Origin of the sequence: Nevskia ramosa DSM 11499, assembly GCF_000420645.1 — a bacterium.
Lineage (GTDB): Bacteria > Pseudomonadota > Gammaproteobacteria > Nevskiales > Nevskiaceae > Nevskia > Nevskia ramosa.
The window spans coordinates 509,858-625,200 of record NZ_ATVI01000006.1 but is presented as its reverse complement, the minus strand read 5'-3'; the positions used below and the strand labels follow the sequence as shown (position 1 = coordinate 625,200).

Here is a 115,343-nt window from a genome sequence, read left to right as displayed (position 1 = left end):
CAGCGGCCCATGTCAGCTCGCTGGATTACTTGCCGCCTTCCAGCGACTTCTTCAGCTCGGCCAGCGTGGTTTCATACAGCTTGGTGACGGCCGCCTGCGAGGCGTCGTCGTTCAGTTCCGGCGGCGGATCGTTGTTCGGGTAGCCGCGGTAGAAGCCGGCTTTCCATTCGACGGTGCTCTTGGTGGCATCGCCGCTGACGGTGATCGTCGATGCGTAGTTGTTGACCGGCAGCACCTTGGGATCGACCTTGGTGATCTTGTAGCTCAGCGACTTGCCTTCGGCGTTGTACTTGACCAGTTCTTCCTCGATGGTCGGGCTGCCTTCGGCTTTCAGGGTCACGGTGCGGGTGGCGCCGACTTCGTTGCCGCCCTTGGCGTCGGTCTTGGCGACGGCCGGAATCCACGAGGCATCGTCGAACTTCGACAGACGGGCCCAGACCTTGTCGACCGGCGCGGCAATCTCCACCGATTCGACGACCTTCAGCCGTGACGGGCCATGAGCCAGCACAGCGCCGGGCAGCAGCGCGCAGGCAACGAACAGCGGGGTCCAGGCTTTCAGCACGGCAACTCCTCCAAGAGTGGCGAACGGTCGATTTCGAATGCTGTTGATCGGCGTCATCGCGTTCTCGATGAAGCACCGGCACGCCAGCGTACACCGGGTTCGGACGGCAATCTGTCCGGCAAGTTCCCGGCTTCCAATCGGCTTTCTGGTGCCGGAAACAAGAACGCCGACTTTCGTCGGCGTTCGGTTTGCTACTCAGCGTTTCAGCGCGCCGATCAGGCGACAGCCGACTCGCTGCGGCCGCGCTTGCGCTCGTGTTCCTTGAGGAACTTCTTGCGGATGCGGATCGAGTTCGGCGTCAGTTCGACAAGTTCGTCCTCGTTGATGAACTCCAGCGCCTGTTCCAGCGAATGCTTCACCGGCGGCGTCAGCAGCACGTTCTCATCCGAGCCCGAGGCGCGCATGTTGGTGAGCTTCTTGCCCTTCAGCACGTTGACCACGAGATCGTTGTCACGCGAGTGAATGCCGACGATCTGGCCCTCGTACACGTCGACGGCCGAGTCGACCATCATGCGGCCGCGTTCCTGCAGATTGAACAGCGCGTACGGCGCGGTCTTGCCCATTTCGTTGGAGATCAGCACGCCGTTGCGACGCTGGCCGATATCGCCGTTGTCCGACTGCGGCCCGAAGTGGTCGAAGTTGTGGAACAGCAGGCCGGTGCCCGAGGTCATCGACATGAATTCGGTCTGGAAGCCGATCAGGCCACGCGACGGAATCGTGTACTCGAGACGAACACGACCCTTGCCGTCCGGAACCATGTTGGTCATCTTGCCGCCACGTTCGGCGAGGCCCTGAATGGCGCCGCCCTGGTTGGCTTCTTCGACGTCGGCCACCAGCGTTTCGTACGGCTCGCAGATCACGCCGTCGACTTCCTTGAGGATGACCTGCGGACGGGCGACGGCGATTTCGTAGCCTTCGCGGCGCATGGTTTCCAGCAGGATGCCGAGGTGCAACAGGCCGCGGCCCGAGACCTTGAACTGGTCACCGGCGGAGCCCTGTTCGACGCGCAGCGCAACGTTGGTCTTCAGCTCGCGTTGCAGACGATCGCCGATCTGGCGCGAGGTGACGAACTTGCCTTCCTTGCCCGCGAACGGCGACTTGTTGACCTCGAACATCATGCTCATGGTCGGTTCGTCGACCAGCAAGGTGGCCATCTGTTCCGGGTTCTTCAAGTCGCAGATGGTCTCGGAAATGCCGAGATCGGCAATGCCGGTGATGGCGACGATGTCGCCCGCTTCCGCTTCCGGCACTTCGATCTTGTCGAGGCCCATGAAGCCGAGCACCTGCAGCACCTTGCCGGTACGCACGGCGCCGTCACGGCCGACGATCGACACCTGCTGGTTCGGCTTGACCTTGCCGCGGGTAATGCGGCCGGTGCCGATGACGCCGACGTACGAGGAGTACGCGAGCGAGGTCACCTGCATCTGGAACGGACCTTCCGAGTTGACCTTCGGCGGCGACACCTGGTCGACGATGGTCTGGAACATCGGGTCCATGTCGCCTTCGCGGATGTCCGGGTTGTCGCCGGCGTAACCGTGCAGGGCCGATGCGTAGACGATCGGGAAATCGAGCTGCTTGTCGGTGGCGCCGAGACGGTCGAACAGGTCGAAGATCTGGTCGATCACCCAATGGGCGCGGGCACCCGGACGGTCGATCTTGTTGACCACGACGATCGGGTTCAGACCCATGCCGAAGGCTTTCTGGGTCACGAAGCGGGTCTGCGGCATCGGGCCGTCAGCGGCGTCGACGAGCAGGCAGACGCAGTCGACCATCGACAACACGCGCTCCACTTCGCCGCCGAAGTCGGCATGCCCGGGGGTGTCGACGATGTTGATGCGGTATTCGATGTTGGTGCGCTTGTCGAGCCAGCGGATCGCCGTGTTCTTCGACAGGATGGTGATGCCACGCTCGCGTTCGAGATCGTTCGAGTCCATGACTCGCTCGCCGAGGTTTTCACGGGCGTCCAAGGTCTGCGACTGGCGCAGAAGCTTGTCGACGAGGGTGGTCTTGCCATGATCGACGTGGGCGATGATGGCGATGTTGCGGAGATTCTCGAGGCTCACAGGCAGGCTTTCCGAATTAACGCCCCCAATTGACTGCTGGGGGCTGTTGCAGCTACTTGCTGCGGCGCAGCAAGAAAAAGATCGCGAATTGTACGCAGGTCCCCATGAAAGCGCATGCGCCTTCGCGAAAATCGTGCCGGATTGACGGTCGGGCGGTCGCTTCGACGCCGGTACACGCGTTGTCTCGGGCGATCGTCTAGGCTCGCGCCGTCCGCTGTTCCCCGCTCCCGGAGTCATCCGATGTACTCGCCATCCACTCGTCCGCTGCTGATCGCTCTCGCCGCCATGCTGGCAACGGCCGCGCCCTCGAGCGCAGGGCCATTCGGCGATTTCGCGCAGAAAGCCTACGACGCCACCCGCCGCGCCAATGCCGGCGTCAGCGATGGCGACATCGGCGCTGCCTTGAAGGAGGTGCTGGCCCAGGGCGCGAACAACGCGATCACCCAGCTCGGCCGCAGCGACGGCTTCTGGCAGAACACGCGCTTCCGCATCCCGCTGCCGAAGGCGCTGACCAAGGCCGATCCACTGCTGCGCAGTTTCGGCGCCGGGCCACGGCTGGACGAGCTGCATCTGTCGATGAACCGCGCGGCGGAAGCGGCGGTACCGGTCGCCGCCGAAGTGTTTTCCGGTGCCATCCGGCAATTGAGCCTGAAGGACGTGCGGGCGATTCTCGATGGCCCGCCGGATGCAGCGACGAGCTTCTTCCGTCAGGCCACCAGCACCAGCCTGCAGGCGAAGTTCCGGCCGATCGTCGCCGGCATCACTGCCAAGGCCGGGCTCGCCCAGCAGTACAAGGCGGTGCTGGCCAGTGCCGGTCCCTTGGCGACCACGCTGGGCGCGCCGGACTTCGATAGCTGGGTCACCGATCGCGCCTTGAACAGCCTGTTCCTGAGAGTGGCCGACGAGGAAAAGGCTATCCGCGAAAACCCTGCGGCGCGCAGTACCGAGCTTTTGAAGAGGGTGTTCGCGAAAAGCGGTTGAGGCCAGACTTCAGGGTTTGGCGGGGACGGCCTTGCCGGCCGGCGGCTTGAAGCTCCAGCGGAACGAGATATCGAGCTTGCCGGTGAAGGTGCCCTGCACGCTGTTGTCGCCATCGAGCGCGGCGGTCAGCGGCAGGCTCACCTTTTCTTCGCCGCTTTCGGTGGTCTGACGCATCTTGGCGCTGGTCCAGTTCAGCGCTTCGAACGGCGGCGGCAGGCCGATCTTTTCGTCGACGGTTTCGGTCGAGGTGTTGATCGTCCGCTTGCTGGTTCCGGGCGGCGCCGGGACGAACAGGTTCTCGACGAAGATGGTGCCGGTCTTGACGTCGACGGTGGCTACGTACTTCTCGCACAGCGTTTTCTGATCTTCCTCGTTGCCGGGCGAATCCGCCGTGCGGATCAGCTTGAACGGCAGCGGTTTCTCCTTTTTCTTGTCATAGGCGCGGGTGCCGGTGATTTCCAGCGCGTACTGGATGCTGAGCTTCACCGGGCAGCCGGCGTAGCCGAAGAAGTACAGGAAGCGCGCTTCCGGGCCGCTGCCGTGCGAGTTCAGGAAGGCTTCCAGATCTTCGCGGCTGTTGTCCTGCATGGCGTTGATCGCGGCGATCTGTTCGGCCGCCTGCTGGTTGCACTCCAGGTTGTCCCGGCAGTGATTGCCCTTCTGGCGATAGCGCTCGAAGATCGTGTTGGCGTCGTCCGGCGTGGTCGGCAGCTTGCCGCCGTTGCTGGCCCGCAGGCGCTCCAGGCCCTGGCGCGCGTAGTACATCGGCTTGATTTCCATCCGCGCCGCGTTGTCGGTATCGAGCAGGTTGTCGCTGTACAGAAAGCCGTTCGAGCGCAGCCGGGTGCTGACCGTGTAGGTCTGTTTGGTCGTGGCTTCGGTGGCCTGCACGCCGCTTTTCCAGCTCTGGGTGCCGTTCAGCACCAACTGGAATTCGAACGGCCGTTCCAGCACCAGCGGTCCGGGTGGTGAGGCCGACAGCGCCAGCGGCGCCAACAGCAGTACGACGGCGAGATGGCGGCTGGCGTTCATGGTGCCGGCACCGGAGCTGGGGCTGGCGCCGCGGCCGGCGGTGGTGCGGCAACGCTCACTGCCACCCGGAAGCCGAGGCCGCTGCTGTGATTGCCGGCAGGATCGGCGTCGCGGCTGGACAGGCGCAGCGCCGAAGCACCGTTGCCCCAGCCGCCGCCGCGGTTGACCCGCTTCTTGCAGTTCGCGCCTTCGCCGCTGTCCAGCCAGGCGCGGCCATCGGTGGGCGCGCCGGTGTAGTCCGGATGCCAGCAATCCTCGACCCACTCCCAGACATTGCCGATCATGTCGTGCACGCCCCAGCGGTTCGGCGGAAAGCTGCCGACAGGTGCGGTCTCGGGGAAGCCGTCATCGCAGGGAATAGACCAGGTCAGCTCGGGATGCCGAGCGGCGGCCGAAAGATCGAGAGCGTTGGCGTGCATGCAAGTCACCGCTTCCATCTGCGACAGCGCCCAGGTGTAGTGCGCCTCGCTGCCGGCTCGCGCCGCGTACTCCCATTCGGCCTCGGTCGGCAGGCGATACGGGCGGCCGCTGCGCTGCGCCAGCCAGGCGACATAGGCCTTGGCCTGGTGCCAGGTGATGCTGTTCACCGGATGACGGGCACCGGCTTCGGGGGCTTCCGGTGGCGTCATCGGCGCCGTGCAGCCGCCGGCGTCGACGCAGGCCTGGTATTCGCCGCGGGTCACTTCATAGCGGCCGATGGCGAACGGTTTGATGGTGACTTCATGCGCTGGATGCTCGAAGCCCTGGCCATTGCCGACACCATCGCCCATCCGGTAGCTGCCGCCGCGGAACGACACCATGTCCGGGCTGTCCGGGCAGTGGCGGAAGTAGCCGATGCGGCCGTCTGCCGATCGGCTGCGCGTGGTCGTGCAGGCCGGATCGCGGGAGACGGCGGCCGGCGTATCGCTGGCCGGCGCTGCTGCGGCAGCCGCTTTCGGCTTCGCGGCGGCCAGTGCCGATAGCGGGGCGGACAAGGTGCCTGCCAGCAGCAGGGCGCAGGCAGTGGCGGACAACGGATGGCAAATCACGGCGAGAACTCGACCTCGATCGAACCGGCCGCTGTCTTGGCTGCGAGCAGCGGCAGCGGCTGGGATTTGTAGATGGCCCGGCGAACGGAGTCGTCGAGTTCGTAGTTGCCGCAGCTTTGCAGGAAGGTGACTTCGGAGATCCGCCCACCCACCGTGTAATCGATCCTGATCCGGCACACGAAGTTCCGCGGCGCCCGCGGCGGCTCCAGCCAGTTGTCGTGGAAACGGCCGACCATCGACTCCTCCGGCGTTTCTTCCGGCACCACCGGTGGCGCCTTGGTCGGCGTCTGTGTCGAGGCGCCGGCCGGCTTGGCCGGGGATGGCTGCGGCTTCGGGATCGGCTTGGGCACCGGGACCGGCGTCGGGGTCGGCTCCGGCTTCGGTATTTCCTTCGGCGGCGGAATCGGCGTCGGCGGAGGCGGCTTCACCACCGGCGGCGCAGGTGGCGCCGGCGGTGCCAGGGTGATCTGGATCGCCTTCGGCAGATTGGTGGCCGGCGAGCCGCGCTGGGTCGAGCGCAGGGTGGTGATCGCCAGCAGCACCAGCAAGGCGTGCAGCAGCAGCGAACCCGCCGCTGCCCAGCGGCGAGGTTGCGTATCAATGTTCTTGGCGAGACGCAAAACGTTCAGGCGATTCGGTGAGTGCTCGATGCTCGCCAATCAGGGCTTGAAAGTGAAGGCGAGGCCGCCGAGCACGATCGCGCCTTCGCCGACGTCGGCGCCGTCGGTCGCGACATTGATCTCGGCACCGAGGCTCAGCGCCGCCGTCAGGCCGTAATGGCCGTCGCCGAAGGTCCAGCCGTAGCCGGCGCGAGCGGTGGGCTGGAACACGGTGATGTCGCTGGAGCCGCGGACGCCGGGATCGCGGTAGTCGATATTGAGGAAGAACAGCTCGGCGCGGGCGCCGAGAAACCAGCCGTTCTGGCGCGGTTCGAAGTATTTGTCGACGGTGCCGCCGATGCCGAAGCCACCGCCTTCCTCGTTGTCGAACTTGCCGTTGTTGCCACGATCGACAAAGTTGTAGGCGCCGTGCAGCGAGCCGTACCAATTGTCGCTGAAGGATTTGCCGAGGGCACCACTGACGATCACGCCGGACGGATAGCCACGCACTTCGCCCGAGGGCTGGAACTGCTCGGCCCGAGCCGGCAGGCACGCGAGCGCTGCAAACACCGCGACCATTGCGGCGATGCTGGAAACCGGGGCGATGCGTGAAGTCATCAGGAACCTCGAGTTGGACATCCGGGAACGCCCAGAGCCTACAACAGATGCCGGCCGGATTCCGTCGCCGATCTCCTCAGTAACGCGTGGTCAGTGCCGTCAGCCAGGCCGGCGAATGGTCGACCAGCCAGGCCTCGAGCATGTGGTCGTAGCCGCTGACAATGCCCAGACCGACCAGCAGGAACAGCACGCCGAGCACCTGCTTGCCGCCGCGCGCCGCACTCTGCAGGCGCCCGCGGACGCGCATCAGTGCCTGCCGCGACAGACTGCCGATGACGATCAGCGGCAGCGCCGCACCGAGCCCGAATACCAGCATGACCAGTGCCGCCGTCGACAGGTTCTGGCCGGCACTGGCCAGGGTTGCTGCGGCGCCGAGCGTGGGCCCGACGCAAGGGGTCCAGACCATGCCGAGGATCAGCCCGACGACGAACTGGCCATGCCAGCCGCTGCCATCGACTTTCGCCGACATCTGCCCGCCGCGGTTGGCGAGCCCGCTGGCCAGCCGCATGAAGGCGGCCTGCAGCGGCGGAATCAGAAGCAGCGCCGCAAAGCCGATCAGCAGGATGCCGGCGACCAGCCGGAACACGTCTTCAGTCAGTCCCAGCGATACGCCGACCGTGGCCACGAACAGGCCGAGCACGGTGAACGACAAGGTCAGACCGACGCCGAGCGCCAGTGCGCCGTAACGATGTGCGGCGGCGGCCGTCGAGATCACGATCGGCAGCAGCGGCAGCACGCAAGGCGACAGCGTCGACAGCAGGCCGGACAGTGCCGCCAGTGGCAGGGTCGCAAGATTCATCGGCTCTGCCTTCGATCAGGCGGCGACGGGGGCTGTGCCTACAGGGCCTTGTCGAACTCGGCGGCGATCGCTGCCGGCGCGGTGACACCGGTCGAGCGGCTCACTTCCTTGCCGCCGTTGAACACCACCAGGGTGCTCTGCTTGGCGACATTGAACTGCTTGCGCACGTCCTTCTGCTTGTCGTAGTCGACGACCAGCACCGTGAACTTCTCGTACTTCGGGTCCTTGACCAGCGCTTGCACGATCGGCGCCTGGGCGCGGCAGGTCGGGCACCAGTCGGCATGCACTTCGAGCACCACCGGCGTGCCGGCGGCGAGCGCCGCGTTGCAGGCCTCGGCGGTGTACGGGCTGATCGAGCCCGCGTGGGCGACGCCGGTGGCGAGCAGCAGGGCGGCAGCGGCAAAGCGGTTGAACAGTTTCATCGGGATGCTCCGGAGCTTTTGACGAACTCCAGAGTGCCGCGCAGTACCCGCGCCCGCTATGCCTTATCGTCCCGCGTTCATGTCCCGCTCAGTGTTCGGGATCAGCCGCGCAGCGCTTCCAGTTGCTCCCAGCGCGCATAGGCCTTGACCAGATCCTGGTCGATGATCGCCAGCCGTGCCTGGGTCGCCAGCGCCTGTTCGCGCTGGGTCTGGAAGAACTTCGGATCGCTGAGCTTCAGCCCGAGTTCTCGCTGTTCGGTTTCGAGTTTCTCGATCTGCTTGGGCAGATTTTCCAGCTCGCGCTTCTCCTTCGAGTTCAGCGCCGGCGCCGCAGCGGCCGCAACCGGCTTCGGTGCTTCCACCTTCACGGCCTCGACCTTCTTCGGCTCTGGGCGCACCGCGGTGAACGACACGTCCTTGCGCTGGCGCAGCCAGTCTTCATAGCCGCCCACGTACTCGCCGATCCGGCCGCCACCTTCGTAGACGAAAGTGCGGGTGACGACGTTGTTCAGGAAGGCGCGGTCATGGCTGACCATCAGCACCGTGCCCTGATAGTCGATCAGCAGCTCTTCGAGCAGGTCGAGCGTTTCGACGTCGAGATCGTTGGTCGGTTCATCGAGCACCAGCAGGTTCGACGGTTCGGCGAACAGCCGCGCCAGCAGCAGACGCGCACGCTCACCGCCGCTGAGTGCTTTCACCGGCGAACGCGCGCGATCCGGCGTGAACAGGAACTGCTGCAGATAGCTCATGACGTGCAGCTGCTTGCCGTCGATGGTGACGAAATCCTTGCCGCCGCCGATGTTCTCGAACACCGGCTTGGAATCATCAAGCTGCGCGCGCAGCTGGTCGAAATAGGCCACTTCGAGCTTGGAGCCGTTGCGCACCGTGCCGCTGTCCGGTTCCAGCTTGGCCAGCAGCAGGTTCAGCAAGGTGGTCTTGCCGGCACCGTTCGGGCCGATGATGCCGATCTTGTCGCCGCGGATGATCGTCGTCGAAAAGTTCTTGACGATGATCCTGTCGCCGCGCGAAAAGCTGATGCCCTTCGCCTCGGCCACCAGCTTGCCGGACTTCTCCGCTTCCTGAAGCACCAGCTTGGCTTCGCCGGACAGCTCGCGCCGCGCGGCGTATTCGTTGCGCAGTTTCTTCAGGCGTTCGACGCGGCCCTGGTCGCGCACGCGCCGGGCCTTGATGCCCTTGCGGATCCAGACTTCTTCCTGGGCCAGACGCTTGTCGAACAGCGCATTGCTCTGTTCCTCGATGCGCAGCGATTCTTCCTTGCGCACCAGATATTCGTCATAGGTGCCGGGCCAGCTGCGCAGGATGCCGCGATCCAGCTCGATGATGCGGGTCGCCAGACGGCGCAGGAAGGCGCGGTCATGGGTGATGAACAGCAGGGTGCCCGGCCAGGTGGCGAGGAATTCCTCCAGCCAGGTGATCGAGTCGATATCGAGATGGTTGGTCGGTTCATCGAGCAGCAGGATGTCCGGCTCGGCAACCAGCGCGCGGGCCAGCAGCGCGCGGCGCTTCAACCCGCCCGACAGATCCGCGAACTCGGTATCCGGCGGCAGTTGCAGGCGCTCGCACATCGCCTGCACCTTGCTGTCGATGGTCCAGCCATCGAGCGCTTCGAGCGCGGTCTGCACCTTGCCGAGCTTGTCCATGTTCTCCGGCTCATGGATCAGCAGGTGGTGGTATTGCGCCACCAGACGGCCCGCCTTGCCGAGACCATCGGCCACCACTTCGAACACCGAGCCTTCAATACCGGCCGGCACGTCCTGCGGCAGCTCGGTGATGCGCAGACCCTGGCTGCGCACCAGTTCGCCGGAATCGATCGCGACTTCGCCGGTCAGCACCTTCATCAGGGTCGACTTGCCGGTGCCGTTGCGGCCGACCAGACACAGCCGCTCACCCGGCTCCAAGGTGAAATTGACCTGATCGAGCAACACGGTGTTGCCCAGATTCAGGTTCACATTCTTGAAGCTGATCAGCATGGAAGCACGGCTCGAAACGGGGATAGGGCCGCGATTGTACGGGGACTGAGCGTTCAGCCCGGTTGTTTCAGGGCACCTTGATCAGGCGCAGGTAATAGAAGCCATCGAAATCACCGCCCGGTTCGATGCGCCGGCCGAGGCCGCAGTCCTCGCCCCACATCGCGTACGGCGAGGGTTCGATGACCTGTTCGACCGCTTCGGACTGCTCGGCCATGAACGCGCGCGCCACGTCCTCGCCTTCGGCTTTCAGGATCGAACAGGTGGCGTAGACCAGCACGCCCTGCGGCTTCAGTAGCGGCCACAGCGCTTTCAGCAAGCGCAGTTGCTGGGCCGCCATCGCCGGGATATCGCTTTCGCGGCGCAGCCACTTGATGTCCGGATGGCGGCGGATCACGCCGGTGCCGGAGCAGGGCGCGTCGATCAGGATCCGGTCGAACTTCTTGCCCTTCCACCAGCTCGCGGTGTCTCCGGCATCGGCGTGGACCAGCATCGCGTCATGGCCGAGCCGGCCCAGCGTGTCGCGGATGCGGCCGAGACGCGCGGCTTCGGATTCGACCGCGATCACGTCAAGCCCTTCGGTGCGTTCGATGATGTGTGCGGTCTTGCCGCCGGGCGCGGCGCAGGCATCGAGCACCCGCATGCCGGGTTCGGCGCCAAGCAAGTCGGCCGCCAGTTGCGCACTCAAGTCCTGCACCGAAACGCGGCCTTCGGCGAAGCCGGGAATCCGCTCGACCGCCACCGCTTCATTGAGGATCACGGCATCCGGCGCCGTGCGCGGTATGAAGTTGCCGATGCCGGCGGTTGCCAGTTCAGCGACGAAAGCATCGCGATCGATGCGGCGGCGATTGACCCGCAAGCTCATCGGCGCCTGGGTGTTGCCGGCAGCCAGCACGCTGCGCCAGCTCGCCGGCCAGTCGCGCTTGATCTGCCGCACCAGCCATTCGGGACAGGACTGGCGAATCTCCGCGTCCGGCGGCATCCGGGCCTCGATCTCATTCGCCTCGCGCTGATAGCGGCGCAGCAGCGCATTGGTCAGGCCCTTCGCCCAGGGCTTGCCGAGCAACTCAGCCGCCGCCACGGTTTCACCGACCGCAGCATGCGGCGGTACCCGCATCGAGCGCAGCTGATAGACGCCACAGGCCAGGAGAGCTGCGACCAGCGGCTCGTTGCGCAGCGGCTTTTCCAGCAACTGATTCACGCGCCAATCCAGCGCACTCCACTCGCGGACCACGCCATAGGCAATCGCCTTCAGCAGCGACAGATCCGCGACTGACAGCGCCGGGCTGACTGCGGCGATGGCGTCATCGAGATTGCGGCCACCGAGCACGGCGGCGACCGCCTTGGCTGAGGCGGCACGGACGTTGGTGAGCGGCGCTGGCTTGAGGGCGCTCACGAGAAACGCTGCCCGGCCAGCTTCCAGTCGCGACAGACGAGGCTGGCCGGCAGTGCCTTGCCGCCGGGCTTCTGCAGTTCGGTGATCACCAGCACGCCGTCGATGGTGGCGAGGTGCAGGCCGTGGCTGTCGACTTCGAGCACGGTGCCGGGTTGGACGGCTGCGGACGGAACCGCCAGGGCGCGGGCGTTCCAGAAGCGGATGCGCTCGCCAGCGCCCGTCGAACCGAGCTCGCACCAGGCGACCGGCGCCGGATTGAACGCGCGGATGCGGCGGGCGATGACTTCGGCAGGTTGGGTCCAGTCGATGCGCGCTTCTTCCTTGCTGAGTTTTTTCGCGTAGGTGACGCCTTCGGCGGGCTGCGCCAAAGCGGGGAGATTTCCGGCTTCGATGCGGGTCAGGGCGTCGACGATCAGCCGGCCGCCGATCGCGCACAGCTGATCATGCAGGCTGGCGGCGGTGGTCGTCGCATCGATGGCGATCTTTTCGATCAGCAGCATCGGCCCGGTATCGAGGCCGGCTTCCATCTGCATGATGGTGACGCCGGTTTCAGGATCGCCGGCTTCGACGGCGCGGGCGATCGGTGCCGCGCCGCGCCAGCGCGGCAGGAGGCTGGCGTGGATGTTCAGGCAGCCGTGTTGGGGAATGTCGAGCGCGGCCTGCGGCAGGATCAGGCCATAGGCGACGACGACCATGATCTCCGGCTCGAGTGCGGACAACACCGCACGCGCGTCGGGATCGAGCTTCAGGAATTTGTGCACCGGCAGCCCCAGCGCTTCGGCGCGCGCCGCGACCGGTGATGCGGTGAGCTTCTGACCGCGGCCGGCGGGGCGATCCGGCTGGGTCAGCACGGCCAGGATTTCGTGGCCGGCGGCGTGCAGCGCATCGAGTGCCGGCACCGCGAACTCCGGCGTGCCGGCAAAGATCAGCTTCATGACTGCGCCTTGGCGCGCTGCGGTTCGTACAGCGCTTCCACTTCCACGCGGAGATCGGCGCGGCTGATGTCGGCCAGCACGATCAGGCGCGGGCAGTCGATCGGGAACAGGCGCGAGGCCAGGGCTTCGACTTCGGCCAGATCATCGCGATGGCGCACATAGATCTTCAGCGCCGCCGGTACCAGCCGCTGGCCGCCGAGGCTTTCGGCACGAGCGACCAGCGCATCGAGATTGAGCACCAGCTCGCGCAGCTGAGCGCCGGTGTTTTCCGGATGGCAGCTCGCATGGCCGACCACCGCTGCCGTGCCGGAGACGAACAACTGGCCCCAGGGCATCAGCATCGCCCGCGAGAAACTCGGGGACACCGGGCCATAGGCGCGCGGATATTCGAAGGCCGGCACCTGGCGCGGATTCTCGATGCGGATGCCTTCAACCTTGGCCGCCAGCAGGAACACGATCAGCTCCTGCGGCCGCGCCTGGATGCCGACCGCCGTCGCCGCCGGCAGCGGTTGTCCCGGCGCCAGCGCTTTCGCGCGGCCAACGCAGAAGCGGCGATAGCGCTCGTCATCGCGGCCACCGTCGTCCGGGGTTTCGTTGATCGCGCCCAAGTAATGCCAGACCTTGACCAGATGCGGATAGCCGCTGTCGGCGGTCAGCTCGGCGATCTGCCGGTAGACGGCTTCGGCGGCCGCTTCGATGCCGCCGTGTTCGGCTTCGTCGAGCGTCCAGGTCGCCGCCAGCAACTGGCCGTCCTCGGAAATCCGGGCGCCGTAGGCCTCGCGGCGAGTGACCGGACCCGTGACCTGCCAGAGCTCCTGGCAGAGGCCGCCTTCGTGGATCGGCAGCGGCAGGCGCAGGGCCGCCGCATCGGCGGGACCATTGCCGATCGCGAACGCGGCGAGCAGGGACTCGTCCTGCATCGTGGCCCGGGCGGCGTAGCGGATGCGGAAGGGATGGCCGGCCGCGCGCTGGGGATCGGTGAACAAGGCAAAAAGGGGGAGGCAAATGACGCGCTAGTTTACGGCTTCGGCAGTGCGCGGCCCCAGCGAGATTCCTGGCGAGGCATTGACCACCTGCGGCGCGGCTCTATAGTCGTCAGCAAACAAACGAATTCCACAGGATGAGGAGCCTCGATGATCACTCTCCGCCCGGCCGATACCCGCGGCCACGCCGAACACGGCTGGCTCGACAGCTACCACACGTTCTCGTTCGGCAGCTGGCATGACGCGCACTACATGGGCATCGGCGCGCTGCGGGTGATCAACGACGATCGCGTGGTTGGCGGTGCCGGCTTCCCGCCCCATTCGCACAGCGACATGGAAATCATCACCTACGTGCTCGAAGGCGGCCTGCGCCACAAGGATTCCACCGGCGGCAGCACCGTGCTGAAGCCGGGCGAGATGCAGGTAATGACGGCCGGCCGCGGCATCGCCCACAGCGAGATGAACGCCAGCGGCACCGAACCCGCGCATTTCCTGCAGATCTGGGTGGTGCCGGACAGCCGCGGGGCAACCCCGGGCTATCAGCAGAAGACGCTCGATGTCGACGCGCTGCGCCGCGGCTTCGCGCTGGTGGCGGCCCCGGAAGCCGAACAGGCACCGTTCCGATTGCTGCAGGATGCGCGCCTGTCGATCGCCTGGCCGGTGGCCGGGCAGGGCATCGAGACGGCCCTGCCGGCCGGTCGTCAGCAATATCTGCATGTGGCGCGTGGTTCGGTTCAGCTCGGCGAGCACAGCCTGGTTTCCGGGGATGCGGCGCTGATTCGCGATGACGCATCGCTTTCATTGATCGCGAGCGCCGATTCGGAGCTGCTGCTGTTCGATCTGGCGGCCTGATCGTCAGACCTTCTGGTCATCTCCGGAAGTGGCCGGATCGCCTTCGGACGGCTCGATCATGGCCGGTTCCGGCCGTGAATTCGGGGTAAACAGCGCGTGCTAGGATTTCGCGCACTTGCAGCCCCCATCCCGTCCTACGAGTCTTCCGCAGGCATGCCAGAAACACGCTCCGAAGCAGCCGGCGACTCCGCTGCAGAGACTATCGAAGACCCTCCGCAAGCCGCGATGACGGGGCAGCCATGAGCGGCCTGGTGGTGGTGGACCAGATCTCCGACTGGCCGGTGGAGATTCCCGGCGTCGAGGTGGTCACCGCCTGGAAGTATCTGACGCACGACGAATTCACCCGCATTCGCGGCGCCCGTGTCTACAACCTGTGCCGCACCTTCAGCTACCAGACCACCGGCTACTACGTGTCGCTGCTGGCCGGCGCGCGCGGTCATCGCATCCTGCCGGACATCACCACGGTGCAGGATCTGAAGCTCGCCGAAAGTCCGAGCGTGCTGAACGACGAGATCGAGGAGCTGATGCAGAAGAGCCTGGCCCGGCTCGGCTCCAACGAATACCTGCTCAACGTCTATTTCGGCGACAGCCCCTACATCCGCCACCAGAAGCTGGCGCGGGCGCTGTTCAACCTGTTCCCGGCGCCGCTGCTGCAGGCCAAGTTCGTCTGGCGCGGCGATGAATGGCGGGTCGACACACTCGGCCCGATCGCGCTGGGCGAAGTGCCGGCCAGCCATCGCGAGTTCCTGTATCAGACTGCCCGCGACTACTTCACGCGCCGCCGCTCGCCGCGCCGCAAGCGCGACTCCACGCGTTACGACCTGGCGATCCTGGTCAACGAGGACGAGAAAGAGCCACCGTCGAACGCGAAAGCGCTGCGGGCCTTCGAGAAAGCTGCCGAAGACCTCGGCTTCTCGGTCGATTTTCTCGACAAGGGCGATTACGGCCACGTCGCCGAGTACGACGCGCTGTTCATCCGCGAAACCACCGCGGTCAACCATCACACCTACCGTTTCAGCCGCCGGGCGGCGCGCGAAGGCCTGGTGGTGGTCGATGCGCCGGAATCGATCCTGCGCGCCGCCAACAAGGTGTTCCTCGCCCAGCTGATGGAACGCCATCGCATTCCGCAGCCGAAGACCCTGCTGCTGCATCGCGCCAACCTCGATGAAGTGGTCCGCGAGCTGGGCTTTCCGATGGTGCTGAAGCAGCCGGATTCGCAGTTCTCGAAAGGCGTGATCAAGGTCGACAACGCCGCCGCGTTCAAGCGCGAGACGCGCGATTTCCTGGAACGCTCGGACCTGATCGTCGCCCAGGCTTTCGAGCCGACCGAGTACGACTGGCGAGTCGGCGTGCTCGACGGCCAGCCGCTGTACGCCTGCCGCTACTTCATGGCCAAGGAACATTGGCAGGTGGTCAAGCGCGATGCCAAGGGCGCCAAGCACGAAGGCGATCACGAGACACTCGACGTCGCCCAGGTGCCGAAAGCGGTGCTCAGCGTCGCGCTGCAGGCGGCGCGCGCGGTTGGCGACGGCCTGTACGGCGTCGATCTCAAGCAGTTCGGCAACGTCGTCAAGGTCATCGAAGTCAACGACAACCCGAACATCGACTGGGGCGTCGAAGATCTGGTGCTGAAGGACGCGATCTACCGCAAGATCATCGAGTACTTCGTCAAAAAGCTCGATGCGCAGACGCGGATGCGCGAGCAGGCTTGAGCGCCGCCGCTGCCTTCGCCGGCGGCATCCGTCGCGGCAGCCTGGCCGATGTCGAAGCGGTGCTGGCGCTCGAAGCACTGTTCCCGTCCGATCGCATGTCGCGGCGCAGCGTGCGCCGCTTCCTCAGCGTGCCGTCTGCTCAGCTATTGATCGCGGAAGACGCGAATGCCGACGTGGTCGGCAATCTGGTCTGGCTGCGTCGCAAGGGCGGCCATGCGGCGCGCATCTATTCGGTGGTGGTGGCACCCGCGGCGCGTGGCCAGCGCTGGGGCGAGCGGTTGGTTTCAGCGATGGAAACGGCTGCGGCCGCCAGCGGCTGCGCGCGTGCAACGCTGGAAGTTCGGGCCGACAACACAGCAGCGCGAGCGCTGTACGCGAAGCTCGGCTATCGCGAAGCGCAGACGCTGCCCGGCTATTACGACGATGGTTCGGACGGGCTGCGGCTGAGCAAGACGCTGAGCGTCTAGGCTTCGTCGGGCAGATGTTCCAGCGCCATCGTCTCGCCGTAAGCCGTCGCCAGCGGCAAACCTGAGCCGTAGCGTCGCCGCAGCCAGCGCAGCTGGAAGGCCGTTCTTGCGGCGGTCGCGACCTCGTTCAGGAACCAGGCGTTGACCGCGCCGCCGACCAGCGCGCCCAGCAGCGGCAGCGTGCCGCCAGCCTTGGCCAGACCGAGCCGGCGGGTGATCGCCTGCGCCAGGTTGCTGATGCTGTAGACCGCCGCTTCCTTGGCCAGCTCGCGTTCGGCGGCGCGTTCCAGGCCTTCGCGGATCGCCGCGCTATCGGCTTCGGCATCGCGTTCCAGTACCTGCAGCGCGGCCTGCTTCTCTTCGAGCGAGCTGGCCGAGGCCAGCGCGAAGATCGCCACCGGCAGATGCTTCAGTTCGGGATCGGCGCAGTCCTCGCCGTAGCAGAGACCGATGCGATGGATGACCCGGAACGCCTGCACCAGCAAGGTCGGCACGTCGGCGACCATGCCGGCGGCGCCGACAACGCCGAACAGCGCGCCGGTGCCGCCCGCCAGTGCCGCGCCGCGTCGGCCGACCTGGCCGGCATGCTGATCGCAGGCTTCCAGGTCTCCTTCGTGCAGTTCTTCCAGCGCGCTGACGCCGGCCTTGCGCAGCAGCGCCTTGCGGTTGGCCAGCCTTGCCGAGCCGTGCTGCACGCCGTTCAGCGCGGTGCGCAGCCAGTCCGCCGGAATGGCTTTCTGCGCGACATGCGTGGCGGGCGACAGCGCACGGTCGAAGAAGCGGGTCAGCTGATCCGGCGGCGCATCGCGCCAGGCGGAGATGCGTTTCAGCTGGTCGACTTCGTAGTCGCTGGGCTTGGCACTTGGCTTGGCGCCGGGCTTTGGCTTTCGGGCAGTCATGGCTTTGTTCGGATTCGGGGATGCGGCAGTGTGCACGCGACGCCGACATCCGGGTCAATCAGGCATCATTTCGCCCCATGTGCCTGATCGCCTGTGCCTGGAACGTTCACCCTTCATTTCCACTGGTGCTGGTCGCCAATCGCGACGAGTTCCATGCCCGCCCGACGGCGGCGCTGGCGCCCTGGGACGATCATCCGCAGATCCTCGGCGGCCGCGATCTGGAAGCCGGCGGCGGCTGGCTGGCGATCGATCGCACGCGGCCGCGGCTGGCGGCGGTGACCAATGTCCGCGAGCCGGCCTCGCCGATCCCGCGCGCCTCGCGCGGCCGGCTGGTCAGCGATTACCTGAGCGGCGATGAGTCGGCGGTCGGCTTCGCCGAACTGCGCCGAGCCGATGGCGACCGCTACGGCCCGTTCAATCTGCTGCTCTGGGATGGCGAGGAGCTGGTGGTCACCACCAATCGCCTGAAGCCACGCTGGGAAACCCTGGCCTGGGGCATCCATGGCCTGTCGAACGGCGGGATCGAACAGCCCTGGCCGAAGACCCAGCGGCTGATGGCGCGGCTGAAAAGCTGGATCGAAAGCGCTGATTCCAGGGCGGCCGAGCCGAATCTCGATCCGCTCTACGAAGCGCTGGCTGATCAGCATCGTCCGGATGATGCCGCGCTGCCGGAGACCGGCATCGGCCTGGAGCGCGAGCGCCTGCTGTCGACGGCGTTCATCCGCCTGCCCGGCTACGGCACGCGGGCCAGCCAGATCGTGCTGATCGGTCGCGATGGCCGCACCCTGTTTGCAGAGCGCCGCTTCGTCGACGGCGGCGTGCCGGCCGGCGAGCAGCGGCTGGACTTCATGCGCCCATCTGAGTTGAACGCGCCTCAGCGGTAGTTGAGGCCGATGTGGATGCTGAAGTCCGGCGACGAACTGAGCAGCACGTCTTCCTGCACACCCAGATCGAGCGCCAGCCGGCGGCTGAAGGAAATTCGGCCGCCGAACGCCAGCTGGCCGCCCGGGTTGTCGAGCGCATTCAGCGTCGATCCCTTGTACAGCTTGGTCTGAACATTGAACTGGGTGATCAGCGCCAGCGCCGGAATCAGCTTGTAGCCGACGCCGACGCCACCGAGGCCCACCAGTGGCTTCTGCTGGCCGCCTAGCTGGTCGGCCGCTTCGTTGTACGAAACGCCGGCCGATACGTAGCCGAACCAGTGGGTCAGCGAGGCGAAGGGGTTGTAGTCGAACCAGATCGCGCCGCCGGTGGTGCCGCCGAGCAGAAGGCTGTCGCGGCCGGTGGGCAGCTTGGCCATCGCGCGGAAGGCGATGTCGTCGCGCAGTGCAAAGCCGGCATTGAGTTCGACATCGCCGAAGTCGGTGCTGCTGTCGTGGACGTCGAGCAGGGTCTGGCCGTCCTTCACGTACTGCACCGCGTAGCGATTGCGCGGCCGCTGCTGACGGCCGCCGTTGGGCAGGCCGAAAGCGTCGTGCCAGTTCTCGATGACGTTATCGAGCACGCCGCCGCCGGTGATCAGCAGCGGCACATCGATGCCGATCTCGACGCCCGGCGCCAGGCCCTGACGGAAGCCGAAGGTGATGCGCTGGCTCTCGGCGTCGATCAGCAGCGATTCGCGCGCGTTCTGGGTGTTGACGTACTCGTTGCTCCAGTCCACCCGCAGGCCATAGGCCTGTTCACCGTCGTTGAGCACCTGCGAGTTGCCAAGGATCGGCAACGCCGTGGCGCGGCTCAGGCTGGCTTCGTTGCGGACGGCCAGGGCCGTATCGGCCAGCAAGGCCGGCGACGCCAGCAGGCTGACGCAGGCAACAACGGAAGCGCGAAGTTTCATGAGGGCGGCGGGCTTGGAGGATGGCGCGGCGAGGATAAACAAAGCCTGCGTCGAGAGTCTTGTCCGGGCTGCGGGCCAGCCCCGGGGGTGATTGCTGCACAGCGCGTCTGCTAGCATCCGCGACCGGATTTCCGTTGCAAAAGAGAGTTTCACGATGAACACATCGCCATCGAACCCCGCCACCGCGGCCCGCCCGGCCACCGAGAACCTGCGCATCAAGTCGATCCGCGCAGTGTCGGCGCCGTCGCAGGTGCAGGCCGAACTGCCGATCAACGAAGCCGCCGCGCTGACCGTCGAAACCACGCGCCGCGAGATTCAGGACGTGCTCGCGGGCCGTGACGACCGTCTGCTGGTGATCGTCGGCCCCTGCTCGATCCACGATCCGAAAGCCGCGCTGGAATATGCCGCGAAGCTGAAGGCGCTGCGCCCGTCGCTGGCCAGGAACCTGCTGATCGTGATGCGCGTGTATTTCGAGAAGCCGCGCACCACGGTGGGCTGGAAAGGCTTGATCAACGATCCGAACCTCGATGATTCCTACGATATCGACACCGGCCTGCGCACCGCGCGGAAGCTGTTGCTGGAACTGAACTCGGACGGCATGCCGGCCGGCGTGGAATTCCTCGACATCCTGACGCCGCAGTACCTCGCCGACCTGGTGTCCTGGGGCGCGATCGGTGCGCGCACCACGGAATCGCAGCTGCATCGCGAAATGGCCAGCGGCCTGTCCTGCGCCGTCGGCTTCAAGAACGGCACCGACGGTTCGGTGAAGGTCGCAGTGGACGCCGTGCAGTCGGCGCGCGCGCCGCATCGCTTCCTGTCGGCGACCCAGGAAGGCCAGATCTCGATCTTCGAGACCGCCGGCAATCCGGACAGCCACGTGATCCTGCGCGGCGGCTCCACCGGCACCAACTTCGATTCCGCCAGCGTCGACGCTGCTGCTGCGGCGATGACCAAGGCCGGCATGCGGCCGGCGGTGATGGTCGACTTCAGCCACGCCAACAGCCGCAAGCAGCACCGCCTGCAGATCGAGGTCGGCCGCGATGTCGCCGGCCAGCTCGCCGAAGGTTCCGAGCGGATCATCGGCGTGATGATCGAAAGCCATCTGGTCGAAGGCCGTCAGGAAATCGGCCCGCGCGAGCAGATGGTCTACGGCCAGAGCGTCACCGACGCCTGCCTGGCCTGGGATGACACCGCCGACGTGCTGCGCACCCTGGCGGGTGGCGTCGCTGCGCGGCGTGAGCGGCTGGCGCGCAGCGCCTGATTGCGCAGTGCCGGCCGGTCTGGCCGGCATGAAGTTTGATGACTGATGACGGCCGCTTGGGGGAGCTGCCGTCATCGGGCTTGATGGTCAATGAATGGAATCCCCCGGTTCGTTGCGCAGCGCTCAAACCGACAATAACGCTCACTCAGGGGTCGTTCCGCATGTCCATCATCCTTTGCCCTGGCGCTCTCTGGCGCCGGGTCTGCCTGACTGTCGCTTCCTTGCTGACCTGCGGCACGCTGATCGCCACCGAGGCGATGGCCGCCGATCCCAGTCCGCCACCGCCCGTGATCGCGCTGCCGATCCTCGGCTCGCTGCTGCCGGCGCTGCCAGCCCTGCCGATCTTTGCCGACCTGACCCAGTTCTTCGGCGGGCTGGATCTGCTGCTGGTCCAGCTCGGCGGCGAGCGCATCGAGCCGACTGACGGCACCGAAACCTTCGAGGGCACCTACGTCCACGACGGGCTGACGCGCCGCTATGTCGGCGTCCGTCCGATCGGCGCCCCAGCCGGCGCCCCGGCGCTGTTGCTGCTACATCCGCTGGCCTTGCAGCCGGCACGCATGGCCAACCTGACCCGCGCCGGGCGCCTGGCCGCCCAATACGGCGCCTGGGTGTATCTGCCGGAGGCTTTCGGCGCCAACTGGACCGATGATCCGAACCGCCTCGGTGCCGATGACGTCGGTTTCCTCAGCGGCCTGATCAGCCGCGAGCAGGCCGCCAATGGCCTGGATGCCGGCCGGACCTACGTCGCTGGCTACTCCAACGGTGGCTTCATGGCCGAACGCCTCGCCTGCGAGCGACCACAGCAGTTCGCCGGCCTGGCCATGGTCGCCGCGACCCTGCGCAACTCCCTGGCCACGCGTTGCACCGGCGGTCAGCGCATGCCGACGGTGATGTTCTCCGGTACCAGCGATACGGTGGTTCCCTACACCGGGATGCTCGGCCAGTACAGCGTTCCGGATGCAGCGGCGTTCTGGTCGGTCAAGAACGGCTGCAGCGCCGGCTTCACCGATACCCGCCTGCCGAACACGGTCCTCACCGACGGCACCACCGTGAACCTGCGCCGCTACCGAAGCTGTCCGGACAGCGACGTGCGCCTGTACACCGTCAACGGCGGCGGCCACACTTGGCCTGGCACCAACTACGCCGGCTACACGATCGCGCTCGGCGCGACGACCTTCGATATCGATGCCACCTTGCTGTTGTGGCAGGTATTGGTGCCGTTCGCGCGGCCTTGAAGCGGCTGGCAAGCAAGGCAGAGTGTCAGGGCAGCGATTGCTTGGTGGTTTTCGGTAAGGGGCAAGCGGCCGGCGGATGGCCGCGCGTCCCACCTAGAGCAACGGTCGGCGCGTTGCGAAAGGCGGGATGCGCCTACGGCTTTCCCGCCCTACTCGAGCTAATCTACTGCCCGGAGGCATGACCGTCGGCTTGAACCGCTGGTTGGGCACGGTCTGTACGGATCACGACGGTACCAGCCATAAAGTCGTGAAGGGCGCGCCGTTGTTTGTTAGTGAGCATCACGACGAACTCGCTCCATAACCACACCTGCTCGACGAACACGACGCTCCTGTACCACCCCGGCGCCAAGTCGGTTAATCGTTTTACTCGCTGTGCTAGTCCCAGTGAGAAGTACTCTGCGTCGCTCATCTGCAACGCGGCGAGCACTATGCCTGCAGACGAGATGCAATACAGGGCTAGCGTCAGCGCGTAGCGAACAATTGCTTCCTTGTAACCCACATCCGTGCCGTCAGTTCTGACGATTTTGATCTTCAGTAGCTGCTTGCCGGGACTGCCCCCATATCGTTTAACGAGGTAGATGTAGAACCAGATGCTCACCACAAGCCATGGGGCATACATGATGAGTTGGCCGTGACGCGTGTGCGCGTTGACCCACAAACCTAAAGCCATGACGGGCGAGAGCGCGATGAAGTCCACCCAGAATGCGCCAAAGCGACGCCAGAATCCTGCGAACTCCATTCCCATCGTCCCCTCTCCTTAGTGCCCAACGCCGAAGCTCAGCCCGCGTAGGGCGGGAAAGCCGCAGGCGCATCCCGCCCTATCTTGCTTTGGCCCCCGCGAGGGCCAAAGCTGGCGGCTTCCTTTAGATCGCGCGAATTCGAGCCTCGAACTGTCGCCGCCTGAACCCGACGACCTTGCCGTCGATCCCCGGCGATGAAGCCGCCCTCTGGCCTATCGGCCATTCAACCCCTCGCCGGGTGGTCGTCGTGTTTACCAATGCTCGCCCTTGAACACATTCGCGAACACCACCTGTTCGAGGGTCGGCTTGTCGGCCTTCGAGTCCTTGTCCTTCGAGCCACGTGCGGCGGTTGATGACGGGAACAGCTGGAAGCCTTTCGACAGGATGTAGTCGTTGACCTTCGGCCAGATCGCATAGCTGACCGCAGCGGCAGTACCCAGAGTTGTCGCGATCGATTTCGGTTCGTCGAGGATCGCCTTGATCACGGTGTCGGCGGCGTCGTCCGGGGACCAGGTCGGCACGTAGCTGTAGATCTTGGTCGGAGCGATCATCGGCGTGCGCACCAGCGGCATGTAGATCACCGTGGTGCGGATGTTGCTGCCTTTCACTTCGGCCGACAGGCAGCGGGTGAAGGCATCGAGCGCGGCCTTGGAGGCGACATAGGCCGAGAAGCGTGCCGCGTTGGCCAGCACGCCGATCGAGCTGATGTTGATGATGTGGCCGTTCTTGCGCGCGGTCATCGTCGGCAGCAGCGCCATGATCAGGCGCACGGCGCCGTAGTAGTTCAGCTCCATGGTCCGCTCGAAGTCATGGAAGCGGTCGAAGCTTTCCATCACTGCGCGGCGGATCGAGCGGCCGGCGTTGTTGATCAGGATGTCGACGTGGCCGAAGTCGCGCAGCACTTTCGCGGCCATGGCGTCGATCGCCTTCATGTCGATCAGATCGCAGGGGTAGACATAGCTCTCGCCGCCGGCCCGGGAAATGATCTCCTGAGTTTCGATCAGGTTCGATTCGGTACGCGCCACCAGGATGACCCGGGCGCCGGCAATCGCCAGGTTCTTCGCGGTGGTGAAGCCGATGCCCGATGAGGCGCCGGTGACCAGGATCACCTTGCCCTTCACCTTGGCGATCAGCTCGGCACTCGGCTCGTAGTGGATGTCGAGGAACTGCTCCCAGTACGACCACAGGTGCTTCGCGTACTCGCGGAATTCCGGGCACTTGATGCCGGTGCCCTTGAGCGCGGCGCGGGCGTTCTTGTCGTCGAACACGGCACGGTTGGTGATGTAGCCGAGCACCGACAGCGGTGCGCCGATCGCCTTGGCGATCTGCTTCTTGACGCTGGCCGGCAAGGCGCCGCCCATCTGGCCGCCGAACTTGCGCATCGAGGCCGGCATCGTCGGCAGCTCGAACTTTTTCTTGAAGCGCGGCCCGTGGGCGGCCTTCAGGATCGACTGGATCAGGTCGCCGACGCTGGGGCTGTTCGACTGCACCAGATGGAAGGTCTGGCCGTTCAGGCCGTCCTTGTGGGCGATCGCATCGAGCGCATCGGCGATGTAGTCGACCGGCGCGATCGGCACCTTGCCGCCTTCGATGCCGAGCAGTGGCAGCCACTTCGGAATCCGGTGGCTGAGCTTCTGGATGGTCTTGAAGAAGTAGTAAGGGCCGTCGATCTTGTCCATCTCGCCGGTCTTCGAATGGCCGACAACAGCACCGGGACGATAGACCCGGAACGGCACCTTGGCTTCGTCACGGACGATCTTCTCGGACTGGAACTTGGTCCGGAAGTACGGATGCTTGACCGGCTGGCCTTCGTCGAACATCGCTTCGGTGAAAGTGCCGACGAAATCGCCGCCGGCCACCGCCACGCTCGACACGTGATGCAGCACCACGTCGCCGCCCAGACTGTTGGCGAAGGCCACGGTGTTGCGCGTGCCTTCGTTGTTGATGCGATCGCCGGTCGCATCGTCCATGTTCATGTCGTAGACGGCGGCCAGGTGAAACACGTGTCCGACCTTGCCCTTCAGCTTCTTGAGCTCCGCGGCGGACACCAGGCCCGGCGTGGTGATGTCGCCAGCGACCATCTGCAGCCGGTCGCCGGCATCACCGTAGCGCTCCTGCAAGGCGGCGAACTTGTCTTCCGAAGATGCGCGGACCAGCACGTGGATGGTGGCATCCGGGCGCGCCAGCAGGCGCTCGATCAGATGCTTGCCGATGAAACCGGTGGCGCCGGTGACGAAGTAATTCATGTCTGCTCCTGAACCTTTTTCTGGGACCGTGTGGAGGTCGTTGCTTCGGCCCTCTGCGGCCGTTCAGCGTTTTCTAGGGGTTGCTGTGCGTTCATCGTACGAGAAACGCTTTGCTGCGACCGTGGCCGGTCAATGCCCGATCAATGTTTGTCTGCCTGCTGCGCACGCCGTTGTGCGAGCCGTTCGTCCTTGTCCTTGTCGCTGCCCCAGATCACTTCCGGGAACAGCAGCACCCGCAGCAGACCGATCAGCATCCAGCCGTAGCTGATGGTGAACAACAGACCGCAGAACAGGCTGATCCATTCAAAGTTCGCCGACACGAACTTGATGCCCCACCAGGAGATCACGTCGGTGAGGCTGGCCGCGAGGCCAACCGGAAACACCCACTGGTAGAGCTTGAGCTGGTTGAACTGCAGCGAGAACGGAATGCCGACGATGAAGAAGCTGGTGGTGAAGCCGAACAGGTGGGCGTGGCTGAAGGCAATGAGCTTGCCGAGCGACATCTGCTCGAAATAGGCACTCGCCGAGCCGTGCAGGTTCAGCTGGTAGGAAATCTCCGAGGCGCCGAACACGAAGGCGATACCGAAGATCACCACCGCCATCGCGATGCCGCGCTTTGCGGCTGGCGGGAAGTTGCGCAGGTTGATGTCGATCGAATGCGAAGAGAACGGCACCAGCCGCCAGATGATCAGGTTCAGCGCGAAGAAGAACGCGGCCAGCGCGATCGGCCCGCCGATGGTCTGCCAGGCCGGCTTCTCCGGCGGCAGTACGACGACTTCGGCAGCGGCGACGGGCTGGTCGCTGAAGAAGTCGAAGCCGTCCTTCGCTGGCTCCGCGGGCGCAGCTTCGCTCGTCGCCGGTGCGGTATCGGCCGCAAGCGACGTTGGACTGGCCAGACAGGCCAGCGTCAGCAGCAATGCGGCGAGGCCTGACCTAAGCATTCTTCAGGCGCACGAACAGCAAGGTGCCGGCCTTCTTCACCGCCGCCGTGATCACCGCATCGAGATCGCTGCCGGTCGCCGCCGGCAGCTTGTCTACCGGCACGCCCTTGAACGTTGCGTAGACCTTGCTCTTCGCGGCGTCCGGCACCTGCCGGGTATTCATTGGCTCGACGCTGGCAACGGTCAGCGCGCGGTCGGTGGTCAGCAGCAGGTAGAACGGCTTGCCCTGATATTCGGCGGCGAAGATCAGCGCGGTGCCAGACGGACGCTGATCGGCCAGCGGGATGTAGATGGTGTTGTCGTCGGCCTTGCTCAGGGTCGCGCCGAGCGTGGCGGCGCGGGCGACATCGGCGTCGCTGAGCAGCGCGTCCTTCGGCAGCCAGGTCTTCACGCCTGGGAAGCGGGCCTGCACTTCCTTCGGGATCAGGCTCAAGGCGTCCAGCCAGTCGCCGGGTGCTTTCGGCGTCGAGGTCTTCACGCCGGGATTGGCTTTCGCGATGGCCTCGTCGGCGTTGGCAAAGCCGTCGCCATCGGCATCCTGCTTGTCGATCGCCTTGAACGCCGCGAGGTCCTTGCCGGCTTTCTTGAACGCTTCGCCGTAGGGATTCAGCGCGGTGCCGCCGCCATCCTTGTGGCAGGCATTGCAGGATGGCGCGTAGCCGAACTGCTGCTTGTACATCAGTGCGAAAACCGGCTGGGCCGGGGCCGCTGCGCAGACCATCAACAGGGTCATCCCGGCGAACGCCGGGATCCAGGGTCGACGCAGGCGCAGAACCGCAGAACGGGATTCCCGCCTGCGCGGGAATGACGAGGGTTTTGAGTGGGTCATGGATTCAGCCAGCCTCAGAAATCGAACATTCCCGGCACCACCGCCCGCATCTGCTCGAGCAGTTTCGGATTCTGCGCCAGAGCTGACTGCAAGCGCTCGTGCTGCAGCGAATCGGCCGGCGGCATCAGCTTGTTGGCCTTGTCGGTGCCCTGGTAGCGCGGCCAGTCCAGCGCCTCGCGGATCGCGTCCTTGGCCTTGATGTTGGCGAGCACGGCGGCTTCGTCCGGACCGCTCATGAAGTTCAGCTTCTTCGACGGATTGCCGCGATGGCAGGCGAAGCAGTACTGCTCGAAGTGCGCGAGCGGCGAACCGGCCGCGAGCGTCACCGGCGGCTCGCCGCTGGCGACCGGCGGGGACAGCTCGGCGGTATCGAGGCAGCAGTAGTTCAGCGGCTTGGCGCCGAGCACGGTCAGCAGCGCGTTCATCGTCCGCACTCGCGAATAGACGGCCGGCGCGAAGAAGGCGTCGTCAATCTTGTCGACCACAGACACGAGCTTTGCGGCATCGAAGCGGGCTGCAGCTTCCAGCAAGGAGCGATCGGCATCGGAGAACAGCGCGGCGAGCCCGTACACGCCATCGAGATCGGCGGCGTTCAGCACTCTTTTCGGTGGCCGTCGACTCAGGGGATCGAAGGCGGCCGTCAGCTTCGGCAGGCGGTCGAAGGCTTCGAGATCCTCGTTGGTCTTGGCGCCGTCGCCGGGTTTCGGCTGCCTCAAAGTCAGACTGCGCAGCCAGCCCTTGAAGCCGCGTGCTTCCTCGATCGGGTCGCGATTGGCGAGGTCGCTTTCGGCGACGGCGATGCCGTCCTTCGGCCAGCCCGCCGTCTGCAGTTCGCGCAGCTTCGCGGCCTCGGCGGATTGCGCATCGAAGCCGGCCGGATTCTCCAGCCAGGTCAGCGCGAGCTTCAGCATCGTCCGGCGGCAAGCGACCGAAGCGCCGCAGGCATCGATCCAGATGCGCTGCGTTGCCGGGATGAAGCCGCCGACATCGGTCAGCTGGTCGAAGCGCTCGGGCACGGCCAGCGGATTGCTCGGTGGCACGTCGAGATAGGGCTGGTCGTTGCCGCGCGCGGCCTGGATAGCCGCCGCGGTCGCCGGCGCGCCATTGGTTTCGTTCCACGGCCGCTGCGGGAAGATCGGCACGGCGCCCTGATGGCAGGTGGTGCAGATCGCGCGCTTGGCGTAGACCAGCTTGGGGATGCAGCCAGCGCAGTAGTTCTGCACCAGCTGGAATTCGTAGCGGCCAGCGGCCTCGTTGTAGCTCAGCACTTCGATCTCGCTGGCGTTCTCGACGAAGCCGAGGAACAGCTGGCCTCGTGGATTCAGGCCCAGCGACACCGGCGTGCTGGCGGCCTGAAAATCGGCGGCAGCGAGCACGCGCGGATGCGTGTCATCGGCCAGGCCCTTGAGCAGCGAGCGGCCATGCGGAATCAGCAGGGTCAGCGGTGGCGCCGCGTCCGGATCGTTCTTGCGGATCAGTTCGACGAGCTTCGGAAACGGATACGGAATCTGGCCGTTGGCGGCAATCAGATGATCGAACAGCGAGCGCGTTCCGGCCGGCGGCAGATCGTCGGACGGGATCAGCCGCGCGCTCGGTGAATCCGCGGCCAGCGCGCCCGGCTGCTTCGAAAGCTGGGTGATGCCGCTGCCTTCGTCGCTGCCGCAAGCCGCCAGCAGGCTGGCGACGAGGGCAACGGCAATGACGGCGCGCATCGCCTCGATCACATCAGCTTCAGGAATTCGCGCAGCGCCAGCTTGTCGGCCGGCGACAGGCTGACGCCGAACTGATGGCCCTTGTTCTCGATCGGGTCATCGCACTTCATGAATAGCGGATGGTGCGGATCGGCACTGGCGAAGTTGGCGATCGGCGTGCCTTTCGAGACCGGCAGCTTGAGCAGGCCCTGGCCGTCCTCGCGTGGTGCCAGCCAGAAGTCGCGGTCGATGACCGTCGACTTCTGCGGCCGGTGCGGCGTGATCGCCGGATTGTCCGAAGTCATCAGCTCGTCGAAAGCCTGCTCGAACTGCGTCACCCGGCCCTTGACCGTGTAGTCCAGCGTCTTGCCGTCGGCCAGCCGCGTCTGTTCGCCGATCGCGTTGTTGTGCAGGAACGGTGCGGTGGCCCAGACCGACAGCAGCGAGATGTTGCGGTAGTAGCCGGGTCCGCCTTCGATCTTGTGCTCGCCCATCTTGGTGCCACCGAGGCCCGGCACCATGCGGTTCAGCACGTTCGGCAGGCTGCCCGGCGACGGCCGGTTCTTGTAGTCCTCGCTGGAGAACTCTTCCCAGATATGGCCCTGGTTGTGGTTGTCGTGCAGCGCGCGGCACATGTTGGTGCCGATGATGTTGAACGGCGTCGGCTCGTCGTTGCCGAGCCAGTCCTGGCCGAAGACGTCGTCCTTGGCGAACTGTGCCGGGCGCAGCACGCCCTTCGCGTCTTTGGCCATGTGCTTGGCGATGAACGCCGGACTGGTCCGCTCGGCTTCGCTGAATTCCTGCTGCCAGCGCGCTTCGGAACCGAACACGTGGCCTTCGTAGTAACGCTCCAGCGCCGCCTTGTCCTGGCGCACGTTCTCCGGCGCCACCTGGGTGCTGTGGCAGCTCGCGCATTCGCGGGCGAAGACCTTGCGGCCTTGCGGCACCTTACTCAGATCGATGTAGTCGAGGCCGGCCTTGCCATCGACATCCTTCGCCGCCGGCAGATAGGTGGGGCCGCCGGTGATCAGGAACGCGGCGAGGTCGTCCATCTTGGCGTCGGCGTAGTTCCAGGGCTCGCAGTCACGCGCGCACTGGGCGATGCGAAATGGTTTTTGCGCCGCTTTCTCGCCGAAGAAGCTGCCGGGACTCGGGAAGTTCGGCGTCCAGCATTCCTCGGTGCACATGCCGATGTTGACGTAGACGCGGATCAGCGCGAGGTGATCGCCAACCGTATCTTCGCCGCCTTTCAGCACGTGCTGGGTGCGGCCTTTTTCGAGCTTGCCGGTGATCGGATCCTTGATCGTGTTCGTGAAGACACGCCGATTCTGGAAATCCATGATGTTGTTCTGAGTGCCCGGATTGTTCTGGAAATCGTTGGCGACGAGACTCGTATCGATGGTGCCGTTGCGGCCGGCCTGCAGCGCGATGCGGGCCAGCGAATCCTCCGGCGCACCCTGAAAGAACATGGTCGGCTGATTGATGTGCTGATTGCCGATGGTCGCCGACAGGTTTTCCCATTTCGGCAGATTCGGATTGACCGGCGGCCGGGTCGGATCGAAACCGACGTGGCATTGCACGCAGGGATGGCCGATCACGTAGCGCAGGTTCTTCTTCAGCTCATCGGCTTGGTACGGCGACTTGAGCGGATCGAAAACGATCTTGCCAGCCGTGTCCTTGGTCGGATCGGCCGTGTATTTGCGATAGCCGAGCACACCGCTGGAGTGTTCATCCGGGCAACGGTCCCACCAGTAGGTCGAGGCATCGCCTTCGCTGCAGTCCGGATCGTTGATCAGGCCGTATTTCTCGAAGCGCTTGCCGCGCTCGCGGGTGTCGAGCCAGGGGTACCAGATGTCCGCCATGCCGTTCGGCACGGTGCGGGCGAAGTGCAGGTAGATCTCGTCCTGGTTGCCGAAGGTGCCCTTGAACCAGACGTCACGGCCGCGCCGGGCCTGGGCGCGCAGCGCTTTCGCCTTGGCCGGATCGGTGGCTTCGACGTCCTTGAACAGGGTGCCGACATAGCGGCAGGACTCGGTGTCGTAACCGGTGGGCTGCGGCTCGCCGCAAGGCGGCGGTGCGGCCTGCGGGATCGGCGCGAACTTCCAGCTGATCGGCCCCTGCCAGTCGTGCGTGTAGTGCTGGCCGCCATCGGGCCAGACCTTGCGGGCGGCGAGGGTCGCGTAGAAATTTTCGTCGTACCAGGCGCGCTTTTCATTGAGCTGCGGCGTGCCCTTGTAGGTGCCGAGCGGCAGCAGATCGCGCTTGGCGAGATCTTCCAGCGACACCGAGCGCAGGGTCATGCCGTAAGAAGTATCGGCCGCCGGCGGCGTTGTCACTGTCGAGGGAGCTTCAGGCTTCGCCGGCTTGGTGGCAGCACTGGCGAAGGACAGCATCAGCACCGCGGCCAGGACGGCCGCAGCAGACAATTTCCGGTTCATTTGCAGCCCCTTTTTACGCCCTGGGGCGCGCTCTTGCGGCGCGCTGGTGCACGAGTGTATCAGCGGTGCTGCGCTTTTCCATACTGTGGCGTACTGAACTCGAAATGTCTGGATTGCGTGAACGCCGTTCTGGCGACGACTGTTCAGTCGGCGGGATTCAGCGTCTCGCCCAGCAGTTCACGCAGCGTCCTGATTCGTTCCGAACGCGCGGTCTCGTCGTAATCGATCGCCGGCACCCGCCCCCAGACCGGCGCCGGCCATGCGGCGTCGGTTTCAAAGCGGGCGATATGGTGGACGTGCAGTTGCGGAACCATGTTGCCGAGCGCGGCGATGTTCAGCTTGGTCGGCGCGAACGCCGTCATCAGCGCTCGCGACAGCAGCATCGATTCGCACAGCAATTGCTGCTGATCGGCCTCGCTGAGTTCGTGAATCTCGCGGATATCCGCACGGCGTGGCACCAGGATCAGCCAGGGATAGTGGGCGTCTTTCGACAGCAGCAGGCGGCAGAGGACGAAATCGCCGACCGGGACGGTGTCGGCCGCCAGTCGCGGATGCAGGGACCAGATGGCGTCGTTCATTGTTCGGGTTCAGAGATCGGGATGCAGGCGCTTGCGCTCGGCGGTGTAGGCCCACCAGGGCTTGGCGGCGGCGCCGTTGGCGAAGTCGACCGCCGCGATGAAGGTGTCGAGCACGCAGGGATCTTGGCGCTGGCCGGTCAGCTTGCAGAGCTTGCGATACAGCCGCAGCGGATCGGCGCCGCGCAAGTCCTGCGGCTGCTTGAGGCCGAGTTGCACGAAGTCGCCCGCCATCGCCGGGCCGATGTTCGGCAGATCGGTGAAGCGCCGGGCTTCGGTGATGTGGCGGGCTTTACTCATCGCTCAGGGCGCTCCGGAGTCGATCCACTGGCCGATCAGCGCAACACCATCGGCATCGACGACATGGCTGGCGATGTTCGGCATGCGGTTGTCGTCGAGACGGCGCATGCGTTCCCAGATCAGGCTGGATTCCTTGCTGCCGGAGGCGATGCGGCGGGCGTTCGGCAGGCCGAGCGAGGTGCCGCTCGGCGGCACGTTCAAGGTGCGAGTTGCCGACATTGCGGTGGTGGCGCGGAGGTCCATGTCGACCGGCGTCGGGCCAGTGGGCTGGTGGCACTGGGCGCAGTTGGTATCGAGGTAGGCGCGGGCGCGGCGGCTCAGCGTGGTGGTGGTATCGGCCGGATTGGCCAGCGTGCGGTACTGGCTGCTGCTGCCGATGTCGCGATCGAACAGGCCGACATGGTTGTAGGCGCGCAACTGGTTATCGGTGACCCCGCTGGGGAATTTCTGGCTGCGGTTCATCTGCTGGGTCTTGATGCCGAGCACGAAGCCGGCGGCGCTGTTGTGGCAGTTCAGGCAGGCGCTGCGGCTGGGGTACTCGTAAACCTGCGTCGCACCGCCGGCGACGGTGAGCGTTTCGAACTCGGCGTTGGCGAGCAGATCGGCATCGCTGCCGGCAGCATTCCACTTGTAGGTGTAACCGGCCCAGCCATCGGCCTGATGGACGAACACCCGGGTTTCCAGTCGCCGCGTGCGGCCGTTGGCGAGGCGGATCTCGAAGTGCTTGACGGTGACCGTGTCGGCCGGGAAGGTCCAGGCGCGATCCGCCGTGAAGCCGATCAGGCCGTTGTTCGGCAGCGCCAGCCAGCGCCGCTTGGTCGCGCCATCGGACCAGAACGTGGCCTTGACGCCGTATTCGATCAGGCCGGGATTCGGCGTCAAGTTGGTCAGATTGCTGAACAGCCCGGTCTGCGACAGCTTCTGCGGAAACGTCGGACCCGGCGTCGTGCCGGTGCCGCGCACCAGCTTGTAGATGCGGCCGTCGTAGGAGGTGATGTAGACCTCGCCGCTGGCGTCTTCGCCGAACGAGCTGGGATTGCCGGGAATCGGAGCCAGCGCCGTCGGCTTGGCCGGTTCGCCGCTGGCTGGAATCGACAGCAGTGTCGACGAGCAGAAATCCGAGAACAGGTACTGGCCGATCAGCGCCGGAATCGCGCTGCCGCGATAGACGTAGCCGCCGCTGATGCTGCAACCGGTGGCGTGGTCGTACTCGGCGACTGGATCGATGAAGTTGTTGCCGGCCGGCTTCGGAACATCGGCAGTCGGATAGCCGTGCCGGCCTTCGCGAACGCTCCAGCCGTAGTTGCCGCCGCGGCTGATGACGTCCACCTCCTCGTAATTGTTCTGACCGACATCGGCGGCCCAGAGCCGGCCGGTGGCGCGGTCGAAACTCATCCGGAACGGATTGCGCAGGCCATAGGCCCAGATCTCGCCGCGCCGTCCGGCTTGGCCGGCGAAGGGATTGTCGGCCGGGATGCTGCCATCGCGGTTCAGGCGCAGGGTCTTGCCGAGCAACACGTTCAGGTTCTGGCCGTTGGCCATCGGATCGCCGGCATCGCCGCCGTCACCGGTGGCGATGTAGAGCTTGCCGTCCGGGCCGAAGCCGAGCCAGCCGCCGTTGTGGTTGGCGAACGGCTGGGCGAATTCGAGCAGCTCGGTTTCGCTCGCCGGATCGGCAACGTCCCGATTGGCGCTGACGCGGAAGCGGGAAATACGGGTGCGCAGCGCGCCGCCGAGCGGGTTGTAATTGATGTAGAACCAGCCGTTGCTGCTGTAGTCCGGATCGAAGGCGAAACCGAGCAGGCCCAGTTCGCCGCCGCTTTGATTGACCTTGCCCCGCAGGTCCAGAAAGGTTTTCACCACGGTGGTTGCCGGATCGTTCGCGAACACCTGGATCAGGCCCGGCTGGGTCGCGACGAACAACCGGCCGGTGTCGGCCGGTGGTGCGGTGACGAACAGAGGCAGCTGGAACAGCAGGTTCGGGAAGGCGTTGGTGATCGCCACTTCGCCCTGCTGCACGCTCTGCGATGGGAAGGCCAGCGGCGCCAGCACCGGGCGGCTGCTCAGGCCGTACGGCGCGGTCGCGGGATTGACGGTGATCGCCACCGTACGATCGACGCGCCCGCCACCACTGACCCGGCAGCGCAGATCGTAACCAGAGATGCCGACCACGGTGGGCGTCACCACTTCGCTGCCGCTGAGTGGCTTGCTGCCGGACCAGGCATCGCTGGCGGTGCAGGACGTGGCGTTCTTGCTGACCCAGCTCAGCGTGGCCGACTGGCCGAGCGTGATCGTCGTCGGGCTGGCGCTCAGCGTCAGTTCGGGTGCCGGCGGCACGACCACGACACTGACGCTGCTGCTCACCGAGCCACCGCTGCCGGTGCAGCTCAGCGTGTAGGTCTTGGTGCCGGCGGTCGGCTTGCTGACGCGCGTTCCGCTCGTGGCCTGGCTGCCGCTCCAGGCGCCGCTGGCGGTACAGGCGGTGGCGCCGGTCGATGTCCAGCGCAGCGTCGTCGAGGCGCCGAGCGCGATGGTCGTCGGCTCGGCGGTGAAGTTCAGGGTGGGTACCGCGGCCTGCGCCATTGGCGTCAGCAGGACAAGGCTCAGAATCAGGCCGACAGCGACAGGTAGACGCATGGGACGACCCTCATCGGAAGAGTCGCAATCTGCCGATAGCCTCAGCCCGCAGTCAAGCCGTCAAAGGCGTGATCGCCCGAACCCTGGTTGCCCGGAAAAGCGGTCAGCCGGCAGGCTTCGCCTTGTCGATGGCGATCACCGAAACGGTCAGTCGCGAGATGCAGACCAGCCGATCCTGCTCGTCGACGATGCGAATTTCCCAGACCTGCGTGCTGCGGCCGATATGCAGCGGCCGCGCGGTGCCGATGACGATGCCGCTCGTGGGCGGGCGAATGTGGTTGGCGTTGATGTCCAGCCCCACCGGCGCACCGGTGCCCGGAGGAATGCATAGGAAGGCGGCGATGCTGCCGAGTTCTTCGGCCAGCACGCAGGATGCTCCGCCGTGCAGGCGACCGAACGGCTGCACGGTGCGATGGTCGACCGGCATCGTGCCGCGCAGGTAATCGACGCCGATCTCGGTGACTTTCAGGCCGAGATGGCCGCCGAGGCTGTTCGCGGGAATCGGCCATTCCTGGCCGATGGTGACGGGCTGTTTCCAGATGCTCATGTGAACGACGAAGGGATGCAGAAGTAGGGCCGCCACTTTAACGCGACTGTTCGGGCCGCCTGACCCGCTCGCTTACACTCGTCCCTCTGATTGACTGGCTACCGGATCGTCCATGGCTCGCATCGCTCTCCTCGTTGGTGCCACCGGCCTGGTCGGTACCGCACTGCTCGACCGGCTGCTGGCCGCACCCGAATACGCCACGGTAATCGTGCTCGGACGCCGCGCGCCGACGCTCGGCCACGCGAAGCTGCGCTTCGTGCAATCCACACTCGAAAACCTGGATGACCTCGCCGATCCGCTGGTCGCCGACGATCTGTTCTGCTGCCTCGGCACCACGACCAAGGCCGCCGGCGGCAATGCCGGGTTGGAGCGGGTCGACTACACGATGGTGCTGGCCGTGGCTCGCGCCGCGCAGGCGAGTGGCGTGACGCGCTTCTTCGGCGTGTCCGCCGCCGGAGTCAGCCCGACCTCGCTGGCGTTCTACTCGCGGCTCAAGGCGCGCATGGAGCAGGACGTGGCGGCGGTCGGCTTCGCATCCACGCAGTTCTTCCGGCCGTCGCTGCTGCTGGGTGCGCGCAGCGAATCCCGTCCTGCCGAAGCGTTCGGCCAGAAGCTGGCGCCGCTGCTGTCGCCGCTGTGCGTGGGCCCGCTGCGCAAGTACCGGCCGATCACGGCGGAAGAAGTCGCCGATGCGATGCTGCTGAAGGCGCGGCAATCGGCCAGCGGCGTCCAGGTGCACGACCTGCCGCTCTGAGGCGACAAGTGCGCTCGTTCAGCCGGCGCGTTCCGCGTTGTCGTCCTTGACGAACTCGATGAACGCCTTCAGCGCTGCCGGCTGCTGGCGGCGGCTCGGGTGGTACAGGTACAGGCCGGGATAGTCGGGACACCAGTCTGCGAGCACGCGCTGCAGGCGGCCTTCCTCGATCCACGGCAGTACGCGGGCTTCGAACAGATAAGCCAGGCCATTGCCGGCGAGTGCGGCTTCAAGCACCAGGTCCCAGTCGGTCAGCGTCAGACGGCCATCGACCTCGATGCTCAGCTCGGTGCCGCCGCGCTCGAATTCCCAGCGATACAGCGCGCCGCTCAGGAAGCGCTGACGGATGCAGGGATGGGCATCCAGATCGCGCGGTGTCTGCGGAATGCCGTAGCGCTGGAAATGCTCCGGCGTGGCGACCACCGCCGAGCGCTGCCGGGGGCCGATCGGCAGGGCGATCATGTCGCCGGCCAGGGTCTCGCCGAAACGCAGGCCGGCGTCGAAGCCGGCACCGACGATATCGACCAGGCCATCGTCGACGACGATTTCGAGGCGTACATCCGGATAAGCCTGCAGGAACTTGGTCGCCACCGGCAGCAGCGCCAGCTGCACGGCGGCACGGCCGGCGTTGATGCGCAGCGTGCCGGCCGGTTTGCCGCGCAGGGCGTTGAGGTCTTCGAGTGCGTCCTGGATGTCGCGAAAGGCCGGTAACACGCGGGCGTACAGACGCTCGCCGGCCTCGGTCAGGGCGACGCTGCGCGTGGTGCGGTTGAAGAGCCGCAGATCGACGCGCTCTTCGATGACTCTCAATGCATGGCTGAGCGCGGACGGCGACACGCCCAGCTCCACCGCCGCCTTGCGGAAGCTGCGATGGCGGGCAACGGCCAGGAAGGCGGACAGATCGGACGGGGAAAGACGGCTCATTACTGAATATATCTCAGTAGATCATCAAAAACTGGACTGATTGTCTCAACAGTACCTCAGGCCTACCGTGCTTGCACCCCGGCAAGGCACCCGAACCGGCCTCGCAATCTCTCCAGGAGCAACACCATGAACAACGACAATTCCAAGGCCGCGACGACCACTCAGCCCCGCGTCTGGTTCATCACCGGCGCCTCTCGCGGTTTCGGCGCGCTGATCGCCGAGCAGGCCCTTGCCGCTGGCGACGCGGTAGTCGCCACGGCTCGTAACCCGGCGACGGTCACCGCCCGCCTCGGCGAGCATCCGCGCCTGCTGCCGGTCGCGCTCGACGTGACCCGCGACGATCAGGTGCATGCGGCCGTCGCGCAGGCCCTGAAGCAGTTCGGCCGCATCGACGTGCTGGTCAACAACGCTGGCTACGGCCTGCTCGGCGCGGTAGAGGAAGCCAGCGCCGAAGAAGTGCAGAAGGTGTTCTCCACCAATGTCTTCGGCCTGCTGGCGGTGACCCGCGCGGTGCTGCCTCAGATGCGCGAACAGCGCAGCGGCCACGTGATCAACCTGTCGTCGATCGGTGGCTATTCGGCGGCGTTCTCCGGCTGGGGCGTTTACTGCGCGACCAAGTTCGCGGTCGAAGGCATCAGCGAATCCCTGGCGATCGAACTGGCGCCGCTGGGCATCAAGGTCACCGTGGTCGAGCCCGGTTTTTTCCGTACCGATTTTCTCGACGACAGTTCGCTGGTCAAGGTTGTGCAGAACATCGGCGACTATCACGACACTGCCGGGGCGATGCGCGCCTTCGCGGCCGACCACAATCACCAGCAGCCGGGCGATCCGGCAATGCTCGCGGTGGCGATGATGCAGCTGGTGAACTCAAAGAATCCGCCGGTGCGTCTGCCGCTGGGCAGCGATACGGTGGCGCGCATCGAGAACAAGAACGCCAGCGTGATGAAGGAACTGAACCAGTGGCGTGCGCTGGCACTGTCGACCGACTTCGCCGCAGGCTGAGCCTTGTGCTCGGATCGTGGTCGGGGCGCTGATGCCCGAGCACGATCCGAAAGCATTGGCTCCCGGGAATCCATCATCCAGGCACGCTCTCTGCAAGGCTGCAGGTGAGCGCAACCCGCCTGGGAAAGGATTCTCGTCGTGCAAGATTTTCTTCAATACCTGCGTAACGAGGCGCCGCCGTGGGCGCTGACCGGCACTGCCGCTGCGGGAACCCTGCTGGTGGTGCTGCTGGTCATGCGCCTTCTGCGCGCGGCGGCAACACGTGCCACCAGTCATCTCACGATCCTGGGCTTGATCGTCCGGCGCACGAATACGCCGGTGACGACCCTGGCGGCATTTACCGCGCTCGGGCTGGTGTGGCAGGCCGCTGCGGACGAGTTGCCTTTGATCGGCCCGTTGCGGCATACCACCGGCGTGCTGTGGATCGGCGCGATGACCTGGCTGCTGCTGCGCTGCGTGGCCGTGACCGGCGAAGCCATCGTTCAGCTCAACCCCTACGCCAACGCCGCCGACAACCTGATCGCTCGCACGCGGCTCACGCAGGCACGAGTGCTCACGCGCACGCTCTACGTGGTGATCCTGATTCTCGGCGTATCGATTGCACTGATGACCTTCCCCAGCGTGCGTCAGGTGGGGACCAGCCTGCTCGCCTCGGCAGGCATCGCGGGTCTTGCGATCGGTCTTGCTGCCAAGCCGGCGCTCGGCAATCTGCTCGCCGGTCTGCAACTCGCGCTCACGCAGCCGATCCGCATCGACGACGTCCTGGTGCTGGAAGGCGAATGGGGACGAGTGGAAGAAGCGACCGGCACCTACGTGGTGGTGGCGATCTGGGATCAGCGCCGGCTCATCGTGCCGCTGCAGTACTTCATCGAGAAACCCTTCCAGAACTGGACGCGCCAGAGTTCGGACATTCTCGGCACCGTGATGATCTGGGCCGACTACCGTCTGCCGGTGGACCCGATCCGCAGCGAGGTCACGCGACTGTGCAAGCAGGACAAGGACTGGGACGGCCGCGTGGGCATCGTGCAGGTCACCGATACCAGCGAATCGCAGATGCAGTTGCGCGTGCTGCTTTCTTCTTCAGATTCGGGGCGAAACTTCGACCTGCGCTGCCGCGTCCGCGAAGGCGTGATCTCGTTCATCGCGCGTGAATTCCCTCTGTACCTGCCGCATCTGCGCGCCGAAATCATGAAAGGCCAGACACCGGAAGGATCGGCGCCGCCACCGCCCGATGCCGACACGCCGGCCACTTCGCCCACGCCGACCGCGCCCAACGCGGCTTGAGTCGTCGGCGATTTCAGATACTTGAAAGCCTGCAGTGGAATGTCGATTCCATCTGCAAGCTAGGCCTTAGGTGAACTCGTCCTCGAGCCGTTTCCGCAGTTCCGCGAATTGCGCCAGCTGTTCATCGCTCGAAACCGGGTATTGCAGGTTCATGCTTTCCAGCGTGCGAACGATGATGTCGGCAACGGCTGCACGCATGTACGGCTTCGAGTCCGCGGGAATCGCGTACCACGGCGCCCAGGGGCGTGAGGTTTCGTTGAGTGCGTCTTCGTAGGCCTGCATGTAGTCATCCCAGTGTTCGCGCTCGGCCACGTCGGCGGCTTCGAACTTCCAGTTCTTCTCCGGTTCGTTCAGGCGGGCGAGGAAGCGCTGGCGCTGTTCTTCCTTGGAGACGTTGAGCCAGAACTTGAGGATCACCGTGCCGTTGCGGGCCAGATGACGCTCGTGATCGCGGATCGAAGCGTAGCGCTGCTTCCAGAATTTCTTCGGATGCTTGCCGGTGCTCAAGCCCTGCGCGTCGAGGAACTGCGGATGCACCTTCACCGCCAGCACTTCTTCGTAGTAGCTGCGATTGAACACACCGATGCGGCCGCGCTCGGGCAGGCGGCAGGCGGTGCGCCATAGGAAGTCGTGATCCAGCTCCTCGCTGCTCGGGCGCTTGAAGGCATGCACCTGGCAGCCGGCCGGATTGACGCCGGACAGCACGGCGCGAATCGTCGAATCCTTGCCGGCGGCGTCCATCGCCTGGAACACCAGCAACACGGAGTGATGATCGTGAGCGAACAGGATCTTCTGCAGATCGTCGAGCTTGGCGATCTCGTCGCGTAGCCGGTCCTTCTGCACGTCGTCGTCCGCTGCACTCTTCGGCGGCGCGGTGCGCGCCTTGTCGACGCGGAAGCTGCCGTCATCCGGCACCAGATAAGGGCTGTCGTCGACGATCGGTTTCTTGCTCATGGCGTCACCGGATTGCTGGGTCCTGGAAGGACGTAGAACAGCACGCTGAAGTAATGAAAGATGCTGCCGGCAAGCACGAACAGATGCCAGATCGCATGGTGATAACGCAGGCGGGTCGAGGCATAGAAGATGGTGCCGAAGCTGTACGACAGGCCACCGGCCAGCAGCAGCCACAGGCCGCCATCGGGAATCGCCGCGATCATCGATTTGCCGGCGACCACGCCGCACCAGCCCATCAGCAGATAGACCGCCAGCGACAGCCATTCGAAGCGGCCGGTGGTGAAGATCTTGAAGACGATGCCGACCGTGGCCAGGCCCCAGACGAAAATGAACAGGCCGATGCCCCAGGGGCTGTCGCGCAGCGCCAGCAGGGTGTACGGCGTGTAGGTGCCGGCGATCAGTACATAGATCAGGCAGTGGTCGAGCACCCGGAAGATGTGCTTCGGCCGTGGCATCGGAATGCTGTGGAACAAGGTCGAGGCCGCGTACATCAGGATCAGCGCGGCGCCGAAGATGCTGCTGGCCACCAGTTCCCGGGTGCCGCCGTAGAGCACCGAGCGCGCCACCAGCACGCACAGGCCGACGATCGCCAGCAGCGCGCCGAGGCCGTGGGTCAGGCTGTGGACCAGTTCCTCGCCGAAGCTATAGAGATTGTGGGTCGCTTCGCGGATCGCAGCGATGGCGCGCTGCTCGCCGGCGGGCGCGATATCGGCGTCGGCATCCGGTTCCGGCGAATGGGGTTGAAGTTCAGGAATGACGAGGCTCCACGTGTAGTGCTTCAACTTTCAGGGTCGCGCCATCGGCGCCGATCACTTTGACCAGGCTTCCGGCCTTCAGTGCCGGGCCGGATACGCGCCAGACGGAATCATCGAGCCGCGCCTGGCCGATGCCGTTCTCGATGTCCGACACCAGGGTCAGCTCGCGGCCGATGGTGTGCCGGCCGCGCTGGTTCAGGCCGTTGTCTTCGGCATCGTTGCGGGTCAGCGGCCGGTACTTCAGCCACAACACCACCGCCGCCAGCGACAGCACCGCGAACATCACGATCTCGCCGGCCCAGCTCAGGCCCGGGATCAACCAGGCGGCCAGGCCGGTGACGAAGGCGGCGAAGCCGATCCACATGAAGAAGGTGCCCGGCGTCAGGATTTCGGCGACCAGCAGCAGGAAGCCGAGCACCCACCAGTGCCAGAACACGAAGCCGTCGCTGAGGATTGCGTCCATGAGTCTTGCTCCCGTTCGAGGCGACTCAGTACTTGGTGGTGGCTTGCGACGACGCTGCTTTCGCGAGATCGGCAATGCCGCCGATCGCGCCGATCACGCTGGCGGCTTCCAGCGGCATGAACACCAGCTTCTGGTTCGGGCTGGTGGCGATGTCCTTCAGGGCTTCGATGTACTTGGTGGCGACGAAGTAGTTGATCGCCTGCACGTCGCCCTGGGCGATGGCGGCGGAGACGCGCGCGGTTGCATTGGCTTCGGCTTCGGCCTGGCGCTCGCGGGCTTCGGCATCGCGGAACGCGGCTTCCTTGCGGCCTTCGGCGTCGAGGATCGCCTGTTGCTTCATGCCTTCGGCGGACAGGATCTGCGCCTGCTGCGCGCCCTGGGCCTTGAGGATCGCGCTCTGCTTCATGCCTTCGGCTTCGAGGATCGAGGCGCGCTTGTCGCGCTCGGCCTTCATCTGCCGGCCCATGCTTTCGACCAGATCCATCGGCGGCCGGATGTCCTTGATCTCGATGCGGGTGACCTTGATGCCCCAGGGCGAGGTCGCCTGATCGACCACCGCCAGCAGCCGCGTGTTGATGTGATCGCGCTGGCTGAGCAGCTCGTCGAGATCCATCGAGCCCATCACCGTGCGCAGATTGGTCTGGGTCAGGTTGAGGATCGCGTACTGCAGGTTCTGCACTTCGTAGGCAGCGCGGGCGGCGTCGAGCACCTGATAGAACACCACGCCATCAACGCCGACCATGGCGTTGTCCTTGGTGATCACTTCCTGCGACGGCACGTCGAGAACCTGCTCCATCATCGACAGCCTGCGGCCGATGCGATCGACGAAGGGCACCAGCCACTGCAGGCCGGGCGTGAACGTTGCGCGGTACTTGCCGAAGCGTTCGATCGTGTATTCCGTGCCTTGCGGCACCGTGACCACGGCCTTGAACAGCGTGACAAGGGCGAATGCGAGCAGCGCCAGCGCAAAGATCGACATGGGGTTACTCCGGTAGTCCCGTCGATTCTACCCGCCGATCCGTGAGCGCCTTGTGTCGCCGGTGATTCCGCAGGGCGGGCCTTGCCTGCCGGCGCCGTCAGCGCATCAAGGAACAGGGGGCGCGGCCCGCCCTACCTCGCCGCTTCGGCCGCCATCGCCTTGATGCGCTCGACCATCGCGTAGAAGCCATTGCGGCGGTTCATCGACAGATGGCTTTCCAGGCCCAGCTGCGTGAACGCGGCCTTGATGTCGGTATCGAGTACCTGTTGCGCGGTGCGGCCATCGGTCAGCGCCAGGATCAGCGCGATCAGGCCCTTGACGATGTGGGCGTCGGAATCACCGCGCAGATGCAGGCGGGAATCGTCCCCGACTTCGCCGGCCAGCCACACCTGGCTCATGCAGCCGCGCACCTTGTTGATCTCGCTGTGCTCGGCGTCCGGCATCTCCGGCAACTTGCGGCCGAGTTCGATCAGGTAGCGATAGCGCTCCTCCCAATCGCCGAGCATGTCGAAGGTATCGACCAGTTCCTGCAGCGCTTCGTTGTCTTGCGTGTTCAAGCGTCCGTCTTTCATGTCTTCGCGTACCTGAACCATGTTACGGCGAAACCGGCTGGTTAAGCTGCGGTCAGACCGTCATCACTGCCTGACCCGAGCCACCGCCATGCTGATTCGCGTAGCCCCCGAGTTTCCGATCGCTTCCAGCGAGATCACGCCCGAGCCGGTATTTCAGGATCGCCGTCACTTTCTCGCCAAGATGGGACTTGCGACGGTCGGGCTGGCCTTGTCCGCCTGCAGCGATGCCAAGGAAACACCAAAGGCCGAGGCCGCCGCTGCCGATGGCGCCGCCAAATCCGGCCTGGCGACGCTCGAGGTCAGCAAGAAAACGGAGATGGCCGGCGGCGAAAAGCTCTGCAGCTACGAAGACATCACCCAGTACAACAACTATTACGAGTTCGGCACCGACAAATCCGATCCGGCAAGCTACGCGAGCACCCTGAAAATCCGGCCGTGGACGGTCACCGTCGAAGGCGAATGCGATGCCCCCGGCGTGCTCGGCATCGATGATCTGATCAAGCCGCAGCAGCTTGAAGAACGCGTCTACCGGATGCGTTGCGTCGAAGCCTGGAGCGTCGTCGTGCCCTGGATCGGCTTTTCGCTGGCTGATCTGATCAAGCGCTTCAAGCCGAACTCCAAAGCCAAGTTCGTGCAGTTCTTCACGCTTGCCGATCCGGTGCAGATGCCGATGATCAAGCGCCGCGTGCTGGAGTATCCGTACCGCGAAGCCCTGCGTATCGACGAAGCCATGCACCCGCTGGCGTTCATGGTGGTCGGGCTCTACGGCCGGGTGCTGCCGAACCAGAACGGTGCGCCGCTGCGGTTGATCACCCCTTGGAAGTACGGCTTCAAGGGGGTGAAGTCGATCGTCAGGATCCGCTTCACCGAAACCCAGCCGGAAACCACCTGGAATCAACTCGGCCCTGACGAATATGGTTTTTACGCGAACGTCAATCCGGCGGTCGATCATCCGCGCTGGAGTCAGGCCAGCGAACGCCGCCTCGGCGAACTGTTCCGGCGCTCGACCCTGCCGTTCAACGGCTATCCGGAAGTGGCTTCGCTGTACGCCGGCATGGACCTGCGCAAGAACTATTGATGAGCATCGGTCCGGTGACCCGGCTGCGGCTGGCGCGAGCGCTGATCTGGCTGCTGGCGCTGACGCCGCTGGTGATGCTCGTCGAGCGGCTGCTGAATGGCCGGCTCGGCGCCAATCCGATCGAGTTCCTCGAGCACGCGCTCGGTGACTGGTCGCTGCGCTTCCTGCTGCTGAGTCTGGCGATGACGCCGCTGCGCAGCCTCACCGGCTGGGTCTGGCCGCTGAAACTGCGGCGGACCGTCGGCTTGTGGGCCTACGCCTACATCTGCCTGCATTTCGCCGTCTACATCGTCTTCGATCTCAACATTCTGGCGCCGGCTCAGGCACTGGCGAAGCTCGGCGAGGATCTGGTCAAGCGCCTGTACATCACCGTCGGTTTCACCGCCTGGCTGTTCCTGCTGCCGCTGGCGATCACCTCGACCGATGGCTGGCAGCGGCGCCTGAAACGGCGCTGGAAAATGCTTCATCGGCTGGTCTATCCGGCGGCGATCCTCGGCGTGCTGCACTACCTCTGGCTGGTCAAGAAAGACCTGTCGGAACCGCTGCTGTACGCCGCCATCCTCGCCGTGCTGCTGGTCTGGCGTCTGCCTTGGGCACGGGCTTGGCCTCGCATGGGCGGCGGTATACTCCGCGCCCGCTCCCCTGCCGCAGACCCCAGTGACCCGTCCTTCAAACCGCGCGCCTGACCAGCTTCGTCCCGTCACGATCCAGCGTCAGTTCACGCGCCATGCCGAAGGTTCGGTGCTGGTCGCGTTCGGCGATACCCAGGTGCTGTGCACGGCGAGCGTCGAGGAACGGGGCCCCTCGTGGAAGAAGGACGGCGGCTGGCTGACCGCCGAATACGGCATGCTGCCGCGCTCCACGCACACGCGCTCCAAGCGCGAAGCGGCGCAGGGCAAGCAGAGCGGCCGCACCCAGGAAATCCAGCGCCTGATCGGCCGTTCCCTGCGCTCGGTGCTCGATCTCGACGCCATGGCCGGCCTGACCATCACCATCGATTGCGACGTGCTGCAGGCCGACGGCGGCACCCGCACCGCCAGCATCACCGGCGGCTATGTCGCGCTCGCCGATGCGATCGCCCATCTGCGCAAGATCGGCAAGATCAAGCGCGATCCGCTGCACGGCCAGGTCGCCGCGGTATCGGTCGGCATCTACAACGGCACGCCGGTGCTCGACCTCGACTACCCCGAGGACTCGAACTGCGAGACCGACATGAACGTGGTCATGAACGCCGCTGGCGGCTTCATCGAAGTACAGGGCACCGCCGAAGGCCACGCCTTCCAGCGCAGCGAACTCGACGCCCTGCTCGGCCTCGCCCAGAAGGGCATCGCCGAGTTGTGCGCGATCCAGCAGCAGGCGCTGCCGGCGCGCTGATCGCGCCGGGCTGAATCATGGGCGCGCTCGTCCTCGCCAGCCGCAACCGCAAGAAGCTGATCGAGCTGGAAAGCCTGCTCGCGCCGCTCGGCTATCAGCTGAAGCTGGTTTCCGAGTTCAGCGATGTCGAGCCGGAAGAAACCGCGCCGACATTTGTCGAGAACGCGCTGATCAAGGCGCGCCACGCGACAAAGGTGTCCGGCCTGCCGGCGATTGCCGATGACTCCGGCCTTGAAGTCGGCGCGCTTGGCGGCGCGCCGGGTGTGTACTCGGCTCGCTATGCGGGTACCCAGGGCGACGATGCCGCCAACAACGCCAAGCTGCTCGCCGCCCTGGCCGAAACGCCTGACGAGCAGCGCGCCGCCCGCTTCGTCTCGGTGCTGGCGCTGCTGCGCCATGCCGACGATCCAGTGCCGCTGATCGCCTTCGGTGCCTGGCCGGGCCGCATCCTGCGCGAGCCGCGTGGTGCCAACGGATTTGGCTACGACCCGCTGTTTCTCGATCTCGAATCCGGCCAGTCCGCCGCCGAGTTGAGCGCAGCCGACAAGAACACGCGCAGTCATCGCGCCCGGGCGTTCGCGGCGCTGCTGGCGCAACTGCGGCCGTGACTGGCGTCGATGCGGCAGCGATTCCGCTGTCGCTGTACCTGCACTTTCCGTGGTGCGTGGCCAAGTGCCCGTACTGCGATTTCAATTCGCACGGCCTGCGCGGCGCAGTGCCGGAAGATGCCTACATCGCGGCGCTGATCCGCGATCTCGATTTCGAGCTGCTGCAGCCGGAATCAAGGCCGATCCAGTCGATCTTCATGGGTGGTGGCACGCCAAGCCTGTTCTCGGGGCGGGCGATCGCTTCAGTACTTGAAGCGTTTGCCAAGCGACTCAGCTTCGCGCCGGACATCGAAATCACGCTGGAAGCCAATCCGGGCACCGTCGATGCCGGCTATTTCCGTGATTACCGAACAGCGGGGGTCAATCGCTTGTCGATCGGCGTGCAGAGCCTGAACGACGCGATGCTCAAGCGGCTCGGCCGCATTCACGGTCATGACGATGCGGTGAGCGCCGTGCGCATCGCCCGCGCGGCTGGCTTCGACAATCTGAATCTCGACCTGATGTTCGCGCTGCCCGAGCAGACCGAGGCCGAAGCGGCGGCCGATCTGCGCGAGGCGATCGCGCTCGGCCCCGAACATCTGAGCTACTACCAGCTGACCCTGGAGCCGAACACCGAATTCGCGGCCCGGCCACCGAAACTGCCGGACGACGATGCGGCCTGGGCGATGCAGCTGGCCGGGCAGGCGCTGCTCGCCGAGCACGGGTACGCGCAATACGAGGTTTCGGCCTACGCGCAGGTCGGGCGACAGAGCCGGCACAATCGCAATTACTGGCAGTTCGGCGACTATCTCGGCATCGGCGCCGGTGCCCACGGCAAGCGCACGTTCGCCGATCGCATCGAGCGCCGCGCGCGGCACAAGCTGCCGAAGACCTATCAGGCGGCTGCCGGTCAGGCAGGGGCGCTGCAGGAACAGCGGCAAGTCGGCGCACCGGAGCTGCCGTTCGAGTTCGCGATGAATGCGCTGCGCCTGAACGAAGGCTTCAGTCCGGCGCTGTTCGAGGCGCGGACCGGGCTTGCACGGTCCGAAATCGGACCCAGACTGGCGAAGCTGGCGGCACGAGGTTTGCTCGAGCAGGATGACGCGGTCATCCTTCCGACTGCCCTCGGCCGCGCGCATCTGAATACACTAATCAGCGAGTTTCTCTGATCCTGCCTCTAACTCCGCACTACCGACCATGCGCGAAGAAGCCGAAGTCATCTGTCCGGCCTGCCACGAATCGATCCCGCTGACGGTCGATCCGGACAAGGGCTCGAAAACCTGGGTCGAGGAATGCTGTGTCTGCGACTCGCCGATGACCGTGCGGCTGCTGGTCGACGAGGACGAGGAGTACACGATCAGCGTCAAGGAAGTCGTCGAAGCGGTCGATGACGCCGAAGACGACGGCATCCTCGAAGAAACCAAGGTCACCTGTCCGGCCTGCTGGGAAATCATTCCGCTGACCATCGATCTCAGCGCCGGCTCGCAGACCTACAGCGAGGACTGCAGCGTCTGCTGCCGGCCAATGACGGTGCGGGTCTGGGTGTCGGACGATCTGGACGAGCACACGGTCGACGTCGAAGCCGAGAGCGACTGAGGCCGCTGTACGGACAAGGGACTTGCCTCGATCCGGCCAGTTCATTAGACTCCGCGTCCTTTCGCCCTCCGCTGTCCGGTAGGCACCAACCTCCGAGGACGCCATGAAGCCCGACATCCATCCCGAATATTCCGAAGTTGCCTTCAAGGACAACTCCGCCGACAAGACCTTCATCATCCGTACCACGCTGAAGCCGCGTGAAACGATCGTGATCGACGGCAAGACCTATCCGCTGCTGAACCTGGACGTGTCCAGCGCTTCGCACCCGTTCTACACGGGCAAGCAGAAGGTTGCCGACATCGGCGGCCGTATCGACAAGTTCCGCAAGCGCTACGCTTCCTGAGCTGTCGTCAGCCGTCGCTTCGAAAAGCCGCCTCCGGGCGGCTTTTTTATGTCCGCTTCCGGCATCGGAAGGGGTCGAGCTCTGCTTCAGCAGAGGAAACTGCGGGAATCCCCTGTTTTGATCAGGGCAGGCTATGGCCGAAGGGCGACGAAAATCGTTATGCTTGCCGGACTCGCCGGGAGATCCCCCAAGAACCTAATGCCGCCCCACACGGTGTGCGCAGGGTTTTTGTGCGGATTGATTGCGGCACTGCACATTTCTTGCGGGACGGAATGCCGTCCCAACAGTCCGACGGAGAAGATGCGATGACGACGAGCTACAGCCTGCTGAACAACGAAACCGGCGAGAAGGTCGATCTGCCGCTGGTGAAAGGCACGCTGGGGCCGGCTGGCGCCGATGTCGGCAAGGTCTACGACAAGATGGATCTGTTCACCTACGATCCCGGCTTCACGTCGACCTGCTCGTGCAAGAGCGCGATCACATACATCGATGGCGACCAGGGCGTGCTGCTGTATCGCGGCTATCCGGTCGACCAGCTGGCGAATCACTCCTCGTTCATCGAAGTCGCCTACCTGATCCTGCACGGCGAGCTGCCGAACAAGACCGAGCTCGACGAGTTCGACGCATCGATCCGTCGCCACACGATGATCAACGAGTCGCTGCTGAGCTTCTACAAGGGCTTCAACTACGACGCGCACCCGATGGCAATGCTCACCGGCATCGTCGGTTCGCTGTCGGCGTTCTATCACGACACCACCAACAACAAGGATCCGAAGCACCGCGAGATCTTTGCCCACCGGATGATCGCGAAGATCCCGACGATCGCGGCCGCCGCGTACAAGAAGTACTTCGGCCAGCCGTTCATGTACCCGAAGAACTCGCTCGATTACTGCTCGAACCTGCTGCACATGATGTTCGCGGTGCCGGCCGAGGATTACGAGATCAATCCGGTCGCCGCCAAGGCGCTGGACGTGCTGTTCATCCTGCACGCCGATCACGAGCAGAACGCCTCGACCAGCACCGTGCGCATGGCCGGTTCGACCGGCACCAATCCGTACGCCGCGATCTCGTCCGGCATCGCGGCGCTCTGGGGCCCGGCGCACGGCGGCGCCAACGAAGCCGTGCTGAAGATGCTCGAGGAGATCGGCGACGTGAAGAACGTCCAGCCGTTCATGGACAAGGTCAAGGACAAGAATTCCGGCGTCCGCCTGATGGGCTTCGGCCATCGCGTGTACAAGAACTTCGATCCGCGCGCGACGATCATCCGCGAGCAGTGCCACAAGGTGCTCAAGGAACTGAAGATCAACGATCCGCAGCTCGAACTGGCGATGAAGCTGGAAGAGATCGCGCTGAACGACGACTACTTCAAGTCGCGCAAGCTGTACCCGAACGTCGATTTCTACTCGGGCATCATCTACAAGGCGCTCGGCATCCCGGTGAACATGTTCACGCCGATGTTCGCGATTGCCCGCACCGTCGGTTGGGTGGCGCATTGGAACGAGATGAATGCCGATCCGGCCGGGCTGAAGATCGCCCGTCCGCGTCAGGTCTACACCGGCGCGCCGGTGCGCGAGTATCAGGCGATCTCGACGCGCTGATCGTCTGATGCAGCAGAAAAAAGGCCAGCTTTCGAGCTGGCCTTTTTCGTTGTCTCGCTTCTCGCTAGCCGATAGTTTCTAGCCAAGCATCTGACTGCCGAGTATCGCGTCGACGCCGACCGCCGCCAGTGCTTCTGCATCAGCCAGGTTCAGGCGCTTCATCGGCAGGCCATCGCTGGGCGACAGCGGCGTGCGGCGCAGATCGTCGAGCCCGAACATCGCGATGTCGATGCCGATCTCGCCGGCTTCGAAACGGGCCAGCGGCACCGGTACTTCGGTGCCGTCCGGATAGCGGTAGTCGCGCTCGTCCTGCTCGAACGGAATGCCGCGATCCTGCAGAAAGAAATCCAGCGTCTCCGGGCGATCGGCGAAGCCGTGGATCTGCACGCGATGCGCATAGGTGATTGCACCGCTGACCACCGCGCCGACCAGCCGCGGCGAGAAGCCTGGTTGCAACAGCTTCATCGCCTGCACGGCGGCGCGGCGCATCGCGATCAGATGGCCGGCGTAATCGCTGCCGCCGAAGATCCGCTGATACTCGATCACCGCGGCCTGGATGCTGGCGTTGTCCGGCAGCGCGCCACGGCTGCCCGGTCCAGATTTCTGCCCGAGCCGCTGCAGCGCCTTCAGCTTGGCGCTGCGGTAGTCGAGTACGTCTTCCTCGCAGATGATCCGCGCCGCTTCGGCGATCACTTCACGGCTCGGATCGCTGCCGTGGCCGCTGCTCGGAGTGCTGCGCCGGCTCATCAGAAAATGTCGGCGGCGGCGTTGTCCGGATTGCCGTAAGGGCTGATGCCGTCATCCGGTGGCGGCAGGTGATCGCTCTGAACGACCTCGGACAGCGAGCCCGGTGTGCCGCCAGCCACCAGCTTGCCGGTGGCCGGATTGATCGCGATATCGGTCAGGCCCGGCGGCCTCGGCTGCTTCTGCTGCGGCACGCCTTTCAGCGCGGTCTTCATGTAATCCATCCACATCGGTACCGCGGCACGGCCACCGACTTCGCCACGGCCGAGCGGCTTCGGCTGGTCGAAACCGACCCAGGCGACGGCGACCAAGGTCGTCGAAAAGCCGTTGAACCAGGCATCGGTCTCATCGTTCGAGGTCGCCGTCTTGCCGGCCAGATCGTCGCGGCCGAGGCTGCGCACCTGGGACGCGGTGCCGCGTGTGACCACGTCATGCAGCATGCTGCTGATCAGATAGTCGAGCGTCGACGCCAGCACGCGCGGCGCACGATCTTCCGGCGCCACCGGCGGCTCGGCCGCCTGCACCGTCAGCGGTTCTGGAATGGCGACTGGCTGACCGGTGACCGGATCGAGCGCGGGTTCCGGCGGCGGCGCATCGCAGACCGGGCAGGCCAGCTTCGGCCGGGCGTGGAAGACCTCGCGGCCGGTGCCGTCGGTGATCGACGCGATGAAGTAGGGATCGATCAGGAAGCCGCCGTTGGCGAACACCGCATAGGCGCGGGCCTGCTCCATCGGCGTCATCGAGGCGCTGCCGAGGGCGACGGTCAGATCGGCCGGCAGACGGGATTTGTCGAAGCCGAAGCGCGAGGCGAACTCGCGCGTGTATTCGATGCCGACGGCCTGCGCGACTCTCACCGACACCAGATTGCGCGACAGCGCCAGCGCATCGCGCAGCCGCATCGGGCCGCGGAACTTGCCTTCGTAGTTGCCCGGCCGCCAGTCGTCGTCCGGGTTGACGCTGGAGGTGAACACCACCGGCGCGTCGAGGAAGATCGAGGCCGGCGTGTAGCCTTTCGATAACGCCGCCGTGTACAGGAACGGCTTGAAACCGCTGCCGACCTGGCGCCGCGCCTGGGTCACGCGGTTGAAGTTGCCGAGGAAGAAATCGTAGCCGCCGACCAGCGATTGCACGCCGCCGTCGCGCGGATCAAGCGCGACAAAAGCGCCCTGCACTTCGGGGATCTGGGTCAAGCGCAGATTCGCCCCGACCTTGGCGATGCGCACGATGTCGCCGGCGGCAAGCGTCCGCTTGTCGTTGAAGCCGGCCCAGGCGAACGCGGTCTTCGGCAGTTCGACGATGCCGTTGTCGGTGACCATGCGCAGCAGATCCGGCGTCAGGCTGAGCACCACGGCCGGCTGCAGGCCGGCCACTGGCGGCCGCGCCGCCAGCTGCACCAGCACTTCCGGTGATGAGGGCTTGGCGTTCAGGGTTGCCAGCAGTGCCGGCGGCAGCTTCGCTTCGGCGCCGTTGAAGCCGTGGCGTTCTTCGTAGGCCAGCAGGCCGCCTCGGAGCGCGGCGTTGGCGGCGAGCTGCCGCGTCGAGTCGAGCGTCGTGGTCACCACGAAGCCATCGGTATAGGTCGCTTCGCCGTGCTTGGCGTACAGCTCGGCGCGGACCATCTCGGCGACATAGCTGGCTTCCACTTCGACCAGCGCCGGGTGCTCGAACGCGGTGATCGGTTCGGCGGTGGCGGTCTTCCAGGCGCTGTCGTCGATGTAGCCGAGATCGTGCATGCGGCGCAGCACGTAGTCGCGGCGATTCTTGGCGCGGTCGGCATTGTTCAGCGGGTTGTCGCGTGAGGGCGCTTTCGGCAGGCCGGCGATCAGTGCCATCTCGCCGACCGTGAGCTTGCTGACCTCGCGACCAAAGTAGACCGAAGCCGCGGCACCGACGCCATAGGCGCGATTGCCGAGGAAGATGCGGTTCAGATACAGCTCGAGAATCTGCTCCTTGCTCAGCTCAGTCTCGATCTTCCGGGCCAGGAAGATTTCCTTGATCTTGCGGGTGAAGCTGCGCTCGTTGGTCAGATAGACGTTGCGCGCCAGCTGCATGGTGATCGTCGAACCGCCTTGGCGTTTCTGACCGGTGGTGGCCAGCACCACAGCGGCGCGCGCGAGACCGGCGACATCGACACCCGAATGCTCGAAGAAGCGATCATCCTCGGCGGCCAGGAAAGCCTGCACCAGCGGCTTCGGAAGTTGCGCATAGGTCAGCGGTTCACGCCGTTCGGCGCCGAACTCGCCGATCAGTTTTCCGTCCCGCGTATAAACCCTGAGGGGTACGCCGAGACGGATCTCGTGGAGGCTGGCCACCGAGGGCAGTTGCGGCATCACCCAGGCACGCAGCATCAGAAAGCCGCCGACGGCAGCGACGGTCAGCACCAGCAGGCCGATCAGGGCGATGCGGCCGACAAGGCGGCGGCGATCAGGAGACACGGGTTTCGATCACGAATTTCAATCCTGGGGATTGGCCTGGGAAATGGCCTTGGCAATAGCCTGATGAACGCTAGGCGATGGACCGGAAACTGCAAGCTCGATGGTGAGCTTTCGGGATACTTTTCCGGCCACCCGCAACGGGTCTCGACGGTTCACCTTTCATCGCCTGCTTTGGAACTCCCATCAGGCACTTAGGCAAGTAAGTTGTTGCTGCGGCGTAAACAACATGAACTATATTAAGTCCTGCTCGGGGAGCCGTCACCAAAGACCGGCCACCGTAGTTCGCGAGTGCGACCGCATAGGGCTTCGCGGGGATTTGTAAACAGGGGCGCTCGGGACAAATGTCGATCAAACAATCGCTGTTCGGAAGGCGGAGCCGGGAGCTGATCGGTCTGGATATTTCATCCAGCGCGGTCAAGCTGCTGGAGTTGAGCCGTCGCGGCGAGCGTTACAGCGTCGAATCCTTCGCCATCGAACTGCTGCCGCCGAACTGCGTCGTCGACCGCCAGATTGCCGATCCGCGCGCCGTCGGCGAAGTGATCCTGAAAGCGATGAACCGCGCCGGCACCCGCAACCGTCAATGTGCCGTCGCGGTTGCTGGCTCTTCGGTGATCAGCAAGGTCATTTCCATGCCTGCGTCCCTGAAGGACAACGACATGGAAGAGCAGATCAAGGCCGAGGCCGATCAGTACATTCCGTATCCGATCGACGAAGTGAATCTCGATTTCCAGGTGCTCGGCCCCACGGCCCATGACAAGGAAAGCGTCGACGTGCTGCTCGCCGCCTGTCGCAAGGAACAGGTCGAATCGCGGATTGCCGCACTCGAGATCGCCGGCCTGACGCCGCTGATCGTCGACATCGAGGCCTACGCGCTCGAGAATTCCTGCGAACTGCTCACCCATCAGATGCCGGCGCTCGGCGTCGGCAAGACGGTTGCCATCGTCGATGTCGGCGCCTCGACGACCTCGCTGCTGGTGCTCCACGACCTGCAGACCGTCTACACCCGCGATCAATCTTTCGGCGGTCGGCAGCTGACCGAGGACATCATGCGGTTCTACGGTCTGAGCTACGAGGAAGCCGGCAAGGCCAAGCGCCTCGGCAATCTGCCGGCCAATTACGGCGACGAAGTGCTCAGCCATTTCATTGCCGACATGGCCCAGCAGATCGATCGCGCGCTGCAGTTCTTCTTCGCTGCCGCATCGCGCCACAACGTCATCGACCAGCTGATCCTGGCCGGCGGCTGCGCCCATATTCCGGGCGTCGAGGTGGCGATCCAGAAGCGTCTGCAGATTCCCTGCGTGATCGCCCAGCCGTTCGCGAAGATGAATGTCGATTCCCGCGCCAAGCCGGCGCAGCTCGGTCAGGACCAGGCGTCGATGCTGATCGCCGCGGGTTTGGCGCTGCGTGCCTTCGATCAAGAGAGCTAGATGACAACCCGGATCAATCTGCTCGATTGGCGCGCCGCCCGGCGCGCGCGACGGCGCCAGGAATTCCTGACCATGGTCGGGCTCGGAGTCGGCGCCGCGGTGGCGTTGCTCGGGCTCGGCTATGTGACGATCACCGGCGCGGTCGAGCACCAGCAGAACCGTAACCAGTACCTGACTGCCCAGATCAAGGATCTCGACAAGCAGATCAAGGAAATCGAGGAGCTGGAGAAGGTCAAGGCCAACCTGGTGTCGCGGATGAACGTGATCCAGCAGCTGCAGGAAAGCCGTTCGGCCACCGTCCATTTCTTCGACGAGATCGTCAACACGCTTCCCGACGGCATCTATCTGAACTCGATCAAGCAGAGCGGCCAGAACGTCACCATCGAAGGCGTTGCGGAATCGTCCGGCCGCATCTCGGCGTATCTGAAGAACCTCGATTCCAGCCCCTGGTTCAAGGACCCGAAGCTGGTGGTGATCAAGACCGGCGAGAAGAACCGCCAGCGCAACAGTGACTTCACCCTGCAGGTCACCAATCTGACCAAGGCTTCGGCGGATGATGCAGCCGCGAGCGGCGTCACCGGTCGCACCGAGGTGAAGCCATGACCGTTCAGGAAGCATTCGCCGAACTGCAGGCGCTGGACCTGAAGAATCCCGGCGCCTGGCCGCGCTGGGCGCATATCGGCGCCGCAGTACTGGCGTTCATCGTGCTGGTCGGCTTCGGGGTCTGGATGTTCCTGAAGCCCGAGTACGAAACGCTCGGCGTCGAGGAGCAGACCGAACAGACCCTGCGCGCCGAATTCGAGAAGAAGCAGCAGAAGGTCGCCGCGCTCGATGCCTACAAGGCGCAGCTGGAAACCATGGAGCGCGATTTCGGCGCCATGCTGCGCCAGCTGCCGAGCAAGACCGAGGTCGAGAATCTGCTCAACGACATCTCGCAGACCCGCGTCGCGTCGAGCCTGGAAGAAGAGCTGTTCCAGCCACAGACGGAAATCCCCAAGGATTTCTACGCCGAGGTGCCGAACCGGATCGTGGTCACCGGCAGCTACCACCAGATGGGCGCCTTCGTCGGCGGCGTCGCGGCGCTGCCGCGCATCGTCACCATCGATGAAGTCGAGATCAAGCCGGCCGGCGGACCGGGACAACAGGGCTTGAGCCGCGGCGCCTTGCGCATGAGCGCGCTGGCCAAGACCTATCGCTATCTCGATGAAAGCGAAATCACCACCACCGATCCCGCTGCCGCTCGCGCAGGCCGTCGCGGAGCGCGCCAATGAGCCGCCATCACTGCTGGGTTCTGCCGTTGCTGGCCGCGAGCCTGGCGCTGTCGGCCTGCAGCAACAGCATGAGCGATCTCGAGGTCTGGGTGGCCGAGGTCAAGGCGCGCAAGAACTCGCAGATCGATCCGATTCCGCAGATGAAGCAGTACGAGGCCTATGCCTACGTCAGCGACAACCGCCGCGATCCGTTCGTCAATTCGCCGGAGTCCCAGCAGCGTGCCGAGGGCGGTGAAAACTCGGCACTGCGCCCGGACCTGAACCGCAACAAGGAACCGCTCGAGGAATTCCCGATCGATGCGCTGCGCCTGGTCGGCATGGTGGTCTTCAACGGCAAGACCTACGCGATGGTCAAGGCACCGGACGCGGTCATCCACCGGGTCACCATCGGCGATCACATGGGCCAGAACTACGGCCGTATCAACAAGGTCACCGAGGCTGAAGTGAGCCTCACCGAAATCATTCCGGATGGCTTCGGCGGTTTCACCGAACGGGCGGCGGCGCTGGCCGCAACCGAATGAATCGCCAGCCGCACCCGACTGAACGCCACCATCCCCGAACGATGCTGCACTGGAGCACAAAGATGTCGACTCGAACCGCCTCTGCAGATCGGAGGGCCCGCCCGGGAAACAAGGCTGTGATCAGCGGGGCGGGATGGCTGCACCGTGCTGCCGCACTGCTGCTGCTGGCGCTCGTTGCCCTGGGCCTGCCGGTGCAGGCCCAGACTCAGAGCCAGACGGTGCGCTCGCTGCAGAGCATGGATTTCGTCGCGCTCGACGGTGACCGTGTGCTGCTCACCCTGACCCTGTCGTCTCCGGCACCGGAGCCGGTGGTGTTCGCCATCGACAAGCCGGCGCGCCTGTCGATCGATCTGCCGGACACCACGCTGGCGCTGGTCAACCGCTATCGCAAGGTCAATGTCGGCCAGGTCCGTTCGGTGGCCGCCGCCGAGGCCAAGGGCCGTTCGCGAATCGTCGTCGAGATGAACGCGCTGACGCCGCACACGGTGAGAGTCGACGGCAACAAGATTTACCTCGAACTCGCCGGCGTTACCGGTGCCTTGTCGTCACCGAAGGCAGCCACGCCGTTGCCGCCGCGGACGACCACCACCGTTGCCCCGACAGCGGCTCCGACGGTGGCGCCGGCAAGAGCTGCCGCGAGCACGGCACCGGTGCAGGGTTTGATTTCGAACATCGACTTCCGCCGCGGCGAGAAGGGCGAAGGCCGGGTCATCGTCGCGCTCGGCGACACGCGCAATGCCGTCGATGTCCGCGAGGAAGGCGGCAAGATCGTGGTCCGCTTCAAGAACACCTCGGTGCCGGAACGCCTGGCCAAGCGATTCGACGTGCTCGATTTCGCCACGCCGGTGAAGTTCATCGACGCCTCTCGCGACGGCGCCAATGCCCAGATCATCGTCACCCCGATCGCCGCCGGTGACTTCGAGCAAGTCGCCTATCAGTCCGGCAACGTGTTCACGCTGGAACTGCAGCCGATCTCGCAGGAGAAACTCGACGAGCGTCGCCGGCTGGAGCCGCAGTACACCGGCGAGAAGATCAGCCTGTCGTTCCAGAGCATCGATGTGCGCTCGCTGCTGCAGATCATTGCCGACGTCGCCCAGACCAATATGGTGGTCTCCGATTCGGTGACCGGCCAGATCGCGATGCGCCTGCAGAACGTGCCTTGGGATCAGGCGCTGGACATCATCCTGCGCACCAAGGGACTGGGCCAGCGCAAGTCCGGCAACGTGATTCTGGTGGCGCCGCTCGACGAGCTTGCCCAACGCGAGAAGGCCGATCTGGAGAACGAGAAGCAGAAGGTGCAGCTCGCCGCACTGCGCTCGGAGATCATCCAGGTCAACTACGGCAAGGCCAGCGAGCTGGCGGGCCTGATCAAGTCGAAGGAAAACTCGGTGCTGTCCGAACGCGGCAGCGTCACCGTCGACGAGCGCACCAACACCATGCTGGTGCTGGAAACGCGCGACAAGCTCGGCGAGATCCGTGCGCTGGTGCAGCGCCTCGACATTCCGGTGCGCCAGGTGCTGATCGAGTCGCGCATCGTCGTCGCCCGCTCGAATTTCGATCGTGAATTCGGCGCCCGTTTCGGCTTCAGCGGCAACCGCACCCGCGATGGCGGCAACGGCGGCCTGATCTCCACCAGCGGCAGCGGCGAAGGCACCAACACCTCGCTGACCGGCTCGCCGACCGGTCTGCCGTCGATCGGCGGCTCGACACCGGCGCCGCGCGCGGCGGGTGCGATCGGCGATCGCTACAACGTCAATCTGCCGGTCGCCAATCCGGCTGGCAGCATCGCGCTGGCCATCCTCGGCCGCAATTCGCTGATCGATCTCGAACTGTCGGCACTGCAGTCCGAAGGCAAGGGCGAAGTGATTTCCTCGCCGCGGGTGATCACCGCCAACGGCAAGCAGGCGGCGATCGAGCAGGGCCGCGAAATCCCGTTCCAGAACGCCACTTCAAGCGGAGCCACGGCCGTGCAGTTCAAGAAGGCGGTGCTCAGCTTGAACGTGACGCCGCAAATCACGCCGGACAACCGGGTGATCATGGATCTGGCGGTCACCAATGATTCGCAGGGTACTGACGTCGCCCAGAGCGGCGGCGGCTCGGCGCCGGCCATCGATACCCGCAAGGTGACTACCCAAGTGCTGGTCGACAACGGCCAGACCGTGGTGCTCGGCGGCATCTACGAGCAGACCACCAACGACAGCGTCACCAAGGTGCCGCTGCTCGGCGACATTCCGGTGCTCGGCGTGCTGTTCCGCAACAAGATCAAGATCCAGAACAAGACCGAGCTGCTGATCTTCATCACGCCGAAAATCCTCAGCGAAGGCCTGAAGGTAAACTGACGGCCACGGCCCTGACGCAGGCGAGGGCCTTCATCCCGAACCCGCGTCAGTAGCCGGTGAACAGCAAGCGCAACATCTACCTCGTTGGCCCGATGGGCGCCGGCAAAACCACGGTCGGGCGAAGGCTCGCCGATGCCTGCCGGCTGGAATTCGTCGATTCCGATCAGGTGGTCGAGGCGCGCACCGGCGTCAACATCGCCTTCATCTTCGAGAAGGAAGGCGAAACCGGTTTCCGCAAGCGCGAGTCTGCCGCGATCGCCGAGCTGGTGCAGCGCGACGGCATCGTGCTGTCGACCGGCGGCGGCGCGGTGATGGATCCGGGTTCCCGTGCCTTGCTCGCCGCCCGAGGCTTCGTCGTCTACCTGCACGCCAGTGTCGATCACCAGATCGCCCGCACCGAGCGCACCGACAACCGGCCGCTGTTGCAGGTCGGGGATCGCCGTGACACGCTCCAGCGCCTGTTCGCGCTGCGCGATCCGCTGTACCGCGAAATTGCCGATTTCATCGTCCACACCGATGGGCGCAATGCTCGCGCCCTCGCCCGCGAGATTGAAGATCATCTGGTCCGCCCCATTGCCGCGCCCCTGAAGCCATGCGTCGACTCCTAAGCGTTGAACTCGGCGAACGCAGCTATCCGCTGGCGATCGGCGCCGGCCTGCTGGCCGATCCGGAGTCCTATGCCGAGCTGCGCGGCAAGACGCTGCGCATCGTCACCGATGCCAACGTCGCTGCCCGCTATCTCGATCCGGTGCTCGACGCGCTGAACCTGACCCGCGAGCACGCCTTCGTGCTGCCGGCCGGTGAGCTGCAGAAAACCTGGGCCAATGCCGAACAGGTGCTCGACTGGCTGCTGGCCAGCCGCATTGCTCGCGATGGTGTGCTGATCGCCCTAGGCGGCGGCGTGATCGGCGATCTGACCGGTTTCGTTGCTTCGATCTACCAGCGCGGCATTGCCTTCGTGCAAATGCCGACCACTCTCTTGTCGCAGGTCGATTCCTCGGTCGGCGGCAAGACCGGCGTCAACCACGCGCGCGGCAAGAATCTGATCGGGGCCTTCCATCAGCCAATCGCCGTGTTCGCCGATACCGACACCCTGAACACGCTGCCGCCGCGCGAGCTGTCGGCCGGCCTGGCCGAAGTGATCAAATGCGGCATGCTCGGCGACGCTGCGCTGTTCGCCAGGCTCGAGCGCGACATCGATGCGATCCTGACGCTCGATCCGAACGCGGTCGCCGAAGCCGTCGAGCGCTGCTGCAAGCTGAAGGCGCGGATCGTCGCGCTCGATGAACGCGAATCGCTGGCCGGCGGCCCGCGTACCTTGCTGAACCTCGGCCACACCTTCGGCCACGCGGTGGAAACCTTCACCAAGTACGAGACCTGGCTGCATGGCGAAGCGGTGGGCCTCGGTCTGGCGATGGCCGCAGACATGTCGATGCGCCTCGGCTGGCTGAAGGCCGAAGATGCCGAGCGCTGTCTGAAGCTGATCGAGCGTGCCAAGCTGCCGATTCGGCCGCCGGCGGCGATGACGCCGGACGATTTCCGCAGCCTGATGGCGCGCGACAAGAAGGTGGCCGCCGGCAAGCTGCGGCTGGTGCTGATGCGGGCGATCGGCGAAGCGGCGACCACCGCCGATTTCGACGTCGCCGCGCTCGACGCCACCCTGGGCCATTTCTGCACGCCTGCCGACGCATCGGACGCCGCGATACAAGCCGCATGACGCTCGCGCCCTACGCCGCGCGCGAGGATCGCTCGCGAGGCCGTCGCCACGCCGAAGCGCCGCCGCAGGGGCGCAGCGAATACCAGCGCGATCGCGATCGCATCATCCATTCGGCGGCGTTCCGCCGGCTCGAATACAAGACCCAGGTGTTCGTCAGCCACGAAGGCGATCTCTATCGCAATCGACTGACCCATTCGCTGGAAGTCGCCCAGATCACCCGCAGCCTCGCCCGCGGCCTGCATCTGAACGAGGACCTGGCCGAAACCATCGCCCTCGCCCACGACCTCGGCCACACGCCGTTCGGCCACGCCGGCCAGGACGCGCTCGACGATTGTCTGAAGGCGCATGGCGGCTTCGAGCACAACGCGCAGAGCCTGCGGGTGGTCGATGAACTGGAAGACAAGTACGCCGAGTTCCGCGGCCTGAATCTCACGTTCGAGACCCGCGAAGGCATCCTCAAGCACTGCTCGCTGAGCCGTGCGGCGACGCTCGGCGATGTCGGCGAGCGCTTCCTGAGCAGGCATCAGCCTGGCCTCGAAGCGCAGCTGACCAACATCGCCGACCAGATCGCCTACAACAATCACGATGTCGACGACGGCCTGCGCGCCGGCCTGCTGAGCATCGAGCAGATGTGCGAAGTGCCGCTGTTCGCACGCTTCCACGCCGAAGTCACGGCGCGCTACACGGCCTTGACGCCGCGCCAGCTGCGCCACGAAACGATCCGCCGGATGATCAACGCGCTGGTCATCGACCTGCACAGCGAAACCACGCGGCGCCTCGCCGAGCAGGAACTGGCCGATATCGACGCCGTGCGCAGCCATGGCAAGCCGCTGGTCTCGTTCAGTGCAGCGATGCAGCGCGAAAACCGCGATCTGAAGCGCTACCTCAGCGAGCAGCTGTACAGCCACCACCAGGTCTACCGGGTGATGCACAAGGCCCGGCGCATCGTCCGCGAATTGTTCGAAGCACTGCATGCCGACATCCGCCTGCTGCCGCCCGAGTTTCATGCCGCAGCAGGCGCAGCAGCAGCGACCGCCGGCGAAACCGGGCAGGCGCGGGTGGTGGCAGATTACGTGGCGGGGATGACGGATCGCTTTGCGCAGGATGAGCATGCGCGGCTGTATGACCTTCGCCAGTTGCGATAAGGCTTGAAAGCTCAGCCGTCATGGCCCGCCTCCCTCGCCTGACCGTCCCCGGCTACCCGCACCACGTCATCCAGCGCGGCAACAACCGGCAGCTGGTGTTCGTCGACGATCAGGACCGGGAAACCCTGCTCGGTCTGCTCAGCGAATACGCGACGAAGCACAAGGTGGCGATCCATGCCTGGGTGCTGATGGGCAACCATTTCCACCTGCTGGCCACACCCGCTACCGAGACCGGCCTGCCGCTGATGATGCAGGCGCTCGGCCGGCGTTATGTGCAGATCTTCAACCGGCGCCACGCGCGCACCGGCACGCTTTGGGAAGGACGCTATCGCGCCACTTTGGTGCAGACTGATCGCTACCTGCTCGCCTGCATGGCCTACATCGATCTCAATCCGGTGCGCGCCGGGCTGGTGACGAAAGCGGCGGACTGGCGCTGGTCCAGCCATCGTCATTACATCGGCCAGCAGCAGGACCGGCTGCTGACGCCGCATCCGCTGTGCTGGGCGCTCGGCAACACGCCATTTGCTCGCGAAGCGGCTTACGCCGATCTGGTGCAGCAGGGTGTCGCGCTCGATCAGCAGGCGCTGCTCACCGATGCAACGCTCAAAGGCTGGGTATTGGGCGATCGCGCTTTCCTCGACCAGATCGAAGCACAGACCGATCGTCGGACCACGCGTGGCCGCGCCGGCCGTCCAGCACTGAAAAAATCGGGCTGAATGGGGGTTCTGAGCCGGCGGTTTTCAAGCTTAAACAAATAATTAACAACAGATTTAAATGTGTCCCCAATTTAAATGCTGGCTTGCGTTTGGCAAAATTAATCTGTATCTGACCCCAATTAAATCTGGGGGTTTGGTCTTGGCATTCTTGTTGCGGCGCAGTACGCTCCTGTCCCCCTGCCAGACCTTCCCTAGGTTAGCCATGTCGCACGAGCCCGCATCACCTGCCCAGCGCAAGCACGCCGAACAGCACGGCCTGTACCGCAAGTCCAACGAGCATGACGCCTGCGGCATCGGCTTCATTGCCAATATCAAGGGCGACAAGGCGCATTCGATCGTCGAGCAGGGTCTGTTGATTCTGAAGAACCTCGAGCATCGCGGCGCAGTCGGTGCCGATCCGCTGATGGGCGATGGCGCCGGCATCATGATCCAGGTGCCGGATCAGCTCTATCGCGAGGAAATGGCCAAGCAGGGTGTCGAACTGCCGCCGCTCGGCGAGTACGGCGTCGGCATGGTGTTCCTGCCTAAGGAAAATGCTTCGCGCATCGCCTGCGAGCAGGAAATCGAACGCGCCGTCGTCGACGAAGGGCAGATCGTGCTCGGCTGGCGCGATGTGCCGGTCGATCTGAACATGCCGATGTCGCCCACCGTGCGCGCCAAGGAGCCGGTGATCCGCGAGATCTTCATCGGCCGCGGCCCGGACATCACGGTGACCGACGCCCTGGAACGCAAGCTCTACGTGATCCGCAAGGCTTCCGGCCATGCGATCCGCGGCCTGAACCTGATCCACGGCAAGGAATTCTTCGTGCCGTCGATGTCGGCGAAAACGGTGGTCTACAAGGGCCTGCTGCTGGCCGATCAGGTCGGCGTCTATTACCTCGATCTGCAGGACGAGCGCTGCGTCTCCGCGCTCGCGCTGGTCCATCAGCGTTTCTCCACCAACACCTTTCCGGAATGGCCGCTGGCCCATCCGTATCGGCTGGTCGCGCACAACGGCGAGATCAACACGGTCAAGGGCAACTTCAACTGGATGCGCGCCCGCGAAGGCGTGATGAAGTCGGCCGAGCTGGGCGACGATCTGCAGAAGCTCTTCCCGCTGATCTATGAAGGCCAGAGCGACACCGCCTGCTTCGACAACGCGCTCGAACTGCTGGTGATGGCCGGCTACCCGATCGCCCACGCGATGATGATGATGATTCCCGAGGCCTGGGAAAATCACACGCTGATGGACGAGCAGCGCCGCGCGTTCTACGAATACCACGCGGCGATGATGGAGCCTTGGGACGGCCCGGCGGCGATCTGCTTCACCGACGGTCGTTACATCGGCGGCACGCTCGATCGCAACGGCCTGCGCCCCTGCCGCTTCGTCACCACCGACGATGACCTCGTGGTCATGGCTTCGGAATCCGGCGTGCTGCCGATCGAGGAATCGCGGATCACCAAGAAGTGGCGCCTGCAGCCGGGCCGCATGTTCCTGATCGACCTCGAAGAAGGCCGGATCATCGAAGACGAGGAAATCAAGGACACCTACGCCAGCGCCGAGCCGTACAAGGCCTGGATCAACCGCGTGCGCATCAAGCTCGACGAGCTGAAGACGCTGCCGGCGAAGAACCCGCAGGAGCCGTCGACCGTGTCGCTGCTCGATCGCCAGCAGGCGTTCGGCTACACGCAGGAAGACATCCGCGTGCTGATGTCGCCGATGGCCGTCGCTGCCGAGGAAGCCACCGGCTCGATGGGCAACGACTCGCCGCTGCCGGTGATGTCGAACAAGCTGAAGCCGCTCTACAGCTACTTCAAGCAGCTGTTCGCGCAGGTCACCAACCCGCCGATCGATCCGATCCGTGAAGCGATGGTGATGTCGCTGGTGTCGTTCATCGGCCCGAAGCCGAACCTCCTCGACACCGCCAACCTGAACCCGCAGATGCGTCTGGAAGTGAGCCAGCCGGTGCTCGACTTCTCGGACATGGCGAAGCTGCGCGACATCGGCGCGCATACGCGCGGCAAGTTCAAAAGCTACGAGATCGACATCTGCTATCCCGTAGCCTGGGGCAAGGAAGGCGTGGAAGCGCGCCTCGCCAGCCTGTGCGCGACGGCGGTCGATGCGGTCAAGGATGGCTACAACATCCTGGTCCTGACCGACCGCAAGATGGACGCCGACTTCGTCGCGATCCCGGCCTTGCTGGCCACGAGCGCCATCCATCTGCACCTGGTCAACAAGGGCCTGCGCACCTCCACCGGTCTGGTCGTGGAGACCGGTTCGGCGCGTGAAGTGCACCACTTCGCGCTGCTCGGCGGTTACGGCGCCGAAGCGATCCATCCGTATCTGGCGATGGAAACCCTGGGCGCGATGGCCCAGGGCCTGCCTGGCGAATTGAGCCCGGATCAGGCGATCTACAACTACAAGAAGGCGGTGTCGAAGGGCCTGATGAAGGTCATGTCGAAGATGGGCATCTCGACGTGGATGTCCTACTGCGGCGCGCAGATCTTCGAAGCGATCGGCCTGAACCGCGCGGTGATCGACAAGTACTTCAGCGGTACGCCGTCGTCGATCGAAGGCATCGGCGTGTTCGAAGTCGCCGAGGAAGCGGTGCGCCTGCACACGCTGGCGTTCGGCAACGACAAGGTGTTGGCCAACATGCTCGACGCCGGCGGCGAATACGCCTTCCGCGTCCGTGGCGAAGAGCACATGTGGACGCCGGACGCGATCGCCAAGCTGCAGCATTCGACCAAGGCGAACAGCTTCTCGACATACAAGGAATACGCCCAGATCATCAACGATCAGAGCAAGCGTCACATGACCTTGCGCGGCCTGTTCGAGTTCAAGGTCGATCCGGCGAAAGCGATCTCGATCGACGAAGTCGAACCGGCGAAGGAAATCGTCAAGCGCTTCGCCACCGGTGCCATGTCGCTCGGCTCGATCTCTACCGAAGCGCACGCAACCCTGGCCGTGGCGATGAACCGCATCGGCGGCAAGTCGAACACCGGCGAAGGTGGTGAAGACCCGGCGCGTTACCGGCTCGAGAAGCAGGGCATCGTCATCAAGGACGGTGCGACGATGGCGTCGGTCATCGGCGAGGAACAGGTCGAGGCGAACATCCCGCTGCAGGCGGGCGACAGCTTGCGCTCGAAGATCAAGCAGGTCGCTGCCGGCCGTTTCGGCGTGACCACCGAATACCTGAACTCCGCCGATCAGATTCAGATCAAGATGGCGCAGGGTGCCAAGCCCGGCGAAGGCGGCCAGCTGCCCGGCCCGAAGGTGTCGGAATACATCGCCCGCCTGCGCTACTCGGTGCCGGGTGTCGGTCTCATCAGCCCGCCGCCGCATCACGACATCTATTCGATCGAGGATCTCGCGCAGCTCATCCACGATCTGAAGAACGCCAACGATCGCGCCTCGATCTCGGTCAAGCTGGTCGCCGAAAGCGGCGTCGGCACGGTGGCTGCCGGTGTCACCAAGGCCAAGGCCGATCATCTGGTGATCGCCGGCCATGACGGCGGCACCGGCGCTTCGCCGCTGTCGAGCGTCAAGCACGCCGGCGCGCCCTGGGAACTCGGCATGGCCGAAACCCAGCAGACGCTGGTGCTGAACGGCCTGCGTTCACGCATCCGCGTGCAGGCCGACGGCCAGATGAAGACCGGCCGCGACGTGGTCATCGCCGCGATGCTCGGTGCCGATGAAGTCGGCTTCGCGACCGCGCCGCTGGTCGTCGAAGGCTGCATCATGCTGCGCAAGTGCCATCTGAACACCTGCTCGGTCGGCGTTGCGACTCAGGATCCGGTGCTGCGCAAGAAGTTCGCCGGCAAGCCGGAATACGTCGTCAACTTCTTCTTCTTCGTTGCCGAAGAAGCGCGCCAGCTGATGGCTCAGCTCGGCATCCGCACCTTCGACGAACTGATCGGCCGCAGCGATCTGCTCGACAAGTCCAAGGCGATCAGCCACTGGAAGGCGCAGGGCCTCGATTTCTCGCGGCTGTTCTATCAGGCGCAGACCGAGCCGGGCGAACCGGTACGCCACACGCTGACCCAGGATCACGGCCTCGACAAGGCACTCGACAACAAGCTGATCGCCCATGCCCGCGCAGCACTGGACAAGGGCGAGCAGGTGTCGTTCATTTCGCCGGTCAAGAACCTGAACCGCACGGTCGGCGCGATGCTGTCTTCCGAAGTCGCGCGTCGCTACGGCCACGCCGGCCTGCCGGACGACACCATCCACATCCAGCTGCAGGGCACGGCCGGCCAGTCCGCCGGCGCCTTCCTGGCCCACGGCATCACGCTTGATCTGGTCGGTGCCGGCAACGATTACGTCGGCAAGGGGTTGTCGGGTGGTCGCATCATCGTTCGTCCGAACACCGAGTTCCGTGGCTGGGCGGTCGACAACATCATCGTCGGCAACACGGTGCTGTACGGCGCGATTGCCGGTGAAGCCTTCTTCAACGGCGTGGCCGGCGAGCGCTTCGCGGTGCGCAACTCGGGCGCCACGACGGTCATCGAAGGCACCGGCGATCACGGCTGCGAGTACATGACCGGCGGCACCGTCGTGGTGCTCGGCGAGACTGGCCGCAACTTCGGCGCCGGCATGTCCGGCGGCATCGCCTATGTCTACGATCCGGACGGCAAGTTCGAATCGAAGTGCAACATGGCGATGATTGCCGTCGAGCCGCTGCTGATCAAGAGCGAGCAGGAAGCCAACGTCGACCGCGGCCTGTGGCACAGCCTGGAGCGCAACGGCAAGAAGCAGACCGACGAAGCGATTCTCCGTTACCTGCTGGAACGACATTTCAAGCACACCGGTTCGACACGTGCGCGTAATCTGCTGGACGACTGGGCGAACAACCGCAAGAAGTTCGTCAAGGTCTTCCCGCACGAGTACAAGCGCGCGCTCGGCGAGATGGCTGCAGTCGCCAAAAAGGACGCAGTCCCGGCCTGACCTCATTGGGGTGGCCTGATCGAAACCGGAGTGTCGCGATGAAGCGGATCTTGAAACTGTCTTTTCGGGCAGGGGCCCCTGCCGCCGTGCTGCTGGCTGCCTTGATGTCGGCGGGACCTGTCGCGGCCGAGATGCTGACGCGTCCCGGCTTCTTCAGCGTCGATGTCGAAGGCTGGGAGCAGGACCCTGGCGACAACCGGGTGATCTTTGCCTGCAAGGATTGCGGCTCGCCGGTGCAGATCCAGATCGACTACGGCCCCGAACTGCCGAAGGAAGCCGAGTACCAGACCAACGACGAGTTCCTGGCCCGGCTGAAGAAGGAAGACGCGCAGCGCCAGTTCGCCAGCCTGCTGATCGAGCAAAGCGTGCCGGACGGTGTCGAGCTGAAGTACGACATCCAGAAGACCAGCTTCAGCAAGGTCGGCGGTCTGAAGGTGTTCGAGTACTCGGCGCTGATCGCCACCGCGCCGAGGGAGACACGGGACAGCACCATCATCGGCCTTCAGCATCACCGGCTGATGAAGCTGACCCTGAATCATTACGACGACGCCCTGACCCCGGAAGCCGGCGCGCGGATCAGCGCCTTCTTCAAGAGTCTGAAGTTCCTGATGTAGCGACGCGCCGCCGTTGATGCGGCGCTGTATTCCAAGCTGGCAACAAGCCGAACTGAAACACCGAGACGATACCCATGGGCAAGACCACAGGCTTCATCGAATACACGCGCCAGAAGGAGAGCTATCTCCCGGTTCCGGAGCGCGTCAAGAACTACAAGGAATTCGTGCTCGTTCTCGAGAACGAGAAAGCCAAGACCCAGGCCGCGCGCTGCATGAACTGCGGCACGCCGTTCTGCATGACCGGCTGCCCGGTGAACAACATCATTCCGGACTGGAACGATCTGGTTTACACGCAGGACTACCGCAACGCGCTCGACACCCTGCACTCGACCAACAACTTCCCCGAGTTCACCGGCCGCATCTGCCCGGCGCCCTGCGAAGCGGCCTGCACGCTGAACGTCAACAACGACGCCGTCGGCATCAAGTCGATCGAAAACTTCATCATCGAGAAGGGCTGGGAAAACGGCTGGGTCGTGCCGCAGCCGGCCACCGTCAAGACCGGCAAGAAGATCGCCATCGTCGGCTCCGGCCCAGCCGGGCTCGCGGCCGCGCAGCAGCTCGCGCGGGTCGGCCATGAAGTGACGGTGTTCGAGAAGAATGATCGCGTCGGCGGTCTGCTGCGCTATGGCATCCCGGGCTTCAAGCTCGACAAGGCCAATGTTGATCGCCGCATCGAACAGCTGAAGGCCGAAGGCATCATCTTCCGCACCGGTGTCTATGTCGGTGCGGGCAAGCTCGGCACGATCACCAACTGGTCCAAGGAAACCATTTCCCCGGATCAGCTGAAAGCGGATTTCGACGCTGTGCTGCTGACCGGTGGCTCGGAGAACCCGCGCGATCTGCCGGTGCCGGGCCGCGAGCTGAAGGGCATCCATTTCGCGATGGAATTCCTGCCTCAGCAGAACAAGATCGACGCCGGCGACAAGCTCAAGACCCAGCTGCGTGCCGATGGCAAGCATGTGGTCGTGATCGGCGGCGGTGACACCGGTTCCGATTGTGTCGGTACCTCGAACCGTCATGGCGCGGAAAGCGTCGCCCAGTTCGAACTGCTGCCGCAGCCGCCGGAAACCGAGAACAAGCCCATGGTCTGGCCGTACTGGCCGACCAAGCTGCGCACCTCGTCCAGCCACGAAGAAGGCTGCGAGCGCGACTGGTCGGTGGCCACCAAGCGCTTCGAAGGCTCGGGCGGCAAGGTCGAAAAGCTGGTCGCCTGCCGGCTGGAATGGAAGGACGGCAAGATGACCGAAGTGCCGAACTCCGAGTTCGAGATGAAGGCCGATCTGGTGCTGCTGGCGATGGGCTTCGTGTCCCCGGCGGCAACCGTGCTTGAAGCCTTCGGTGTCGACAAGGACGCCCGCGGCAACGCCAAGGCGACCACCGATGGCGACGGCTGCTACAAGACCAACATCGACAAGGTGTTCGCAGCGGGCGACATGCGCCGCGGCCAGTCGCTGGTGGTCTGGGCGATCCGCGAAGGCCGCCAGGCTGCGCGTGAAGTCGACAGCTTCCTGATGGGCAGCTCCGACCTGCCGCGCTGATCGGGTTGCTGCGACAAGGCCCGCCTCGTGCGGGCCTTGTCGTTTCTGGCTACTCGGCGAGGCTGTGCTCGGGCGGCAGCGCCATCCACAGCCGCAGCTGCGAACGCCAGTGGCGCAGTTCCAGTTCCAGCCAGTTGCTGGCCGAGATGATCGGCAGGCCGCCGTCGCTGGGCAGCGGCGTCAGCTGGGCGTCGGCGGGTGGTTTGGCTTCCTGCGACTGCGCCGGCGCTTGCCCGGACTGTTCGTCTGGCGTGCCTTGATCCTGACTCGATTCGGTCGCGCTTTCCTCGCTGATCTCGTCGACTTCATCCTGCTCGCGCGCCGGGCCGAGGATCAGCAGCCCGGACAGCAGGAAACTCTGCATCGGCCACAGCGCGAGTGGATCGAGCACGGCCTGGAAGCGGGCGCTGTGCCCGGCCAGCGCCGCCGCGGCGCCCGGGTAGTCGAGCTTGATCTCGCTGCGTGCCAGTTCTTCGAGGCTGGCCTGGATCAGGGCCAGCACGGCGCGGTCGATGATCGGTGCGCCGGCTTGCCGCTGCACGCTCAGGCCCAGGGTCAGGTCGAGCAGTTGCCCATCCGCGCTGTGCACGCTGCCACGCACGAGCAGCTGCAGCAGCTCGTTCGGTCCCTTGGTAGCGAGGCTGGCGATGGCGGCGGGATCGTTGGGCGTTCTCGGGTCGGGCACCAGCAGCAGGCGGCTGCGCGGTTCGCCGGTCAGGCCGGCGAGCAGGTTCAAGGTGAATTCCACTGTCGGGCTGCCCTTCGGCAAGAGCGGATCGCCGCGCAGCGCCACCGTTGCGGGTGACAGGCTCAGGCGATCAACGAGCTTGAGCGTGGCCGCGACGATCGAGGGCTGTCCTGGCGGCTGGGTCTGTTCCGATGCAGGCGACAAGGAAGCCGCAAGCGTTGACGGTGGTGTCGATGCCACCAGCAGCGCCGCCGGCGATGGCGGTGGCGCTGCGCGGGCATCAGGCACCGTGACCAGGCCATCGAGCACCGACCACGGCGTGCCCGCCGCGAGTGCTGCGACCTGGATCAGGGTCGAGCGATCCGGCGACGCGCTCAACGGCACGCTGTTGACTGGCAGTTTGATCACCAACGGCAGCTGGGCATTGACGCCGATCCGCATGCCCGCCCTCCGAAGCACTGTGAAAAATTCGAACCCGTTGCGACTTATCGGCAGGCAATCGCGACACTTGAGGCTCGGAGACGACCCCGGCCAGCCGTGGCAGCGCGATAATCGCGCATGAGCCAGATCCTGCTATCCCCGAACGAAGCCCGCGTGCTCGCGGCGCTGGTCGAGAAATCGATCACCACGCCGCAGTACTACCCGATGACCGTCAACGCGCTGATGATGGCGTCGAACCAGAAGAACTCCCGTTCGCCGGTGATGAACCTCACCGAAGGCGATACCGGTGCGGCGTTGAACACGCTCGAAGCCGACAAGCTGGTGACCCGTGACGACAACGCCGGCCGCGTGCCGAAGTGGCGTCATCGCTTTCATCATCAGCTGCTGCTGAAAGCGCCGACCATGGCGGTGCTGGCCACCTTGATGCTGCGCGGCCCGCAAACTCCGGCCGAGCTGCGCGCCAATGCCGCTGTCCTCAATGGCCCGCCGGACGCTGAAGGTATTCAGGCCGCGCTCAACGATCTCGCCGATCGCGCCAGCCCGTTCGTGATGCAGCTGGGCAAGCAGCCGGGACAGGCTGCGGCTCGCTGGATCCATCTGCTCAGCGGCACGCCGTCCGCCGCCGAGATCAACGAAGCGGTGTCCCGCCCGATGCGCGCCCCAGCGCTGGAACCGGCCTCATCGCGCAGCGATCTGGAAGCCCGGCTCGCCCAGCTGGAAGCGCGCATCGACGAACTCGAACAAAGGCTCACCGCCGCCGGCGGCTAAGGCTGGCCGCGGCGATCCGCCGCCACGGGCCGGGCTGTTTGCCCAGGCATTCGCGACCACAGGACGCGGGCGGCTATGTTCGCCAGCCAACAGAGGCTGCTGTTTCGATCGACTACGGTCGACTGTCGACCCGCGTGTCCGGGGCATCGGCATCACCAACCGGAGCGACACCCATGGCGCGGAATCCCCTCAAGGCTGCGAAACGAACGCTTCTGACCCTCGCAGCGCTCGCCGTTCCGGGGGCCGCGCTGGCCGGACAGGGCTTCTACCTGGGCATCGAGGGCGGCGCCAACTTTCTCAAGGATCAGAAGTTCAAGCTCTACAGCTTCGATCCGCCGCTCGGCATCGGTGCTGTCGACGACGGCACGCAGATCAGCAAGGTTGGCTTCGACACCAACTACATCGGCGGCCTGCTCACCGGGTACGCGTTCACCAGCGGCCTGCGGATGGAGCTGGAAGTGGCGCGTCGGCACAACGAGTTCGACAAGATCGACCTGATCGACGGCAGCCCCTCGCAGCGAGTCGAAGGCAAGGAAAACGCCGACATCGCCATGGGTAACCTGTGGCTCGATTTCTTTCCGTCCGGCTGGGTTCATCCGTACATCGGCGGCGGCATCGGCGCGGCGCGCGTCGATATTCGTCATCCCGGTGTCGACAGCGTCGGCCTGTTCGCGGATGGCTCCAACCTGCAGGGCGATTTCGATGTCGTGCTCGCCTACCAGGGCGGCGCCGGCATCCGCTTCGATCTGACCAAGCATATGACGGCTTCGCTGGACTACCGCTTCCTGCGTAGCGAGCGCGGCAAGTTCAACCTGCTGGAAAACAACCCGGACAGCCACGTCGAAACCCGTTACCAATCGCAGGCCGCGCTGCTGTCGATCCGCTATCACTTCGGGGAAGAGCACGAGCCCGCGGTCGCGCCGGTGGAACCGGTGCAGATCGTCGAAGTGATCCAGCCGCCGGCCCCGCCGCCGCCGATTGCGCCACCGCCACCACCGCCCTGCGAAGCGCCGCTGGTGGGTCAGGCGATGGATCTGCAGGGCTGCAAGATCGGTGACGTGATCGTGCTGCGCGGCGTCAAGTTCATGTTCGACAAATCGGTGCTGACACTCAACGCCAAGGCGCTGCTCGATGGCGTTGCCGAAGCGCTGACCCGGCGTCCGGACATCAAGGTCGCGATCCTCGGCCATACCGACAGCAAGGGTTCCGACAGCTACAACCAGCGGCTGTCAGACCAACGCGCTCAATCGGCGCGCCAGTATCTGATCGAGCGTGGCGTCGCCGCCGGCAGGATGACCGCGATGGGCTTCGGTGAAACCATGCCGATCGCCGACAACGCCACTGACGAAGGCCGCGAAGAGAATCGCCGTGTCGAGCTGAAGGTCACCGAACGCGGCCCCGAGGGCGGTGATCCGGTCGTCGAGAGCACGCCTTAGTCCTATTAATGGCCAGAGCTGGCGGTGTCATCCGGCACCGTCAGCCAGCGCGCTGCCAGCAACACGCCGGCCGCTGCCAGATAGGCGTAGACGAAGGTCCAGGCGGGCGTAAGGGCGAGCGCGGTATCAGCGCCGGTGTAGCGGTAGGAATGCATCAGCCCGGTGGCCGACAAGGCTGCCGCGGCCAGCATCCAGATCGCCGAGACCACGAACTTGCGTTCGATGATCGCGACCGTTGCTGCGGACAGGATCATCGCGCTGAACACCACGCCCTGTTCCAGCGCGAACGCACCTTCGGCCCAGACGTCCGCGGCATGAAACGCCGGCAGCAGCGCTTCGGTGATGCCGGGGCCGCCTTCGCTGCCGGCACCGGCGGCGCGCAGGCCGGCCTTGATCATCAGCGAGCCCCACATCGCCAGCCCCGGCAGCAGGCCGACGACCACGGCCGGGAAATGTGCGCGCGGCGTGGCATCGAAAGCCTGCACGCTCATGACGATGCCGATCCACAGCAGGATCGCGATGCCGGCGTCGATCGGCACCGCCCAGGCGACATGGGCGATGGTGCCGCTGAAGCAGAGCAGCGCGATGAACACGCCGGACAAGGTCGAGTAACCCGCCCGCGCGCCCATCGCCTTCCAGCCCGGATGGCCGATGTACAGCGTGGTCGGGAAGCAGGAGCCGAACACCGAGGCAACCAGGGTGGCGATGCCGTTGACGGCCAGCGACGAGCGGGTGTCGTAGCGATCGCCGGCCGCTTCCGCGGACTCCAGGTTCTGCATCGAACCGACCACCGAGATCAGACCCATCGGCACGATCACCGCGGCGTAGGCCAGGAATTGGTCGAAGCGCAGGCTTTCCAGCAGCGCGCCGATCACCGGCACCGGCAGTGACAATCTTGGCGGTGGCGGCAAGGGGCCGGTCGGCGCGAGACCAAGCGTCCAACCAAGGGCGATGCCGAGCAGCACCACGACCACGCCGACCGGCAGTCCGCCCTTCAACTTCACGCGGCCGAAGTAGCCGATCAGCACCACGACCAGGATGACGATGCCGATCAGCGGATGGGCGTAGGCGCGCATCAGAAAGCCGAGCGCGATGAAGGCCAGCGCCAGGCCGGCCAAGGTCGACAAGAGTGCGGCGCGCGGCGTGTGGCGGCGCACCCAGCCGGCGACGAAAGCGCCGGCGAACTCGATGACACCGGTGCCGAAGCAGGCCAGCAGCCCGGCCTGCCAGGCGGCGCGCGCCGGATCGGCACTGCCAGCGGCGGTCGCCGCCAGCTTGGCCGGCAGCATCACCAGGAACACGAACGAGAACACGGTGATGGTGTTCAGGCCGAACGGCAGCGCGCAGACATCATCACGGCCTTCGCGTGCCGCCAACTGCCGCGCCTGCCAGGCATAGAACAGCGTGCCGGCCAGCAGCGATACCGCCGCGCCCGGCAGCACCGTGCCGAGCACCAGCACTTCCGGAAAGCCGAGCACGAAGCGGCAGAGCGCAGAAATCAGCAGCAGCAGCACCAGATTGTCGAGGGCCAGGCCGATGAAGCCATCGAGATCGCCACGGACGAAGCGCTTCATCAGAACGACACCTCGGCCGGGGTGATCGTCAGCAACACGGACTCATCACCGCTGCGCTGCTTCCAGGCCGCGCGCAGCGCATCGAGATCACGCCGGTGCTGCTGGCCCTGGAACAGGATCACCAGCAGCTTGGAGTTCAGGCGCTCGATGGTCTTGGTGTCGCGGCGCTGCCACTGGCCGTAGGCATCGAGCACCGAAAAGCCGTCCGGGAAGCGTTTCGTCACCTCTTCATCGAGGAAGCGCTGCCAGCGTTCGCGGTCGGCGTCGGCCGTGCTGCCGTCACTGCGGCCGAGGCCGAAGTACAGCTCGGCGCGCTGCCAGCGCGCGGCCTTGGCGGGGCGCGCGGCGTCGCCCTGCATCGTTGCCTTGGCGGCGGTTTCTGCGGCGTGGCTGGCAGGCAGCAGCAGCGATGTGGCCAGCAAGACCGCGGCCAGCAGGGTGCGTGACATGGTGTTCGGTTTCCGGAGTGACAGGGGCGGCAGGGTGGGCAGAACGCACGCGCCGTGCCACTGCGCGGCGGATTCGAATTGGGGCGTCATTGCACAGGAAACGGACCGTCGCCGTCCCAGTGTCGATCGTGATAACCCTTGCGGCCGACGGCGATCGCCAGCGCGCTGCGGAAATCGCCACTGCTGCGCAAGCGTTCGATGATGCTGGCGAAATCCCAGCGCGGCTGCCAGCCCAGTTCCTCGCGCGCCAGCCGGTTGTCGTAGACGCGATCGAGGCTCTCCGGCAGACGCCAGCCGCGTCTCGCGTATTCGTCGGCATAAGCCGGCACGCGGCGTTCGACGACGGCCGCCGCGTCACGGCGCAGCTCGACGGCATCGGCCGGCGAGAACGGCGTCGTCGCGCTGATGATGTAGCGGCCGAAGCCGAGCACGGCCGCACGCTCCAGCGCCAGCAGGTGGGCCTCGACGACGTCCTCGATCTCGACCCGGCGATGGAGGAACTCGTTGAGCTTGGTATTGGCATCGACGAAGGCCAGCCGCGTGTCGGCGGCATCATCGTCTTCCGGGAAGAAGCGCGAGGTGCGCAGGATCAGGCAGGGTAGACCGCTGCGGCGATGGATCAGCTCGCACAGGTCTTCCGCGGCGATCTTGGTGACGCCGTAGATGTTCTTCGGCACCGGCCGTACCCGCTCGGTGATCCAGGCGGCCGGCGCGTCTGCTGGTGGCGTCAGCGCTGTGCCGAAGGCACTGGTGGTGCTGGTGAACACGAAGGCGCGGACACGCGCCTGTACCGCCGTTTCGAGCAGGTTCAGCGTGCCGCTGATGTTGGTGTCGACGAACTGCTGGCGCATGTGGGTTTCGACATGCGGCTTGTGCAGGGTCGCGGTGTGCAGCACGGCGTCTATGCCCGCCATGCGGCGCTGCACGAACGCGGCATCGGTGATCGAGCCGACCGCATCGGTGTACGGCGAAGGCTTCAGATCAAGCCCGACGGCATCGACATTTCGAGCACGCAGACTGCGCATCAGCGCTTCGCCGAGATGGCCGGCGCTACCGGTGACCAGGATTTTCATGCGGGCGCAGAGCGGCAGGATTGACGAGAATTTCATCCCGGGCCACGTACAAGTGCAAGCATGGCGGTGGCGAATGATCGGCGAACTTCTTGCGAGCCCCGGTTGGTGGTCTCCACGCGCAGCCGGAACCGCTTCAAAATGCTACCCGTCGGCGTCGTTTCGGGGTCTGCAAAGCAACGCAGACCTGCCTCCTCGTGATCGGCATCAGATCGATCCAAACAGCACAGGGAATAACAAAAAATGTCATTGAAACCTCGTAAATCGTTGCGATCTGCTGTGCTCGGCCTGGCCGTGCTCGGTGTCGTCCCCGGCATCGCTGCTGCCAACCAGGGCTGGTACCTGGGCCTTGAAGGCGGCGCGAATTTCGTTCGTGATCAGAACTTCAAGATCTATGGCGCCAACGGCCTGCTGGTGTCCGCGCCAGACGGCACCAAGGTCAGCGACGTCAGCTTCGATACCGGCTACGTCGCTGGCCTGGTCGGCGGCTATGGCTTCGGCTCGGGCCTCAAGCTGGAACTGGAGTTCGCCCGGCGCGACAACGATTTCAAGCGCGTGCTGCTGCAGAACGGCCAGCCGTCGCAGCGCGTCGGCGGCCGCGAATTCGCTGATCTGGCCTTCGCCAATCTCTGGTACGACTTCTTCCCGTCGTGGCGCGTGCATCCCTATATCGGCGGCGGTGCCGGCGTCGTGCGGGTTGCGGTTCGCGATCCGGCGGTCGACAGCGTCGGCCTGTTCCAGGACGGCTCGGCGCTGCGCAGCGATTTCGACGCAGTGTTCGCCTTCCAGGCCGGCGGCGGTCTGCGCTTCGATCTGAGCCGCAGCCTGACTGCGTCCATCGACTACCGCTATCTGCGCAGCAACGTCGGCCAGTTCGATCTGCTGGTCAACAATCCGGAAAGCCACGTCGAGACCCGCTACGAATCGCATGCGGCGCTGTTCTCGCTGCGCTATCACTTCGGCGCTGCCCCGGCTGCGCCGGCCGAAGCGCCGGTGGAACCGGTGCAGATTGTGCCGGTGGAGGTGGCAGCCGAGCCGCCGGTGGTCGAGCCAGTGCCCAAGCCGCGCTGCGAGCCATCCGGCCCGAACGGCGAGATGGAGCTTGGCGGCTGCGCCGTCGGCGACGTGCTGGTGCTGCGCGGCGTCAACTTCGATACCGCCAAGTCGACCCTGACCCTGAACGCCAAGGCGCTGCTCGATGGCGTTGCCGTCGCGCTGGCCAAGCACCCGGACATCAAGGTCGCGGTGCAGGGTCATACCGACAGCCGCGGTTCCGATGCCTACAACCTGCGGCTGTCCGAGCAGCGTGCGCAGTCCGCCCGTGAGTATCTGATCAGCAAGGGCATCGATGGCGCCCGGATGACCGCTGCCGGCTTCGGCGAAACCATGCCGATCGCCGACAACAAGACCGTTGAAGGCCTCGAGCTGAATCGGCGTGTCGAGCTGAAGGTGGTCGAGCGCGGCACCGCAGAAGCAGCGCCTGCGCCTTGAGGGTTTTCTAAGCGCGGGGGCGTCGCGGAGAGAGGCTGCCGTATCATGGCGGCGATCCTCTCCGCGCCGCCCCCGTGACTGCCACACCCCCGCTGCAAGCTCGTTTTGACCTGATCCGTGACCAGCTCCTGCTGCGCGATGCCGCGCGGCTGGGGCGCTCTGTGGCCGGCGCCCGCAACAATCCGAAGTTCGATGCGCCGCGTTTCGAGAAGGACGTGGAAGCAGCGCTGCTCGCGGCCGAGAACCGCGCGCGGCTGCGGCCGGCCACGATCAACTACCCGGCCGAGCTGCCGGTGGTGCAAGCGAAGGACGAGCTGCTGAAGGCGATCGCCGAGCATCAGGTGGTCGTGCTCTGCGGCGAGACCGGTTCCGGCAAGACGACACAATTGCCGAAGCTCTGTCTGGAGCTTGGGCGTGGCCTGCGCGGCTTGATCGGCCACACCCAGCCACGCCGCCTCGCGGCGCGCAGCGTCGCCAATCGCATCGCCTCGGAGCTCGATACCAAGCTCGGCGAACTGGTGGGCTACGAAACCCGCTTCGATCGCCGCGTGTCCGAGCGCAGTCTCGTGAAGCTGATGACCGACGGCATCCTGCTCGCCGAGCTGAGCCGTGATCGCGAGCTGCTGGCCTACGACACGATCATCATCGACGAGGCGCACGAGCGCAGCCTCAACATCGATTTCCTGCTCGGCTGGCTGAAGCGCCTGCTGCCGCGCCGGCCCGAGCTGAAGCTGATCATCACCTCGGCAACGCTCGATCCGGAAAAGCTCGCCAAGCACTTCGCCAACCAACGCGGCGAGCCGGCGCCGATCCTGCTCGTCGAAGGCCGCACCTATCCGGTCGAGATGCGCTATCGCGAACCGGATCAGGACGACGATCTCGAAGGCCAGGTCGCGTCCGGCATCGATTCGCTGTGGCAGTCCGGCCGGGTCGGCGACACGCTGCCCAGCCGGCCACCGGCCGGCGACATACTGATCTTTCTGCCCGGCGAGCGTGAGATCAACGATCTCGCCCGTTCCTTGCCCGGCCGCTTTCCGCGCGCCGAAGTGCTGCCGCTGTATTCGCGACTGCCAGCCGAGAAGCAGGACAAGGTGTTTTCCAGCGGCGGCGCACCGCGCATCGTGCTGGCCACCAACGTCGCCGAAACCTCGGTGACGGTGCCGGGCATCCGCTATGTCATCGATACCGGCACCGCGAGAGTCAACCGTTTCTCGCCTCGGCTCGGTGTGCAGCAGTTGCAGATCGAAGCGGTGTCGCAGGCGGCGGCGAACCAGCGTGCCGGCCGTTGTGGTCGCGTCGGGCCCGGCATTTGCCTGCGCCTCTACGATCAGCAGAATTTCGACACCCGGCCGCCGTTCACCGATCCGGAAATCCTGCGCTCGAATCTGGCTGGCGTGATCCTGCAGATGGCCACGCTTGGCCTCGGCGATGTCGAGGATTTCCCCTGGCTCGATGCACCGGATGGCCGCCACATCGCCGACGGCTATCGCCTGCTGCAGACGCTCGGAGCGCTCGACGACGACAAGCGCATCACGCCGCTTGGTCGCGAGCTGGGCCGGCTGCCGCTCGATCCGCGCATCGCCCGCATCGCCCAGGCTGGACGCGGCACCGCGTACCGCGAACACGTCTGGGTACTGGCAGCAGCGCTGTCGGTGCAGGACCCGCACGACGTGCCGCCCGATCAGCAGAACGCCGCGCGCCTCAAGCACGCCGAGTGGCGGCACGCGAAGTCCGACTACTTCAGCTTGCTGAACCTGTGGGCGCGTTATCAGCAGTGGAGTGCCAACGCCTCCAATCGCCAGCTGCGCAAGCTGTGCAAGGAGCACTTCGTCAGCTATCTGCGGATGGAGGAGTGGGAGTCGGTCTACAAGCAGATCGTCGACATGCTCGGCAAGCAGGACGCCGACAAGCCGAAGACCGAGCAGCCGCTCGACAAGCTCTACACCGACATCCACAAATGCCTGCTCGCCGGCCTGATCGATCACATCGGCCAGAAGGTTCTCGAAAAGCCCGAGTTCAACGGGCCTCGCGGCCGACGCTTCAAACTGTTTCCGGCGTCGACGATCGCCAAGAAACCACCACCGTGGATCATGAGCGCGCAGCTGGCTCAGACCAGCCAGCTATTCGGCCGCATCAACGCCGAGATTCAGCCGGAGTGGCTCGCCGACGTTGCGCCGCATCTGGTCAAGCGCGTGCTGCAGGACCCGGTCTGGCACGCCGATCGCGGCGAAGTCACGGCGATGGAAGTGGTCACCCTGTTCGGCATGCAGGTGCTGCGCCGTGCGCGCCATTACGGCAAGGACGAGCCGGCGAAGGCACGCGAGATCTTCATTCGCGAAGCGCTGGTCAGAGGCGACATGCCGAACAAGCCGGCGTTCCTGGAGAAGAACCTCGCGCTGCTCGATGAAGTGCGCGACAAGGAAGCGCGGCTGCGGCGGCCGGATCTGCTTGCCGATGAAAGCCAGTTCTTCGAGTTCTACGACACGCTGCTGCCGACCGACATCTGCACCACCGTCGGCCTGAAGAACGGCCTGCGCCGCGAGCCGGCACTGCAACGGCAGTTGCTGATGGGTGAGGTCGATGCGCTGAAGCCCGGCGCCAATGCCGATGTCGCCAGCCTGTTTCCGGATCATCTCGATCTGGCCGGTACGCGCATCGAGCTGAGCTACTCGCATGATCCTGGTGCGGACGCTGACGGCGTCACCTTCGAGATTCCGATCGCCCAGTTGTTCACCCTGCCGGCGGCGCGTTTCGACTGGCTGGTGCCGGGGCTGCTGCCGGCGAAGATCGAAGCGCTGATCCGCTCGCTGCCGATGAACCTGCGCCGGCTATGCACGCCGGCCGCCGAGTACGCGAACGCGATCGCCAATGCCGCGAATCCTGCCAGTGGCGAACTGCTTGATTCTGTCTGCGCGCGCTTCAAGGACATGAACGGCGTCATCCTGAAACCGGACGATTTCGCGCCGGCCAAGCTCGAAGCGCATCTGAAGCCGCGGCTGGTGCTGGTCGGGGCCGATGGCAAGGCGATGGGCGAAGCGGAATCCTTGCTCGCCTTGCAGCAGCGCTTCGGCGGTGCCGCCAGAACCGAACTGGGCAAGCGCGCCGAGACCAGTCCCGAAGCCAAGCGTTGGACCCGCGACGTGGTGCTCGACTGGGATTTCGGCGCCATGCCAGCGTTCATCGAAGTTGCTGGCGCGCGCGCTTATCCGGCGCTGGTCAGCGCCAACGAACGCATCGGCCTCAAGCTGTTCGAGTCCGCCGAAGCTGCCAGCCAGGCGCATGCCGCCGGCACCCAGGCGCTGCTGCTGGCGCGGGTCGCCGATCGCCTGAAGGATTTGGCCAGGACTGCGCGCAGCCGGCTCGGCATCTCACTGGCGCAGACCGGTTTGAGTGCCGAGCAACTGGCGCTGCAAGTGGCCGAACGTGCCGCGCGCAGCTACTGGAATCCCGCTGCGATCCGCGACGAAGCCGCGTTTCATGCTGCCCTCGCCAAGCGCGGCGAGTTCGGCCGCGAAGCGGTCAAGCGGCTCGAGGAAGTCTGCGCCTGGCTGCTGGTCGGCATGGAGCTGCGCAAGAAGCTGGACGCCATCGCCAAGCCCTGGCCGGATGCCAACACCGATCTGCGCAACCAGCTGCAGACGATGTTCGCGCCGGGCTTCATCGACGCCATTCCGGACGACATCTGGCCGCGCATCAGCGTCTATCTGAAAGCCGCGACGATCCGCGCCGAGCGCCTGCCGCACAAGCCGCAGCGCGATCTGGACATGCTCAAGCAGGTGCGCGCTGTCGCCACCCAACTGAAGGGCCCGTTCCACCCGGCCCGCTGGCTGATCGAGGAATGGCGCATCGCGCTGTTCGCCCAGGAGCTGAAGGCACTCGGTTCGCCGAGTGCCTTGAAGATCCAGGCTGCGCTCGCGCAATAGCGGCTTTCAGCGGGTGGTTGTACCCGGCGCGACGAACAGCGAATTGAGCCGATCGGCATCGTCGAAGTAGGTTTGCCCCGTGGCGGCGACTGGCACGCGACCCAGTACATGCAGCGCGCCGGGCGTGGTCACCCTGTCGCCAAGAACCGGGACCTGCTCGGTGTCGCGGATGCCGGGAATGGTGCCGCTGGTGTCGTACAGGCTGCGGGTCTTGCCGCTGGCGGTGGCGAGCGTGAACACCTCTTCGTAGCGGCGCAGTTCGTAGGCGCTGCTGTTGCCTGAGGCAGCGATGGAGGCCAGTGGCACGACGCGCTGGAGTGCGTGGCTGCCGGCGGCGATCCGCAAGGCGACCGGCCCCTTGATCGGCTCGGCTTGCGGGAACAGTGCGGCAGGCTCGGTGGCCTTGCCGCTGGCCGGGCGACGCTTCAGCGGCTGGGCGGCGAACCACAGATGGCTGCGGCCGCTGGCGTTGACGCTCTCGTAGACCAGCGGTTCGGCCTTGGTATCGAGCGTGACTCGCCAGATCAGGCTGTCGAGCGCGCCCTCGTTGCCGTCGCGGCCGGCGAACCAGATGAAGTAATTGATCTGCGCCAGCGGGAAGTCGCCGAAGCGGGTGAAGGTGATCTGGTAGTGCATGCGCGGCTGCGCTGGATCGACCGTCACCGCGCTGTCCTTCGCGATCGGCATGCCGGGCTGATCGCGGCTGCCGGCGGTCTCGATCCACAGTGTCGGTGCGTGGCGCTCGGCGAACGCGCGCCATTGCGAGTCGATCAGCGCCGGCACGCCGAGTTCGTCGGGAATGGCATTGCCATAGCCCTTCTCGATCAGCGCCATGTCCTCGACCGGCTTCACGCTCCAGAGCTTCAGCGGCGCCTTGGCATCGGCCGCCGGCAGCGCAGCCGTGAAGCGCTTGAGGACCTCGGCGTCCTGCGCTGCGATCGCCTTGCGCTGGACCTCGGTCAGCTTGGTGGGCGCTTGCCGGTAGTCACTGCCGGGGATGACCTGCTTGCGCAGGAAGGCCATGTTCTTTTCCTCGAACAGTTCGAGGTTGGCCAGGCCGCTGCCGCAGGACAGCAGGTCATAGCGCCAGGTGCCGATTTCCTCGGTCGACATGCCGAGGTTCTGGTACTCGAACTCGCGGGCTTCCTGATCGAACTCGCGCATGCGGCGCGTCCAGCCGGCGACTTCGTCGAGCCCGCTGACCTTGTCCTTGAATGAGGCGGTGTAGCGATCGGTGCGCAAGTACGGGAAGCCGGGCACCCGGTAGTAGCTGCCATCGCGGACTCCGGCGGCATCGACCCGCGCATCCATCTCGGCGTACTTCGCGCGGCAGTCCTTGTAGCCCTTGAGCATGCCGGTGAACATGCTCGGGTCAAGCGGAACCGGCAGCTTCGGCTCGGCGGCAGGCGTGGCCGGGGCGGCGACGCCCGCAGTGGCAAGGCTCAGCAGCACCGCGGTAGCCAGCAGGCGAATGGTCGAGCGGGACTTCTGCTGCTTCAGCGCTTCAGGCATGTCTCGTCTCGCGGCAGGAATGGCGGTCATTGAATCCGCAGCCTCCTGCCCCGGCAACCGAGGGTCAACCCCCGAGGCTGCCGTTCAGTGCACCAGCAGCGGCTGCGAATGGCGCCGCCGGTGCCGGCGATTGAGCAGGACGATGGCGATGGTCGCGATGGTCAGCGGTCCGAACCAGGCCAGCAGTTGCGCCGTTTCCGCCTGCGCTTTCGGCAGCAGCCGCGACAGGCCGATGGCAAGGAAGGCGATATGGGTGCCGACACCGTTGCCGATCATCGCGCCGTAATGCTCCTTCAGCCACCAGCCGGCGTCCGGACTGGCGCGGCGCAGGTTGCGCCACATGCCGGTGCCGATGACGAGGCCGACTACCGGAAAGCCGATCAGCAGCGCATTGCCGGCGACCAGGCCGTAGCTCATCGCCGCCAGCGCCGTGGCCGGCAGCAGCACGGCGTAGAAGCGATAGGCGCCGCTGCGGAAGCCATCGAAATCCTGCTTGAAGCGCACCGCGCGCGGCGCCACGAAGACGGTCGTTGCGACCAGCACAACCAGATAACTCAGGAACACGCCCTGGCCCGGATGCCCCTTGATGAACGATGAGAGCGCCATCGGCAGGCCGGTGATCAGGATTGCGCGCATCGCCATCAGATAGATGCTGCCGGCGCTTACGTGTAGCCCGCCGCGTCCTTTGCGGGCGAAGCCGGCAGTCCAGAACGCGATCAGCGCGATGACGCCGGCGGCGATGTGCAGCTTGACGATCAGCGCATAGGCCAGCAGGGCGAGGTCGGTCATGGAAAACTCTGGTTCAGGGTGTGCGGCCATTGTCGAAGCCGGCTGCTGCTGCGCACAGGTGAGAAAAGGCATGCGCAGGGGGTGAGAAAACTCACCTTGGCGCGCTGTCGCCGTACTGCGATGCTCGACGGATGATCGATCCCGCGCCGCCCGCTGCCCGCTCGTCCTGGAACTCGCCGACTGCGCCGCTCAGCCTGGCGGCGTACATCACCTGGCTGGCGATTGCCGTCGATCCGCTACGCGATCTGCTCAATGAGCGGCTGGCGTTCGATGCGCGGACCCTGATCGGCGCAACGGGTCTGGTGCTGCAGATACTGCTGTTCGTGCGTCGCGCCAACACCGCGCTGCTGGATCGCGATGCCGCCGTGTGCCGGCTGGTGCTGGCCCAAGCGGTCGCTGCGCTGCTGGCGATCTGGGGCCTGCCGCAATCCGGTTCGATGGCGGTGCTGCTGATCCTGGTCGCCGCGCAGATGTTCGCGGTTTATCCACTGCGGACTGCGCTGCTGCTGACCCTGGCCATCAATGCCGTGCTGGCGGCGCTGCTGATCGCGCATTGGGGCACGGCCAGTGCGATTCCCGCGCTGTTGTCCTATGTCGGCTTCCAGGCGTTCGCGGCGCTCACCACCACATATGCCCGCCGCGCCGAAGAAGCCCGCGATGCACTGCGGGCGATCAACGCCGAGCTGCTGGCGACGCGGCAGCTGCTGCTCGAATCGGCACGGGGCGAAGAGCGGCTGCGGCTGTCGCGCGAGCTGCACGACATCGCCGGCCACAAGCTGACGGCGCTGAAGCTGCAGCTGCGGATGATCGAGCGCGAGGTGGCCGAGCCGCAGCGCAAGGGGGTCGACGATTGCATGCGGTTGTCCGATGAACTGCTCGCCGATGTCCGTGGTGTCGTCGATACCCTGCGCGCCCATGACGGCATCGATCTGCATGCCGCGCTGCGGGCGTTGGCGCCGTCGCTGTCGCGACCGGTGCTGCGCTTCGAGCTGGATGCGGCGGCGCGTCCAGCAACGCTCGATCAAGCACAGGCGCTGCTGCGAGTCGCCCAGGAAGGGCTGACCAATGCATTGCGCCATGCGGCCTGCGCAACGATCGTGCTGCGGCTGCAGCGTCATGACCGAGGCATCGAACTGCAGATCGAGGACGACGGTCGTGCGCAAGCGCTGCCCGATGAAGGCAACGGCCTGCATGGCATGCGCGAGCGGCTGGCCGCGCTCGGCGGCGCGCTGAGCATTGCTGTACGGCCCGAAGGCGGGCTGCGCTTGAGCGCGCAACTGCCGGTGTCGCCATGAGCGAGCCCGTGCTTCGCCTGGCACTGGCCGACGACCAGGCCCTGGTCCGCAAGGGCTTGGCCGCGCTGCTCGAATCGCTCGGCGGCCTGGATATCGTCATAGAAGCGGCCGATGGCGCCGCGCTGCTGGCGGCGCTGCAAGGCACGCAGGTCGACGTGATCCTCAGCGACATCCGCATGCCCGTGCATTCCGGTATCGAAGTCGTGAAGCTGCTGCGTGCGCGTGGCGATTACACGCCGGTGGTGCTGCTGACGACTTTCGACGATCCGGGGCTGATGCAGGGCGCGATCAGCGCCGGTGCCCAGGGCTATCTGCTCAAGGACGCCGAGCCGGATGCCTTGGCGGCCGCGATCCGCGCTGTTGCCGCCGGTCGCAGCCTGGTGTCGCCGCAGAGCCTCGATGCGGCGCGGCGCGTCACTGCGCAGGACGATGCGAAACCGGTGCGCCTGACCGAACGCGAGCTGGCCGTGCTGCGGCTGGTCGCCGGCGGCTACTCGAACAAGGAAATCGGCCGCGCGCTGAACATTTCCGATGGCACGGTGAAGAATCATCTGACTGAAATCCTCGCCAGACTCGATGCTCGTGATCGCACCCATGCGGTGTTGAAGGCGATCGCGGCGCGGCTGCTGTAGGCGGACATTTCAGCGGTGCGCAGATAGAATGCGCATGTCAGACGAACTGGACACTCTGTGATGCTCGCCAAGAACCCCACCGCCAAGCCGGAACGCCGTGCCGTGAACCTGTCGGTCAGCAGCAAGCTGATCGATGAAGCGCGCGCGCAGAAGCTGAATCTGTCGCGGGTGCTGGAGGAAGCGCTGGAAGCGAAGCTGCGCGAGCAGCGGGCGCTGCAGTGGCAGGAGGAGAACCGTGAGGCGATCGCGTTCCATAACGAACGGGTCGCGCGCGATGGCCTCTGGCATCGCGGCATGACGCGCTGGTACTGACGCCTCGTGGCCCAGTTCGACGTTCATGCAGTGCCTGCGGCCGATGCCGATTACGCGCCCTATCTGGTCGAGTTGCAGTCTGATCTGGTGTCCGGGCTCGACACGGCCCTCGTCGCCCCGTTGGTGCGCCGCGCCGATGCTGGCCCGATCGTCCATCACCTGAACCCGGTGATCCGCTTCGGAGACGACGAACTGGTCTTGCGCATCGGCGAACTGGTGTCGTTGCCGCGGACCGTGCTGGGCCGCAAGGTTGGCTCGATCAAATCCGATCGCGAAGCGCTGATGGCCGCGATCGACGTCATTTTTTTCGGAATCTGAAACTTTGAGCGAAACCCGCAGCAACATTGATCCCCGCGACCGCCTGATCGTCGCTCTCGATGTCCCCGAAGCCGCGGACGCCCGCGCGCTGGTCGAGCGCATCGGCGATGCCGCCACGTTCTACAAGATCGGCATGGAGCTGTGCATGGCGCCCGGCTTCTTCGAATTGCTGACCTGGCTGCGCAAGCAGGACAAGAAGGTGTTCGTCGATCTGAAGTTCTTCGACATTCCCGAAACCGTGGCTCGCGCGGTGGCTCGCTTGAGCGAGCAGGGCGCGCAGTTCTGCACCATCCACGGCAACCAGGCGATCATGCAGGCCGCCGCGAAGGCCAAGTCGAACGGCCTGAAGGTGCTGGCCGTGACCGCGCTGACCAGCCTCGATCGCGGCGATCTCGACGATCTCGGCTTTGCCTGCGATGTCGACGCGCTGGTGCTCTCCAGAGCCCGCCGCGCGCTCGCGGCCGGCTGCGACGGCGTGGTGTCGTCGGGCCTTGAAGTCGAGAAGCTGCGGCGCGAAGCTCCGCACGAACTGATCTGCGTGACGCCGGGCATCCGTCCGGTCGACAACGACGTAATTTCTGGCGGTAGCGGCGATCAGAAGCGGGTGATGACGCCGACTCGCGCGCTGAAAGCCGGCGCGGATTACCTCGTCGTCGGCCGTCCGATCCGTGATGCAGCAGACCCCCGCGCTGCGGCGCTGGCCATCCAATCCGAAATCCTCAGCGCGCTCGCACCATGACCAACCAGCCCGAACATCTGCAGAACGATCGCTTCCTCCGCGCGCTGAAGCGCCAGCCGGTCGACCGCACGCCGGTCTGGCTGATGCGCCAGGCTGGCCGTTACTTGCCCGAGTACCGCGCGTCGCGCGCCAAGGCCGGTGATTTCCTCAGCCTGTGCAAGAACCCGGATCTGGCCTGCGAAGTCACGCTGCAGCCGATCGATCGCTACGGCTTCGACGCCGCGATCCTGTTCTCGGACATCCTGACCATTCCGGACGCGATGGGCCTGGGCCTGTACTTCACCGAGGGCGAGGGTCCAGCCTTCAAGAAGACCGTGCGCACCGCTGCCGACATTGCCGCGTTGCCGATCCCGGATCCGGAAACCGAGCTGCGCTACGTGATGGATGGCGTCCGCGCCTGCAAGAAAGGCCTTGCTGGCCGCGTGCCGTTGATCGGTTTTGCGGGCAGCCCGTGGACGCTCGCCACTTATATGATCGAAGGCAGCGGCTCTAAGGATTTCCGCAATGCCAAGGCGATGCGCTATGGCGCGCCGCACTTGCTGAAAGCGCTGCTCGACAAGCTCACCGAAAGCGTAGCGCTGTATCTCGCTGCGCAGGCCGATGCGGGCGCCAACGCGCTGATGATCTTCGACACCTGGGGCGGCGTGCTCGATCGCGAAGGCTACAAGTTCTTCTCGCTGGCCTCGATGGCGAAGCTGGTCGATCGCCTGAAAGTGCTGGCGCCCGGCGTGCCGGTGATCCTGTTCTCCAAGGGCTGCGGTCAGTTCCTGCTGGAAATGTCGGCCACCGGCTGTGCCGGTCTGGGTGTCGACTGGACCACCAACATCGGCGATGCGCGGCACATGGTCGGCGGCAGCGTGGCGTTGCAGGGCAATCTCGATCCCACGGCCTTGTTCGCGCCGCCGGAAACGATCCGCGATCTGGTCGGCAAGATCCTCGACGACTACGGTCCGGCCAACGGCCACATCTTCAACCTCGGCCACGGCATCGTGCCGGGCACGCCGCCCGAAAACGTCGCGGCCCTCGTTGAAGCCGTGCGCGAACTGAGCCCGCAGTACCACGAGATCGCCGAAGCCGAAGCGCCTTGATCCGGAATGTGAGATCACCGCTGGCGTTGCTGGTGTGCGCAAGCTTCGCGGCGCATGGAAGCCCTGGGCTGTTGTGTCCCGGATTGAAAAGCGCCGTCGTACCCGACTACCAGGTCACGGAAGATCAATTGACCTACGCGGCTGCCGTCAAGGCGCTGGCCTTCATAGAACAGCACAAGGAAACGTCTGGCGTGACCTATCGATTCGGATTGGCTAACTCTGAAATCAGGTTGCGCGGATATCTTTTGCGCAGCTTTGCCGCTTCGTCTGACGATCAGGTCCGCAGAAAGTATCAAACGGAGTTCTGCCAATGGCTCAAGACTGCGGCGTGGCGAGATTGACTTTCGATCGGGTCGACATTGCGCGAAGCTTCGAGATCATCGCGATATGGGCCTGAAGCGCTGGCTACCGCCGCAGGCGATCGGCGTGCTGACCTTCGCCGGGATGTTCGTCGTGCTGATGTTCTGGGCCGGCCTGCTGATCCTGCCAGCGGCGATCGTCAAGCTGCTGGTGCCGCTGCCGGCGCTGACCCGCCAGCTCGATCGCTGGATCGCCTGGTGCGCCGGCTACGGCTGGGTGGGTGGCAATCAGCAGGTGTTCCAGCTGCTGCATGGTCGGCGCGAGAACCTGCAGGTCAATGGTGCGCTGGACCCATCGCGGAGCTGGATGATCGTCTGCAATCACCAGAGCTGGGCCGACATCCTGATCCTGTTCGACGTCATGTACGGGCGCACGCCGTTCCCGCGCTTCTTTCTGAAGCGTGAGCTGATCTGGATTCCGCTGGTCGGCTTCGTCTGCTGGGCGCTGGACATGCCGTTCATGAAGCGCAATTCGGCGGCGGCGATCGCGAAGAATCCCGATCTGCGCAATCAGGATCTGGAAACCACGCGCGGCTTCTGCGAGAAGTTCAAGCGCCGACCGATCGCCGTGGTCAATTTTGTCGAAGGCACGCGCTACACGCCGGAGAAAGCCCAGGCCAAGGGTTCGCCGTACCGGCATCTGCTGCGGCCGAAATCCGGCGGCTTCAGCTTCACCCTGAACGCGATGGGCGAGCAATTCGCCGGGCTGATCGACGTGACCATCGTCTACCTGCCCACCGGCAACACCCGCAGCAAGCTGTGGAGCTGGCTGTGCGGCGAGCAGAACGCGGCCTATGTGCAGGTCGACGTGAAGCCGCTGCCGGCCGAACTGCTCGGTGGCAACTATCAGGATGACGAAGCCTTCCGCGAGCGTTTTCAGGCTTGGGTCAACGACCTGTGGACGGACAAGGACGCGGTCATCGACAGGACCTTGGTCAAGGACTGGGTTCCGCTCGTGGCGTCATCCGGGTAGACTTCGCAGGCTCATTGGGGAGTAGTCACCCGGCGCGCTGACCGATGTACTGGCAGGCGTTGATCGGGGGATGCGTCAACACAATCGATCGCAAGATCGTGGCGCATCCAGATCGGGAAGCCTTTCCCGCATCAGGCGAGACCTTTGACGCGCAGCCACTCCCGGGTCGGGCATGGTCGCGTGTCAATCGTCCACGATCGCCCGGCCCCGAGAGTTCCTAAATGTTTGAAGCCTTCGGTATTTCCACGCTGGTCGTCGCCGTCGGCGAGATCGGCGACAAGACCCAGCTGCTCGCGCTGCTGCTCGCCTGCCGGTTCCGCAAGCCGGTGCCTATCCTTCTCGGCATCCTCGCTGCGACCATCGCCAACCACGGCGTCGCCGGTTTCTTCGGCGCCTGGATACGCGGCCAGTTCACGCCGGACACCTTGCGCTGGCTGGTCGGCGTCACCTTCCTCGCGATTGCCGCCTGGGCGCTGGTGCCGGACAAGCTCGAAGACGAAGCGCCGAAACCGGTCGGTCGCTACGGCGTGTTCCTGCTGACCTTCGTCGCGTTCTTCCTGGCCGAGATCGGCGACAAGACCCAGCTGGCGACCGTGGCACTGGCGGCGCGTTTCGACTCCTTGCTGGCCGTGGTCTGCGGCACGACGCTCGGCATGATGATCGCCGACGCGCCGGCCGTGCTGCTTGCCGAAAGGCTGACCCAGAAGCTGTCGTTCAAGCTGATCCGCTTCATCGCGGCTGGCCTGTTCGCAGCGCTCGGCATCGCGGCGTTGCTGAGCGCGGCTTTCTGAGAAATATGCCCATTTATTTGTTTGGGTCGAAATAGGGCTTGCCGAATTGCGATTACAGAATGATAATCGTTCTCAACAAGGAGACGAACGATGATCGAACCTGTCCTGTCTGCACCCCGCTCGATGTCCGCCGCCAGCCGGCAGCCCATGGAAGTCCAGGCGAAAGTCTCGATGCCCGCAAGCGCCGTGTCTGGCGAAGCAGGGGTCGAAACCGAACTCCACAGCGACCGCCTGTTCGGGCGTACGCGGCGGCTGGTGATCGTCCATCACGGCGAACGCTACTGCCTGCAGGTCACCCGCGCCGGGAAGCTGCTGCTGACCAAGTGACGCTTGGCCTGCGCCGGCATTGAATGCCGGCGCAGGCCCTAGGCCAGAAAGCGGTCGAGGATTGCGTCGGTCCAACGTGTGTTCGCTGTGAACGCGGCTTGGTTGGCGAGAATCTCGTCCGCCGTCTGCACATAGCGGGATGGCGTCACCGATTCGTGCCGAAACCATTCGACGGCGTCGTTCAGCCGGACTTCCGGATGGAACTGCAGGCCGAGCACGCGGCAGCCGCCCCAGGCGAACGCCTGCTGTGCGCAGGCCGCGCTTTCGATCAGCCGTGTCGCGCCGGCCGGCAGCGCGTAAGTGTCGCCATGCCAATGGAAGCTGGTGAATTCCGCCGGCAGGTCGACCAGCAGCGGATGCGCGCGTCCTTCCGCAGTCAGCTGCAGCGGAAACCAGCCGATTTCGAGCTCCGCATTGCGGGTCACCGGGCCACCCAGCACATCGGCGATCAACTGCGCGCCCAGGCAGATGCCCAGCACCCGCCGGCCTTGCTCAATCGCGGCGCGGATCAGCGCCTTTTCGGTGCGCAGCCAGGGATAAAGCGCGTGCTGATCGATATTCATCGGCCCGCCCATGACGATCAGCACGTCGAAAGCCGCCAGTTCGGGCAGGGTTTCGCCACGCTGCAAGCGAGTGCCGCTGACCGTGTGGCCGCGCGCCGTCAGCCAGGCTTCCATGCTGCCCAGCCCTTCGAAATCAGCATGTTGTAGCCAGTGAACGCGCATCGTTGCAGTCTCCAGGATCAGGTTATCGCCGGCACGATGGCCCGGCAGCCGAAGTTGGCAAGCCTATTGCTAATTCTGTTCCGTCTCTTCTCGACTTCGCCCGGCTCCGGCCGGGCTTTTTGTTGGTGACGACTTCGCAAGAGCTTCATCCCGCGGCCGCTATGATGCCGTTCACCCGCTGCCACCTGTGTTGCCGATGACTGTTTCTGCGTTGCCGAGGCTGGTGCTCGGTCTGAGCTTGATGCTGAATTCCTGCGTGCTGCTGTCGCAGCCGGACGCGCCGCGGGTCGCCAGCCCGGCGCTCGATGAACTCAGCGGCCTCGCGGTTTCCCATGCCGATCCCGACCTGCTCTGGGGCCACAACGACAGCGGCGCTGGCCCGGACCTGTACCGCATCGGCATCCACGGCGAAGATCTCGGCAGCGTCCACATCGCCGGTGTTCAGGCGATCGACTGGGAAGACATCGCCGCGTTCGACTGGCAGGGAAAGCCGGCGCTGCTCATCGCCGACACCGGCGACAACCAGGAAAAGCGCAAGTCGGTGACCTTGTACGCGGTCAGCGATCCGGGCCGCGTCGGCAAGGCGAAGCTGCTCTGGCAGCTCGATTTCCGCTATGACAACGGCCCGCGCGACTGCGAAGCGGTGGCCGTCGATCCCACCGATGGCAGCATCATCCTGCTCAGCAAGCGTGGCCAGCCGAAGTATCTGTATCGCCTGCCGCTGCCGAAGCGCAAACCGCCGGTTGGCATCGCTGTCGCCGAGCGGCTCGGCGAGGTACACAGCATTCCAGGGCCGACGATGACCGATCTGGTCAGCTATCCAGGCCGCAGCATCTTCTTCGGCCAGCCGACGGCGCTGGATATTTCTCGCGACGGCGGCACCGCAATCGTCGTCACCTACAAGGACACGCTGCGCTGGCGGCGTCGTGCGCAACAGAGCTGGCTGGAAACCTTCGCCACCGCGCCCGAAGTGCTCGACGCCCCGATGCTGTACCAGGCCGAGGCCGGCGCGATCGCCGCCGATGGCCGCTCGGTGTTCATCTCCGGCGAGGGCAGCCACTCGCCGCTGCTGAACGTATTGCTGCCCCCGTGAGCTAGCGAACTGCCAGCCAGCCGAGCAGGCCCAGACCGAGCGCGATGCGATACCAGGCGAACACCGTGAAGCGGTGGGTCTGGATGTAGCGGAGCAGCCAGGTCACGGCGATGAAGGCGACCACGGCTGAAACCACGAAGCCGACGATCACCGCCGTCCAGTCCTCGTGACCTTCGCCGCCGTGCTTGAACTCGCCGTACAGCTCGTAGGCGCTGGCCGCGTACATGGTCGGGATGCCGACCAGGAACGCGAACTCGGTGGCCGCGGCGCGGCTGGCGCCGCCGACCAGCATCGCCGCGAAGATCGTCGCTGCCGAACGCGAGGTGCCGGGAAACACGCCGGCGACGACTTGCGCCACGCCGACGACGATCGCCACCGTCCACAGGATCTGGTTCTGTGACGGCCGTCGTCCGGCCTGCCATTCGGCTGCCAGCATCCAGACGCCGCCGATCAGCAGCGCCCAGGCAATCGGTCCGATCTCGTCCGGCAGCGAAAAGCCGAGCTTCTTGACCATCAGCCCCAGCACCGCGGTGATCAGGAACGCGACCGCCAGCTTGCCGATGTAGGCGCGGTTGTCGGCATCGCCGAGCCCGGTGGCCAGCTGCCAAAGGCGCCGCCAGTAGATCACCGTGACGGCGAGAATCGCGCCCGCCTGGATGACGATGTTGAACAGATCCGAACGATGACCGAGGCCGAATTGTTCGGCGAGTAGCAGATGGCCGGTCGAGGAAATCGGCAGGAATTCGGTGATGCCTTCGATGATGCCGAGCAGGATGACTTGCAGCAGATCGTTCACGGGGGCGCGGAGGGCAGTTGAAAGAGTTGGGCGGCAGTGATGGTCGATAATGCAGGGCCGGCGAGCAGCCGGTCTGCGGCGCCACAGGATACGGGACGAAGCATGCAAAACGCTGACAAGGAAGCGCTGGCAGGCGTGGCGCTGGTCACCGGCGGCGCGCGCCGTCTTGGCGCGGCAATCGTCGAGCGCGTGCACGCGGCCGGCATGAACGTGGTCATCCATTGCCGCAGTTCACGCGCCGAAGCGGCCGTTCTGGCCGGCGCGCTGAACGCACAACGGGCGGATAGCGCGGCCGTTCTGGCCGCCGATCTCGCCGACGATGCCGCCGTGGCCCAGCTCGCGGTCGATGCCCATGCCCGCTGGGGCCGGCTCGACGCGCTGGTCAACAATGCTTCGGGCTATCGGCGTACGCCGATCGGTGCGATCACGCCGGCGCTGTTCGACGAGTTGATCAGCTCGAACTTCAAGGCGCCGCTGTTGTTGATCCAGGCCTGCCTGCCGCTGTTCGGCGAGCACGCGGCGGTGGTCAACATCCTCGATACGCTGGCTCGGCATGCCCGGCCTGGCTTCGCGCCGTACAACGCGGCGAAAGCGGCGCTGTGGTCATTGACCGAAACGCTGGCCGTCGAACTGGCGCCACGTGTCCGGGTCAACGGGGTCGCGCCCGGCCACATCCTGTGGGCGGAATCGACCGTGCTGAGCGCTGCGCAGAAGGCCGAAGAGCTGGCGCAGATTCCGGCCGGCCGGCTGGGTCAGCCTGCGGAAATCGCCCGCGCCGTCGCCTTTCTCCTGGGGCCGGAAGCGAGCTATCTGAACGGCGTGATCCTGCCGGTCGATGGCGGGCTGCGGCTGGGGTAGAGCGCTCCAAAAAAATCCGTCATGCCCGCGAAGGCGGGCATCCAGTTTTAGCCGTAGCGTGCCGCATCAGAACTGGATTCCCGCCTGCGCGGGAATGGCAGCAGAGAAAGGGGCGCTTCAGTCCTTGATCTTGACCAGAAAGCCCTTGATGTTGCTGCCTTCGAGCTTGGCCAGCACGGCCTGAGCCGCAGCCAGATCGGGCTGTGGGCCGACGCGCACCCGGAATCGGGTGTCGCGCTCGTCGAGCGTCACCTGTTCGATGCGCGATTCGTAGCCGATCAGCGCCAGGCTGGCCCGTTGCTTGTCGGCTTCCTCGCGTGACTTGTAGGCGCCGACCTGCACCAGATAAGCGCCCGGCGCATCGAGCGCCTTCTTGACCTCGGCCGGTGGCACCGGCGCCGGCTTGCTGCTGTTGGCCGGCGGCGGCCGCGAGTACTCGCGCGGGATCGTCACTTCGATCTTCGGCAACTCGTTGTAGAAGGTGTAGCGCGGCGGCACCTTGTCCGGAACCGGCAGATCTTCCTTGCGCGGCTCGCCGGGTTTCGCGGCGGCGGTATCGGTCTTCTTCGTGTCCTTGCTCGGCACAGCGGCAGACGTTGCGGCTGAACCGATCGCGGTCTGGTGCGAAGGACGATCGATGTACGCGAACGCGGCCACCACCAGGCCGATCGCCAGACCGATGATCAGCCAGACCCAGCCCGGCATCTGCGGCGCACCGTTGCCGCCGCGCGGCGAAGGCGGTGGCGGCCGGCGGCTGGCCGGACCGCCGCGATGCTGGCGGTTGTCGTTCGGGTTGCGTGGCTTGGCGTAGTCCTTGGCCATTACATCTTCTCCGGGGCGCTGACGCCGAGCAGTGCCAGACCGTTCTTCAGCACCTGCTGAGTCGCCAGCGCCAGTGCCAGACGGGCATTGCGCAAGCTCGCGTCATCGATCAGAAACGGCACCGCGTGGTAGTAGCCGTGGAACGCGGCGGCGAGATCGCGCAGGTATTGGGCGATGACATGCGGCTCCAGATTCTGTGCCGAGGCCTGCACCGTTTCCGGGAAGCGGCCAAGCAGCGCGACCAGCGCCACGGCATCCGCTTCGACCAGCTGATCAAGTGCTGCGTAACCGGCCGCCTGGTCATAGCTCAGGCCGCGCTCGCCCAGCTGACGGAACACCGCGGAGACGCGGGCATGCGCGTACTGGATGTAATAGACCGGGTTGTCGTTGGTCTGCGCGCGAGCCAGATCGATGTCGAAGATCAGCTGCGAATCGCTCTTGCGGGCGACCAGGAAATAGCGCGTCGCGTCGCAGCCGGCTTCGTCGATCAGATGACGCAGGGTCACATAGGAACCGGCGCGCTTCGACAGCTTCACTTCCTCAGCCCCGCGCATCACGGTGACCATCTGGTGCAGCACGTATTCCGGCCAGCCTTTCGGAATACCGATGTCCATCGCCTGCAGCCCGGCACGCACGCGGGCGATGGTGCCGTGATGATCGGCACCCTGTTCGTTGATCACCCGCACGAAGCCGCGCTGCCACTTGCTGACGTGATAGGCGACGTCCGGCACGAAGTAGGTGTAGCCGCCTTCGCGCTTGCGCATCACGCGGTCCTTGTCGTCTCCGAAGTCCGTCGTGCGCAGCCACAGCGCATCGTCCTGCTCGTAGGTGTGGCCGCTGGCCTGGAGTGCTGCGACGGTGCTGTCAACCTTGCCCTCGGTGTACAGCGAGGACTCCAGGTAATAGACGTCGAATTTCACGCCGAAGGCGCGCAGATCGAGATCCTGCTCGCGGCGCAGATAGGCGACGGCAAACGCGCGGATCGCATCGAGATCGTCGGCATCGGCCTTCGCGGTCACCGCGCGGTCGTCGGCGGTGACGGTGTCGCCGGCCAGATACGAGGCCGCGACATCGGCGATGTACTCGCCGCGATAACCATCTTCCGGCCAGTCGGCATCGCCCGGCTTGATGCCGCGCGCGCGCGCCTGCACCGACACGCCGAGGTTGGCGATCTGGTTGCCGGCGTCGTTGTAATAGAACTCCTTCGACACCTGCCAGCCGGCGGCACCGAGCACCCGCGCCATGCAATCGCCGACTGCAGCGCCACGGCCGTGGCCGACGTGCAGCGGGCCGGTGGGATTGGCCGATACGAATTCGACCATCGCCTTGCCCTTCGATCCCGAACGATCGATGCCGAAGCCTTCGCCGGCTTTCAGGATGTCGACCACCACCCGCTGCAGCGCGCCGGCGGCGAGGAAGAAATTGATGAAGCCGGGACCGGCGATCTCGACCTTGGCGACGATGCCGCCTTGAGGCAGCGCCGCAACGATCGCTTCAGCGACCGCGCGCGGCGGCTTGCCGAGCGGCTTGGCCAGGGTCAGCGCCAGATTGGTCGCGAAGTCACCGTTCTTCTTGTCCTTCGCCGGCTCGACGAGGATATCGGCCGGCGTGGCGACGGCGGAGCCATCGAGCACGGTGACGAGTGCGGCGCGCAGCAGGTCCTGCAGTTGGGATTTCATCGGGACGCGTTCAAACCGGCGCGGCGGCCGGACATTCAGGGTTGCGGAGGCGGATTGTAAGACCTCAGGCCGGGTCGGCTTCGTGAATCCACGGCCGGCCGCGCGAGTTCGCGCGCCAGCCTTCTTCCAGCGCGGCCTCGATGCAGCCCTGCAGGCGCTTGGCGAACTGCACTTCGGATTTCGGCTTGCCGTGGCCGAACTCGACGAACGGGAACTCGACCAGCAGCTCGCGGCGCTTGCCGGGATCGGTCGACACGGTCACCGACAGGCCACCGCAGCCGCCACCGCCGCCCTTCACCGGCCCGCCGATCCAGTGGCGCACCTGCCAGTGGTATTCGTCCTCGCCGATGACGATGACGCCGGAATCCTTGAATGCGCCCATCAGTTTGCTCCCGCACCAGAAATGGGCTGGCGTTTGATCACCAGTGGCCCGATCGCCTGGCATTCCGGCATCAACTGCAGCAGGTTGATGTTGACCCGCGCCGGACGCGAAGCGACCCAGTACACGGCGTCGGCAATATCCTCGGCAGTCAGTGGCTCGGTGCCGGCGTACATGGCATTGGCCTTGGCCTGGTCGCCGTGGAAGCGGGTGGTCGAAAACTCGGTGCCGCCGCAGAGGCCCGGCTCGATGTCGGTGGCGCGAACGCCGGTGCCGACCAGATCGGCGCGCAGGTTCAGGGTGAACTGACGGACGAAGGCCTTGGTCGCGCCATAGGTGTTGCCGCCCGGATACGGCCATTCGCCGGCCGTCGAACCCAGGTTGATCACATGGCCGCGGCCGCGGGCGACCATGCCCGGCAGGATGGTGCGGGTCATCGTCATCAGGCCCTTGATGTTGGTATCGACCATCCGCTCCCAGTCGTCGAGGCTGGCCTGATGCGCCGGCTCCAGGCCCAGGGCCAGGCCGGCGTTGTTGACCAGCACGTCGATCGCCGCCCAGTCCGGCGGCAGGCTGGCGGCCATGGCTTCGATCGCCTGGCGATCGGTGACATCGAGCGTCACCGGCAGCAGCGCGGCGCCGAGTTCGGTGCGCAGTGCGGCCAGCTTGTCGATGCGCCGCGCGGCGGCGATCACGCGATGACCTTCGGCAATGAAACGGCGGGCGATCGCGGCGCCAAAACCGGCGCTGGCGCCGGTGACGAGAACAGTGAGGGGCGTCATCGTGTTGCGGGAGGATTCGGACATGGCGCGGATTGTCGGGGCTTGAGGCCGCTGACGCCAGCCGACAAGGCTACCCGTGGCGTCAGCGCTCGAAGCTTGCAGGAAGGCCGGCGTCGCGGGGTGCGATGCCATGGCTGATGAAATCCATCACCGCATCGACCAGCGCCGGGCCCGGCCGCTCGCCCCGCCAGAGACACCAGCGCATGCCGATGAAATGGCCGATGCCCATGATCGACCAGGCGCGGGCCACCGGATCGCCCGGGCTCAGTTCGCCGCGCGTGCCGGCGTCCGCGAGGTCGGCGGCATAGCCTGTTGCCAGGCGCTCGTAGTAGTTGCGGAACACCGTTTCGTCGACGAACTGCGATTCCTGGACGATGCGATACAGGCCCGGATGCGCCTGCGCGAACTCGAAAAAGGCTTCCAGGCCGCGCCGCTCGGCGACCATACGGTTCTCTGCGCCTTCGATCGCCATCGCCATGTGCTTGCGCAGCCGGCGGCCGATGTCCTTGACCAGGCTCAGGAAGATTTCTTCCTTGGAATGGAAGTACAGGTAGAAGGTGCCCTGGCCGACATCGGCGCGACCGGTGATCGAGCTGACCGACGCGGTATGAAAGCCGTTGCCGCCGATTTCCACTTCCGCTGCCGTCAGCAGTTTCTGCCGCGTGGCTTCGCCGCGCGCCGTCACCGGGATCAGTTCTCGCTGCGTGTTCACCAGGTCCAGAGTCCTCATGCGTGTTGATGCGGCGGGCGCTGGCTCAAGCGCCGTTGTCGGTGCGGCGGCCATCGACCGCCGCCAGCTTCAGGCGCTCGCCGCGGCTGCGGGTGCGCGGGCCATCGGTGACGGCGCGGCGCAGGCCGTGATCCTTGAGCCAGAACAGGCAGTCCTCGAACGAGCGCGAGATGCGCGTCTGCAGGCGGATGCGTTCCAGCTTCGGCCAGGTGGCGCGCTCGCCATCGCGGATGAAGTTGGCGATCGCGGCAGGTGAGGGGTTCGAGAACATCCGCATCAGCTGGGTCGGCGACTGGCGCGGATAGACGCTGATGTCGCCGCTGTAGCGTTGCTGCAGGACATCGTTGAGCATGTCGACGATGCGCCCGGGCACTGCGCCGCCCACGTAGCTGCGCGTCAGCTTGAGCAGATCGCGGCTGGCGGTGGTCGCCACGTGCTGGACCACGTCGGTGATCGTGCGCCGGCCCGGGTGGGCTTCGCGCATGAACGGCACCACGTGCGGATTGGTCTGGCTGACGATGTAGTGGTTGACGTTGTGCAGGCGCGCCAGCCGGAGCATCGGCAGATCGTTGGCGATCGAGCCATCGACCCAGCGCTTGGAACGCATGTACGGATGCGTGACGCCTTCGAAATCGAGCGAATCGAGCATCACCGGCGGGAACACGCCGGGTACCGCACAGGAAGCCAGCACCGAGGAGTGCACGGTGACGTTCGGCGCGGTGAGGTAGTTCAGCAGGCGGGCGGACTGATGCGCCTCCGCCGGCGACACGGTGACGCCGAGAATGCGCCGGGTGCGCTCGAAAGCCTGGATGAAGCTGGTCGGCGCGATGTTGCGTTCGAGGCAGGCGCGCAGGCGGGCAGGGTCCATCAGCGCGTTGCCGCTCAGAACCTGGCGCAGGCTGACGGTCTGGAACGCCTGCAGGTTCAGCGACTCTGGATCGAAGATCGCCGGCAGCTCCTCATCGGTGCGAGTGCCGACCATGCTGGCGATGATCGCGCCGGCCGAGGAGCCGGAGATCACCCGCGGCAGCACGTCGTGCTCGAACATGGCCTTGATCACGCCGAGGTGGAACATGCCCAGGGTGGCGCCACCGGACAGCAGCAGCGCGGAGCGGCCGAAGCTGGTGCCGGTGCGCTTGAAGAACAGGATCTTCTCGTCGTTGGAGAAATCCGGGAAATCGCCGACGCAGATGTAATCCAGGCAGCGCGCCGATTCCTCGATGTATTCCTCGACCAGCTTCTTGGTGCCGACACGGGCGTAGGAGTACAGCACCGGATCGGCGACGTTTCCGAGGTTGCCGTGCAGGCCCTCGGCGAGCTGGAACACCAGTTGCCGCACTTCGCCCGACTTGCGCAGCTCGCGCAGCGTGTTCAGGCGTTCCTTGATCAGCAGGTAGTCGTAGTCATCGCTCATCTCGTCCTGTTTCCAGGCATCGGCGCCTTCCAGACGATCGAGCTCGGTCGCGATCTCCTGCCATTCGGCGTAGTTCGCGGCCTGGTCGAGATCCTTCTGGCGACTGGCGATCAGCTTCTTTGACATGAACGGATGTAAGCGTTACGAGGGCCCGAGTATGCCATCTTGCAGTGCAGCATTTGCCTGTCGGCGAACCGCCGCCGAACCTTCGCCGAGTAGCGGTGGTCAGTGTGCCCAGGCCTGCTGCGTCGCTTTGCCTACGCCTTTCGCGTGGAGAGCGAGTCGCACAGTACAATCCGCCGCCTTGGGGTCTGTCGACATTAGACCTTAGCGATTCGAGTGCCATGTCGCCCCGCTTTGCCGCCCTGTTTTCCGATCGCCGCCGCGTTCTTGTTGCCGGCCTGACTCTGGCCGTGCTCGCCCTGGCTGTGTGGGCGCTGCAAAAGAATCTGGCGGCGCTGAATCCCGGCGAAATCCTCGTTCACCTGAAGTCGCTGCCGCGCGAGCGGATCGCCGAAGCGCTGCTGTTCTGTGGCCTCAGCTACGCGGTGCTGACGCTTTACGACTGGCTGGCCCTGCGCGGCGTCGATCATCCGCTGCCCTGGCGGCAGGTGGCGCCGACTTCGCTGATCGCCTTCGGCATCGGCCACAGCGTCGGCTTCCAGGCGGTATCCGGCGGCTCGATCCGCTTCCGCGACTACACGGCCGCCGGCGTGCCGGGCCTGAAGGTGGCTGGTGTCGTCGCGCTGGTGTCGGTCGCCTTCGCGCTCGGCGTGGCGACGCTGCTCGGTTTGTCCCTGCTCACTTCCCCGGACGATGCCGGCCGGGTGCTGCATCTGGAGCCGTCCGGCATCCGCGAACTGGGCACCGGGCTGCTGACGATCGTCGCCGCCTACGTGCTGCTCAACGCCATCCGCCGCCGGCCGCTGACCTGGCGCGGCCGCGAGTTTCGCCTGCCGGGCCTGCCGCTGACCCTGGGCCAGATCGTCGTCGCCAGCACCGATCTCTGCTTCGCCGCCGCCACCCTGTATGTCCTGCTGCCGGATACGGTGACGCTCGGCTATCCGGCCTTCGTCGGTGTCTTCGTGCTGGCCATCTACGCCGGCACCATCAGCAATGTGCCGGGCGGCCTCGGTGTGTTCGAAACGGTGCTGATCCTGCTGCTGCCCGCCGCACCGCCGGAAGGCGTGCTCGGCGCGGTGCTGCTCTATCGCGTCGTCTATTACCTGCTGCCGTTCGTGCTGGCGCTGTTCTTCCTCGGCCTGCGCCTGCTCGCCACCCAGAACGAACGCTTCCGCCGTTACGGCAGCCGGCTTCAGGACAGCGTCGAAACCCTGGCCCCGCCGGTACTGGCCACCACCGTGTTCCTTGCCGGCGCGGTGCTGCTGATCTCTGGCGCCACGCCGGCAATCGACAGCCGCCTGGCGGGCTTGTCCGAGATGATTCCGCTCGGCCTGCTGGAGTTCTCGCACCTGGCCGGCAGCGCCATTGGCGTCGGCCTGCTGATCCTGGCGCGCGGCCTTTATCGCCGCCTTGACGGCGCCTGGTGGCTGACCCTGGTGCTGCTCGCCGTCGGCGCCGTGGTGTCGATGCTGAAAGGTTTGGACTACGAAGAAGCGATCCTGCTGTCGGTGATTCTCGTGGTGCTGCTGCTGTCGCGCGAGCGCTTCTATCGCCGCGCCTCGCTGCTTGAAGTGCGCGATTCGCAGCGCTGGCTGATGGCGACAGTGGCGGTGGTGGCGGTCGCGGTCTGGGTGTCGATGCTGTCCTCGCGCGGCACCGATTACAGCCGCGAAGTCTGGTGGCGCTTCGCCTTCGACGATCAGAGCCCGCGCCTGATGCGTGCCGGCCTGCTGACCGTGCTGCTGTTCGCCGGCTACATGCTCTGGCGGCTGCTGAGCCCGGCCCGCCGCGAACCGGACCCGCCGGACGCCGCGGCCCTGGATCGTGCAGCCAACATCATCGCCACCCACGGCGGCAACACCATCGCCAACCTGGCGTTGCTCGGCGACAAGCAGCTGCTGTTCGGACCGGATGGCGACGCCTTCATCATGTATCAGCGCTCCGGCCGCAGCCTGATCGCGCTCGGCGATCCGGTGGGTAATCCGGCCAAGGTCGAAGCATTGACCTGGGCGTTCCGCGAACTGGCTGATCGCAGCAGTTGCTGGCCGGTGTTCTATCAGGTGTCGCCCGATCAGCTGCCGCTGTATCTCGATCTGGGCCTGTCGCTGGCCAAGCTCGGCGAAGAAGCGCGGGTGCCGTTGACCACCTTCTCGCTGGTCGGCTCCAAGCGCCAGAGCCTGCGCAACGAACATCGCCGCGCCCAGCGCGACGGCGCCACCTTCGCGGTGCTGGCGCCGGCCGAAGTCGAGGCCAGGCTCGACGAACTGCGGCGGATTTCGGACGACTGGCTGACCGGCAAATCGGTGGCCGAAAAAGGTTTCTCGGTCGGCCGTTTCGATCCCGAATACCTGAGTCGCTTCCACTGCGCCTGCGTGCTCCGGGACGGCCAGATCGTCGCCTTCGCCAACCTCTGGCTCGGTGCCGGGCGCGAAGAGATGTCGATCGATCTGATGCGCTACGGCCCGGCGGCGCCGAAGGGCGTCATGGATTACCTGTTCATCGAGCTGATGCTCTGGGGCAACACCGAAGGCTATCGCTGGTTCAACCTCGGCATGGCCCCGCTGGCCGGCCTGGAAAACCATCCGCTGGCGCCGTTCTGGCACAAGCTCGGCCGCATCGTTCATCGCTATGGCGAGCCGTTCTACAACTTCAACGGCCTGCGACGTTACAAGGAAAAGTTTCAACCCGAGTGGCGCCCGCGCTACCTCGCTTCACCGGGCGGCCTGGTGCTGCCCCGCGTACTCGTCGATACCGCTGCGCTGATCGCCGGCGGCATCAAGGAAGTCATCTGGAAGTCATGAAGCCACTGATCCCCCCACAGATCCTCGCACTGATCCTCGCGGCGGCATTCGGCGCGATCGTCTCCGTTCCGGCATCGGCTGCTGCCCCCAAGGCACCGAAAGCCGCTGCTGCAGTCCCGGCTCCGGCCGTGGTGCCGGCGGCCGCTGTGCCGAGCGGCCCGGAAACCCTGAGCCACGGCATTTTCAAGGATGTGGTGATCCATCGCCCGGAAGGCACGCCGAAGTCCTTCGTGCTGTTCCTGTCCGGCGATGGCGGCTGGGTCACCCGTGATCGCGGCGGCCCGGCGGCGATGGTTCAGGCGCTGGTCGCCGATGGCGCGATGGTCGTGGCGATCAGTACGCCGCAGCTGATCAGCGCGCTGGAAGCCGATGGCGGCGAATGTGCCTACACGGTTGGCGATTTCGAGAACCTCAGCCACTTCGTTCAGGCCTGGGCGCGTCTGCCGACTTATCTGCAGCCGATCCTCGCCGGCCATGGCGCGGGCGCCACGCTTGCCTATGGCGTGCTCGCACAGGCCGAGAAAGGCTCGTTCGCCGGCGCGGTCACCACCGGCTTCTGCCCGGACCTGAACCTGAAGAAGCCGTTCTGCGCCGGCAACGGCGCGCGCATGGCCCCACGCAGCGCCGACGGCGGCATCGAATTCCTGCCGAGCCCCAAGCTGACCGCGCCGTGGCTGACCCTGCACGGCGAAATCGATCAGGTCTGCGATCTCGACAGCGTCAGCAAGTTCGTCGCCGGCAGCGATCAGGGCGAACTGGTGTCGTTGCCGAAAGTCGGCCACGGCTTCACGGCGCCGGAGAACTGGATCGCCGCCTACCGCAAGGGCATCAACCAGCTGGAAACCGCGCAGGGTCGCAGCAGCGTGCCACTGCCGCCGAGCGATCTGGGCGAACTGCCGGTGATCGAAGTTGACGCCGATGTCCCGGCGGCTGGCACCACCCCGAACACCGACACTTTCGCGATCCTGGTCTCCGGTGACGGCGGCTGGGCCGGCATCGACAAGGAAGTGGCGGACTTCATCTCCGATGCCGGCATGCCGGTGATCGGCCTCGATTCGCTGCGCTACTTCTGGAGCGAACGCACGCCGGAAGCCTTCGCTGCCGATCTCGACAGGATCATCCGTTATTACCGCCACTCGCTGAACCGGCCGAAGGTGCTGCTGATCGGCTACTCGCAGGGGGCGGACGTGCTGCCGTTCGCGCTGAATCGCATGACCGCGACCAGCCGCAGCGAAATCTCGCTGGTGGTACTGCTCGGCCTCGCCGAACATGCCCAGTTCGAATTCCACTTGAGCAGCTGGGTCGGCAGCGTCGACGACGGCAAGCCGACACGCCCGGAAGTGGCCCGTCTGCAGGCCTCATCGGCGAACCCGCCGATACTCTGTGCCTACGGCGAGGAAGACGAAGATTCGATCTGCGCCACGCTCGGTGGCCCGAAGATGTCGATCCTCAAACTGCCGGGCGGCCATCACTTCGATGGCGAATACGAAAAGCTCGCCGGCAAGCTGCTGGCGGCGTTGGCCGCGGGGAAAGGCGCGAGCGGGCGCTAGGCGTCGTCAGCCAGCGCACTGATCATGACGTAGTACCCGTCAGGATCACGCACGGTGAATTCCTCGGTGCCGGTGTTCGGATTCACCTGAGGCTCGTCTTCCAGCGCTGAAACCAGCGCCCGCGCGCGCGGCAGGGCCGCAGCGAAATCGTCGACGCGGAAGAACAGCAGCAGGCCGTTGCCGGGCTGTGCGCGATCCGGGCTGGTCAAGGATGGATGCTCGTGCGCGCCCCATTGATGCAGGCACAGCAGGACCGTCCCATCGGTATCGAGGATCTGCCCGAAGTAGTCATGGGCAGGCTGCGTGACCGGCAGCCCGAGCAAGCTCTGATACCAGGCGTAGCTGCGCGCCACGTCGGCAACGCCGATGATGGTCCAGGTGCGTTTCATGGTCTGCTCCCGAGCGTGAACGTCTAGCCGATGGTGTCGCCGTAAACCGGCTCGCAGCGGATTTCGGTCTTGACCGAGTTCGCGATGAAGCACTCCTCGTGCGCTTCATGATGCATCTGATCGATGTCGTCCCGGCTGGGACGTTGGTCGCCCGAGAAGTGAACCTCGGGCTTCAGCGTGACGACCGTCATCGCGAGCTTGCCGAGAGCATCCCTGGCCATGATGCCAACGGCCTTGTCCTGGTAGTGATCGACGATGAACGTGCGCTTCACCGCGATCGCGAGAAACCAGAGCATGTGGCAACTCGAGAGCGAGGAGACGAATGCCTCCTCCGGATCAACGGCCTCGGGGTCGGAGCAAGGCACGGGAACCACATGCGGCGACGAGGACCCGGGAACATCGAGGCCGGCATCGAAGCGCAGGATGTGGCGCCGGCTGTACCGGCTGTCCAGAAACTTCTGGTCGCCACGAGACCAGATTGTTTCAACTGTGTAGTGAGCCATTTGCGTCCTCCAACATTCGGTTCATCGGTTGGGTCCAGCGCAACGCCGCGTCAGCAGGATCGTAGGGCGGGAAAGCCGTAAGGGCGCTCCCGCCGTGACGTCGATGTGAGGCTCAGCGTTTCGATTCCGATTCCGCGCGAACGTCACAGAAGGCGACATGCGCCTCGCGGCTTTCCCGCCCTAGTCGGTCCGATCGGTTGAGCGAAGAACTTGGCATCGCTACCGACTTCGGTAGCGGAGGTGGATTTTGGAAGGGAATGTGAGTTGGCCAGATTGGACTTGCTCCCATACCCGGCCTAACAGCAGGTTCGGCCAAAGACTACAGACGAGATGAATGTGTGGGCCATGCATCCAGTGATTTGAATGCTGAGTTTTATCGCGATTGTCGAAGTAGAACAGGTACCAATGCTTGTGGTCGGGCGTGTAGAAAAGGTGTGCGGCTAGTGCCCGTTGCTCGCGAAACAGGCTGAATACTTTTCTCCCGAATTTGCCAGCGGCCTTTGTCTTGTACTGTCCAACACCATTTTTTTCTAACGCTTCTCTCTCTTCCTTTCTCGGGACGAGAGTCGGCGAGATTCGATGTTCAAAGTGGTTCGCGTAGCAGTAAGGATAAAGAGCGCCATGCTGCGCAGCCAGGATCAACGAGGTGAGATCCGCGCGAAACACTATCAACTCTCGGCAGTGAACCTCGAGCTTCCGTTTTGATTCGATATTGAACACCTCAAAGAGGTGCTGGAGGGAAGCCGATAGTTTGCGCATGCCGTTGCGATGCCTTCGAGTTTGTAGAAAAGCGTCGAGATCGTTCTCGTGACACTCTGTTTCTGACGGCCGATTTGGGGGACGCTATCGCATCAAGGTAGTGCCCGGAAAGTCGTAGCGCTCAGCGTCGATGCACAAGCCGATACAACAATGGCAGCACGAATAGCGTCAGCAAAGTCGAACTGAGAATGCCGCCGATCACGACCGTAGCCAGCGGTCGCTGTACCTCGGCACCCAGGCCGGTGTTCAGCGCCATCGGCAGGAATCCAAGTGACGCGACCAGCGCCGTCATCAGCACCGGCCGCAGCCTCAGGGAAGCGCCTTCGATCAGTGCTTCCTGCAGGGGCCGACCTTCGCGGCGCAGCTTGTCGATGAAGCTGAGCAGTACCAGCCCGTTGAGGATCGCCACACCGGATAGCGCGATGAAGCCGACGCCGGCGGTGACCGAGAACGGCAGCCCACGGATGATCAAGGCCAGCACGCCGCCGGTCAGCGCCAGCGGCACGCCACTGAACATCAGCAAGGCATCGCGAACGCTGCCGAAGGCGATCAGCAGCAGTCCGAAGATCGCGGCTAGCGTGAGCGGGGCGATCAGCATCAGCCGCTGATTCGCCGACACCAGTTGCTGATAAGTGCCGCCGTAGGCCAGCCAGACGCCGGGCGGCAGGCGTAGCTGGCGGCTCAGCCGGGCGCGTACGTCGTCGACGAAGCCGCCGAGATCGCGGCCTTCGACGTTGGCGGTGACCACCACGCGGCGCTTGCCGTTCTCACGGGAAATCTGGTTCGGGCCGTTGCTCAAGGTCAGCGTTGCCACTTCGCTAAGCGGGATCGCGCCGCCGTCCGGCAATGCGATCGGCAGCCGCGCTAGCGCCCGCAAGTCCTGGCGCAGCGCTTCCGGCAGGCGGATGACGATGGCCTGACGACGGTCGCCATCGATCAGATGACCGGCATCGAGGCCGGACAGCGCGTTGGCCACTGTGCGCTGCAGATCGCCGATATTCAGGCCGTAGCGATAGAGCAGCGCGCGCTTCGGCTCGATGTTGAGCAGCGGCAGGCCTTCGGTGGCTTCGCGCTTCACGTCGATCGCGCCGGGCACGGCCGAGAGCAGGGTTTCGACCTGCGCGCCGAGGCGGTTCAGGGTGTCCAGATCGTCGCCGTGGATCTTCACCGCCAGCGCGCTCTTGACGCCAGACAGCAGCTCGTTAATTCGCAGCGCCACCGGCTGCGAGAACTCGGTGACCGTGCCCGGCAGGGTCGCTGCCGCCGCCTGCAGTTCGCGCAGCAGTTGCGCCTTCGGCTTGGCGGGATCGGGCCATTCGGCGCGCGGTTTCATCAGCACATAGGTTTCGCCTTCGCCGGGCGCGGTCGGGTCGATGGCGATTTCGGTAGTGCCCATGCCGGCAAACACGCGGCGCACTTCCGGCACCGCGGCCAGCACGAGGTCCAGTTCCTTCTCGAGCGCCAGGCCCTGGCTCAGGCTGGTGCCGGGAATGCGCCGGACCTCGATCAGCACATCGCCTTCGTCGAGCGAGGGAATGAACTCGCTGCCGAGCCGGGTTGCCTGCGCGCCGCTGACAATCACCAGCGCCAATGCCACAAGGAGCACCGGCAGCGGATGACGCAGGGCGCTGCCGAGTACGGCCGCATAGCGGCGCCGCAGGCGTCGGGTCAGCCCGGCCTCGCGCTCGGCACCGGCGCGTTTCAGCGCCACGGCAACGGCCGCCGGCACGAACGTCAGGCTGAACATCAGGGCTGCGACCAGCGCCATCATCACGGTCAGCGCCATCGGCTGGAACAGTTTTCCCTCGGCACCCTGGAACGCGAAGATCGGCAGATAGACCAGGGTGATGATCGCCACGCCGAACAGGCTCGGCCGGATCACTTCGCGTGCTGCTTCGTAGGCCAGCCTGCGGCGCTGTTCGTCGCTCAGCGGGCCCGCGGCCTGCGCTTGCGCCAATCGCCGTGTGCAGTTCTCGACGATGATCACCGCACCGTCGACGATCAGGCCGAAGTCCAGCGCGCCCAGCGACATCAGGTTGGCGCTGACACCGAGCTCGACCATGCCGGTGACGGTCATCAGCATCGCCAGCGGAATCACCGCCGCGGTGATCAGTGCGGCGCGCAGACTGCCGAGCATCAGGAACAGCACGACGATCACCAGCGCAGCCCCTTCGAGCAGGTTGGTGCGTACGGTTGCGATCGTCTGATCGACCAGGGCGCTGCGGTCGTACAGCGGCTCGATGGTCACGCCCTTGGGCGCACTGGCGCGGATCGCCTTGAGCTTTGCAGCAGCGGCGCGGGCGACGGTCCGGCTGTTCTCGCCGAGCCGCATGATCACCGTGCCGATCACCGTTTCCCGGCCGTCGATCAAGGCTGCGCTGGTGCGCAGCGGCACGCCTCGGCTGACTTCCGCGACATCGGCCACCCGCACCGGCACGCCGCCGCGCCGGGTGACGACGACATCGGCAATGTCGCGCGCCGTTTTCAGTAGACCAGGCACGCGGATCAGCACCTGCTCGCCGTTCTTCTCGACCTGGCCGGCGCCGAGCGTGGCGTTATTCGCTTCGATCGCCGCGGCCAGATCGGCGAAGCTCAAGCTCCAGGCGAGCAGCCGCGCCGGCGACGGCGCCACCAGCCATTCCTGCTCGTAGCCGCCGGTGGTGTTGATCTCCGAAACGCCGGCGACCTGCAGCAACTGCGGGCGGATCACCCAGTCCTGCAAGCCGCGCAGCGCGGCGAGATCCCAAGGCCGGCCATCGGGCTGGCGGGCTTCCGGCGTGGCCGTGATCGCGTAGAGCAGGATTTCGCCGAGGCCGGTCGCTACTGGCCCGAGCCTGGGCGCGACCCCGGGCGGTACGGCCGCGCGCACCGCCTGCAGACGTTCGGAAATCAGGTTGCGGGCGAAGTAGATGTCGGAGCTGTCGTCGAATACCGCGGTGACCTGCGACAGGCCATAGCGCGATTGCGAACGCGTGTAAGCCAGCCCCGGCAGACCGGCCAGCGCGGTCTCCACCGCGTAAGTGACCTGGGCTTCGACTTCCTGTGGGGTGGCGCCCGGGAAGGCGCTGGTGATCTGCACCTGGGTATTGGTCAGATCGGGCACCGCGTCGATGTTCAGCCGGGTGAAATTCCAGGCGCCGAACAGTGCCAGCAAAGACACCGAGATCAGCACCAGCACCCGCCGTTCGACGGCGAAGCGCAGGCCGGCTTCGATCACGGTGCGGCCTCGCGTGCTTCGGTTTTGTCGGCGTCGTCTTCCTCAAGTCCGGCCTTGCCCAACTCGGCCTTGACCACGAAGCTGCCGGCCGACACATAGGCCTCGCCAGCGACGAGCCCGGACAGGATTTCGACCCGGCTGGCATCGCTGCGACCGGTCTGCACGCTGCGTGGCGCGTAGCCGCCGGACACCGGCACGAACACGGTGGTCACGCCGTCGAGCGTCTGCAAGGCGGTCGATTCGATCGCCACCGCCGCGGCATCGGCGCCGAGTTCGACACTGGCGTTGACGAACAGACCTGGCGTCCATTGCCGGCCCGGATTTGGCAGGGTCACGCGGGCGGTCAAGGTCTGCGTTGCCGCTTCGCCGAGCGCGCCGACCAGATCGATGCGGCCGCTGCCGCTGAGTCGTGCATCGACACTGGCCACGGTGACGGTCTGGCCGATTTTCACTTGCCCGACATCGGCCGGAAACAGGCTCAGCTCGACCCAGACGGTGCTCAGATCGGTGATCGAGAACAGCACTTCGCTGCCGGCCTGTTCGCCGGGATCGGCCTCGCGCGCAGTCACCGTGCCGGCCATCGGCGCCAGCACCGGATAGGTCTGCAGGCTGTCGTTGCTTTCGATCGTCGCCATCACCTCGCCCTTGGCCACGTTGTCGCCGATCGCCTTGGCGACACTGCGGATCGAACCAGGAAAACGGGCGACGACTTCGCGGACTCTCTCGGCATTCGGCCTGATCGTGCCGTACAGCGGCAGGTGGTCACGGATTTCGGCCGGGCCGGCGATGGCGGTGTGGATGTCGACTTTCGCGGCGGCAGCCTCGCTGATTCGCGCCAGCAGCGGCGCCTGCGCTTCGTCGGCTTTCGGTGCTGTCGCGACGGGCTCGAAGGTCGACTCGCGTTGGCAGGCGCTCAGCAAGCTCAGCGCGGCGAGCAGCAGCAATCGACGACGGACAGTCATGGCGCAGCTCCGGCAGGTGCGGTCGTCGTTGTCGCGGCCGGCAGCGCTTCGCCGGTCAGCCGCTCGATCTCGTTCAGGGTCAGGTGGTAACGCTCGGCAGCGTCGATGTGCTGGCGCTCGACGGCCAGCAGTTCGCGCTGCACGTCTACCCATTCCAGATAGCCGTAGCGACCGCGCTGGTAGGCGTATTCGGCTTGCTTCAGCGCGTCATGGGCGCGCGGCAGGATTTCCCTCTCCAGGCCTTCGACTTCGGCGCGCGCCTGCGCCAGCTGCTGATAGAGCCCGTACAGCTCGCTGTTCAGGCGCAGCGCCAGTGCCACCCGTTCGGCATCGACTCTTTCCCGCGCCGCGCGCGCCGAGGCGATGTTGCCGGCATTGCGATCATTGAAGCCCAGCGGCAATGTCGCGCCGAACAGCAGCGCTTCATCGCCGCCCTGCTGGGTGCGGCGCAGGCCCGCTTCCAGGGTCAGGTTCTGCACGCCGGCGGCCAGCGCCAGCCGCAGTTCGGCATCGCGCAGGCGGGCCTCGCTCAGGAATCGGGCGAGATCGGGATTGCGTTCCAGCCGATCGCGCAGCTGCTCGAAAGCATCGACTGCCGGCAGGCGATACAGAGCCGCGGAGACCTGCGCGAAGGCGGGCTCGCGGTCGCCCCACAGGGTGGCGAGCCGCTGGCGATCGGCGGCGAGCTGACGCTGCACCTCGGTCTGATCAAGCTGTGCGCGCGCAAGCGCGATGCCGGCGCGGCTGGCTTCGGCGAGCGGCGAACGGGCGGCGTCGACCCGCTTCTGCACCTCGTCGCGTGTTGCCGCGGCCAGTTGCACGGCGCGGGCCGCGAGCGCGACCCGTTCCTGATCTGCCGCTACCCCGACGAAGCGACGCGCGACTTCGGCGACCACGTCGAGCTGGCGGACCTGGCGTTCGGCTTCGATGATCCGCCGCTCCTCGCTGGCCACCTCGACCCGGCGCCGGCGCTTGTCGCCGAGTTCGAGGGTCTGGCTCAGGGACAGCGAGAACTCGGCACCGGTGAAGCCGCGACTCTGGCCGGTGCCGAGAAAGTCCTCGGCCTGGAAATCGAGTTGCGGATTCGGCCGCACCGCCGCCTGTGCTGCCTGCCCGTCCTGGGCCTTGAACGCGTAGGCAAAGTTGCGCAGCTCGGGATTGCCGGCGAGCGCGGCACGAACGGCGTCGCGCAAGCTCAGTTTAGCGTCGGGCGGCTGGGCGTAGGCCGCCGCAGTCAGCAGCAGGCCCATTCCGGCCATGAGCCGCCACGCGCGCGCTGCCATCGTCGTCCGTTCTCCTCGCCGGTCGCGGCTGCCGGCTGCACCGCCTCTGGAGAGCGACGTCGGAACCGGTAGCGGGTGCGCCGATTGTAGGCGCGGAGCGGCGAGATCGAACGCCTCGCTACAGCGGTGACATCAGCTCGCCGCCTTGCGCCGCGCCCGCGGCTTCGGCACCAGCTTCAGCACCGGTTCGGCGGCATCGACGGCGGCCAGGCCGGGCACGGTGATGACACCGGCTTCGGCGAGCATGCGCACCTGCACGCCGATCGCGTCGGCTTCCGAGTCAGCCGTGGATTCCGGGCGCAGGTAGCGGCCATCGGCCTGCAGCAGCCAGCTCTGCGTGGTGTCGGCGAGATAAGCGAGCAGATGCTCCATGACCCGTTCGCGGATTGCCTGATCGCGCAGCGGGAAAGCGACTTCGACTCTTCGCAGCAGGTTGCGCTCCATCCAGTCGGCACTCGACAGCCAGACCTCATCGGCGCCGCCGTTGTGGAACCAGAACACGCGCTGATGTTCGAGGAAACGGCCGATCACCGAGCGCACGCGGATGTTGTCGGACAGGCCCGGCACGCCGGGCTGCAGGCTGCACATGCCGCGCACGATCAGATCGATCTGCACGCCGGCCTGCGAGGCCTCGTACAGCGCCTTGATCGTTTCCGGTTCGACCAGGCCGTTCATCTTGGCGACGATGCGGCCGGGCTTGCCGGCCTGCACCTGTTCGATCTCGCGGGCAATCCGCGCCCGAACGCCGATGGCCAGCGTGAACGGTGCCTGCAGCAGGCATTTCAACTCCGGCACCTTGCCGAGGCTGGTCAGTTGCAGGAAGACGTTGTGGATGTCGCGGCAGATCGCCGGATCGGCGGTCATCAGGCCGTAGTCGGTGTACATCCGCGCGGTGCGCGGATGGTAGTTGCCGGTGCCCAGATGGGCGTAGTGCTTCAGCACCGGCGCCGCGCCGGGCACCGAAGCATCGGTCTCGCGACGGACGATCAGCATCATCTTGGCGTGGGTCTTGTAGCCGACCACGCCGTAGACGACATGGGCGCCCACGTCCTGCAGCGCTTCCGCCAGCGAGATGTTGTCGGCCTCGTCGAAGCGCGCACGCAGTTCGACGACCACGGTCACTTCCTTGCCGGCGCGCGCTGCCTGGATCAGCGCTTCGGCGACCAGGCTCTTGGCGCCGGTGCGGTACAGCGTCTGCTTGATCGCCAGCACATTCGGGTCTTTCGCGGCCTGGCGCAGCAGTTCCAGCACCGGGCCGAAGGAGTCGTACGGATGCTGCAGCAGGCGGTCCTTCTCGCGCATCGCCGCGAACAGATCGCCGGACAATGCTTTCGGTACGCGCGGCGTGAACGGCGGGTCTTTCAGATCGGGGCGATCGACCAGATCCGGAATCGCCAGCAAGCGCATCAGGTTGACCGGGCCGTTGCACTGGTAGATATCGCCGGGCGCCAGGTTCAGCTCTTCGGCGAGGTAACGAACCAGTTGATCCGGGCAGTTGTGCGCCACTTCCAGGCGCACGGTATCGCCCCACTGGCGCTGCTCCAGTTCATCTTCGAGCGCTTCGAGCAGATCGGAGGCCTCGGCTTCATCGACCAGCAGATCGGAATTGCGGGTGACCCGGAACTGGTAGCAGCCGCTCGGTGACATGCCCGGGAACAGCTGATCGACATGGGCATGGATGACGCTGGACAGGAACACGAAATCGTTCGGCCCGGTGCCCGGCACCGAGGACGGCACGCGGATCAGCCGCGGCAGCGCGCGCGGCGCCTGGACCACGGCGTAACCGATGTTGCGGCCGAAGGCATCGCGCCCGGACAGCGAGACGATGAAGTTCAGCGACTTGTTCATGATCCGCGGGAACGGATGCGCCGGATCGAGGCCGATCGGCGACAGCACCGGCATCACCTCGGTCTCGAAGTAGGTCTTCAGCCAGGCGTCCTGCTCCGGCGTCCAGTGACTACGACGAACGAAGCGAATCTGCTCGGCGTCCAGCGCCGGAATCAGTACCTCGTTGAGCATCCGGTATTGCGCGTCGACCAGCTGATGCCCGGCGGCCGAGATCATCGCCAGCAATTCGGTCGGCGTGCTGCCATCGGGCCCGACCGAGGTGGCGCCGACCTTGGCCATCTGCTTCAGGCCGGCGACGCGGATCTCGAAGAATTCATCGAGATTCGAGCAGGAAATGCACAGGAACTTGAGGCGCTCCAGCAACGGCACCCGCGTGTCTTCGGCCTGGGCCAAGACGCGGTGATTGAACTCGAGCAGCGACAGTTCGCGGTTGAGGAACGACGGAGCAGGGGCGGAAGTCATGCGGGCGGCGGCACGGAAGATGATCGGGAATCGTACTAGAAGGGGCTTTGATGACAATTGAGAGACAGCGCGGGCGGTGGTCTGCCGGCGCCGCCGGGCGGCCTCTGGCTCATTGACCGACGAGTACCGCCTGGAACGGCTCGATATCGCTGGCGGCCACACCGGCCTTGTTCATCGCAGTGATCGCCTGATCGAGCGCCTGTCGGCTGGCCGGGCTGTGGTCGCGCTGGTGGACGATCCTCGCCTTCAGTGCCGTCAGCAGTTCGGCGCGGCCGGGATCGCTGGTGGTCGCCTGCAGCGCTTTCGCATCGATGCCAGCCAAGGCCTGCAGCGCTTCCGAGTAGCGGCCGAGGTCGCCGGCGAGATCGGCGAGTCCGAAGCGGGCGGCTTGAACCAGCGCCGATTGCGCCCCCGAGGTTTCGACCAGCCCAGCTTCCGCCGCGCGCAGATCGATCAGCGCAGCGTCGCGCTGGCCCTGCTCGGCTTCCAGGAAACCGAGATTCATCCGCTCGACCAGGGTGTACTGGTTCTTCGCGCCCCAGCGGCGCAGCGAACGGGCCAGCACCTCGCGCTGCACGGTGAGCGCGGCGCTGCTGTCACCGGCCATCGACTGCAGGCGGCCGAGGCTGGACAGCGCGTTGATCGTTCGCTGCGCGTCAGGGCCTTCGAGCTGCTCGAAACTGCCGACCGCGGCTTGCGCGTACGGAATCGCTTCGCCGACGCGATTCTGGGCGCGCAAGGCATTGGCCAGGTTCAGCCGGGCGCTGGCCAGCACCGCGCCGCCGACATTGGCTTCGCTATAGCGTTCGCCGGACAGCATTTCGCGGGCGATCAGCTCGGCTTCGCGTGGCCGCTGCAGGCGCAGCAGGCAGCCGGCGATGCTGCCGTCGATATGGGCCGCGGTGGCGGCGTCATCCGGATAAAGCAGCTGGTTCAGGCGCTGGGCATTGCGGTAGCGGGCCAGCGCGGCTTCCGGTTCGATCTTCTGGTAATGCCAGGTGCCGTGCGCCAGCTGGGCGCGCAAGGCCACGTCGCCGACTGCCAGCAGCCGGGCGCCAGCGGCCGCATCGCTGCGAGCCAGCTGGTCGCGGGCTTCGTCGAAGCGCGACAGGAAGCTCAAGGACAGTGCCCGTTCGTAGCCGGTCAGCACCGCCTCGTCGGACAGCGGCCCGAGGGCGGCATCGAACAGGGTCAGCGCGCGAGCCAGCTGCGGCTCGGCGAGATCGTAGTTGCCCAGTGCCCGATAGGCGCGGCCCAGCGTCCGCCGCAGCCCGGCCTCGACCAGCGGCGCGCCCTCGAACCGGCTGCCCAGCCGTTCGGCCGCGCGGTCGATCACTTCGCGCAGCGGCGGGTTGCGCTGATACCAGGCGGTGGTGGCGCCGCCGGCACCGGCGGCGCCGAGCAGGTCATCGGTCAGGAAGCGGTTCGAGGCTTCGGCGAGCGCGGCCTGCCGATGCGCCTCGTCGCGGGCCAGACTGGCCCGGCGGGCCTGCCACAGGCTGACTGCCAATCCGAGGACCAGTACCGCGGCAGCGGCGAGCATCCATGGCCGCCGCCCATGGCTGCGTTCGAGCCGGCGTTCGGCGAGCGCCGCCCGAGTCTCTGCATCGTGCAGCCGGTCTGCGGTCTCGCGGCGACGGTCACGGTCGCGCAGCCGCTGGATCAGGGCGGCGACCGTTTCCAGCCGCTGCTGGGGCTGGCCCGCGGTTGCCGCCGCGATATCGGTGCGAGCCAGCGGATCGGCGATGTCCTGCTCCCAGCCGGTCGCCATCGGCCGCTTCAGATCGCCGACCAGCAGCTGGTACAGGATCAGGCCGAGCGCGTAGACATCGCTCTGCACGGTCGGACTTCGCCCGGCGATCAGCTCGGGTGCCAGATACAGCGGCGTGCCGCTGGCGTCGGTCGCTGCGTCGGCCACCGTGAAGCCGAGCCGGGTGATGCCGAGCGCTTCGAGACGCTCCGGCTCCAGCAATCTGCCACTGCCGAAATCGCCGAGTTTCGGCTGCCAGCCGGGCTCGCCCGTCGCCGAGGGATGCCGTGCAATCAGCACATTGGCCGGCTTCAGATCCTTGTGCAGCACGCCGACCGAATGAGCGGCAGCAACGGCCTCGGCAATCGCGAGAAACAGCGCGATCCGCGCTTCAACGTCGAGCGCGGCGAGATGGCCCTGCGCGGCCCACGCGGCGAGATCGCTGCCGCCGTCCTCGCATTCGAGAAAGAACGGCGGTGACTCGAAGTTCCAGTCGAGCAGGCGGATCAGATCGTCGCGAGCGCCCAGCGCTTCCCGAAGCAGCCGGGCCAGGGTCGCTTCGCGCTTCAGCGCCGCCAGTCGTTCACCGTCCCGGCTGAACTTGTAGATGCGTGATTCGCCGGACTTCGGATGGTGCGCGCGCCAGACTTCGGCGCCGGAGCTGCTACCGAGCAGCGCTTCCAGCCGGAAGCCGTCGCGCCCCGGCACCGGCGCGCCCGGCGCAAGCGCCAGCTGGGTCTTGAGTTGACGGCCGACGGTCGAGCGTTCGACGGGACCGATCAGCCGATAGCCGATCCGCGGCAACGTGATGATCCTTGCGCCTTCCACTTCGCCCAGCGCCTTGCGCAGCTTGGTGACGGCGTTGGCCAGCACGTTGTCGACGGTCGGCCGGCCGGCCCACACCGAGTCCAGCAGCTCCTCGCGGGTGACGACTTCATCCGGATGGCGCAGCAGCTCGGCAAGCAGCTGCAAGGGCCGCTGTTCGAGTTCGACCAATTCGCCATCGACGCTCAGCGTCTGCCGCGCCTCGTCGAATTCCACCGCACCGAAACGGTAGCGATACAGCGGCGTGTCGCGGCGCGGCACCTTGGCTTCCATGAGGGGGCGATATCCAGTCCGCGTTTCGCGACATCGTGTTTATCGCGTGCCCGGCGGCGATCGGTCAACAGGCCG

101 protein-coding genes and 1 riboswitch are annotated in these 115,343 nt (G+C 65.5%); of the genes, 48 read left to right on the top strand and 53 right to left on the bottom strand.

The window, feature by feature from the left end:
• Window positions 1-25: 25 nt before the first annotated feature.
• Both G513_RS0109650 and typA read right to left on the bottom strand, forming a co-directional pair.
• On the bottom strand, window positions 26-562 hold the full coding sequence (locus tag G513_RS0109650; RefSeq protein ID WP_028475352.1) for an SRPBCC family protein: 537 nt from the start codon (window positions 560-562) through the stop codon (window positions 26-28).
• A 215-nt stretch (window positions 563-777) separates the two neighbouring features.
• Window positions 778-2,625: a translational GTPase TypA gene (typA, locus tag G513_RS0109645; protein WP_022976634.1), complete on the bottom strand. Its 1,848-nt coding sequence runs from the start codon at window positions 2,623-2,625 to the stop codon at window positions 778-780.
• A 240-nt stretch (window positions 2,626-2,865) separates the two neighbouring features.
• Here typA and G513_RS22360 point away from each other — a divergent pair, with 240 nt between their 5' ends.
• Window positions 2,866-3,606: a DUF4197 domain-containing protein gene (locus G513_RS22360; RefSeq protein ID WP_022976633.1), complete on the top strand. Its 741-nt coding sequence runs from the start codon at window positions 2,866-2,868 to the stop codon at window positions 3,604-3,606.
• Window positions 3,607-3,615: 9 nt separating this feature from the next.
• Here G513_RS22360 and G513_RS0109635 read toward each other — a convergent pair whose 3' ends face one another.
• The 10 genes from G513_RS0109635 to G513_RS22350 all read right to left on the bottom strand — a co-directional run bounded on the left by G513_RS0109635 (window position 3,616) and on the right by G513_RS22350 (window position 13,409).
• Window positions 3,616-4,638, bottom strand: coding sequence for a hypothetical protein (locus G513_RS0109635; RefSeq protein ID WP_022976632.1), 1,023 nt, complete (start codon window positions 4,636-4,638; stop codon window positions 3,616-3,618).
• A complete protein-coding gene (locus G513_RS22355) occupies window positions 4,635-5,666 on the bottom strand; it encodes a formylglycine-generating enzyme family protein (RefSeq protein WP_169560593.1) in 1,032 nt (343 codons plus the stop codon). Before G513_RS22355 ends, G513_RS0109635 begins: the two co-directional genes overlap by 4 nt.
• The gene (locus G513_RS0109625) at window positions 5,663-6,286 is read right to left on the bottom strand and encodes a TonB C-terminal domain-containing protein (RefSeq protein ID WP_156891515.1); all 624 of its coding nucleotides are present in this window, start codon (window positions 6,284-6,286) and stop codon (window positions 5,663-5,665) included. Before G513_RS0109625 ends, G513_RS22355 begins: the two co-directional genes overlap by 4 nt.
• Window positions 6,287-6,325: 39 nt before the next feature.
• Window positions 6,326-6,883 (bottom strand): hypothetical protein, encoded by a 558-nt coding sequence (locus G513_RS0109620; protein ID WP_022976629.1) that lies wholly within the window; start codon window positions 6,881-6,883, stop codon window positions 6,326-6,328.
• Window positions 6,884-6,959: 76 nt separating this feature from the next.
• The gene (locus tag G513_RS0109615; RefSeq protein WP_022976628.1) at window positions 6,960-7,682 is read right to left on the bottom strand and encodes a cytochrome c biogenesis CcdA family protein; all 723 of its coding nucleotides are present in this window, start codon (window positions 7,680-7,682) and stop codon (window positions 6,960-6,962) included.
• 38 nt (window positions 7,683-7,720) lie between these two features.
• Window positions 7,721-8,104: a thioredoxin family protein gene (locus G513_RS0109610; RefSeq protein WP_022976627.1), complete on the bottom strand. Its 384-nt coding sequence runs from the start codon at window positions 8,102-8,104 to the stop codon at window positions 7,721-7,723.
• A 101-nt stretch (window positions 8,105-8,205) separates the two neighbouring features.
• Complete coding sequence (locus tag G513_RS0109605; RefSeq protein ID WP_022976626.1) at window positions 8,206-10,095, bottom strand: ATP-binding cassette domain-containing protein; 1,890 nt, start codon at window positions 10,093-10,095, stop codon at window positions 8,206-8,208.
• A 67-nt stretch (window positions 10,096-10,162) separates the two neighbouring features.
• Entirely contained in the window at window positions 10,163-11,488 is a 1,326-nt protein-coding gene (gene rsmB, locus G513_RS0109600; RefSeq protein WP_022976625.1) for a 16S rRNA (cytosine(967)-C(5))-methyltransferase RsmB, read from the bottom strand.
• Window positions 11,485-12,423 carry a methionyl-tRNA formyltransferase gene (fmt, locus tag G513_RS0109595; protein ID WP_022976624.1) on the bottom strand — a complete coding sequence of 313 codons (939 nt, stop codon included), beginning with the start codon at window positions 12,421-12,423 and terminating at the stop codon, window positions 11,485-11,487. The genes rsmB and fmt overlap by 4 nt, the downstream gene beginning before the upstream one ends.
• Entirely contained in the window at window positions 12,420-13,409 is a 990-nt protein-coding gene (locus G513_RS22350) for a chorismate transformation FkbO/Hyg5 family protein (RefSeq protein ID WP_022976623.1), read from the bottom strand. Before G513_RS22350 ends, fmt begins: the two co-directional genes overlap by 4 nt.
• Window positions 13,410-13,556: 147 nt before the next feature.
• Between G513_RS22350 and G513_RS0109585 the strand changes: the two genes are divergently transcribed.
• The 3 genes from G513_RS0109585 to G513_RS0109575 all read left to right on the top strand — a co-directional run bounded on the left by G513_RS0109585 (window position 13,557) and on the right by G513_RS0109575 (window position 16,437).
• A complete protein-coding gene (locus tag G513_RS0109585) occupies window positions 13,557-14,258 on the top strand; it encodes a pirin family protein (RefSeq protein ID WP_022976622.1) in 702 nt (233 codons plus the stop codon).
• Window positions 14,259-14,497: 239 nt separating this feature from the next.
• Window positions 14,498-15,970 (top strand): RimK family ATP-grasp domain-containing protein, encoded by a 1,473-nt coding sequence (locus tag G513_RS0109580; protein ID WP_022976621.1) that lies wholly within the window; start codon window positions 14,498-14,500, stop codon window positions 15,968-15,970.
• Complete coding sequence (locus G513_RS0109575; protein WP_022976620.1) at window positions 15,967-16,437, top strand: GNAT family N-acetyltransferase; 471 nt, start codon at window positions 15,967-15,969, stop codon at window positions 16,435-16,437. The genes G513_RS0109580 and G513_RS0109575 overlap by 4 nt, the downstream gene beginning before the upstream one ends.
• On the opposite strand, the gene G513_RS0109570 is transcribed toward G513_RS0109575, so the two are convergent.
• Window positions 16,434-17,336: an EcsC family protein gene (locus tag G513_RS0109570; protein WP_022976619.1), complete on the bottom strand. Its 903-nt coding sequence runs from the start codon at window positions 17,334-17,336 to the stop codon at window positions 16,434-16,436. The genes G513_RS0109575 and G513_RS0109570 overlap by 4 nt on opposite strands.
• Window positions 17,337-17,413: 77 nt before the next feature.
• Between G513_RS0109570 and G513_RS22345 the strand changes: the two genes are divergently transcribed.
• Window positions 17,414-18,220 carry an NRDE family protein gene (locus G513_RS22345; protein ID WP_022976618.1) on the top strand — a complete coding sequence of 269 codons (807 nt, stop codon included), beginning with the start codon at window positions 17,414-17,416 and terminating at the stop codon, window positions 18,218-18,220.
• Here the strand turns inward: G513_RS22345 and G513_RS22340 are convergent.
• Window positions 18,211-19,170, bottom strand: a complete 960-nt coding sequence (locus tag G513_RS22340) for a DUF3187 family protein (RefSeq protein ID WP_022976617.1) — start codon at window positions 19,168-19,170, stop codon at window positions 18,211-18,213. The two genes, G513_RS22345 and G513_RS22340, sit on opposite strands and share 10 nt — an antisense overlap.
• Window positions 19,171-19,324: 154 nt before the next feature.
• On the opposite strand from G513_RS22340, the gene G513_RS0109555 reads away from it, so the two are divergent.
• Entirely contained in the window at window positions 19,325-20,431 is a 1,107-nt protein-coding gene (locus G513_RS0109555) for a 3-deoxy-7-phosphoheptulonate synthase (protein WP_022976616.1), read from the top strand.
• Window positions 20,432-20,592: 161 nt separating this feature from the next.
• Window positions 20,593-21,669 carry a CE1 family esterase gene (locus tag G513_RS22335; protein ID WP_156891513.1) on the top strand — a complete coding sequence of 359 codons (1,077 nt, stop codon included), beginning with the start codon at window positions 20,593-20,595 and terminating at the stop codon, window positions 21,667-21,669.
• A 163-nt stretch (window positions 21,670-21,832) separates the two neighbouring features.
• Here the strand turns inward: G513_RS22335 and G513_RS0109545 are convergent, their stop codons facing one another.
• The 10 genes from G513_RS0109545 to G513_RS0109500 form a co-directional block, all read right to left on the bottom strand.
• Window positions 21,833-22,414 carry an RDD family protein gene (locus G513_RS0109545; RefSeq protein WP_084711429.1) on the bottom strand — a complete coding sequence of 194 codons (582 nt, stop codon included), beginning with the start codon at window positions 22,412-22,414 and terminating at the stop codon, window positions 21,833-21,835.
• A gap of 246 nt (window positions 22,415-22,660) precedes the next feature.
• Window positions 22,661-24,655, bottom strand: coding sequence for an SDR family oxidoreductase (locus G513_RS0109540; RefSeq protein ID WP_022976613.1), 1,995 nt, complete (start codon window positions 24,653-24,655; stop codon window positions 22,661-22,663).
• A 140-nt stretch (window positions 24,656-24,795) separates the two neighbouring features.
• Window positions 24,796-25,572, bottom strand: coding sequence for an Aq_1264-related membrane protein (locus G513_RS0109535; RefSeq protein ID WP_022976612.1), 777 nt, complete (start codon window positions 25,570-25,572; stop codon window positions 24,796-24,798).
• A 16-nt stretch (window positions 25,573-25,588) separates the two neighbouring features.
• Entirely contained in the window at window positions 25,589-26,329 is a 741-nt protein-coding gene (locus G513_RS0109530; protein ID WP_022976611.1) for a hypothetical protein, read from the bottom strand.
• Window positions 26,330-26,439: 110 nt separating this feature from the next.
• Window positions 26,440-28,137, bottom strand: a complete 1,698-nt coding sequence (locus tag G513_RS0109525; protein ID WP_156891511.1) for a hypothetical protein — start codon at window positions 28,135-28,137, stop codon at window positions 26,440-26,442.
• 8 nt (window positions 28,138-28,145) lie between these two features.
• Window positions 28,146-30,554, bottom strand: a complete 2,409-nt coding sequence (locus G513_RS0109520) for a hypothetical protein (protein WP_022976609.1) — start codon at window positions 30,552-30,554, stop codon at window positions 28,146-28,148.
• A 143-nt stretch (window positions 30,555-30,697) separates the two neighbouring features.
• The gene (locus tag G513_RS0109515; RefSeq protein WP_022976608.1) at window positions 30,698-31,132 is read right to left on the bottom strand and encodes an HIT domain-containing protein; all 435 of its coding nucleotides are present in this window, start codon (window positions 31,130-31,132) and stop codon (window positions 30,698-30,700) included.
• Between the two features lie 9 nt (window positions 31,133-31,141).
• Complete coding sequence (locus tag G513_RS0109510; RefSeq protein ID WP_022976607.1) at window positions 31,142-31,429, bottom strand: helix-hairpin-helix domain-containing protein; 288 nt, start codon at window positions 31,427-31,429, stop codon at window positions 31,142-31,144.
• Window positions 31,430-31,432: 3 nt separating this feature from the next.
• Complete coding sequence (locus G513_RS22330; RefSeq protein ID WP_022976606.1) at window positions 31,433-34,066, bottom strand: PQQ-dependent sugar dehydrogenase; 2,634 nt, start codon at window positions 34,064-34,066, stop codon at window positions 31,433-31,435.
• A 103-nt stretch (window positions 34,067-34,169) separates the two neighbouring features.
• A complete protein-coding gene (locus tag G513_RS0109500) occupies window positions 34,170-34,613 on the bottom strand; it encodes a hotdog fold thioesterase (protein ID WP_022976605.1) in 444 nt (147 codons plus the stop codon).
• A 112-nt stretch (window positions 34,614-34,725) separates the two neighbouring features.
• Between G513_RS0109500 and G513_RS0109495 the strand changes: the two genes are divergently transcribed.
• Window positions 34,726-35,367, top strand: coding sequence for an NAD(P)H-binding protein (locus G513_RS0109495; RefSeq protein ID WP_022976604.1), 642 nt, complete (start codon window positions 34,726-34,728; stop codon window positions 35,365-35,367).
• Window positions 35,368-35,385: 18 nt separating this feature from the next.
• Here G513_RS0109495 and G513_RS0109490 read toward each other — a convergent pair whose 3' ends face one another.
• The gene (locus tag G513_RS0109490) at window positions 35,386-36,291 is read right to left on the bottom strand and encodes a LysR family transcriptional regulator (protein WP_022976603.1); all 906 of its coding nucleotides are present in this window, start codon (window positions 36,289-36,291) and stop codon (window positions 35,386-35,388) included.
• A 126-nt stretch (window positions 36,292-36,417) separates the two neighbouring features.
• Between G513_RS0109490 and G513_RS0109485 the strand changes: the two genes are divergently transcribed.
• Both G513_RS0109485 and G513_RS22325 read left to right on the top strand, forming a co-directional pair.
• On the top strand, window positions 36,418-37,293 hold the full coding sequence (locus tag G513_RS0109485) for an oxidoreductase (RefSeq protein ID WP_022976602.1): 876 nt from the start codon (window positions 36,418-36,420) through the stop codon (window positions 37,291-37,293).
• 138 nt (window positions 37,294-37,431) lie between these two features.
• A complete protein-coding gene (locus G513_RS22325) occupies window positions 37,432-38,577 on the top strand; it encodes a mechanosensitive ion channel family protein (protein WP_022976601.1) in 1,146 nt (381 codons plus the stop codon).
• Between the two features lie 66 nt (window positions 38,578-38,643).
• Here the strand turns inward: G513_RS22325 and G513_RS0109475 are convergent, their stop codons facing one another.
• From G513_RS0109475 to G513_RS0109455, 5 genes are all read right to left on the bottom strand, one after another.
• Window positions 38,644-39,531: a polyphosphate kinase 2 family protein gene (locus tag G513_RS0109475; protein ID WP_022976600.1), complete on the bottom strand. Its 888-nt coding sequence runs from the start codon at window positions 39,529-39,531 to the stop codon at window positions 38,644-38,646.
• Entirely contained in the window at window positions 39,528-40,313 is a 786-nt protein-coding gene (trhA, locus tag G513_RS0109470) for a PAQR family membrane homeostasis protein TrhA (protein ID WP_022976599.1), read from the bottom strand. Before trhA ends, G513_RS0109475 begins: the two co-directional genes overlap by 4 nt.
• Complete coding sequence (locus G513_RS0109465; protein WP_022976598.1) at window positions 40,279-40,749, bottom strand: NfeD family protein; 471 nt, start codon at window positions 40,747-40,749, stop codon at window positions 40,279-40,281. The genes trhA and G513_RS0109465 overlap by 35 nt, the downstream gene beginning before the upstream one ends.
• A 25-nt stretch (window positions 40,750-40,774) precedes the next feature.
• Window positions 40,775-41,728 carry an SPFH domain-containing protein gene (locus tag G513_RS0109460; RefSeq protein ID WP_022976597.1) on the bottom strand — a complete coding sequence of 318 codons (954 nt, stop codon included), beginning with the start codon at window positions 41,726-41,728 and terminating at the stop codon, window positions 40,775-40,777.
• 131 nt (window positions 41,729-41,859) lie between these two features.
• Window positions 41,860-42,300, bottom strand: a complete 441-nt coding sequence (locus G513_RS0109455) for a SufE family protein (protein ID WP_022976596.1) — start codon at window positions 42,298-42,300, stop codon at window positions 41,860-41,862.
• Window positions 42,301-42,391: 91 nt separating this feature from the next.
• On the opposite strand from G513_RS0109455, the gene msrP reads away from it, so the two are divergent.
• The 8 genes from msrP to G513_RS0109415 all read left to right on the top strand — a co-directional run bounded on the left by msrP (window position 42,392) and on the right by G513_RS0109415 (window position 48,876).
• Entirely contained in the window at window positions 42,392-43,378 is a 987-nt protein-coding gene (gene msrP, locus G513_RS0109450; RefSeq protein ID WP_366511655.1) for a protein-methionine-sulfoxide reductase catalytic subunit MsrP, read from the top strand.
• Window positions 43,378-44,064 carry a protein-methionine-sulfoxide reductase heme-binding subunit MsrQ gene (gene msrQ, locus G513_RS22320; RefSeq protein WP_022976594.1) on the top strand — a complete coding sequence of 229 codons (687 nt, stop codon included), beginning with the start codon at window positions 43,378-43,380 and terminating at the stop codon, window positions 44,062-44,064. Before msrP ends, msrQ begins: the two co-directional genes overlap by 1 nt.
• On the top strand, window positions 44,036-44,752 hold the full coding sequence (gene rph / locus G513_RS0109440) for a ribonuclease PH (protein WP_022976593.1): 717 nt from the start codon (window positions 44,036-44,038) through the stop codon (window positions 44,750-44,752). Before msrQ ends, rph begins: the two co-directional genes overlap by 29 nt.
• 17 nt (window positions 44,753-44,769) lie before the next feature.
• On the top strand, window positions 44,770-45,360 hold the full coding sequence (gene rdgB, locus G513_RS0109435) for an RdgB/HAM1 family non-canonical purine NTP pyrophosphatase (protein ID WP_022976592.1): 591 nt from the start codon (window positions 44,770-44,772) through the stop codon (window positions 45,358-45,360).
• A complete protein-coding gene (gene hemW / locus G513_RS0109430) occupies window positions 45,357-46,508 on the top strand; it encodes a radical SAM family heme chaperone HemW (RefSeq protein WP_022976591.1) in 1,152 nt (383 codons plus the stop codon). The genes rdgB and hemW overlap by 4 nt, the downstream gene beginning before the upstream one ends.
• 28 nt (window positions 46,509-46,536) lie before the next feature.
• Entirely contained in the window at window positions 46,537-46,935 is a 399-nt protein-coding gene (locus G513_RS26270) for a CPXCG motif-containing cysteine-rich protein (protein WP_022976590.1), read from the top strand.
• 103 nt (window positions 46,936-47,038) lie between these two features.
• Window positions 47,039-47,278: a type B 50S ribosomal protein L31 gene (locus G513_RS0109420; protein WP_022976589.1), complete on the top strand. Its 240-nt coding sequence runs from the start codon at window positions 47,039-47,041 to the stop codon at window positions 47,276-47,278.
• 305 nt (window positions 47,279-47,583) lie between these two features.
• Window positions 47,584-48,876 (top strand): citrate synthase, encoded by a 1,293-nt coding sequence (locus G513_RS0109415; RefSeq protein ID WP_022976588.1) that lies wholly within the window; start codon window positions 47,584-47,586, stop codon window positions 48,874-48,876.
• Window positions 48,877-48,954: 78 nt separating this feature from the next.
• Here the strand turns inward: G513_RS0109415 and G513_RS22315 are convergent, their stop codons facing one another.
• Both G513_RS22315 and G513_RS22310 read right to left on the bottom strand, forming a co-directional pair.
• Complete coding sequence (locus tag G513_RS22315; protein WP_022976587.1) at window positions 48,955-49,623, bottom strand: hypothetical protein; 669 nt, start codon at window positions 49,621-49,623, stop codon at window positions 48,955-48,957.
• The gene (locus G513_RS22310) at window positions 49,623-52,055 is read right to left on the bottom strand and encodes a penicillin-binding protein 1A (RefSeq protein WP_022976586.1); all 2,433 of its coding nucleotides are present in this window, start codon (window positions 52,053-52,055) and stop codon (window positions 49,623-49,625) included. Before G513_RS22310 ends, G513_RS22315 begins: the two co-directional genes overlap by 1 nt.
• A gap of 341 nt (window positions 52,056-52,396) precedes the next feature.
• On the opposite strand from G513_RS22310, the gene G513_RS0109400 reads away from it, so the two are divergent.
• The 12 genes from G513_RS0109400 (at window position 52,397) to G513_RS0109345 (ending at window position 68,270) form a co-directional block, all read left to right on the top strand.
• Complete coding sequence (locus G513_RS0109400) at window positions 52,397-53,482, top strand: pilus assembly protein PilM (RefSeq protein WP_022976585.1); 1,086 nt, start codon at window positions 52,397-52,399, stop codon at window positions 53,480-53,482.
• A complete protein-coding gene (locus tag G513_RS0109395; RefSeq protein WP_022976584.1) occupies window positions 53,483-54,085 on the top strand; it encodes a PilN domain-containing protein in 603 nt (200 codons plus the stop codon).
• Window positions 54,082-54,753, top strand: a complete 672-nt coding sequence (locus G513_RS0109390) for a type IV pilus inner membrane component PilO (RefSeq protein ID WP_022976583.1) — start codon at window positions 54,082-54,084, stop codon at window positions 54,751-54,753. Before G513_RS0109395 ends, G513_RS0109390 begins: the two co-directional genes overlap by 4 nt.
• Window positions 54,750-55,274, top strand: coding sequence for a pilus assembly protein PilP (locus G513_RS0109385; protein ID WP_022976582.1), 525 nt, complete (start codon window positions 54,750-54,752; stop codon window positions 55,272-55,274). Before G513_RS0109390 ends, G513_RS0109385 begins: the two co-directional genes overlap by 4 nt.
• Before the next feature lie 116 nt (window positions 55,275-55,390).
• Complete coding sequence (locus tag G513_RS22305) at window positions 55,391-57,613, top strand: type IV pilus secretin PilQ (RefSeq protein ID WP_022976581.1); 2,223 nt, start codon at window positions 55,391-55,393, stop codon at window positions 57,611-57,613.
• A gap of 56 nt (window positions 57,614-57,669) precedes the next feature.
• Window positions 57,670-58,221, top strand: a complete 552-nt coding sequence (aroK, locus tag G513_RS0109375) for a shikimate kinase AroK (protein ID WP_022976580.1) — start codon at window positions 57,670-57,672, stop codon at window positions 58,219-58,221.
• Entirely contained in the window at window positions 58,206-59,330 is a 1,125-nt protein-coding gene (gene aroB, locus G513_RS22300) for a 3-dehydroquinate synthase (RefSeq protein WP_022976579.1), read from the top strand. The genes aroK and aroB overlap by 16 nt, the downstream gene beginning before the upstream one ends.
• Window positions 59,327-60,475: a deoxyguanosinetriphosphate triphosphohydrolase gene (locus G513_RS0109365; protein ID WP_022976578.1), complete on the top strand. Its 1,149-nt coding sequence runs from the start codon at window positions 59,327-59,329 to the stop codon at window positions 60,473-60,475. The genes aroB and G513_RS0109365 overlap by 4 nt, the downstream gene beginning before the upstream one ends.
• Before the next feature lie 20 nt (window positions 60,476-60,495).
• Entirely contained in the window at window positions 60,496-61,191 is a 696-nt protein-coding gene (locus G513_RS0109360; RefSeq protein WP_022976577.1) for an REP-associated tyrosine transposase, read from the top strand.
• 202 nt (window positions 61,192-61,393) lie between these two features.
• On the top strand, window positions 61,394-66,118 hold the full coding sequence (locus G513_RS0109355; RefSeq protein WP_022976576.1) for a glutamate synthase-related protein: 4,725 nt from the start codon (window positions 61,394-61,396) through the stop codon (window positions 66,116-66,118).
• Window positions 66,119-66,156: 38 nt separating this feature from the next.
• Window positions 66,157-66,732, top strand: a complete 576-nt coding sequence (locus G513_RS0109350; protein WP_156891509.1) for a hypothetical protein — start codon at window positions 66,157-66,159, stop codon at window positions 66,730-66,732.
• A 74-nt stretch (window positions 66,733-66,806) separates the two neighbouring features.
• Window positions 66,807-68,270 carry a glutamate synthase subunit beta gene (locus tag G513_RS0109345; protein ID WP_022976574.1) on the top strand — a complete coding sequence of 488 codons (1,464 nt, stop codon included), beginning with the start codon at window positions 66,807-66,809 and terminating at the stop codon, window positions 68,268-68,270.
• A 49-nt stretch (window positions 68,271-68,319) separates the two neighbouring features.
• On the opposite strand, the gene G513_RS0109340 is transcribed toward G513_RS0109345, so the two are convergent.
• On the bottom strand, window positions 68,320-69,399 hold the full coding sequence (locus G513_RS0109340; protein ID WP_022976573.1) for a hypothetical protein: 1,080 nt from the start codon (window positions 69,397-69,399) through the stop codon (window positions 68,320-68,322).
• A 117-nt stretch (window positions 69,400-69,516) separates the two neighbouring features.
• Between G513_RS0109340 and G513_RS0109335 the strand changes: the two genes are divergently transcribed.
• Both G513_RS0109335 and G513_RS0109330 read left to right on the top strand, forming a co-directional pair.
• A complete protein-coding gene (locus tag G513_RS0109335; RefSeq protein ID WP_022976572.1) occupies window positions 69,517-70,167 on the top strand; it encodes a YceH family protein in 651 nt (216 codons plus the stop codon).
• Window positions 70,168-70,340: 173 nt separating this feature from the next.
• The gene (locus tag G513_RS0109330; protein ID WP_022976571.1) at window positions 70,341-71,603 is read left to right on the top strand and encodes an OmpA family protein; all 1,263 of its coding nucleotides are present in this window, start codon (window positions 70,341-70,343) and stop codon (window positions 71,601-71,603) included.
• 5 nt (window positions 71,604-71,608) lie between these two features.
• On the opposite strand, the gene G513_RS0109325 is transcribed toward G513_RS0109330, so the two are convergent.
• The 3 genes from G513_RS0109325 to G513_RS0109315 form a co-directional block, all read right to left on the bottom strand.
• Complete coding sequence (locus G513_RS0109325; RefSeq protein ID WP_022976570.1) at window positions 71,609-73,177, bottom strand: permease; 1,569 nt, start codon at window positions 73,175-73,177, stop codon at window positions 71,609-71,611.
• On the bottom strand, window positions 73,177-73,626 hold the full coding sequence (locus tag G513_RS0109320; protein WP_028475342.1) for a DUF3574 domain-containing protein: 450 nt from the start codon (window positions 73,624-73,626) through the stop codon (window positions 73,177-73,179). Before G513_RS0109320 ends, G513_RS0109325 begins: the two co-directional genes overlap by 1 nt.
• A gap of 86 nt (window positions 73,627-73,712) precedes the next feature.
• Complete coding sequence (locus G513_RS0109315; protein ID WP_028475341.1) at window positions 73,713-74,699, bottom strand: NAD-dependent epimerase/dehydratase family protein; 987 nt, start codon at window positions 74,697-74,699, stop codon at window positions 73,713-73,715.
• Between the two features lie 264 nt (window positions 74,700-74,963).
• Between G513_RS0109315 and G513_RS0109310 the strand changes: the two genes are divergently transcribed.
• Window positions 74,964-76,187: an OmpA family protein gene (locus G513_RS0109310; RefSeq protein ID WP_169560591.1), complete on the top strand. Its 1,224-nt coding sequence runs from the start codon at window positions 74,964-74,966 to the stop codon at window positions 76,185-76,187.
• Between the two features lie 74 nt (window positions 76,188-76,261).
• A complete protein-coding gene (hrpA, locus tag G513_RS0109305; RefSeq protein WP_022976566.1) occupies window positions 76,262-80,110 on the top strand; it encodes an ATP-dependent RNA helicase HrpA in 3,849 nt (1,282 codons plus the stop codon).
• A 6-nt stretch (window positions 80,111-80,116) separates the two neighbouring features.
• Here hrpA and G513_RS0109300 read toward each other — a convergent pair whose 3' ends face one another.
• Both G513_RS0109300 and G513_RS0109295 read right to left on the bottom strand, forming a co-directional pair.
• Window positions 80,117-81,622: a hypothetical protein gene (locus tag G513_RS0109300; protein ID WP_022976565.1), complete on the bottom strand. Its 1,506-nt coding sequence runs from the start codon at window positions 81,620-81,622 to the stop codon at window positions 80,117-80,119.
• Between the two features lie 84 nt (window positions 81,623-81,706).
• Complete coding sequence (locus tag G513_RS0109295; protein WP_022976564.1) at window positions 81,707-82,411, bottom strand: hypothetical protein; 705 nt, start codon at window positions 82,409-82,411, stop codon at window positions 81,707-81,709.
• Window positions 82,412-82,542: 131 nt separating this feature from the next.
• Here G513_RS0109295 and G513_RS22295 point away from each other — a divergent pair, with 131 nt between their 5' ends.
• The 10 genes from G513_RS22295 to hemP all read left to right on the top strand — a co-directional run bounded on the left by G513_RS22295 (window position 82,543) and on the right by hemP (window position 89,245).
• Entirely contained in the window at window positions 82,543-83,706 is a 1,164-nt protein-coding gene (locus G513_RS22295; protein WP_022976563.1) for a sensor histidine kinase, read from the top strand.
• Window positions 83,703-84,338, top strand: a complete 636-nt coding sequence (locus G513_RS0109285) for a response regulator (RefSeq protein WP_022976562.1) — start codon at window positions 83,703-83,705, stop codon at window positions 84,336-84,338. Before G513_RS22295 ends, G513_RS0109285 begins: the two co-directional genes overlap by 4 nt.
• 60 nt (window positions 84,339-84,398) lie before the next feature.
• Window positions 84,399-84,650, top strand: coding sequence for a type II toxin-antitoxin system CcdA family antitoxin (locus G513_RS0109280; protein ID WP_022976561.1), 252 nt, complete (start codon window positions 84,399-84,401; stop codon window positions 84,648-84,650).
• Between the two features lie 6 nt (window positions 84,651-84,656).
• Complete coding sequence (locus tag G513_RS0109275) at window positions 84,657-84,968, top strand: CcdB family protein (protein WP_022976560.1); 312 nt, start codon at window positions 84,657-84,659, stop codon at window positions 84,966-84,968.
• Between the two features lie 4 nt (window positions 84,969-84,972).
• Entirely contained in the window at window positions 84,973-85,707 is a 735-nt protein-coding gene (gene pyrF, locus G513_RS0109270; RefSeq protein ID WP_022976559.1) for an orotidine-5'-phosphate decarboxylase, read from the top strand.
• Window positions 85,704-86,795 (top strand): uroporphyrinogen decarboxylase, encoded by a 1,092-nt coding sequence (gene hemE, locus G513_RS0109265; RefSeq protein ID WP_022976558.1) that lies wholly within the window; start codon window positions 85,704-85,706, stop codon window positions 86,793-86,795. The genes pyrF and hemE overlap by 4 nt, the downstream gene beginning before the upstream one ends.
• On the top strand, window positions 86,792-87,136 hold the full coding sequence (locus G513_RS0109260) for a hypothetical protein (protein ID WP_156891508.1): 345 nt from the start codon (window positions 86,792-86,794) through the stop codon (window positions 87,134-87,136). The genes hemE and G513_RS0109260 overlap by 4 nt, the downstream gene beginning before the upstream one ends.
• 46 nt (window positions 87,137-87,182) lie before the next feature.
• Window positions 87,183-88,127, top strand: coding sequence for a 1-acylglycerol-3-phosphate O-acyltransferase, YihG family (gene yihG / locus G513_RS0109255; RefSeq protein WP_022976556.1), 945 nt, complete (start codon window positions 87,183-87,185; stop codon window positions 88,125-88,127).
• 4 nt (window positions 88,128-88,131) lie between these two features.
• A riboswitch (yybP-ykoY riboswitch) is annotated at window positions 88,132-88,326 on the top strand.
• A gap of 22 nt (window positions 88,327-88,348) precedes the next feature.
• A complete protein-coding gene (locus G513_RS0109250) occupies window positions 88,349-88,918 on the top strand; it encodes a TMEM165/GDT1 family protein (RefSeq protein ID WP_022976555.1) in 570 nt (189 codons plus the stop codon).
• Window positions 88,919-89,008: 90 nt separating this feature from the next.
• Window positions 89,009-89,245, top strand: a complete 237-nt coding sequence (hemP, locus tag G513_RS22290; RefSeq protein ID WP_022976554.1) for a hemin uptake protein HemP — start codon at window positions 89,009-89,011, stop codon at window positions 89,243-89,245.
• 38 nt (window positions 89,246-89,283) lie between these two features.
• On the opposite strand, the gene G513_RS22285 is transcribed toward hemP, so the two are convergent.
• A complete protein-coding gene (locus G513_RS22285; RefSeq protein WP_022976553.1) occupies window positions 89,284-89,970 on the bottom strand; it encodes a type 1 glutamine amidotransferase in 687 nt (228 codons plus the stop codon).
• Window positions 89,971-90,166: 196 nt separating this feature from the next.
• Here G513_RS22285 and G513_RS0109235 point away from each other — a divergent pair, with 196 nt between their 5' ends.
• Window positions 90,167-91,063, top strand: coding sequence for a hypothetical protein (locus tag G513_RS0109235; RefSeq protein WP_028475337.1), 897 nt, complete (start codon window positions 90,167-90,169; stop codon window positions 91,061-91,063).
• Window position 91,064: 1 nt separating this feature from the next.
• Here the strand turns inward: G513_RS0109235 and G513_RS0109230 are convergent, their stop codons facing one another.
• Window positions 91,065-91,859 carry an undecaprenyl-diphosphate phosphatase gene (locus tag G513_RS0109230; protein WP_022976551.1) on the bottom strand — a complete coding sequence of 265 codons (795 nt, stop codon included), beginning with the start codon at window positions 91,857-91,859 and terminating at the stop codon, window positions 91,065-91,067.
• Between the two features lie 102 nt (window positions 91,860-91,961).
• Here G513_RS0109230 and G513_RS0109225 point away from each other — a divergent pair, with 102 nt between their 5' ends.
• A complete protein-coding gene (locus G513_RS0109225; protein WP_022976550.1) occupies window positions 91,962-92,717 on the top strand; it encodes an SDR family oxidoreductase in 756 nt (251 codons plus the stop codon).
• A 117-nt stretch (window positions 92,718-92,834) separates the two neighbouring features.
• Here G513_RS0109225 and G513_RS0109220 read toward each other — a convergent pair whose 3' ends face one another.
• From G513_RS0109220 to G513_RS22280, 6 genes are all read right to left on the bottom strand, one after another.
• On the bottom strand, window positions 92,835-93,539 hold the full coding sequence (locus tag G513_RS0109220) for an SPOR domain-containing protein (RefSeq protein ID WP_022976549.1): 705 nt from the start codon (window positions 93,537-93,539) through the stop codon (window positions 92,835-92,837).
• A complete protein-coding gene (gene argS / locus G513_RS0109215; RefSeq protein ID WP_022976548.1) occupies window positions 93,539-95,218 on the bottom strand; it encodes an arginine--tRNA ligase in 1,680 nt (559 codons plus the stop codon). The genes G513_RS0109220 and argS overlap by 1 nt, the downstream gene beginning before the upstream one ends.
• A gap of 64 nt (window positions 95,219-95,282) precedes the next feature.
• Window positions 95,283-95,600 (bottom strand): hypothetical protein, encoded by a 318-nt coding sequence (locus G513_RS0109210; RefSeq protein ID WP_022976547.1) that lies wholly within the window; start codon window positions 95,598-95,600, stop codon window positions 95,283-95,285.
• Complete coding sequence (locus tag G513_RS0109205) at window positions 95,600-96,403, bottom strand: SDR family oxidoreductase (RefSeq protein WP_022976546.1); 804 nt, start codon at window positions 96,401-96,403, stop codon at window positions 95,600-95,602. The genes G513_RS0109210 and G513_RS0109205 overlap by 1 nt, the downstream gene beginning before the upstream one ends.
• A 58-nt stretch (window positions 96,404-96,461) precedes the next feature.
• Window positions 96,462-97,109 carry a TetR/AcrR family transcriptional regulator gene (locus tag G513_RS0109200; RefSeq protein ID WP_022976545.1) on the bottom strand — a complete coding sequence of 216 codons (648 nt, stop codon included), beginning with the start codon at window positions 97,107-97,109 and terminating at the stop codon, window positions 96,462-96,464.
• Between the two features lie 25 nt (window positions 97,110-97,134).
• Window positions 97,135-98,649, bottom strand: a complete 1,515-nt coding sequence (locus G513_RS22280; RefSeq protein WP_022976544.1) for a DUF3336 domain-containing protein — start codon at window positions 98,647-98,649, stop codon at window positions 97,135-97,137.
• 218 nt (window positions 98,650-98,867) lie between these two features.
• Here G513_RS22280 and mprF point away from each other — a divergent pair, with 218 nt between their 5' ends.
• Both mprF and G513_RS22275 read left to right on the top strand, forming a co-directional pair.
• Window positions 98,868-101,447, top strand: a complete 2,580-nt coding sequence (gene mprF, locus G513_RS0109190; RefSeq protein WP_022976543.1) for a bifunctional lysylphosphatidylglycerol flippase/synthetase MprF — start codon at window positions 98,868-98,870, stop codon at window positions 101,445-101,447.
• On the top strand, window positions 101,444-102,997 hold the full coding sequence (locus tag G513_RS22275) for an AcvB/VirJ family lysyl-phosphatidylglycerol hydrolase (protein WP_022976542.1): 1,554 nt from the start codon (window positions 101,444-101,446) through the stop codon (window positions 102,995-102,997). The genes mprF and G513_RS22275 overlap by 4 nt, the downstream gene beginning before the upstream one ends.
• Here G513_RS22275 and G513_RS0109180 read toward each other — a convergent pair.
• The 7 genes from G513_RS0109180 to G513_RS22255 all read right to left on the bottom strand — a co-directional run bounded on the left by G513_RS0109180 (window position 102,994) and on the right by G513_RS22255 (window position 115,268).
• A complete protein-coding gene (locus tag G513_RS0109180; RefSeq protein ID WP_022976541.1) occupies window positions 102,994-103,386 on the bottom strand; it encodes a VOC family protein in 393 nt (130 codons plus the stop codon). The genes G513_RS22275 and G513_RS0109180 overlap by 4 nt on opposite strands.
• A 23-nt stretch (window positions 103,387-103,409) precedes the next feature.
• Window positions 103,410-103,889 (bottom strand): OsmC family protein, encoded by a 480-nt coding sequence (locus G513_RS0109175; RefSeq protein ID WP_022976540.1) that lies wholly within the window; start codon window positions 103,887-103,889, stop codon window positions 103,410-103,412.
• A gap of 880 nt (window positions 103,890-104,769) precedes the next feature.
• The gene (locus tag G513_RS0109165) at window positions 104,770-107,865 is read right to left on the bottom strand and encodes an efflux RND transporter permease subunit (protein ID WP_022976538.1); all 3,096 of its coding nucleotides are present in this window, start codon (window positions 107,863-107,865) and stop codon (window positions 104,770-104,772) included.
• Window positions 107,862-108,827, bottom strand: coding sequence for an efflux RND transporter periplasmic adaptor subunit (locus G513_RS22270; protein ID WP_022976537.1), 966 nt, complete (start codon window positions 108,825-108,827; stop codon window positions 107,862-107,864). Before G513_RS22270 ends, G513_RS0109165 begins: the two co-directional genes overlap by 4 nt.
• Window positions 108,824-110,110 (bottom strand): TolC family protein, encoded by a 1,287-nt coding sequence (locus G513_RS22265; protein ID WP_084711424.1) that lies wholly within the window; start codon window positions 110,108-110,110, stop codon window positions 108,824-108,826. The genes G513_RS22270 and G513_RS22265 overlap by 4 nt, the downstream gene beginning before the upstream one ends.
• Before the next feature lie 132 nt (window positions 110,111-110,242).
• Window positions 110,243-112,420, bottom strand: coding sequence for a polyphosphate kinase 1 (gene ppk1, locus G513_RS22260; RefSeq protein ID WP_022976535.1), 2,178 nt, complete (start codon window positions 112,418-112,420; stop codon window positions 110,243-110,245).
• 109 nt (window positions 112,421-112,529) lie between these two features.
• The gene (locus G513_RS22255; RefSeq protein WP_022976534.1) at window positions 112,530-115,268 is read right to left on the bottom strand and encodes a protein kinase domain-containing protein; all 2,739 of its coding nucleotides are present in this window, start codon (window positions 115,266-115,268) and stop codon (window positions 112,530-112,532) included.
• Window positions 115,269-115,343 lie beyond the last annotated feature (75 nt).

Coding starts and splice junctions, on each gene's coding strand:
- G513_RS22270 (WP_022976537.1), bottom strand. CDS start 108,827: ATGACTGTCCGTCGTCGATTGCTGCTGCTCGCCGCGCTGAGCTTGCTG.
- G513_RS0109515 (WP_022976608.1), bottom strand. CDS start 31,132: ATGAACGACGCCATCTGGTCCCTGCATCCGCGACTGGCGGCCGACACC.
- G513_RS0109295 (WP_022976564.1), bottom strand. CDS start 82,411: ATGACCGACCTCGCCCTGCTGGCCTATGCGCTGATCGTCAAGCTGCAC.
- G513_RS0109285 (WP_022976562.1), top strand. CDS start 83,703: ATGAGCGAGCCCGTGCTTCGCCTGGCACTGGCCGACGACCAGGCCCTG.
- yihG (WP_022976556.1), top strand. CDS start 87,183: ATGGGCCTGAAGCGCTGGCTACCGCCGCAGGCGATCGGCGTGCTGACC.
- G513_RS0109485 (WP_022976602.1), top strand. CDS start 36,418: ATGAACAACGACAATTCCAAGGCCGCGACGACCACTCAGCCCCGCGTC.
- G513_RS22360 (WP_022976633.1), top strand. CDS start 2,866: ATGTACTCGCCATCCACTCGTCCGCTGCTGATCGCTCTCGCCGCCATG.
- hemE (WP_022976558.1), top strand. CDS start 85,704: ATGACCAACCAGCCCGAACATCTGCAGAACGATCGCTTCCTCCGCGCG.
- G513_RS0109580 (WP_022976621.1), top strand. CDS start 14,498: ATGAGCGGCCTGGTGGTGGTGGACCAGATCTCCGACTGGCCGGTGGAG.
- G513_RS0109180 (WP_022976541.1), bottom strand. CDS start 103,386: ATGAAACGCACCTGGACCATCATCGGCGTTGCCGACGTGGCGCGCAGC.
- argS (WP_022976548.1), bottom strand. CDS start 95,218: ATGAAATCCCAACTGCAGGACCTGCTGCGCGCCGCACTCGTCACCGTG.
- G513_RS22285 (WP_022976553.1), bottom strand. CDS start 89,970: ATGCGCGTTCACTGGCTACAACATGCTGATTTCGAAGGGCTGGGCAGC.
- mprF (WP_022976543.1), top strand. CDS start 98,868: ATGTCGCCCCGCTTTGCCGCCCTGTTTTCCGATCGCCGCCGCGTTCTT.
- G513_RS0109540 (WP_022976613.1), bottom strand. CDS start 24,655: ATGAATTACTTCGTCACCGGCGCCACCGGTTTCATCGGCAAGCATCTG.
- G513_RS0109530 (WP_022976611.1), bottom strand. CDS start 26,329: ATGACCCTGTTGATGGTCTGCGCAGCGGCCCCGGCCCAGCCGGTTTTC.
- G513_RS26270 (WP_022976590.1), top strand. CDS start 46,537: ATGCGCGAAGAAGCCGAAGTCATCTGTCCGGCCTGCCACGAATCGATC.
- G513_RS0109395 (WP_022976584.1), top strand. CDS start 53,483: ATGACAACCCGGATCAATCTGCTCGATTGGCGCGCCGCCCGGCGCGCG.
- G513_RS0109620 (WP_022976629.1), bottom strand. CDS start 6,883: ATGACTTCACGCATCGCCCCGGTTTCCAGCATCGCCGCAATGGTCGCG.
- fmt (WP_022976624.1), bottom strand. CDS start 12,423: ATGAAGCTGATCTTTGCCGGCACGCCGGAGTTCGCGGTGCCGGCACTC.
- G513_RS0109610 (WP_022976627.1), bottom strand. CDS start 8,104: ATGAAACTGTTCAACCGCTTTGCCGCTGCCGCCCTGCTGCTCGCCACC.
- G513_RS0109465 (WP_022976598.1), bottom strand. CDS start 40,749: ATGGACGCAATCCTCAGCGACGGCTTCGTGTTCTGGCACTGGTGGGTG.
- aroB (WP_022976579.1), top strand. CDS start 58,206: ATGCGTCGACTCCTAAGCGTTGAACTCGGCGAACGCAGCTATCCGCTG.
- G513_RS0109355 (WP_022976576.1), top strand. CDS start 61,394: ATGTCGCACGAGCCCGCATCACCTGCCCAGCGCAAGCACGCCGAACAG.
- G513_RS0109360 (WP_022976577.1), top strand. CDS start 60,496: ATGGCCCGCCTCCCTCGCCTGACCGTCCCCGGCTACCCGCACCACGTC.
- G513_RS0109400 (WP_022976585.1), top strand. CDS start 52,397: ATGTCGATCAAACAATCGCTGTTCGGAAGGCGGAGCCGGGAGCTGATC.
- G513_RS22330 (WP_022976606.1), bottom strand. CDS start 34,066: ATGCGTCTACCTGTCGCTGTCGGCCTGATTCTGAGCCTTGTCCTGCTG.
- msrQ (WP_022976594.1), top strand. CDS start 43,378: ATGAGCATCGGTCCGGTGACCCGGCTGCGGCTGGCGCGAGCGCTGATC.
- G513_RS0109330 (WP_022976571.1), top strand. CDS start 70,341: ATGGCGCGGAATCCCCTCAAGGCTGCGAAACGAACGCTTCTGACCCTC.
- hemP (WP_022976554.1), top strand. CDS start 89,009: ATGATCGAACCTGTCCTGTCTGCACCCCGCTCGATGTCCGCCGCCAGC.
- G513_RS0109420 (WP_022976589.1), top strand. CDS start 47,039: ATGAAGCCCGACATCCATCCCGAATATTCCGAAGTTGCCTTCAAGGAC.
- G513_RS0109345 (WP_022976574.1), top strand. CDS start 66,807: ATGGGCAAGACCACAGGCTTCATCGAATACACGCGCCAGAAGGAGAGC.
- G513_RS0109455 (WP_022976596.1), bottom strand. CDS start 42,300: ATGAAAGACGGACGCTTGAACACGCAAGACAACGAAGCGCTGCAGGAA.
- G513_RS0109460 (WP_022976597.1), bottom strand. CDS start 41,728: ATGTCGATCTTTGCGCTGGCGCTGCTCGCATTCGCCCTTGTCACGCTG.
- G513_RS0109315 (WP_028475341.1), bottom strand. CDS start 74,699: ATGAAAATCCTGGTCACCGGTAGCGCCGGCCATCTCGGCGAAGCGCTG.
- G513_RS0109555 (WP_022976616.1), top strand. CDS start 19,325: ATGAACACATCGCCATCGAACCCCGCCACCGCGGCCCGCCCGGCCACC.
- G513_RS0109220 (WP_022976549.1), bottom strand. CDS start 93,539: ATGGCCAAGGACTACGCCAAGCCACGCAACCCGAACGACAACCGCCAG.
- G513_RS22280 (WP_022976544.1), bottom strand. CDS start 98,649: ATGTCAAAGAAGCTGATCGCCAGTCGCCAGAAGGATCTCGACCAGGCC.
- G513_RS0109325 (WP_022976570.1), bottom strand. CDS start 73,177: ATGAAGCGCTTCGTCCGTGGCGATCTCGATGGCTTCATCGGCCTGGCC.
- G513_RS0109415 (WP_022976588.1), top strand. CDS start 47,584: ATGACGACGAGCTACAGCCTGCTGAACAACGAAACCGGCGAGAAGGTC.
- G513_RS0109605 (WP_022976626.1), bottom strand. CDS start 10,095: ATGCTGATCAGCTTCAAGAATGTGAACCTGAATCTGGGCAACACCGTG.
- G513_RS0109200 (WP_022976545.1), bottom strand. CDS start 97,109: ATGAGGACTCTGGACCTGGTGAACACGCAGCGAGAACTGATCCCGGTG.
- ppk1 (WP_022976535.1), bottom strand. CDS start 112,420: ATGACTTCCGCCCCTGCTCCGTCGTTCCTCAACCGCGAACTGTCGCTG.
- G513_RS22255 (WP_022976534.1), bottom strand. CDS start 115,268: ATGGAAGCCAAGGTGCCGCGCCGCGACACGCCGCTGTATCGCTACCGT.
- G513_RS0109615 (WP_022976628.1), bottom strand. CDS start 7,682: ATGAATCTTGCGACCCTGCCACTGGCGGCACTGTCCGGCCTGCTGTCG.
- G513_RS0109475 (WP_022976600.1), bottom strand. CDS start 39,531: ATGAGCAAGAAACCGATCGTCGACGACAGCCCTTATCTGGTGCCGGAT.
- G513_RS0109235 (WP_028475337.1), top strand. CDS start 90,167: ATGACTGTTTCTGCGTTGCCGAGGCTGGTGCTCGGTCTGAGCTTGATG.
- G513_RS0109385 (WP_022976582.1), top strand. CDS start 54,750: ATGAGCCGCCATCACTGCTGGGTTCTGCCGTTGCTGGCCGCGAGCCTG.
- G513_RS0109495 (WP_022976604.1), top strand. CDS start 34,726: ATGGCTCGCATCGCTCTCCTCGTTGGTGCCACCGGCCTGGTCGGTACC.
- G513_RS22295 (WP_022976563.1), top strand. CDS start 82,543: ATGATCGATCCCGCGCCGCCCGCTGCCCGCTCGTCCTGGAACTCGCCG.
- G513_RS0109510 (WP_022976607.1), bottom strand. CDS start 31,429: ATGAGTAAAGCCCGCCACATCACCGAAGCCCGGCGCTTCACCGATCTG.
- G513_RS0109520 (WP_022976609.1), bottom strand. CDS start 30,554: ATGAACCGGAAATTGTCTGCTGCGGCCGTCCTGGCCGCGGTGCTGATG.
- G513_RS0109390 (WP_022976583.1), top strand. CDS start 54,082: ATGACCGTTCAGGAAGCATTCGCCGAACTGCAGGCGCTGGACCTGAAG.
- G513_RS22265 (WP_084711424.1), bottom strand. CDS start 110,110: ATGGCAGCGCGCGCGTGGCGGCTCATGGCCGGAATGGGCCTGCTGCTG.
- G513_RS0109175 (WP_022976540.1), bottom strand. CDS start 103,889: ATGGCTCACTACACAGTTGAAACAATCTGGTCTCGTGGCGACCAGAAG.
- G513_RS0109365 (WP_022976578.1), top strand. CDS start 59,327: ATGACGCTCGCGCCCTACGCCGCGCGCGAGGATCGCTCGCGAGGCCGT.
- G513_RS22345 (WP_022976618.1), top strand. CDS start 17,414: ATGTGCCTGATCGCCTGTGCCTGGAACGTTCACCCTTCATTTCCACTG.
- G513_RS0109205 (WP_022976546.1), bottom strand. CDS start 96,403: ATGTCCGAATCCTCCCGCAACACGATGACGCCCCTCACTGTTCTCGTC.
- G513_RS22340 (WP_022976617.1), bottom strand. CDS start 19,170: ATGAAACTTCGCGCTTCCGTTGTTGCCTGCGTCAGCCTGCTGGCGTCG.
- G513_RS0109570 (WP_022976619.1), bottom strand. CDS start 17,336: ATGACTGCCCGAAAGCCAAAGCCCGGCGCCAAGCCAAGTGCCAAGCCC.
- G513_RS0109350 (WP_156891509.1), top strand. CDS start 66,157: ATGAAGCGGATCTTGAAACTGTCTTTTCGGGCAGGGGCCCCTGCCGCC.
- G513_RS0109280 (WP_022976561.1), top strand. CDS start 84,399: ATGCTCGCCAAGAACCCCACCGCCAAGCCGGAACGCCGTGCCGTGAAC.
- G513_RS0109250 (WP_022976555.1), top strand. CDS start 88,349: ATGTTTGAAGCCTTCGGTATTTCCACGCTGGTCGTCGCCGTCGGCGAG.
- G513_RS22315 (WP_022976587.1), bottom strand. CDS start 49,623: ATGAGCCGGCGCAGCACTCCGAGCAGCGGCCACGGCAGCGATCCGAGC.
- rdgB (WP_022976592.1), top strand. CDS start 44,770: ATGGGCGCGCTCGTCCTCGCCAGCCGCAACCGCAAGAAGCTGATCGAG.
- G513_RS0109525 (WP_156891511.1), bottom strand. CDS start 28,137: ATGCGCGCCGTCATTGCCGTTGCCCTCGTCGCCAGCCTGCTGGCGGCT.
- G513_RS0109635 (WP_022976632.1), bottom strand. CDS start 4,638: ATGAACGCCAGCCGCCATCTCGCCGTCGTACTGCTGTTGGCGCCGCTG.
- G513_RS22335 (WP_156891513.1), top strand. CDS start 20,593: ATGTCCATCATCCTTTGCCCTGGCGCTCTCTGGCGCCGGGTCTGCCTG.
- G513_RS0109335 (WP_022976572.1), top strand. CDS start 69,517: ATGAGCCAGATCCTGCTATCCCCGAACGAAGCCCGCGTGCTCGCGGCG.
- G513_RS0109300 (WP_022976565.1), bottom strand. CDS start 81,622: ATGCCTGAAGCGCTGAAGCAGCAGAAGTCCCGCTCGACCATTCGCCTG.
- G513_RS0109545 (WP_084711429.1), bottom strand. CDS start 22,414: ATGGGAATGGAGTTCGCAGGATTCTGGCGTCGCTTTGGCGCATTCTGG.
- G513_RS0109210 (WP_022976547.1), bottom strand. CDS start 95,600: ATGGGCGCATTCAAGGATTCCGGCGTCATCGTCATCGGCGAGGACGAA.
- G513_RS0109490 (WP_022976603.1), bottom strand. CDS start 36,291: ATGAGCCGTCTTTCCCCGTCCGATCTGTCCGCCTTCCTGGCCGTTGCC.
- G513_RS22275 (WP_022976542.1), top strand. CDS start 101,444: ATGAAGCCACTGATCCCCCCACAGATCCTCGCACTGATCCTCGCGGCG.
- G513_RS0109320 (WP_028475342.1), bottom strand. CDS start 73,626: ATGTCACGCACCCTGCTGGCCGCGGTCTTGCTGGCCACATCGCTGCTG.
- G513_RS0109225 (WP_022976550.1), top strand. CDS start 91,962: ATGCAAAACGCTGACAAGGAAGCGCTGGCAGGCGTGGCGCTGGTCACC.
- G513_RS0109500 (WP_022976605.1), bottom strand. CDS start 34,613: ATGAGCATCTGGAAACAGCCCGTCACCATCGGCCAGGAATGGCCGATT.
- G513_RS0109340 (WP_022976573.1), bottom strand. CDS start 69,399: ATGCGGATCGGCGTCAATGCCCAGCTGCCGTTGGTGATCAAACTGCCA.
- G513_RS0109585 (WP_022976622.1), top strand. CDS start 13,557: ATGATCACTCTCCGCCCGGCCGATACCCGCGGCCACGCCGAACACGGC.